The 113894-nt window shown below is 68.1% G+C and carries 110 protein-coding genes and 1 pseudogene (1 of these 111 only partly in view); 68 read left to right on the forward strand and 43 right to left on the reverse strand.

Features of this window, described 5'->3' with window-relative positions; all coding sequences use genetic code 11:
• The first annotated feature begins 58 nt into the window (after positions 1-58).
• The 4 genes from G6N48_RS04420 (at position 59) to pimB (ending at position 3683) form a co-directional block, all read left to right on the forward strand.
• Entirely contained in the window at positions 59-313 is a 255-nt protein-coding gene (locus G6N48_RS04420) for a hypothetical protein (protein ID WP_085267203.1), read from the forward strand.
• Between the two features lie 217 nt (positions 314-530).
• Positions 531-1658: a peptidoglycan hydrolase RipC gene (gene ripC, locus G6N48_RS04425; RefSeq protein ID WP_139825569.1), complete on the forward strand. Its 1128-nt coding sequence runs from the start codon at positions 531-533 to the stop codon at positions 1656-1658.
• A gap of 31 nt (positions 1659-1689) precedes the next feature.
• Complete coding sequence (locus tag G6N48_RS04430; protein ID WP_085267201.1) at positions 1690-2538, forward strand: hypothetical protein; 849 nt, start codon at positions 1690-1692, stop codon at positions 2536-2538.
• Between the two features lie 11 nt (positions 2539-2549).
• Entirely contained in the window at positions 2550-3683 is a 1134-nt protein-coding gene (pimB, locus tag G6N48_RS04435) for a GDP-mannose-dependent alpha-(1-6)-phosphatidylinositol monomannoside mannosyltransferase (protein WP_085267200.1), read from the forward strand.
• Positions 3684-3758: 75 nt separating this feature from the next.
• Here pimB and G6N48_RS04440 read toward each other — a convergent pair whose 3' ends face one another.
• Positions 3759-5561 carry an AMP-dependent synthetase/ligase gene (locus G6N48_RS04440; RefSeq protein ID WP_085267199.1) on the reverse strand — a complete coding sequence of 601 codons (1803 nt, stop codon included), beginning with the start codon at positions 5559-5561 and terminating at the stop codon, positions 3759-3761.
• A 140-nt stretch (positions 5562-5701) separates the two neighbouring features.
• Here G6N48_RS04440 and G6N48_RS04445 point away from each other — a divergent pair, with 140 nt between their 5' ends.
• The 5 genes from G6N48_RS04445 (at position 5702) to G6N48_RS04465 (ending at position 9118) form a co-directional block, all read left to right on the forward strand.
• Positions 5702-6091: a polyketide cyclase / dehydrase and lipid transport gene (locus G6N48_RS04445; protein WP_085267218.1), complete on the forward strand. Its 390-nt coding sequence runs from the start codon at positions 5702-5704 to the stop codon at positions 6089-6091.
• 98 nt (positions 6092-6189) lie between these two features.
• Positions 6190-6627 (forward strand): SRPBCC family protein, encoded by a 438-nt coding sequence (locus G6N48_RS04450; protein ID WP_085267198.1) that lies wholly within the window; start codon positions 6190-6192, stop codon positions 6625-6627.
• On the forward strand, positions 6620-7903 hold the full coding sequence (locus tag G6N48_RS04455) for an ArsA family ATPase (RefSeq protein ID WP_085267197.1): 1284 nt from the start codon (positions 6620-6622) through the stop codon (positions 7901-7903). Before G6N48_RS04450 ends, G6N48_RS04455 begins: the two co-directional genes overlap by 8 nt.
• A complete protein-coding gene (locus tag G6N48_RS04460) occupies positions 7900-8307 on the forward strand; it encodes a hypothetical protein (RefSeq protein WP_085267217.1) in 408 nt (135 codons plus the stop codon). The genes G6N48_RS04455 and G6N48_RS04460 overlap by 4 nt, the downstream gene beginning before the upstream one ends.
• Before the next feature lie 85 nt (positions 8308-8392).
• Positions 8393-9118 carry a lysophospholipid acyltransferase family protein gene (locus G6N48_RS04465; protein ID WP_085267196.1) on the forward strand — a complete coding sequence of 242 codons (726 nt, stop codon included), beginning with the start codon at positions 8393-8395 and terminating at the stop codon, positions 9116-9118.
• Here G6N48_RS04465 and G6N48_RS04470 read toward each other — a convergent pair.
• Complete coding sequence (locus G6N48_RS04470) at positions 9115-10392, reverse strand: glycosyltransferase 87 family protein (protein ID WP_085267195.1); 1278 nt, start codon at positions 10390-10392, stop codon at positions 9115-9117. The genes G6N48_RS04465 and G6N48_RS04470 overlap by 4 nt on opposite strands.
• 103 nt (positions 10393-10495) lie before the next feature.
• On the opposite strand from G6N48_RS04470, the gene G6N48_RS04475 reads away from it, so the two are divergent.
• Genes G6N48_RS04475 through G6N48_RS04485 form a run of 3 tightly spaced genes read left to right on the forward strand, consistent with a single transcriptional unit; the run spans position 10496 to position 13309 of the window.
• Positions 10496-11371, forward strand: coding sequence for a hypothetical protein (locus tag G6N48_RS04475; RefSeq protein ID WP_179969928.1), 876 nt, complete (start codon positions 10496-10498; stop codon positions 11369-11371).
• 9 nt (positions 11372-11380) lie between these two features.
• Positions 11381-11875: a polyadenylate-specific 3'-exoribonuclease AS gene (locus G6N48_RS04480; protein ID WP_085267193.1), complete on the forward strand. Its 495-nt coding sequence runs from the start codon at positions 11381-11383 to the stop codon at positions 11873-11875.
• 45 nt (positions 11876-11920) lie between these two features.
• Complete coding sequence (locus G6N48_RS04485) at positions 11921-13309, forward strand: class II 3-deoxy-7-phosphoheptulonate synthase (protein WP_085267192.1); 1389 nt, start codon at positions 11921-11923, stop codon at positions 13307-13309.
• A 40-nt stretch (positions 13310-13349) separates the two neighbouring features.
• On the opposite strand, the gene G6N48_RS04490 is transcribed toward G6N48_RS04485, so the two are convergent.
• The gene (locus G6N48_RS04490; RefSeq protein ID WP_232066535.1) at positions 13350-14549 is read right to left on the reverse strand and encodes a protein kinase domain-containing protein; all 1200 of its coding nucleotides are present in this window, start codon (positions 14547-14549) and stop codon (positions 13350-13352) included.
• A 78-nt stretch (positions 14550-14627) separates the two neighbouring features.
• Between G6N48_RS04490 and G6N48_RS04495 the strand changes: the two genes are divergently transcribed.
• Positions 14628-15032, forward strand: a complete 405-nt coding sequence (locus G6N48_RS04495; protein ID WP_085267191.1) for an Rv2175c family DNA-binding protein — start codon at positions 14628-14630, stop codon at positions 15030-15032.
• 3 nt (positions 15033-15035) lie between these two features.
• Here G6N48_RS04495 and G6N48_RS04500 read toward each other — a convergent pair whose 3' ends face one another.
• Positions 15036-16565 carry an alpha-(1->6)-mannopyranosyltransferase A gene (locus tag G6N48_RS04500; RefSeq protein ID WP_085267190.1) on the reverse strand — a complete coding sequence of 510 codons (1530 nt, stop codon included), beginning with the start codon at positions 16563-16565 and terminating at the stop codon, positions 15036-15038.
• Positions 16566-16569: 4 nt separating this feature from the next.
• Positions 16570-17658: a bifunctional (2E,6E)-farnesyl/geranyl diphosphate synthase gene (gene idsA2, locus G6N48_RS04505; RefSeq protein WP_308205265.1), complete on the reverse strand. Its 1089-nt coding sequence runs from the start codon at positions 17656-17658 to the stop codon at positions 16570-16572.
• A 244-nt stretch (positions 17659-17902) separates the two neighbouring features.
• On the opposite strand from idsA2, the gene G6N48_RS04510 reads away from it, so the two are divergent.
• Positions 17903-18796, forward strand: a complete 894-nt coding sequence (locus G6N48_RS04510) for a mycobacterial-type methylenetetrahydrofolate reductase (protein WP_085267188.1) — start codon at positions 17903-17905, stop codon at positions 18794-18796.
• A 30-nt stretch (positions 18797-18826) separates the two neighbouring features.
• Here G6N48_RS04510 and lppM read toward each other — a convergent pair whose 3' ends face one another.
• Together lppM and G6N48_RS04520 are read right to left on the reverse strand one after the other, a co-directional pair.
• The gene (lppM, locus tag G6N48_RS04515; protein ID WP_085267215.1) at positions 18827-19474 is read right to left on the reverse strand and encodes a lipoprotein LppM; all 648 of its coding nucleotides are present in this window, start codon (positions 19472-19474) and stop codon (positions 18827-18829) included.
• Positions 19475-19604: 130 nt separating this feature from the next.
• Positions 19605-20213: a GNAT family N-acetyltransferase gene (locus G6N48_RS04520; protein WP_085267187.1), complete on the reverse strand. Its 609-nt coding sequence runs from the start codon at positions 20211-20213 to the stop codon at positions 19605-19607.
• Between the two features lie 235 nt (positions 20214-20448).
• Here G6N48_RS04520 and G6N48_RS04525 point away from each other — a divergent pair, with 235 nt between their 5' ends.
• From G6N48_RS04525 to G6N48_RS04620, 20 genes are all read left to right on the forward strand, one after another.
• Complete coding sequence (locus tag G6N48_RS04525) at positions 20449-20850, forward strand: DUF3040 domain-containing protein (protein ID WP_085267186.1); 402 nt, start codon at positions 20449-20451, stop codon at positions 20848-20850.
• 363 nt (positions 20851-21213) lie between these two features.
• Complete coding sequence (gene mraZ / locus G6N48_RS04530; RefSeq protein ID WP_085267185.1) at positions 21214-21645, forward strand: division/cell wall cluster transcriptional repressor MraZ; 432 nt, start codon at positions 21214-21216, stop codon at positions 21643-21645.
• On the forward strand, positions 21620-22777 hold the full coding sequence (rsmH, locus tag G6N48_RS04535; RefSeq protein ID WP_139825568.1) for a 16S rRNA (cytosine(1402)-N(4))-methyltransferase RsmH: 1158 nt from the start codon (positions 21620-21622) through the stop codon (positions 22775-22777). Before mraZ ends, rsmH begins: the two co-directional genes overlap by 26 nt.
• A complete protein-coding gene (locus G6N48_RS04540) occupies positions 22774-23997 on the forward strand; it encodes an FtsB family cell division protein (protein WP_085267183.1) in 1224 nt (407 codons plus the stop codon). The genes rsmH and G6N48_RS04540 overlap by 4 nt, the downstream gene beginning before the upstream one ends.
• Entirely contained in the window at positions 23994-25985 is a 1992-nt protein-coding gene (locus G6N48_RS04545) for a peptidoglycan D,D-transpeptidase FtsI family protein (protein WP_085267182.1), read from the forward strand. The genes G6N48_RS04540 and G6N48_RS04545 overlap by 4 nt, the downstream gene beginning before the upstream one ends.
• A gap of 320 nt (positions 25986-26305) precedes the next feature.
• A complete protein-coding gene (locus G6N48_RS04550) occupies positions 26306-27862 on the forward strand; it encodes a UDP-N-acetylmuramoyl-L-alanyl-D-glutamate--2,6-diaminopimelate ligase (protein ID WP_085267181.1) in 1557 nt (518 codons plus the stop codon).
• Entirely contained in the window at positions 27859-29388 is a 1530-nt protein-coding gene (locus G6N48_RS04555) for a UDP-N-acetylmuramoyl-tripeptide--D-alanyl-D-alanine ligase (protein ID WP_085267180.1), read from the forward strand. The genes G6N48_RS04550 and G6N48_RS04555 overlap by 4 nt, the downstream gene beginning before the upstream one ends.
• The gene (gene mraY, locus G6N48_RS04560; RefSeq protein WP_085267179.1) at positions 29385-30464 is read left to right on the forward strand and encodes a phospho-N-acetylmuramoyl-pentapeptide-transferase; all 1080 of its coding nucleotides are present in this window, start codon (positions 29385-29387) and stop codon (positions 30462-30464) included. Before G6N48_RS04555 ends, mraY begins: the two co-directional genes overlap by 4 nt.
• A complete protein-coding gene (gene murD / locus G6N48_RS04565) occupies positions 30457-31908 on the forward strand; it encodes a UDP-N-acetylmuramoyl-L-alanine--D-glutamate ligase (protein ID WP_179969844.1) in 1452 nt (483 codons plus the stop codon). The genes mraY and murD overlap by 8 nt, the downstream gene beginning before the upstream one ends.
• A 6-nt stretch (positions 31909-31914) precedes the next feature.
• Positions 31915-33534, forward strand: a complete 1620-nt coding sequence (gene ftsW, locus G6N48_RS04570; RefSeq protein WP_232066536.1) for a putative lipid II flippase FtsW — start codon at positions 31915-31917, stop codon at positions 33532-33534.
• Positions 33531-34763, forward strand: coding sequence for an undecaprenyldiphospho-muramoylpentapeptide beta-N-acetylglucosaminyltransferase (gene murG, locus G6N48_RS04575; protein WP_085267178.1), 1233 nt, complete (start codon positions 33531-33533; stop codon positions 34761-34763). Before ftsW ends, murG begins: the two co-directional genes overlap by 4 nt.
• Complete coding sequence (gene murC / locus G6N48_RS04580) at positions 34760-36253, forward strand: UDP-N-acetylmuramate--L-alanine ligase (RefSeq protein ID WP_085267177.1); 1494 nt, start codon at positions 34760-34762, stop codon at positions 36251-36253. The genes murG and murC overlap by 4 nt, the downstream gene beginning before the upstream one ends.
• Positions 36250-37221, forward strand: a complete 972-nt coding sequence (locus G6N48_RS04585; protein ID WP_163670789.1) for a cell division protein FtsQ/DivIB — start codon at positions 36250-36252, stop codon at positions 37219-37221. The genes murC and G6N48_RS04585 overlap by 4 nt, the downstream gene beginning before the upstream one ends.
• Before the next feature lie 208 nt (positions 37222-37429).
• Complete coding sequence (gene ftsZ, locus G6N48_RS04590) at positions 37430-38581, forward strand: cell division protein FtsZ (RefSeq protein ID WP_085271121.1); 1152 nt, start codon at positions 37430-37432, stop codon at positions 38579-38581.
• A gap of 79 nt (positions 38582-38660) precedes the next feature.
• The gene (pgeF, locus tag G6N48_RS04595) at positions 38661-39365 is read left to right on the forward strand and encodes a peptidoglycan editing factor PgeF (protein ID WP_179969845.1); all 705 of its coding nucleotides are present in this window, start codon (positions 38661-38663) and stop codon (positions 39363-39365) included.
• A complete protein-coding gene (locus tag G6N48_RS04600; RefSeq protein ID WP_372511186.1) occupies positions 39362-40138 on the forward strand; it encodes a YggS family pyridoxal phosphate-dependent enzyme in 777 nt (258 codons plus the stop codon). The genes pgeF and G6N48_RS04600 overlap by 4 nt, the downstream gene beginning before the upstream one ends.
• A 66-nt stretch (positions 40139-40204) precedes the next feature.
• Positions 40205-40849 (forward strand): cell division protein SepF, encoded by a 645-nt coding sequence (locus G6N48_RS04605; protein WP_085271077.1) that lies wholly within the window; start codon positions 40205-40207, stop codon positions 40847-40849.
• A gap of 99 nt (positions 40850-40948) precedes the next feature.
• On the forward strand, positions 40949-41239 hold the full coding sequence (locus tag G6N48_RS04610; RefSeq protein WP_085271078.1) for a YggT family protein: 291 nt from the start codon (positions 40949-40951) through the stop codon (positions 41237-41239).
• A 238-nt stretch (positions 41240-41477) separates the two neighbouring features.
• Positions 41478-42278 carry a DivIVA-like cell division protein Wag31 gene (gene wag31 / locus G6N48_RS04615; protein ID WP_085271079.1) on the forward strand — a complete coding sequence of 267 codons (801 nt, stop codon included), beginning with the start codon at positions 41478-41480 and terminating at the stop codon, positions 42276-42278.
• Positions 42279-42325: 47 nt separating this feature from the next.
• Complete coding sequence (locus G6N48_RS04620; RefSeq protein WP_085271080.1) at positions 42326-42691, forward strand: hypothetical protein; 366 nt, start codon at positions 42326-42328, stop codon at positions 42689-42691.
• Position 42692: 1 nt separating this feature from the next.
• Here G6N48_RS04620 and G6N48_RS04625 read toward each other — a convergent pair whose 3' ends face one another.
• From G6N48_RS04625 to G6N48_RS04640, 4 genes are all read right to left on the reverse strand, one after another.
• The gene (locus G6N48_RS04625; protein WP_085271081.1) at positions 42693-43370 is read right to left on the reverse strand and encodes a phosphoribosyltransferase; all 678 of its coding nucleotides are present in this window, start codon (positions 43368-43370) and stop codon (positions 42693-42695) included.
• Between the two features lie 63 nt (positions 43371-43433).
• Positions 43434-43793 (reverse strand): STAS domain-containing protein, encoded by a 360-nt coding sequence (locus tag G6N48_RS04630; RefSeq protein ID WP_232066537.1) that lies wholly within the window; start codon positions 43791-43793, stop codon positions 43434-43436.
• An 8-nt stretch (positions 43794-43801) separates the two neighbouring features.
• Complete coding sequence (locus tag G6N48_RS04635; RefSeq protein ID WP_085271083.1) at positions 43802-44905, reverse strand: cobalamin B12-binding domain-containing protein; 1104 nt, start codon at positions 44903-44905, stop codon at positions 43802-43804.
• Entirely contained in the window at positions 44902-46560 is a 1659-nt protein-coding gene (locus G6N48_RS04640; RefSeq protein WP_085271084.1) for a PP2C family protein-serine/threonine phosphatase, read from the reverse strand. The genes G6N48_RS04635 and G6N48_RS04640 overlap by 4 nt, the downstream gene beginning before the upstream one ends.
• Positions 46561-46781: 221 nt before the next feature.
• On the opposite strand from G6N48_RS04640, the gene G6N48_RS04645 reads away from it, so the two are divergent.
• The 4 genes from G6N48_RS04645 to G6N48_RS04660 all read left to right on the forward strand — a co-directional run bounded on the left by G6N48_RS04645 (position 46782) and on the right by G6N48_RS04660 (position 50283).
• Positions 46782-46991: a hypothetical protein gene (locus G6N48_RS04645; RefSeq protein WP_139825945.1), complete on the forward strand. Its 210-nt coding sequence runs from the start codon at positions 46782-46784 to the stop codon at positions 46989-46991.
• A 389-nt stretch (positions 46992-47380) separates the two neighbouring features.
• On the forward strand, positions 47381-47854 hold the full coding sequence (locus G6N48_RS04650) for a winged helix-turn-helix domain-containing protein (RefSeq protein ID WP_085271123.1): 474 nt from the start codon (positions 47381-47383) through the stop codon (positions 47852-47854).
• Entirely contained in the window at positions 47838-48704 is an 867-nt protein-coding gene (locus tag G6N48_RS04655) for a zeta toxin family protein (RefSeq protein ID WP_085271085.1), read from the forward strand. Before G6N48_RS04650 ends, G6N48_RS04655 begins: the two co-directional genes overlap by 17 nt.
• Positions 48705-48852: 148 nt before the next feature.
• Positions 48853-50283: a DUF4062 domain-containing protein gene (locus G6N48_RS04660; protein ID WP_085271124.1), complete on the forward strand. Its 1431-nt coding sequence runs from the start codon at positions 48853-48855 to the stop codon at positions 50281-50283.
• Between the two features lie 6 nt (positions 50284-50289).
• Here G6N48_RS04660 and G6N48_RS04665 read toward each other — a convergent pair whose 3' ends face one another.
• From G6N48_RS04665 to G6N48_RS04675, 3 genes are all read right to left on the reverse strand, one after another.
• Positions 50290-50913, reverse strand: a complete 624-nt coding sequence (locus G6N48_RS04665; RefSeq protein WP_232066538.1) for a metallophosphoesterase — start codon at positions 50911-50913, stop codon at positions 50290-50292.
• A complete protein-coding gene (locus G6N48_RS04670; RefSeq protein WP_085271087.1) occupies positions 50910-51737 on the reverse strand; it encodes a nucleotidyltransferase domain-containing protein in 828 nt (275 codons plus the stop codon). Before G6N48_RS04670 ends, G6N48_RS04665 begins: the two co-directional genes overlap by 4 nt.
• Before the next feature lie 253 nt (positions 51738-51990).
• Entirely contained in the window at positions 51991-53379 is a 1389-nt protein-coding gene (locus G6N48_RS04675) for a hypothetical protein (protein WP_085271088.1), read from the reverse strand.
• A 112-nt stretch (positions 53380-53491) separates the two neighbouring features.
• Between G6N48_RS04675 and G6N48_RS04680 the strand changes: the two genes are divergently transcribed.
• Complete coding sequence (locus G6N48_RS04680) at positions 53492-54094, forward strand: hypothetical protein (RefSeq protein WP_139825946.1); 603 nt, start codon at positions 53492-53494, stop codon at positions 54092-54094.
• Between the two features lie 471 nt (positions 54095-54565).
• Here G6N48_RS04680 and G6N48_RS04685 read toward each other — a convergent pair whose 3' ends face one another.
• On the reverse strand, positions 54566-55066 hold the full coding sequence (locus G6N48_RS04685; protein WP_139825947.1) for a hypothetical protein: 501 nt from the start codon (positions 55064-55066) through the stop codon (positions 54566-54568).
• A 339-nt stretch (positions 55067-55405) separates the two neighbouring features.
• Between G6N48_RS04685 and G6N48_RS04690 the strand changes: the two genes are divergently transcribed.
• From G6N48_RS04690 to G6N48_RS04705, 5 genes are all read left to right on the forward strand, one after another.
• Positions 55406-57862, forward strand: coding sequence for an AAA family ATPase (locus tag G6N48_RS04690; protein WP_085271091.1), 2457 nt, complete (start codon positions 55406-55408; stop codon positions 57860-57862).
• Complete coding sequence (locus tag G6N48_RS04695; protein ID WP_085271092.1) at positions 57859-58233, forward strand: hypothetical protein; 375 nt, start codon at positions 57859-57861, stop codon at positions 58231-58233. The genes G6N48_RS04690 and G6N48_RS04695 overlap by 4 nt, the downstream gene beginning before the upstream one ends.
• 105 nt (positions 58234-58338) lie before the next feature.
• Positions 58339-58461: a hypothetical protein gene (locus G6N48_RS28590; protein ID WP_264049250.1), complete on the forward strand. Its 123-nt coding sequence runs from the start codon at positions 58339-58341 to the stop codon at positions 58459-58461.
• Between the two features lie 521 nt (positions 58462-58982).
• A complete protein-coding gene (locus G6N48_RS04700) occupies positions 58983-60002 on the forward strand; it encodes a hypothetical protein (RefSeq protein ID WP_139825948.1) in 1020 nt (339 codons plus the stop codon).
• The gene (locus tag G6N48_RS04705) at positions 59999-62758 is read left to right on the forward strand and encodes a hypothetical protein (RefSeq protein WP_139825949.1); all 2760 of its coding nucleotides are present in this window, start codon (positions 59999-60001) and stop codon (positions 62756-62758) included. The genes G6N48_RS04700 and G6N48_RS04705 overlap by 4 nt, the downstream gene beginning before the upstream one ends.
• 181 nt (positions 62759-62939) lie before the next feature.
• Here the strand turns inward: G6N48_RS04705 and G6N48_RS04710 are convergent, their stop codons facing one another.
• Complete coding sequence (locus tag G6N48_RS04710) at positions 62940-63212, reverse strand: hypothetical protein (RefSeq protein WP_139825950.1); 273 nt, start codon at positions 63210-63212, stop codon at positions 62940-62942.
• A gap of 989 nt (positions 63213-64201) precedes the next feature.
• On the opposite strand from G6N48_RS04710, the gene G6N48_RS04715 reads away from it, so the two are divergent.
• From G6N48_RS04715 to G6N48_RS04730, 4 genes are all read left to right on the forward strand, one after another.
• Positions 64202-64927: a hypothetical protein gene (locus tag G6N48_RS04715; protein WP_232066539.1), complete on the forward strand. Its 726-nt coding sequence runs from the start codon at positions 64202-64204 to the stop codon at positions 64925-64927.
• Positions 64924-65094, forward strand: coding sequence for a hypothetical protein (locus tag G6N48_RS04720; RefSeq protein WP_161494242.1), 171 nt, complete (start codon positions 64924-64926; stop codon positions 65092-65094). The genes G6N48_RS04715 and G6N48_RS04720 overlap by 4 nt, the downstream gene beginning before the upstream one ends.
• Positions 65095-65353: 259 nt before the next feature.
• The gene (locus tag G6N48_RS04725; RefSeq protein WP_232066540.1) at positions 65354-66235 is read left to right on the forward strand and encodes a DMT family transporter; all 882 of its coding nucleotides are present in this window, start codon (positions 65354-65356) and stop codon (positions 66233-66235) included.
• A gap of 46 nt (positions 66236-66281) precedes the next feature.
• A complete protein-coding gene (locus tag G6N48_RS04730; RefSeq protein WP_232066541.1) occupies positions 66282-67238 on the forward strand; it encodes an amidohydrolase family protein in 957 nt (318 codons plus the stop codon).
• A gap of 12 nt (positions 67239-67250) precedes the next feature.
• Here G6N48_RS04730 and G6N48_RS04735 read toward each other — a convergent pair whose 3' ends face one another.
• The 3 genes from G6N48_RS04735 to G6N48_RS04745 form a co-directional block, all read right to left on the reverse strand.
• Positions 67251-68024, reverse strand: a complete 774-nt coding sequence (locus G6N48_RS04735) for an enoyl-CoA hydratase/isomerase family protein (protein WP_085271098.1) — start codon at positions 68022-68024, stop codon at positions 67251-67253.
• Positions 68025-68143: 119 nt separating this feature from the next.
• Positions 68144-68347 carry a cold-shock protein gene (locus tag G6N48_RS04740; RefSeq protein WP_085271099.1) on the reverse strand — a complete coding sequence of 68 codons (204 nt, stop codon included), beginning with the start codon at positions 68345-68347 and terminating at the stop codon, positions 68144-68146.
• Positions 68348-68401: 54 nt separating this feature from the next.
• On the reverse strand, positions 68402-69727 hold the full coding sequence (locus G6N48_RS04745; RefSeq protein WP_085271125.1) for a DEAD/DEAH box helicase: 1326 nt from the start codon (positions 69725-69727) through the stop codon (positions 68402-68404).
• Positions 69728-70064: 337 nt separating this feature from the next.
• Between G6N48_RS04745 and G6N48_RS28595 the strand changes: the two genes are divergently transcribed.
• The 3 genes from G6N48_RS28595 to zwf all read left to right on the forward strand — a co-directional run bounded on the left by G6N48_RS28595 (position 70065) and on the right by zwf (position 75944).
• Positions 70065-70193, forward strand: coding sequence for a hypothetical protein (locus tag G6N48_RS28595; RefSeq protein ID WP_264049243.1), 129 nt, complete (start codon positions 70065-70067; stop codon positions 70191-70193).
• Between the two features lie 299 nt (positions 70194-70492).
• Positions 70493-74383: an ATP-dependent RNA helicase HrpA gene (gene hrpA / locus G6N48_RS04750; RefSeq protein ID WP_179969846.1), complete on the forward strand. Its 3891-nt coding sequence runs from the start codon at positions 70493-70495 to the stop codon at positions 74381-74383.
• A gap of 61 nt (positions 74384-74444) precedes the next feature.
• Entirely contained in the window at positions 74445-75944 is a 1500-nt protein-coding gene (zwf, locus tag G6N48_RS04755; protein ID WP_085271101.1) for a glucose-6-phosphate dehydrogenase, read from the forward strand.
• Positions 75945-75957: 13 nt separating this feature from the next.
• Here zwf and G6N48_RS04760 read toward each other — a convergent pair whose 3' ends face one another.
• Positions 75958-76296 carry a DUF3253 domain-containing protein gene (locus G6N48_RS04760; RefSeq protein WP_085271102.1) on the reverse strand — a complete coding sequence of 113 codons (339 nt, stop codon included), beginning with the start codon at positions 76294-76296 and terminating at the stop codon, positions 75958-75960.
• A gap of 110 nt (positions 76297-76406) precedes the next feature.
• On the opposite strand from G6N48_RS04760, the gene G6N48_RS04765 reads away from it, so the two are divergent.
• From G6N48_RS04765 to G6N48_RS04775, 3 genes are all read left to right on the forward strand, one after another.
• Positions 76407-77921: an FAD-dependent monooxygenase gene (locus G6N48_RS04765; protein ID WP_085271103.1), complete on the forward strand. Its 1515-nt coding sequence runs from the start codon at positions 76407-76409 to the stop codon at positions 77919-77921.
• 148 nt (positions 77922-78069) lie between these two features.
• A complete protein-coding gene (locus G6N48_RS04770) occupies positions 78070-79305 on the forward strand; it encodes an osmoprotectant NAGGN system M42 family peptidase (RefSeq protein ID WP_085271104.1) in 1236 nt (411 codons plus the stop codon).
• Positions 79306-79426: 121 nt separating this feature from the next.
• Entirely contained in the window at positions 79427-80221 is a 795-nt protein-coding gene (locus G6N48_RS04775; RefSeq protein WP_085271127.1) for an oxygenase MpaB family protein, read from the forward strand.
• Between the two features lie 4 nt (positions 80222-80225).
• Here the strand turns inward: G6N48_RS04775 and G6N48_RS04780 are convergent, their stop codons facing one another.
• The 4 genes from G6N48_RS04780 to G6N48_RS04795 form a co-directional block, all read right to left on the reverse strand.
• A complete protein-coding gene (locus tag G6N48_RS04780; RefSeq protein WP_085271105.1) occupies positions 80226-81020 on the reverse strand; it encodes a GAF and ANTAR domain-containing protein in 795 nt (264 codons plus the stop codon).
• Positions 81017-81451: an STAS domain-containing protein gene (locus tag G6N48_RS04785; RefSeq protein WP_161494243.1), complete on the reverse strand. Its 435-nt coding sequence runs from the start codon at positions 81449-81451 to the stop codon at positions 81017-81019. The genes G6N48_RS04780 and G6N48_RS04785 overlap by 4 nt, the downstream gene beginning before the upstream one ends.
• Positions 81452-81557: 106 nt before the next feature.
• Positions 81558-82007, reverse strand: coding sequence for an ATP-binding protein (locus G6N48_RS04790; protein WP_085271107.1), 450 nt, complete (start codon positions 82005-82007; stop codon positions 81558-81560).
• A 95-nt stretch (positions 82008-82102) separates the two neighbouring features.
• Positions 82103-83158 carry a GGDEF domain-containing protein gene (locus tag G6N48_RS04795; RefSeq protein WP_161494244.1) on the reverse strand — a complete coding sequence of 352 codons (1056 nt, stop codon included), beginning with the start codon at positions 83156-83158 and terminating at the stop codon, positions 82103-82105.
• Between the two features lie 257 nt (positions 83159-83415).
• Between G6N48_RS04795 and G6N48_RS04800 the strand changes: the two genes are divergently transcribed.
• Positions 83416-84855 (forward strand): FAD-dependent oxidoreductase, encoded by a 1440-nt coding sequence (locus G6N48_RS04800; RefSeq protein ID WP_085271109.1) that lies wholly within the window; start codon positions 83416-83418, stop codon positions 84853-84855.
• Positions 84856-84861: 6 nt separating this feature from the next.
• On the opposite strand, the gene G6N48_RS04805 is transcribed toward G6N48_RS04800, so the two are convergent.
• Positions 84862-85743: an SDR family oxidoreductase gene (locus G6N48_RS04805; RefSeq protein ID WP_085271110.1), complete on the reverse strand. Its 882-nt coding sequence runs from the start codon at positions 85741-85743 to the stop codon at positions 84862-84864.
• 84 nt (positions 85744-85827) lie between these two features.
• Here G6N48_RS04805 and G6N48_RS04810 point away from each other — a divergent pair, with 84 nt between their 5' ends.
• A complete protein-coding gene (locus tag G6N48_RS04810) occupies positions 85828-86400 on the forward strand; it encodes a TetR/AcrR family transcriptional regulator (protein WP_085271111.1) in 573 nt (190 codons plus the stop codon).
• Positions 86401-86425: 25 nt separating this feature from the next.
• Here G6N48_RS04810 and G6N48_RS04815 read toward each other — a convergent pair whose 3' ends face one another.
• A complete protein-coding gene (locus tag G6N48_RS04815) occupies positions 86426-87160 on the reverse strand; it encodes a HugZ family pyridoxamine 5'-phosphate oxidase (protein ID WP_232066542.1) in 735 nt (244 codons plus the stop codon).
• Positions 87161-87198: 38 nt separating this feature from the next.
• On the reverse strand, positions 87199-87768 hold the full coding sequence (locus G6N48_RS04820) for an FKBP-type peptidyl-prolyl cis-trans isomerase (RefSeq protein ID WP_372511184.1): 570 nt from the start codon (positions 87766-87768) through the stop codon (positions 87199-87201).
• A gap of 108 nt (positions 87769-87876) precedes the next feature.
• On the opposite strand from G6N48_RS04820, the gene G6N48_RS04825 reads away from it, so the two are divergent.
• From G6N48_RS04825 to G6N48_RS04845, 5 genes are all read left to right on the forward strand, one after another.
• Complete coding sequence (locus G6N48_RS04825; protein WP_085271112.1) at positions 87877-88197, forward strand: hypothetical protein; 321 nt, start codon at positions 87877-87879, stop codon at positions 88195-88197.
• A gap of 131 nt (positions 88198-88328) precedes the next feature.
• Positions 88329-88757, forward strand: a complete 429-nt coding sequence (locus G6N48_RS04830; RefSeq protein ID WP_085271113.1) for a cellulose-binding domain-containing protein — start codon at positions 88329-88331, stop codon at positions 88755-88757.
• A 272-nt stretch (positions 88758-89029) separates the two neighbouring features.
• Complete coding sequence (locus tag G6N48_RS04835) at positions 89030-89362, forward strand: hypothetical protein (RefSeq protein ID WP_161494245.1); 333 nt, start codon at positions 89030-89032, stop codon at positions 89360-89362.
• A 401-nt stretch (positions 89363-89763) separates the two neighbouring features.
• Positions 89764-90177, forward strand: coding sequence for a lipoprotein LpqH (locus G6N48_RS04840; RefSeq protein WP_085271114.1), 414 nt, complete (start codon positions 89764-89766; stop codon positions 90175-90177).
• A 187-nt stretch (positions 90178-90364) separates the two neighbouring features.
• Positions 90365-91204 carry a rhomboid family intramembrane serine protease gene (locus G6N48_RS04845; RefSeq protein WP_085271115.1) on the forward strand — a complete coding sequence of 280 codons (840 nt, stop codon included), beginning with the start codon at positions 90365-90367 and terminating at the stop codon, positions 91202-91204.
• Between the two features lie 919 nt (positions 91205-92123).
• Here G6N48_RS04845 and G6N48_RS04850 read toward each other — a convergent pair.
• Positions 92124-92864, reverse strand: a complete 741-nt coding sequence (locus G6N48_RS04850) for a hypothetical protein (protein WP_139825952.1) — start codon at positions 92862-92864, stop codon at positions 92124-92126.
• Positions 92865-92931: 67 nt separating this feature from the next.
• Here G6N48_RS04850 and G6N48_RS04855 point away from each other — a divergent pair, with 67 nt between their 5' ends.
• Positions 92932-93111, forward strand: a complete 180-nt coding sequence (locus G6N48_RS04855) for a hypothetical protein (protein WP_139825953.1) — start codon at positions 92932-92934, stop codon at positions 93109-93111.
• A 649-nt stretch (positions 93112-93760) separates the two neighbouring features.
• Here G6N48_RS04855 and G6N48_RS04865 read toward each other — a convergent pair.
• A pseudogene (locus G6N48_RS04865) lies at positions 93761-94062 on the reverse strand (transposase); the annotation flags it as partial.
• A 166-nt stretch (positions 94063-94228) separates the two neighbouring features.
• Between G6N48_RS04865 and G6N48_RS04870 the strand changes: the two are divergent.
• Complete coding sequence (locus tag G6N48_RS04870; protein WP_139825954.1) at positions 94229-94600, forward strand: hypothetical protein; 372 nt, start codon at positions 94229-94231, stop codon at positions 94598-94600.
• A gap of 427 nt (positions 94601-95027) precedes the next feature.
• Here the strand turns inward: G6N48_RS04870 and G6N48_RS04875 are convergent, their stop codons facing one another.
• From G6N48_RS04875 to G6N48_RS04905, 6 genes are all read right to left on the reverse strand, one after another.
• On the reverse strand, positions 95028-95471 hold the full coding sequence (locus tag G6N48_RS04875) for a hypothetical protein (protein WP_085271118.1): 444 nt from the start codon (positions 95469-95471) through the stop codon (positions 95028-95030).
• The gene (locus G6N48_RS04880) at positions 95471-95704 is read right to left on the reverse strand and encodes a hypothetical protein (protein ID WP_139825955.1); all 234 of its coding nucleotides are present in this window, start codon (positions 95702-95704) and stop codon (positions 95471-95473) included. Before G6N48_RS04880 ends, G6N48_RS04875 begins: the two co-directional genes overlap by 1 nt.
• A 146-nt stretch (positions 95705-95850) precedes the next feature.
• Positions 95851-96474 (reverse strand): hypothetical protein, encoded by a 624-nt coding sequence (locus tag G6N48_RS27800; protein WP_179969847.1) that lies wholly within the window; start codon positions 96472-96474, stop codon positions 95851-95853.
• Between the two features lie 272 nt (positions 96475-96746).
• Complete coding sequence (locus G6N48_RS04895) at positions 96747-97874, reverse strand: site-specific integrase (RefSeq protein WP_085270552.1); 1128 nt, start codon at positions 97872-97874, stop codon at positions 96747-96749.
• 140 nt (positions 97875-98014) lie between these two features.
• On the reverse strand, positions 98015-98338 hold the full coding sequence (locus G6N48_RS04900) for a helix-turn-helix domain-containing protein (RefSeq protein ID WP_007172299.1): 324 nt from the start codon (positions 98336-98338) through the stop codon (positions 98015-98017).
• Positions 98335-99411: a tyrosine-type recombinase/integrase gene (locus G6N48_RS04905; RefSeq protein WP_007172298.1), complete on the reverse strand. Its 1077-nt coding sequence runs from the start codon at positions 99409-99411 to the stop codon at positions 98335-98337. Before G6N48_RS04905 ends, G6N48_RS04900 begins: the two co-directional genes overlap by 4 nt.
• Before the next feature lie 374 nt (positions 99412-99785).
• On the opposite strand from G6N48_RS04905, the gene G6N48_RS04910 reads away from it, so the two are divergent.
• A complete protein-coding gene (locus G6N48_RS04910; protein ID WP_264049341.1) occupies positions 99786-100043 on the forward strand; it encodes a PhzF family phenazine biosynthesis protein in 258 nt (85 codons plus the stop codon).
• 37 nt (positions 100044-100080) lie between these two features.
• Here G6N48_RS04910 and G6N48_RS04915 read toward each other — a convergent pair whose 3' ends face one another.
• Positions 100081-100905, reverse strand: coding sequence for a DUF1906 domain-containing protein (locus tag G6N48_RS04915; RefSeq protein ID WP_085271473.1), 825 nt, complete (start codon positions 100903-100905; stop codon positions 100081-100083).
• A 241-nt stretch (positions 100906-101146) separates the two neighbouring features.
• Here G6N48_RS04915 and G6N48_RS04920 point away from each other — a divergent pair, with 241 nt between their 5' ends.
• Positions 101147-101383, forward strand: a complete 237-nt coding sequence (locus G6N48_RS04920; protein WP_232066543.1) for a hypothetical protein — start codon at positions 101147-101149, stop codon at positions 101381-101383.
• 195 nt (positions 101384-101578) lie between these two features.
• Here the strand turns inward: G6N48_RS04920 and G6N48_RS04930 are convergent, their stop codons facing one another.
• Complete coding sequence (locus G6N48_RS04930; protein ID WP_085271475.1) at positions 101579-102490, reverse strand: helix-turn-helix transcriptional regulator; 912 nt, start codon at positions 102488-102490, stop codon at positions 101579-101581.
• 46 nt (positions 102491-102536) lie between these two features.
• Positions 102537-103343 carry an SDR family oxidoreductase gene (locus G6N48_RS04935; RefSeq protein WP_085271476.1) on the reverse strand — a complete coding sequence of 269 codons (807 nt, stop codon included), beginning with the start codon at positions 103341-103343 and terminating at the stop codon, positions 102537-102539.
• Between the two features lie 590 nt (positions 103344-103933).
• Between G6N48_RS04935 and fxlM the strand changes: the two genes are divergently transcribed.
• Positions 103934-105436, forward strand: coding sequence for a methyltransferase, FxLD system (gene fxlM / locus G6N48_RS04940; protein ID WP_139825991.1), 1503 nt, complete (start codon positions 103934-103936; stop codon positions 105434-105436).
• Between the two features lie 243 nt (positions 105437-105679).
• On the opposite strand, the gene G6N48_RS28065 is transcribed toward fxlM, so the two are convergent.
• Together G6N48_RS28065 and G6N48_RS04945 are read right to left on the reverse strand one after the other, a co-directional pair.
• Entirely contained in the window at positions 105680-106786 is a 1107-nt protein-coding gene (locus G6N48_RS28065; protein ID WP_232066544.1) for a WD40 repeat domain-containing protein, read from the reverse strand.
• The gene (locus G6N48_RS04945) at positions 106684-109479 is read right to left on the reverse strand and encodes a toll/interleukin-1 receptor domain-containing protein (RefSeq protein ID WP_232066545.1); all 2796 of its coding nucleotides are present in this window, start codon (positions 109477-109479) and stop codon (positions 106684-106686) included. Before G6N48_RS04945 ends, G6N48_RS28065 begins: the two co-directional genes overlap by 103 nt.
• Before the next feature lie 986 nt (positions 109480-110465).
• Between G6N48_RS04945 and G6N48_RS04950 the strand changes: the two genes are divergently transcribed.
• Together G6N48_RS04950 and G6N48_RS04955 are read left to right on the forward strand one after the other, a co-directional pair.
• Entirely contained in the window at positions 110466-110915 is a 450-nt protein-coding gene (locus G6N48_RS04950) for a MarR family winged helix-turn-helix transcriptional regulator (RefSeq protein ID WP_161494202.1), read from the forward strand.
• A 167-nt stretch (positions 110916-111082) separates the two neighbouring features.
• Positions 111083-111895, forward strand: a complete 813-nt coding sequence (locus G6N48_RS04955; protein ID WP_085268818.1) for a hypothetical protein — start codon at positions 111083-111085, stop codon at positions 111893-111895.
• Positions 111896-111981: 86 nt separating this feature from the next.
• On the opposite strand, the gene G6N48_RS04960 is transcribed toward G6N48_RS04955, so the two are convergent.
• The 3 genes in view from G6N48_RS04960 to G6N48_RS04970 are tightly spaced (at most 9 nt apart) and all read right to left on the reverse strand, a layout consistent with a single transcriptional unit that may run on beyond the window.
• The gene (locus tag G6N48_RS04960) at positions 111982-112878 is read right to left on the reverse strand and encodes an NmrA family NAD(P)-binding protein (RefSeq protein ID WP_085268817.1); all 897 of its coding nucleotides are present in this window, start codon (positions 112876-112878) and stop codon (positions 111982-111984) included.
• On the reverse strand, positions 112875-113075 hold the full coding sequence (locus G6N48_RS04965; RefSeq protein WP_232066546.1) for an amidase family protein: 201 nt from the start codon (positions 113073-113075) through the stop codon (positions 112875-112877). Before G6N48_RS04965 ends, G6N48_RS04960 begins: the two co-directional genes overlap by 4 nt.
• A gap of 9 nt (positions 113076-113084) precedes the next feature.
• Positions 113085-113894 carry the 3' portion of an alpha/beta hydrolase gene (locus G6N48_RS04970; protein ID WP_197745585.1) on the reverse strand. The gene runs 78 nt beyond the window's last position, so only the last 810 of its 888 coding nucleotides appear in the window; its start codon lies off the right edge, out of view; the stop codon is at positions 113085-113087.

Here is a 113894-nt window from a genome sequence, read left to right on the forward strand (position 1 = left end):
TAGCGTGCGGGGCAGTCCGGCGTGAACGTCGGAGACGTGACCGAGAGGACCGAGCGCGATGGCACACAGCAACGGAGACGACAGCACCGGCACCGCCGGGCCGGGGGGCGGTGCGCCGGTGGTGATCGACTGCGACGAATGCGCGGTGCGGGGGCCCGGCTGCCGCGACTGTGTGGTCAGCGTCCTGCTCGGGGTCCCCGAGACGTTGTTGCAGGACGAACGTGCCGCTTTGGAGGTGCTTGCCGAAGTCGGGCTGGCGCCGCGCCTCCAGTTGGTGCCGATTCGTCACCATCGCGACTCGGGGGTCGCTTGAAATCATTGCGTCGCAACGGTATTAATGCATGGGTCCAGCGAGCGCGAGGTGCTGGGCCACCTCAGCGTGGAGGCGGCCTCTCACATAGAAATGACAGAAATCTTTCTAATTTCTTAAGCGTCCGCTTTGGACAAACGTCGATATGCTTTCGTAACCTGTTTGAGACCTAAACCAGCTCGACGGCTTTTCCGTCGATGGCCGTTTAAGGATGCAAATCTTGAGGCTTGATTCTAGGTACCCGATTGCGCGTGGGATCACACGGAAAGTCGTCGGGGCACTGGCGGGCTTCACTATGTTGTCGGGCGCACTGGCCGCGAACGTCTCGGCCGACCCGGCGCAGGACGCCCTCGCGAAACTCAACCAGCTCTCGCGGCAGGCCGAGCAGACCACCGAGGCCATGCACACCGCGGAGCTCGACCTCAACGACAAGCTGGCCGCCCAGAACGCGGCGGACAAGAAGCACGCCGACGACCAGGCCGCCGTCGACGCGGCGAAGGCCCGGCTGGCCTCCTTCCAGGGTGCGGTCAACAAACTCGCCGCCGCGACCTACATGGGCGGCAGCGTCGACGGCATGGAAGCCATCCTGACGGTGGGCTCGCCGCAGGGCCTGATCGACAAGCTGGCCGTGCAGCGGTTGATGGCGACCCAGATGCGGACCCAGATGGCGAGCTTCCGCTTCGCCGGTCAGCAGGCCGCCAAGGCCGAACAGGAGTCGGCGAAGTCGGCGGCCGAGGCCAAGAGCGCCGCCGAACAGGCCGCCGCCGTCCGCGCGAGCCTGCAGTCCAAGCAGAGCCAGTTGCAGGTGCAGATCGCGGTCGTCAAGTCGCAGTACGTCTCCCTGACCGCCGAACAGCGCGACGCGCTGGCCAACGCGGCGCCCGCCCCGGGACCGGGGGGGCCCGCGCCCGACGCGGCGCCCCCGGGCAACCCGCCCGGCGGCGAGCCCGCACCGGGCCAGGCCCCGCCGCCCGGTGGATTCGGCGCGCCTCCCGGCGGCGGCGACCGGGCCACCGTCGTGCAGGCCGCGCTCACCCAGGTCGGTTCCTCCTACGTGTGGGGCGGGGCGGCGCCCGGCGGGTTCGACTGCTCCGGGCTGGTGATGTGGGCCTTCCAGCAGGCGGGCATCTCGCTGCCGCACTCCAGCCAGGCGCTGGCCCGCGGCGGCCAGCCGGTGGCCCTGTCGGACCTGCAGCCCGGTGACGTGCTCACCTTCTACTCCGACGCATCGCACACCGGCATCTATGTCGGTGACGGCATGATGATCCACTCCTCGACCTACGGCGTGCCGGTGCGGGTGGTGCCGATGAACGCCGGGGGCCCGATCTACGACGCCCGCCGTTACTAGACCTGCGGGGGCGCGGCGCCGGCGGCTTTCGATGCTGCTGGCCTGGGTTTTCGTCGTCGAGTTGGTGGTGGCGGCGGCCGTGCCGTTCGACGCGGCCCTCGACAGTCGGGTGAGGCCCGCGCAGCTCGTCACGCCCGCGCGCAGCCACCTCGGCGTCGCGACGAAGTCCCTGGTCGCCGGCGACCGCAAGGTCCGGCTATCCAGCCTCGGCGGTGTGGCCGGCGACCGGCTGCTGGCCCGGGTGGCGTCGAACATCGGCGCCGCGATCGCCGCGGTGGAGACGTTCTGGGGTTCCGACTGGTCGCACGACATCTCGGTCGTCGCCGCGGAGACCGACGAGGAATTCCGCGCGGCCGCCGGCGGGGGACCTGCGTCGCAATGGGCCGGCATCGCGGCCGTGACGGTCGCCGACCGCCTCGACGTGGAGCGCCGCGTTGCGGTCGGCGAGCGGATCGTATTCGCGCCGGGCGCGGCCAACATGACCGAACGTGCGCTGCGAATAGTGTTGGCACACGAGCTTTTTCACTACGCCGCGCGCGCCTATACCGCCCCGGACGCACCACGGTGGCTCACCGAGGGGGTCGCGGACTACGTGGGCCGGCCGGCGGCCCCGGTGCCCGCCGACGCGCTGCCGGTGCCGTTGACGCTGCCCGCCGACGCCGACCTGGACGCAGCCGGCGCGCAGCGCTCGCTGGCCTACGACCGTGCCTGGTGGTTCGCCCGCTTCGTCGCGGACACCTACGGGCCGCCGAAACTGCGCGACCTGTACCTGGCCGGCTGCGGGGCCGGCCACGCCGACGTGCCCACCGCCGTACACGACGCCCTGGGCACCGACGCCGCCGGCGTGCTGGTGCGCTGGCACCAGTGGGCGACACGCTAGCCTGAGCCACTGTGAGCCGGGTCCTGCTGGTAACCAACGACTTTCCGCCCCGGCCCGGTGGCATCCAGTCGTATCTGGGGGAATTCGTCGCCCGGCTGGTTGACGCCGGGTCGCATTCGGTGCTGGTCTACGCGCCACAGTGGAAGGGTGCCGACGCATTCGACCGCGCGGCCGGCTATCCGGTGGTGCGCCATCCGGGGACGCTGATGCTGCCCGGGCGCGGGGTCGATGCCCGGATGCGCCGCCTGATCGCCGACCACGGCATCGACACCGTGTGGTTCGGCGCGGCCGCGCCGCTGGCGCTGCTGGCCCGGCGGGCCCGCGACGCCGGGGCGACGCGGGTGCTGGCCAGCACGCACGGCCACGAGGTGGGCTGGTCGATGCTTCCGGTCGCGCGCTCGGTGCTGCGCCGCATCGGCGAGGACACCGACGTCGTCACCTTCGTCAGCCGCTACACGCGCTCCCGGGTCGCGCCGGCCTTCGGGCCCAAGGCGTCGCTGGAGTACCTGCCGCCCGGCGTGGACGCCGACCGCTTCCGGCCCGACCCGGCCGCCCGGGCCGAGTTGCGGGCCCGCTACGGCCTGGGCGAGCGGCCGACGGTGGTGTGCCTGTCTCGGCTGGTGCCCCGCAAGGGGCAGGACATGCTGATCAAGGCGTTGCCGTCGATCCGGCGGCGGGCCCACGGCGCCGCGCTGGTGGTCGTCGGCGGCGGCCCCTACCTCGACACGCTGCGCAAGCTGGCCCGGGAGTGCGGGGTGGCCGATCACGTGAAGTTCACCGGCGGCGTGCCGGCCGCCGAACTGCCGGCCCACCACGCACTGGCCGACGTCTTCGCGATGCCGTGCCGAACCCGCGGCGCGGGCATGGACGTCGAGGGGCTGGGCATCGTCTTCCTCGAGGCCTCGGCGACGGGGGTGCCGGTGGTCGCCGGCCGGTCCGGGGGAGCGCCGGAAGCGGTGCGGCACAACAAGACCGGATTGGTGGTCGACGGCCGGTCGGTCGACGGGATCGCCGACGGCGTCGCCGGGCTGCTCATCGATCGCGACAAGGCCGCGGCGATGGGCGCGTGTGGCCGCGAGTGGGTGGTGTCCCAGTGGCGCTGGGAGACACTGGCGCAGCGGCTCGCCGGTCTGCTCGACGGCTAGTTCGTCGGCTCGCGTGACGTTGGCTTCACACGGGAGCCGAGCGACACCACCCGCACGCTCGGGCCCCGCGCGCCCCTAGTCCTTCTCGTAGATCGCGTCGATGTCAGAGGCGAACTTCTCGGCCACCACGTTGCGCTTGACCTTCATCGTCGGGGTCAATTCGCCGGTGTCCTCGGTGAAGTCGACCGGCAGGATGCGGAACTTGCGAATCGACTCCGCATGCGACACAGCCAGATTCGCGTGCTTGACGGCGGCGTCCACCTCGGCGACCAGGTCGGGATCGGTGGCCAGATCACCCACCGACGCCCCGGACGACTTCTGGTTGCGCTGCTTCCAGCCGTCGAACGCCTCGGGGTCGATGGTGATCAGCGCGCCGATGAACGGCTTGTTGTCGCCGACCACCATCGCCTGGCTGATCAGCGGGTGCGCCCGCAACTGGTCTTCGAGCACGGCCGGGGCGACGTTCTTCCCGCCGGCGGTGACGATGATCTCCTTCTTGCGGCCGGTGATCTTCAGGAAGCCGTCCTCGTCGACGGCGCCGAGGTCGCCCGTCTTGAACCAGCCCTCGGCGAAGGCGTCCTCCGTGGCCTGCTCGTTGCGCCAGTAGCCGCTGAACACCACACCGCCGCGCACCAACAGCTCGCCGTCCTCGGCGATCCGAAGACTGTTGCCCGGCACCAGCGTTCCGACGGTGCCGATCTTGACGTTGCCGACCTGGTTCACCGTGATGGCCGCGCTGGTCTCGGTCAGGCCGTAGCCCTCGTGGATGGTGAGGCCCACGCCGCGGTAGAAGTGGCCCAGGCGTGCGCCCAGCGGCGCCCCGCCGGAAACGGACGCATGGCAGTCGCCGCCCAGCGCCGCGCGCAGCTTGTGGTACACCAGCCGGTCGAACAGCGCGTGCTTGGCCCGCAGGATCGGACCCGGCCGGCCGCCGTCGTGGGCGCGGCTCCAGTCGACCGCGGTCTGCGCGGCGATCGCGAAGATCCGGCCCTTGCCGTCGTTGGCAGCGTTCTGCTCGGCGGTGTTGTACACCTTCTCGAACACCCGCGGCACCGAGACCACCACCGTCGGCTTGAACACCGCGAACAACGGCAGCAGGTTCTTGACGTCGCTGGTGAACCCGACGGTTACCTTGTTGGTGAACGCCGCCAGGGTCAGTGACCGGGCCAGCACGTGGGCCAGCGGCAGGAAGATCAGCAGCCGCTGCCCCTCGTCGAGCAGCGTCGGGAGGCACTCCTTGGTTCCCCGGATCTCGTACAACAGGTTCGAGTGGGTGAGCTGGCAGCCCTTCGGTCGCCCGGTGGTGCCCGAGGTGTAGATCAGGGTCGCGGGGTCGTCGGCGCGCAGTGCCTCCAGCCGGGCGGTCAGCTCGGTCGCGTCGACCGAGGCGCCGGCCTCGCTGAGCTGGTCGACCGCCTTGGGGCCCGAACCGTTGATGTGCAGCACACGGCGCAGCGCCGGCAGTTCGGCGGTGAGCTCGGTGACCATGGCGGCGTGGGCGTCGGTCTCGGCGAACGCCAGCACGGCCTCCGAATTCTGCAGCACCCAACGGACCTGCTCGGCCGACGACGTCTCGTAGATCGGCACCGTCACCGCGCCGACGGACAGGATCGCGAGGTCCAGGATGGCCCACTCGTAGCAGGTCGCGGAGAAGATGCACACCCGGTCACCGGCCTGCACCCCCTGGGCGATCAACCCGAGCGCCGCCGCGCGGATCTGGCTCGCCGCCTCGGCGCACGTGACGTCGATCCATTCGCCGTTGACCTGACGGCGGTAGATGACGAAGCCCGGATCCTCGCGCTCGTGCTCGAAGACCACCGCCGCCACGTTGTCGTGCTCGCCGACGGTGAAGCGGGCGGGGACACTGTACTCACGCACTTTCGCTGACCTCATTCGACTCGATGACGTTTCCGGGGAGCCGGCTCGCTCAGGTCAAGCCTAATCCGCGCATTCGCCGGCACGGTCCCGTTGGCCCGCCCCGCGCCCGGCGAGGGAGCCCTATGTGTGAAGCTGTGCTCGTGAACAGCATCCAGATCGCCGATCAGACGTACGTCGCGGCCGACGGCGCACGCGTCGGCGCCGCGGTCGCGGACCGCGCGAGCTGGCGCCGGTGGTGGCCTGATCTGCGCCTCGAGGTCGTCGAGGACCGCGGCGAGAAAGGAATCCGCTGGGCGGTCACCGGCGCGCTGACCGGCACCATGGAGGTGTGGCTGGAGCCTTCGCTGGACGGCGTGGTGCTGCACTACTTCCTGCACGCCGAACCGACCGGAATGGCGGCGTGGCAGCTGGCCAAGCTGAATCTGGCGAAGATGACGCACCGCCGTCGGGTGGCGGGAAAGAATATGGCCTTCGAGGTCAAGACGACGCTGGAACGGCTCCGTCCGGTCGGGGTTTCTCCGGTAGGTTAGCCGGGTCGGGTCCGCGCGCGAGTACCGTTTGCGACCGGAGGTCCGGGGCGATCCTGCGGGCGCGTCGACCCGCTTGCGGGAGAGAGGGCAGCAGCCAGGTGGCGGAGAAGACGACGCAAACCATCTACATCGAGGCCGACCCGGGCGTGATCATGCAGGTGATCGCCGACATCGATTCCTATCCGAAGTGGATCTCGGAATACAAGGAAGCCGAAGTGCAGGAGAAGGACGCCGACGGCTACCCGAAAACCGCGCGACTGGTCCTGGACGCCGCGGTCATCAAGGACACCATGGTCATGGCCTACACGTGGCCCAAAGACCGGCGATCGGTGAGCTGGACACTGGTCTCCAGTTCGCTGCTGCGCGCCCTGGAAGGCTCATACCGCTTGGCGCCCAAGGGTTCTGGCACCGAGGTGACCTACGAGCTCTCGGTCGACCTCGCGGTCCCCATGATCGGCCTGCTCAAGCGCAAGGCCGAGCGCCGGTTGACCGACACGGCGTTGAAGGATCTCAAGAAACGAGTCGAGGCTGAGTGAGTCCGCTGAATTCCGGGCTCCCGTCCCGGCCCGGATCAGTCTTTTCGTCGGCAAGGGCGGGGTAGGAAAATCCACCCTGGCCGCCGCCACCGCGGTCGGTGACGCAAGCGCGGGCCGGCGGGTGCTGCTGGTCTCCACCGACCAGGCGCACTCGCTCGGTGACGTGCTGGCCGTTGCGGTCCCGCCCAACGGACGCGGCGAGCCGGTGCGGGTGCTCGCCGACCTCGACACCGGGCAGGCCGAGGCGGGCGGCGGTTTCCTCGACGCCCTGGCGCTGGACACGCTGGCCCTGCTGGAGGCGCGGTGGCGCGGTGTGGTCGACACCCTGGACCGGCGGTTCCCCGACTCCGAGCTGAGCACCATTGCCCCCGAGGAGCTTTCAGCGCTGCCCGGCATCCAGGAGGTGCTCGGCCTGCACGCCGTCGGCGAACTCGCCGCCTCCGGGCGATGGGACCGTATCGTCGTCGACTGCGCCTCGACCGCGGACGCGTTGCGCATGCTGACGCTGCCCGCCACCTTCGCGCTCTACGTCGAACGCGCGTGGCCGCGCCATCGGCGGTTGACCCTCGCCGCCGACGACCCCCGGTCGGCGGCGGTCGTGGAACTCCTCGAGCGGATCAGCGCCAGCGTCGATCGGCTCTCCGCGCTGCTGACCAACGGCGAGCTGGTCGGCGCCCACCTGGTGTTGACCGCCGAGCGGGTGGTCGCCGCCGAAGCGATGCGGACGCTGGGATCGTTGGCGCTGATGGGGGTGCGCGTCGAGGAGCTGATCGTCAACCAGGTGCTGGTGAAAGACGATTCCTACGAATACCGCAACCTGCCGGACCACCCGGCCTTCTCTTGGTACGCCGAACGCATCGGGGAGCAGCAGGCCGTCCTCGACGAGCTCGACTCCGCCATCGGTGAGGTGGCGCTGGTCCTGACTCCGCACCTGTCCGGCGAGCCGATCGGCCCGAAGGCGCTGGGGGCGCTGCTCGACAGCGCCCGGCGGCGCGGTGGGACGGCGCCGCCGGGACCGCTGCGGCCGGTGGTGGACCTGGAATCCGGGTCGGGACTTGGGTCGACATACCGGATGCGGCTAGCGTTGCCCCAGCTCGATCATTCGGCGCTGACGCTGGGACGCGTGGACGACGACCTGATCATCAGCGCCGGCGGGTTGCGGCGCAGGGTCCGGCTGGCGTCCGTGCTGCGACGGTGCACGGTCCTGGACGCGCATCTGCGGGGCAGCGAGCTGACGGTTCGATTCCGACCAGACCCGGAGGTGTGGCCCAGATGAGCGGGGCTCACCCCGAAATCGGTCCGGAACTGCGCAGGCTCGCCCAGGCCATCCTGGACGGGATCGACCCCGCGGTGCGCACGGCCGCCGCGCTGACCGCCGGCGCGGGAGTGGGCACCGGCAAATGCCAGCAGGTGTGGTGCCCGGTGTGTGCGCTGGCCGCGCTGGCGACCGGCGACCAGCACCCGCTGCTCACCGTCGTGGCCGACCACAGCATCGCGTTGCTGGAGGTGATCCGGGCCATCGTCGACGACCTCGACCGGTCGTCGACCGCGACGCCGGAACCGCCGCCCGACGGGCCGCCGGGCGGCCGCCCCGGGGCGGAGCCGGACGCCGGTGCGGGCGTCCAAGACCGCGGCCCGAGATCCCGGTATCAGTCCATCCCCGTCACGGTCGAGGAGTGATTGGGGCGCGCCGAAGGTGGTCCCTGCCGTTACGGATAGGTACAGTTGGCGCAGGACACCGGCGGTGCGGGCGAGAGGGAGGGCCATGTGGTACTGGCTATTCAAGTACGTTCTGCTGGGTCCGCTGCTCTACGTGATAGGCCGGCCGAAAATCGAAGGGCTGGAACACATCCCGAGCTCCGGACCGGCAATCCTGGCCAGTAATCACCTGGCGGTGATGGACAGCTTCTACCTTCCGTTGATGGTGCGTCGCCGGATCACCTTCCTGGCCAAGGCCGAATACTTCACGGGCACCGGTCTCAAAGGCTGGTTCCAGCGCTGGTTCTTCACCGCAGTCGGCCAGGTGCCGATCGACCGCACCGACGCCGACAGCGCGCAGGCCGCCCTGAGCACCGCCGACAGGCTGCTCAGCCAGGGCAAGCTGCTGGGCATGTACCCCGAAGGCACCCGCTCGCCGGACGGCCGGCTGTACAAGGGCAAGACCGGCCTGGCGCGGCTGGCCCTGCACACCGGGGTGCCGGTGATACCGGTGGCCATGATCGGGACCAACGTCGTCAACCCGCCCGGCACCAACATGCTGCGGTTCGGGCGGATCACCATCCGCATCGGCGAGCCGATGGACTTCTCCCGCTTCGAAGGTCTGGCCGGTAACCGCTTCATCGAGCGGGCCGTCACCGACGAGGTGATCTACGAGCTGATGGGGCTCTCGGGCCAGGAGTACGTCGACATCTACGCGGCCAGCGTGAAAGAACAGCGCGAGCAGGCCGCCGCCGCCGAAGCCGCCCGGATCCCCGAGACCGCGGCCGGTTAGGCCGTCACCGGCGTCAACGGCTGCGCCGACGCGTCCCGCACGGGCCGCCGCGAGGCGACCGCGCACCCGGCCGCCACGATGACGGCGAGCGCCCACCACACGTAGGACATCCCGGCGAGCTGGCGCCACCAGACCGCCGCCGACTCGTGATGCTTGGGCAGCAAATCGATCGGCGTCCATCTCATCAGCGCCACTCCGAGCGCACTGACGGCCGCGAGCGCCGCGCTGCGGCGCCGCCACGCCAGCACCGCGGTCACCAGCACCGCCGGCAGCATCCAGACCCAGTGGTGTGACCACGACACCGGGGACACCACCAGGCCGAACAGCGCAACGCAGACGACCGCCAGCAGGGGCTCGCCGGCCCGCAGCACCCGCCGCATCGTCCACACCGTCAGCGCGAGGACCAGCAGCGACGCGGCCACCCACAGCAGGAAGCGGTGCTGCTCGGACAGGCCGGTCCGTGCGAGTGCGCCGGCGATGTTCTGGTCGGTGTTCAGTGCCGCCGCGCCGATCCGGTCGGTGTGGTGCACGGTGTGCGTCCAGTACTCCCACGAATCGTCGGACGCCAGAACGAAACCGAGCAACGTCGCCCCGACGAACGACGCCATCGCCGTCAGCGCCGCGCGGTTGTCTCGGCGCAGCACGAAATACAGCAGGAACACCGCCGGGGTGAGCTTCAGCGCGATTCCCACACCGAGCAGCAGCCCGCGCGGCCACGGGGTGCGCCGCGGCACGCAGTCGGCGATCACCAGCGTCATGAGGATGACGTTGATCTGGCCGAAGGCGAAGTTCGACACGATCGGTTCGAGCCACATCGCCGCCGGGACCACGATCGCGACGGCCAGCCACGACCGTCGCAACCAGGCCGGGCCCGGCAGCGCCGCCGAGGTGTCCCACACGTCCAAACGGGTCAGCACGATCACGGTCGACACCACCAGCAGCAGCAGGGTCAGCGCGGTGATCGCGACGCTGGCCGCGGGCATGTGCAGCCAGGCGAACGGGCAGAAGACGATGGCCGCGAGCGGGGGATACGTGAACGGCAGGTTCAGGCCGATCGGTGTGTGGAACTGCACGTCGCCGCGGTAGAGCGGATGCCCGTCCAGCCACGCCCGCGCGCCCATCTGATACACGTCGATGTCGATGCGATACGGCGTGTGCCCGAACAGCTGCCAGGCCACGTAGCCCAGTCCCGCCGCCGCCGCCAGCCACAGCAGGCACCACAGCAGCAGCTGCCCCGGTCGAATGCCCACCCCGGGCGCCTGCCGCATACTCATGTCGCTCAACAGCGTAATCGGTGTCGCGCCCGGCGCAGGCGCAGCGCGGCGCACGCTCGGTCGACGGCGACAGGCGTAGGTTGCAAGAGTGCTCCACTGGTTCGTGTCGAGGGCGTCGCGCTGGTTTGACCACGACATCCACGACAGCGGCCGGCTACCCTTGCTCTGCTGCCTGATCGCCTTCATCCTGACGTTCTTCGTCACCCGGTCTTTCGTGCGCATCATCCGTCACCGCGCCGACGCGGGTCGCCCGACCCGGTGGTGGCAGCCCCGCAACGTGCACATCGGCGGAGTGCACATCCACCACGTGACGTTCGGGGTGGTGCTGGTGCTGCTCTCCGGGCTGACGTTGGTCACCCTCTCCATCGACGGGCATGAGCCCCAATTCACCATCGCTGCAACATGTTTCGGGATCGGCGCCGCGCTGGTTCTCGACGAGTACGCGTTGATCCTGCACCTGTCCGACGTCTACTGGTCAGAGGACGGCCGGACGTCGGTGGACGCGGTCTTCGCCGCCGTCGCGGTGGCCGGGCTGCTCATCATGGGCCTGCATCCGCTGATGTTCTTCCTGCCCATCTGGCAGGGCGCCGACTCGGTGGCGCTGCGCGCCGCAGTCGGCAGCGCGATGGCGCTGACCCTGCCGCTGGCCGTGGTGGTGGTGCTCAAGGGCAAGGTGTGGACCGGTCTGCTCGGCATGTTCATCGTCGTGCTGTTGGTCGTCGGCGCCATCCGGTTGTCGCGCCCCCATGCGCCCTGGGCCCGCTGGCGCTACGGCGCCCAGCCCGACAAGATGCGGCGCGCGCTGCAGCGGGAACGGACACTGCGCCGCCCGGTCATCCGCGCCAAGCTGTATCTGCAGTGCGCCATCGCCGGCACGCCGCGACTGCCCGACGAACGGCTGGTCGACGCCCAACTGGACCACGAGGTGCATCCGGCGCCGCCACCCGAGGGGACCGAGCCCATCCTGATCGGCCGCTAGGCTGCCCGGGTGCGGTACTTCTACGACACCGAGTTCATCGAGGACGGCCGCACCATCGAGTTGATCTCCATCGGGATGGTCGCCGAGGACGGCCGCGAGTACTACGCGGTGTCCACGGAGTTCGACCCCGAGCGCGCCGGCAGCTGGGTGCGCGCCAATGTACTGCCCAAACTGCCGCCCCCCGCGTCGCAGGCGTGGCGATCGCGCAGGCAGATCCGCGAGGACCTCGAGGAGTTCCTGGCGGTCGGCGGCGCCGAACCGATCGAGCTGTGGGCCTGGATCGCCGCCTACGACCACGTGGCCCTGTGCCAGTTGTGGGGAACCATGCCGGAGCTGCCCCGGGCGATTCCGCGCTTCACAAGGGAACTGCGGCAGCTGTGGGAAGACCGCGGCTGCCCGCCGCTGCCGCCGCGGCCGCGCGACGTCCACGACGCCCTGGTCGACGCCCGCGAGCAACTGCACCGATTCCGCGCGATCGTCGCCGCTGCAGAGCGTTCGCCCTGATCAGGCCTGGCACGGCCGATGCCGCGACCCGGTTACCATGGACCGATGAACTGGACCGTCGACATCCCGATCGACCAGCTGCCGTCGTTGCCGCCGCTGCCGACCGACCTGCGCGCCCGGCTGGACGCCGCGCTGGCCAAGCCGGCGGCCCAGCAACCCAGCTGGCCCGTCGACCAGGCGGCGGCGATGCGCACGGTGCTGGAAAGCGTCCCGCCGGTGACGGTCCCCTCGGAGATCCTCCGGCTGCAGGACCAGCTGGCCCAGGTCGCCCGGGGCGAGGCCTTCCTGCTGCAGGGCGGCGACTGCGCGGAGACGTTCACCGACAACACCGAGCCCCACATCCGCGGCAACATCCGCACCCTGCTGCAGATGGCCGTGGTGCTGACCTACGGCTCGAGCATGCCGGTGGTCAAGGTGGCCCGCATCGCGGGCCAGTACGCCAAGCCGCGGTCGGCCGACATCGACGCGCTGGGCTTGAAGTCCTACCGCGGCGACATGATCAACGGCTTCGCGCCGGACGCCGGGGTGCGCGAACACGACCCGTCGCGGCTGGTGCGCGCCTACGCCAACGCCAGCGCGGCGATGAACCTGGTGCGGGCGCTGACGTCGTCCGGGCTGGCCTCGCTGCACGGGGTGCACGACTGGAACCGGGAGTTCGTCCGTACGTCGCCGGCCGGCGCACGCTACGAGGCCCTGGCCACCGAGATCGACCGCGCACTGAGGTTCATGAGCGCCTGCGGAGTCGCCGACCGGAACCTGCAGACGGCCGAGATCTACGCCAGCCACGAGGCGTTGGTGCTCGACTACGAGCGGTCGATGCTGCGGTTGTCCGAGGACGAGGATGGCGAGCCCCAACTGTTCGACCTGTCGGCGCACACCGTGTGGATCGGCGAGCGAACCCGCCAGCTCGACGGCGCGCACATCGCGTTCGCGGAGGTGATCGCCAACCCGATCGGCGTCAAGATCGGGCCCACGATGACCCCCGAGCTGGCCGTCGAGTACGTCGAGCGGCTCGACCCGCACAACAAGCCGGGCCGGCTGACGCTGGTGAGCAGGCTGGGCAACAACAAGGTGCGCGACCTGTTGCCGCCCATCGTCGAGAAGGTGCAGGCCGCCGGTCATCAGGTGATCTGGCAGTGCGACCCGATGCACGGCAACACCCACGAGTCGTCCAACGGCTACAAGACCCGGCATTTCGACCGCATCGTCGACGAGGTGCAGGGCTTCTTCGAGGTGCACCGCGCGCTGGGCACCCACCCGGGCGGCATCCACGTCGAGATCACCGGCGAGAACGTCACCGAGTGTCTCGGTGGGGCGCAAGACATTTCGGACACCGACCTGGTGGGCCGCTACGAAACCGCCTGCGACCCGCGGCTGAACACCCAGCAGTCGCTGGAGCTGGCCTTCCTGGTCGCGGAGATGCTCCGCGACTGAGCGCTCGGCATCGGGCGCACGCTCTCGGGCGCAGGGGCCGCTACAGCAGCCCGCTCAGGTTGCTGCCGATCGTCCACGCCGCGGCCGCGACCGACCCCGTGAGCGCCAGCACGATCGCCACCCAGACCAGCACCATCCGCCGACCGTGCTGACGCGCCCAGACGAAGTCGCCGAGCGGGATGCCGGCGAATTCGCCTGACACGGGCTCGTATTCGTAGTCGTCCGGCTCGTCGTCGGGTTCGGGCGGCCGGGCGCCGGCCCAGTCGCCGGGTCCGCGGGCGAACTGGCGGGTGGGTTGACGCGGTGGCCCGGCGCCGGGGTGGGGCGGTGGCAGCGTCGCGGACCGGTGCACCGCGGAGTTGCGCGGAGCGGGAACGCGAAAGTTCGGCAGCCCGAGCTCGGCGGCAAGCGCGTCCAGGTCTTCGCCCATCTCGACCGCGTCTGCGTACCGCGCGGACGGATCTCGGGCGGTCGCGCGTTGCACGAACTGGTCGAACTGCGGAGGCACCCCGTCGATCGCCGCGCTCGGCGGCGGCACGTCGGTGTCCAGCCGCCGGTAGGCGATCGCCAACGCCGAGTCGCCGGTGAACGGCGTGCGCCCGGTCAACAGCTCGTAGGTCAGGATCCCGACGGAATAGACGTCGCTGCGGGGGCCGGCGTCACCGTCGCGCACCTGCTCGGGAGACAGGTAGGCGGCGGTGCCCAGGATGACGCTGGTGGAGGTGATTCCCGCGGCCGCCACGGCGCGGACCAGCCCGAAATCGGCGATCTTGACGTCACCGTCGTCGGATATGAGCACGTTCTCCGGCTTGACGTCGCGATGGACCAGCCCGGCCCGGTGCGCCGCGGCGAGCCCGCCCAGCACCGGGCGAAGCACCGCGGCGGCGGCGTGGGGCGGCATGGGGCCGCGCTCGGCCAGCAACTCCCGCAGGGTGCCGCCCTCGACGAGCTCCATCACCAGGAAAGGGTGCCGGGCGTCGAGCCCCTGGTCGTAGACCGCGACCAGTCCGGGGTCCTTGAGCCGGGCGACCGTGCGAGCTTCGCGCTGGAAGCGGGTGAGGAACTGGCTGTCGCCGGCGTAGCGGGAGTCCATCACCTTGACGGCGACGGGTCGGTCCAGCCGGGTGTCCAGACCGTGGTAGACCGTCGAGGTGCCGCCGCTGGCGATCCGGAATTGGACCAGGTAGCGGCCGTCCAGCAACGTGCCGTCCAGCTCCTCGCCCGCCCCGCCTGCTGCCACGCAGCCATCGTAGGTGCGACCTCGGAACTGGCGTAAAAACCCGGCCGCACGGCGCGCGGTGCGGCCTACACTGACGCGGTGAGCAGCATTCCGGCTGGCGACGATGTTCTGGACCCCGACGAGCCCACGTACGACCTGCCCAGGGTCGCCGAGTTGCTCGGGGTGCCGGTCAGCAAGGTGCAGCAGCACCTGAGGGAAGGGCACCTGGTCGCGGTGCGGCGCAACGGCGGGCTGGTGGTGCCGCAGGTGTTCTTCAACGATTCGGGCCAGGTGGTCAAGAGCCTCCCGGGACTGTTGACGATCCTGCACGACGGCGGCTACCACAACACCGAGATCGTCAGGTGGCTCTTCACCCCGGACCCGTCGCTGACCGTCACCCGCGACGGCACCCGGGACGCCATCAGCAACGCCCGGCCGGTCGACGCCCTGCACGCCCACCAGGCCCGGGAAGTGCTGCGCCGGGCGCAGGCCATGGCCTACTGAGCCCTAGCCGGCGACGCCGGCTTCGGGCCGCGGCGCCCGCGCGAGGCCGTACCACGCGACCAGCCCGCACGCGGTGGCCAGCCCGAAGTGCAGCCACGAGTACATCCCGTGTGAGCCATCGGGTTTGAAGATCACCATCACCCAGGTCGACAGGCCGGCGATCACCGCGAGGGCTCGTCGTGACTGCGCCAGCGGGGCCCCCACCGCCAGCGGCCACGAGTAGTACCAGGGCAGGGCGGCCGGGACGAACAGCACCACGACCACCATCGACCGGGCGATGCCCGTCAGCGCAGCCCGGTCGTCGCGCCGGGACCGCCACCACAGCACGGGCAGCGACAGTGCGATGATCGCGATCCCGACGAACCGGGTGACCTGCAGCACGGCATAGAAGTTGACCGCGAAGAACACGCTGCCCCAGGCGTGGATGAGGTTGGCGGCCGCCGTGGGCACCGACAGCCAGTTGATGATCTTGACCGAGCCGGCCAGTGCGGTCAGCCAACCGAGCCCCACACCGGCCACTGCGGACAGCGCCCCGAACACCGCGACGAAGATCAGCAGCGAGGTCGCGGTCGCGGCGAGGAAGGCGCGGGCGGCGCCGTACCCGCGCCGGTCGCGGAAGTGCCGCATCAGGACCCACACCAGGAACGGCAACGAGATCGCCGCGGTCGCCTTGACCGCGCTGGCGACGGTGATCAGCGCGACCCCCAGCAGGTGGCGGCCGCCGAAGGTCAGTGCGATCCCGGCGGCCATCAGGCCCACCATCAGCATCTCGTTGTGCACCCCGCCCATCAGGTGGATGAGCACCAGAGGGTTCAGGACGCAGATCCACAGCGCCGTCGAACCGCTGGTGCCGAAGTGGCGGGACATCCGGGGAGCGGCCCAGATCAGCAGCGCCAGCCCCGGCAGCATGCAAAGCCGCAGCAGCATCGTCCCGGCGACCACGTTGTTGCCGACCAGCATGGTGACGAATCTCGCCACCAGGATGAAGGCCGGGCCGTAGGGGGCTGTGGTGATGGTCCAAATGGGACTGACGTTGTCCAGCAACGCATTCGGGTTGGCGACGGGCCCCACCGCGTAAGGGTCCAGGCCGTCGCGCAGCAGCGCGCCCTGGGCCAGATACGAATAGGTGTCGCGGCTGAAGACCGGCACCGACAGCAGCAGCGGCGCCAGCCAGAAGGCGGTGGTGGCCTTCATCACGAATTCGTCTGCCGCGCCGGTCAATACGCGCCTGCCCAGGCGCACCCACGCGATCAGCATGAGGCCGACGCCGGCCCACAGCAGGATCGACGACAGCACCAAGCCGTGGCCGAACCGCATCCACGACATGTGGATCGACTCGAGCAACGGGTCGTGCTGGCGCGTGCTGCCCGCACCCAGCGCCCCGACGGTGATCAGCACCGACGCGAGCATGCCCAGCTTCGCGGGCCCGGACTCGGCACCGCCGGCGAACCCGCGCAGCCGCGAGAAACCTTGAGCGGGAGGCGCGTCCGCGTTCGGTGCGCCGGCGGGCGGGGTGTGGGTCGGGGTCGTCATCGGTTCAGGCGGACCGCTCGGTGGCCATCCTGGCCAATTCGAACAGCCCCGCCTTGGCCGCAGGGTTGATGGGGGCGGCCGCCAGCGCGCCCAGCGCGCGCTCGGTCAGCGTGGCGATGCGCCGCTCCGCGGCGGCCAGCGCGCCCACCGACTCGATGACGCCGCGCAGCTCGCTCACCTGGGCGTCGGTCAGCTCGGCGCCGATCGAGCCCCGCAACAGAGCCGCCGCCTCGGGATCCGACTCCTCGGCCAGCTGCACCGCCTCGGCCAGCAGCACGGTGCGCTTGCCGGACCGCAGGTCGTCGCCGGACGGCTTGCCGGTGACCGCGGGGTCCCCGAAGACGCCCAGCACGTCGTCGCGCAGCTGGAACGCCACGCCGAGGTCCGTGCCGAACTCCCCGAAGACGGCCTGCACGTCGGGCCGGTCCGCGGCGGCCGCCGCCCCCAGCTGCAGCGGTCGCGACACCGTGTAGCAGGCCGTCTTGAAGGTGTCGACGTTCATCGCCGACGCGATCGACTCGGCGGAGCTGGCCTCGGAAACGATGTCGAGGTACTGGCCGCCGAGCACTTCGGTGCGGATCTCGGCCCACACGCGCCGCACGCGCCGCTGCGTGTCGGGGGACAGGTCGGCCCCGAACACGATGTCGTCGGCCCAGGACAGCGCGAGGTCGCCGAGCAGGATCGCCGCGGAGATCCCGAACCGCTCCGCGGACCCGCGCCACTTGCGCTCGCGGTGCAGGGCGGCGAAGTGCACGTGGGCGGTGGGCCGGCCGCGCCGGGTCGACGAGTCGTCGATCACGTCGTCGTGGACCAGGGCGCAGGCGTGCAGCAATTCCAGCGCCGAGAACAGCAACAGCGTGTCCGGTCCGGGCTCGTCGGTCGCCACGGCGCGCCAGCCCCAGTAGGCGAACGCGGGCCGCAGCCGCTTGCCGCCACCCAGCACGAAGTCCTCGAGCGCGGCGATCAGGGCGCCGTACTCGTCGCCGATGTAGGCGCAGCCGGCGCGCCGCATCTGCAGGTATCGGCGCAATTCATCGGTGATCGCGCCGGTGAACTCGGCGTTGGCCGCCGCCTCTGCGGCTTGTGGGCTCAGCGCTGCGCCCCCTTCTGTTCGGCGGGCCGTCCTTCGGCTCGGCCTGGCACGGATCGTGTTAAGCCCGACCAGTGTATTCGGCGCCGCGCCGCCGACCCCCTTGAGTGAGCACTGGCAACTCGCTGTGGCACACCCAAGTTGCTTCGACTGGCTTACTTTCTCGCGCCTATGCTTGCGGAGATGTCGTGGCCGCGCCCGGGCGTGCGGCCGGAATCCGCCCAGGGCAGTGATGGAGAGGAGCCGCGTGACCCTCAACACCGTCGCGCTCGAGCTGGTGCCGCCGAACTCCGACGATGGTCGGGAGCGGGCGCTCGAAGATGCGCGGAAAGTCGTGCAGTTCTCGGCCGAGTACGGGCTCGAGGGCCGGCTTCGCCACGTGATGATCCCGGGGATGATCGCCGAGGACGACGACCGTCCGGTCCCGATGAAGCCCAAGCTCGACGTGCTCGACTTCTGGTCGATCATCTCCCCGGAGCTGCCCGGATTCCGCGGGCTGTGCACCCAGGTCACCGCCTTCTCCGACGAGGCGGCGCTGCGCGGCCGGCTCGAGGAGCTGTGTGACGCCGGGATGGAGGGCGTGGTCTTCGTCGGCGTCCCGCGCACGATGAACGACGGGGAGGGCTCCGGCGTCGCCCCGACCGACGCCCTCTCGATCTACCGCGACCTGGTGCGCAACCGCGGCGTCATCCTGATCCCCACCCGCGAGGGCGAACACGGCCGGTTCAAGTTCAAGTGCGATCAGGGCGCGACCTACGGCATGACCCAGCTGCTGTACTCCGATGCGATCGTGGGGTTTCTGGCCGAGTTCGCCGACAACACCGAGCACCGCCCGGAAGTCTTGCTCTCGTTCGGCTTCGTGCCCAAGGTGGAAGGCCGTGTGGGCTTGATCAATTGGTTGATCCAGGATCCGGGCAACGCCGCGGTCGCCGAGGAGCAGGAGTTCGTCAAAAGGCTGGCCGCCAGCGAACCCGCAGACAAGCGCAGGCTGATGGTCGACCTCTACAAGCGGGTGGTCGACGGGGTCGCGGGCCTCGGCTTCCCGCTGAGCATCCACTTCGAGGCGACCTACGGGGTGTCCGGCCCCGCCTTCCAGACCTTCGCGGAGATGCTGGACTACTGGTCGCCACGGCAGGACTAGCCCGCCCGGGCCGGGTACGCCCGGCCCGGCTCAGTTGGGCGGCTGGTCGCGCGGCGCCGTCAGCCGTGGGGAGCGGTCCCGGCTCACCCACGCCAGCAGCGCCACGACGCCCGCGGCCGCGAACGACGCGATGCCCAGCCAGACGCCCGCGCCGGTGAAGGAACGGGTGTTGGGGTCGGTGTAGCGGGCCTGAGCGGTCATCGTGCTCACCACGCCGGGCTTGAGCTTCCACGACACCACATCGGGCTCGACCCGGTCGCCGTTGGTCGAGGTCACCACTCCGGGGAAGGCGACGGTCAGCTCGACGTCGGCATCGGCGTCGGTGAGCGACGTCAGGTCCGCGCGGCCTTCCAGGATGACCAGGTTGCCGTTGCGGCGCAGCGACAGGTTCACCCCCGAGGCGTCGGAGTTCATGTTGGCCAGCTGCGGCAGCTCGGCGAAGGTCAGGTCCGAGAACACCGCCTGAGAGCCGACGTAGCCGTCGCTGTCGTAGTTGGACACCGCGACCTTCTGGCTGAACGGCAGGTTGTTGCTGTCCAGCTGCGGACCGGTGTCCTTGGGCGTCTTAGGTTTCGCGGCGGCCACGACCTCCCCGGACACCAGGTCGTCGGGCGAGATGGTCAGCGACGCCCTGACCCGCAGGCACCCGGAGGCCAGCGGCACGATCAGCAGCAGCATCGCGATGGCCACCAGGCGCCGCCGCCTGGCGGTGAAGCCTCGGGTCCGGGATTGGGCAGGGCTGGCGGCGCGCACCAGGTCATCGTGCCAGACGGGCATTCGGCACGAGCGGATCGTCCCCGGTGGGGCGTTACAGCGGCAGTTCGCGCCCCAGGATCGCGAACGCCCGCGGATCCCCGGCGAAGTGGTAGCGGCGGATGACGTCGGTGAAGCCCAGTCGCCGGTACAACCGCCAGGCGCGGTTGGCTTCACCGTTGGCCTCCGGAGTGGACAGCAGGACGTTCTTCTCGGCGCGGCCCGCGAGCAGCCGCCGGGCCAGCGCCTCGCCGAGGCCGCGGCCCTGGGCCCTGGGGTGGATGTGCAGCTCAGTCAGCTCGAAGTAGCTGTTCATCAGCCGGGCGATCTCCTGTGGCGGGCGGCCGCCGCGTTGCATGCCGAGGACCACCTGCTGCTGCCACCACTGTCCGGGTGCGCCGGGGTAGCCGTAGGCCACGCCGAGCAGCGTGGCGTCGCTCAGTTCGCTGGCCGACGGCTCCTTGCCGTGGGCGCCGCCGGGCACCTCGGCGTCCACCACGCCCACCCCCCGCCATCCCGGCCGGCGGATGTGGTCCAGCCACATCGCGGCCCGCTGGTTCTCCGTGCCCCGCGGGTAGCGCATCGCGTCGACGTACACCGCCAGGGCGTCGCCGAGGCGGCGCTGCATATCGGCGGGGGACAAGTCGATGAGGAAAATCGCCAATTCGCGCTGTCCTGTCCATCCGGTGCTTCGGCGTGTGGCGCCTCCGCCATTATCAAACCCGAGGGGGGCCCGGCGCCGAGCGGTCTGAGGGGTTGGGACCGCGACGGGATAGAATCGCCGACGAACCAGTGGTACAGCGCAGATTGACCTCGTATCATTTGATTTAGTTGCCATCACAACGGGCATCCGCGTGCTATCGATAGTTACGTGTCAAATTGCCGGCAAGGAGGGACGAATGCCACTCTCCGATCATGAGCAGCGGATGCTCGATCAGATCGAGAGCGCTCTCTATGCCGAGGACCCCAAGTTCGCGTCGAGCGTACGCGGCGGAGGCCTGCGCGCACCCACCGCGCGCCGGCGCCTGCAGGGCGCGGCGCTGTTCGTCGCCGGTCTGGCGATGCTGGTGTCCGGAGTGGCGTTCAAGGCCACGATGATCGGAAGTTTCCCGATCCTGAGCGTCGTCGGCTTCATCGCAATGTTCGGCGGCGTCGTGTTTGCCATCACGGGTCCGCGGTTGTCCGGCAGGCCGGATCCCGGGTCCGCGCACGGTCCGCTGCGCCAACGCCGCACCAAGGGCGGCGGGGGCTCGTTCACCAGCAGGATGGAAGACCGGTTCCGCCGCCGCTTCGACGAATAGCGGGACCGCCGACGCAGCGGGGTGGCCGAGGGGCCGCCCCGCTTTTTTGTGCCGATTTTCGGTGAGCGGACGCCGAGTCCGTTCCGATTGCCAATCGAGGCCGAATCGAGCCCCGGGGCGTCGAAACCGCCCCACGGTGCCCCACCCCGCGCCCCACTTGCCCCCACTTGACGAAATCCGCGCCTGACAAGGGCTTTTCGGATGTGTCTCGTCAGCGGTGGCGCGATCGCCTGCCCGCATTGGTCGACCCGGCCCGGCGAGAAGTGGTGATTGGCCCAGGAAACGCCGCAACGCCATTCCAACTATGGGGCAGAGTGGGGGATTGTGGGGTATGGTGGCCGAAGTCGAGCGGGAGGTGATCTGGTGTTTCTCGGCACCTATACGCCCAAGCTCGACGACAAGGGGCGGCTGACGTTGCCCGCCAAGTTCCGCGACGCGCTGGCAGGGGGGTTGATGGTCACCAAGAGCCAAGACCACAGCCTTGCCGTCTACCCGCGCTCGGAATTCGAGCAGCTGGCCCGACGGGCCAGCAAGGCGTCGCGCAGCAATCCCGACGCTCGGGCCTTCCTGCGCAACCTCGCCGCCGGAACCGACGAGCAGCATCCCGACGCGCAGGGCCGCGTCACCCTGTCGGCCGACCACCGGCGTTACGCCGGCCTCTCCAAGGACTGTGTGGTGATCGGCGCGGTCGATTACCTCGAGATCTGGGATGCCCAGGCCTGGCAGGACTACCAGCAGACCCACGAAGAGAACTTCTCCGCAGCCAGCGATGAAGCACTCGGTGACATCATCTGAGGCGCATGCCCGTGCAACGTGGCCTCTGCCCGAACCGACCCTGGCGTACTTCCCCAACGCCAGGTTCGTGCCTTCGGACAGGGACCTCGGTGCAGGGGCGTCCCGCCCAACCCCCGGAGGCGTTGCGGTGGCTGACGATTCAGGCGAGTTCGGGCACATACCCGTCCTGCTGGACCGCTGCGTCGAGCTGCTCACCCCGGCGCTGACCCGCAAGGCCGCCGACGGGACCGGGGCGGTGCTCGTCGACGCGACCACCGGCGCGGCCGGGCACGCGGAGCGCTTTCTCACCGATCTGCCCGGGCTGCGGCTGGTCGGGCTCGACCGCGATCCCAGCGCCCTGGACATCGCGCACGCCCGGCTGGCCCGATTCGCCGACCGCGTCACGCTGGTGCACACGCGGTACGACGGGCTCGTCGATGCGTTGACCCAATCCGGCTACGCGGCAACGGGATCGGTGGACGGCGTGCTGTTCGACCTCGGTGTGTCGTCCATGCAACTCGACCGGGCCGAGCGGGGTTTCGCCTACGCCCAGGACGCCCCCCTGGACATGCGGATGGATCAGGAGTCACCTCTGACCGCTGCAGACATCCTTAACGACTACGACGAGGCGGCCCTGGCCGAGATCCTGCACCGTTACGGTGAGGAGCGGTTCGCGCGCCGCATCGCCGCGCGGATCGTCCGGCAGCGCGCCCGCACCCCCTTCACCACGACGGCGCAACTGGTAGAGCTGCTCTACCAAGCGATTCCGGCTGCGGCCCGGCGCACGGGCGGGCACCCGGCCAAGCGCACGTTCCAGGCGCTGCGGATCGCGGTCAACGACGAGCTCGGCTCGCTTCGTGCCGCGCTTCCCGCCGCGCTCGATGCGCTCGCCGTGGGCGGGCGCATCGTGGTGCTGGCCTACCAGTCGCTGGAAGACCGGATCGTCAAGCGCCTGTTCGCCGACGCGGTCGCGTCGCGCACGCCGGTGGACCTGCCGGTCGAACTTCCCGGCCACGAGCCACGATTCACGTCGTTGACGCACGGCGCCGAGCGCGCCGCGGCCGACGAGACCGAACGCAACCCCCGCAGCGCCGCGGTGCGCCTGCGGGCTCTGGAACGGACCGAGCCGGCTACACCGAAAGGCGACGCATGAAGGCAAAGCGCGAGACGTCGAAAAGGCGCGGGGGTAGCGACCGCCGAAGCGGGCGCGACGGGTCCGTCCGCACCAGCCGGCGCACGGCCGCCGATTCCGCGTCATCGCCGCGCACCCGACCCGGCCGGGTTACGGCTTCGGTCCGCGAAGCCCGGGTACCGAACTCCGGCCCCCAGACCAGCCCCATCGCCCGCCCGGTCGAGCGCCCCAACCGGCCCAAGAACGCGAGCCAGGCAAAAGCCCGGGCGAAGGCGCGGAAAGCCAAGGCGCCCAAGGTCATTCGGCCCAGCCTGACGGAGCGGTTGGCCGCCCGGCTGGCGTCGGTGGACCTGCGGCCGCGCACGCTGGTCAGCAAGGTCCCGTTCGTCGTGCTGGTGATCGGGGCGCTCGCCGTCGGGCTGGGCCTCACGCTGTGGTTGTCCACCGACTCCGCCGAGCGTTCCTACCAGCTCAGCCACGCCCGGGAGAAGAACCGGCTGCTGCAACAGCAGAAGGAATCGCTGGAACGCGACGTGCGCGAGGCCGAGTCGGCACCGGCCCTCGCCGAGGCCGCGCGCAAGCAGGGCATGATCCCGACGCGGGACACCGCCCACCTGGTGCAGGACCCGACCGGCAACTGGGTGGTCGTCGGCGACCCCAAGCCGGCCGACGGCGTACCGCCGCCACCGCTGAACGCCAAGATTCCCGACGAGGCCGCGACGCCGGCGAACCCGCAGGCGGTTCCCCCGGAGGTTCCGGTACGCCTGCAGCCGGCTCCCGTGCCCGGCGCCCCGCCCGTTCCGGCCCGCTCCGGGCCCGAGGCGCTGCTGCGCTCCCCGGACGGTTCGTCGACCGTCGGCGGCCAGCACCTGCCCGATGCGGCGCCCGGTATGCCCGGTATGCCCGGTATGCCCGGTATGCCCGGAGCGCCCGGTATGCCGCAGGGGCCGGCGTCCAACCAGGTCCCCGGCGCCGCGCCGGCCCCCGGCATGCCCGCACCGGGTCTGCCGGTGCCCGGTCTGCCGATGCCGGGTCTGCCGGTCCCGGCGGGACCGGTTGCGCCCGCGGCGCCGCCCGAGGTCTCGATCCCGTTGGGCGGGTTGCCGATTCCACCCCCGGCCCCCGTGCCGGCACCGCCGCCCGCGGAGGTGCCGGTTGCGGTCAACCCGGCGCCGGCGGTTCCGGCAGCCCCCGGCCCGGTTCCGGCTGACGGCCTGACGATGCCGGGCGCCGCCCGATGAGCCGCGGCGACGCGGGACGCAGCCGCCGGCCGGCCCGCGGCCCCCGCAGCCCGCAGGGCGCCCGGGAACCCGAGCAGTCGAAGCGCGCCCGCAAGGCCAAGGAGGCCACGAAGCGGCCGGACGCCGCACCCCTCGGCCACTCCGCGCGCGAGCGTCGCACCCGCCAGATCGCGCAAATGGGCACGCGCGGTGCGTCTTTCGTCGCACGGCACCGCGCCGGCAACGCGGTGATCGGCGCGCTGACGCTGGTGGCGGCTGCGCAGTTGTTCATGCTGCAGGTGACCGACGCCCCGGCGCTGCGCGCCCAGGCGGCGGGACAGCTCAAGGTCACCGACGTCGAAAAGGCCGTGCGCGGCAGCATCGTCGATCGACACAACGATCAACTGGCCTTCACCACCGAGTCGCGCGCGCTGACGTTCCAGCCGAAGAAGATCCGCCAGCAACTCGACGAGGCCAAGAAGAAGAACTCGGCCGCTCCCGACCCACAGGAGCGGATGCGCGACATCGCCCGGGAAGTGTCGACCCGCCTGGACAACAAGCCCGACTACGCGACGGTGCTCAAGAAGTTGCAGAGCGACGAGAACTTCGTCTACCTCGCGCGCGCCGTCGACCCCGCCGTCGCCAGCGCGATCTCCGAGAAGTGCCCGGAGGTCGGTTCGGAGCGACAGGACCTGCGGCAGTATCCGGGCGGATCCTTGGCGGCCAACATCATCGGCGGCATCGACTGGGACGGCCACGGGCTGCTCGGGCTCGAGGAGTCGATGGATTCCGCGCTGTCCGGCACCGACGGCTCGGTCACCTACGACCGCGGATCCGACGGCGTGGTCATCCCCGGCAGCTATCGCAACCGGCACAAGGCGGTCAACGGCTCGACGGTCCAGCTGACCATCGACGACGACATCCAGTTCTACGTGCAGCAGCAGGTTCAGCAGGCCAAGAACGTGTCCGGGGCGCGCAACGTCTCGGCCGTCGTCCTCGACGCGAAGAGCGGCGAGGTGCTGGCCATGGCCAACGACAACACGTTCGACCCGTCGCAGGACATCGGGCGCCAGGGCGACCGCCAGCTGGGCAACCTGGCGGTGTCGTCGCCGTTCGAGCCGGGTTCGGTGAACAAGGTGATCACCGCGTCGTCGGTGATCGAGTACGGCCTGTCCAACCCCGACGAGGTGTTGCAGGTGCCCGGCTCGATCAACATGGGTGGGGTGAATGTGCACGATGCCTGGGAGCACGGCGTCATGCCCTACACCACCACGGGCGTGTTCGGTAAGTCGTCCAACGTGGGCACCCTGATGCTGGCGCAGCGCGTCGGGCCGGAACGCTTCTACGACATGGTCCGCAAGTTCGGGCTCGGCCAGCGCACAAAGGTCGGGCTGCCGGGTGAGAGTGCCGGCCTGGTGCCGCCCATCGACCAATGGTCGGGCAGCACGTTCTCCAACCTGCCCATCGGACAAGGCCTTTCGATGACGCTGCTGCAGATGGCGGGCATGTACCAGGCCATCGCCAACGACGGGCTGCGCATACCGCCCCGAATCATCAAGGCCACCATCGCTTCCGACGGCACCCGGACCGAGGAGCCGCGCCCCGAGGGCGTGCGGGTGGTGTCGCCGCAGACGGCACAGACCGTGCGGGGCATGCTGCGTGCCGTGGTGCAACGCGACCCGATGGGCTACCAGCAGGGGACCGGGCCGGCCGCCTCGGTGCCGGGCTATCAGATGGCCGGCAAGACGGGTACCGCCCAGCAGATCAACCCCGCCTGCGGCTGCTACTTCGACAACGTCTACTGGATCACGTTCGCGGGCATGGCCACCGTGGACAACCCGCGATACGTCGTCGGCATCATGATGGACAACCCGGAACGCAACGCTGACGGCTCGCCCGGGCACTCGGCGGCCCCGCTGTTCCACAACATCGCCGGCTGGCTGATGCAGCGGGAGAACGTGCCACTGTCACCCGACCCCGGGCCGCCGTTGACGTTGCAGGCGACCTAGCCTTCTTCGCCGAGCGGGGTGCCGCCGTCGTGCGAGCGCGCGCGTCCGTACGGCGACACGCCGCTCGTGGCGTACAACTGCGGACGCTCGCGGGTACGCACCGGCCGCATCCCGCGCCTGCCCGCCGGCCTGTTTTGCTATGAGATCCTGATGGCGTTGCGACCGCTGACCGACGAAGCCCTCGAACAGATCGTCGACACCATCCTCCCCGCGCTTGCGGGGCCACTCGGCCGGCGCGCTGTGCCCGATCCGGCAAATCCCGACGCGCCGATGCGCCTGGGTAGGGTGTCATGGCCGATCATGGCTTACGGAGGTGGTGAATGGTGTCGGTGCCGGAGGCGCTGCGGCCACACGCCGTCCCCGGCGCGCCGCTGCCGGTGCTGGCGGCCCAGGTCGGCGCGGTGCCGGCCGACCGGGTCGCGACCGTTCCCGACGTCTCGATCACGGGGGTGACCCTGCGCGCGCAGGACGTGTTGCCCGGCGACCTGTTCGCCGCGCTGCCCGGGGCCACCACGCACGGCGCCCGCTACGCCGCCGACGCCCTCGAGCGCGGCGCGGTCGCGGTGCTCACCGACGCCACCGGGGTGGCCGAGCTGGGTTCCCTCGCCGCGGTCGTGCCTACGCTGGTGCACCCGGCGCCCCGCCGTGTGCTGGGCGGGCTGGCCGCGGCCGTGTACGGCAAGCCGTCCGAGCGGGTCACGGTCGTCGGGATCACCGGGACGTCGGGCAAGACGACCACCACATACCTGGTCGAGGCCGGCCTGCGCGCCGGCGGGCGCGTCGCGGGGCTGATCGGCACCATCGGCGTCCGCATCGACGGCGCCGACATTCCCAGCGCGCTGACCACGCCCGAGGCCCCGGCCCTGCAGGCGATGCTGGCGGCCATGGCCGAACGCGGCGTGGACACCGTCGTCATGGAGGTGTCCAGCCACGCGCTGACGCTGGGCCGCGCGGACGGCACCGGGTTCGCGGCGGCCGGCTTCACCAACCTGTCGCGCGACCACCTGGACTTCCACCCGACAATGGACGACTACTTCGAGGCCAAGGCGTTGCTCTTCGACCCCGCCTCGCCGCTGCGGGCGCGCCGGGTGGTGGTGTGCGTCGACGACGACGCCGGCCGCGCCATGGCCGCCCGCGCCGGTGACGCGATCACCGTCAGCGCCGACGGCCACCCGGCCCACTGGCGGGCCTCGGACGTCGGCCCGCTGGGCGCCGGAGGCCAGCAGTTCGTCGTGCGCGACCCCGCCGGCGTGCACCACCGGATCGGCATCCGGCTGCCCGGCCACTACAACGTCGCCAATTGCCTTGTGGCGCTGGCGCTCCTGGACCTGGTGGGGGTGTCCCCGGAGCAGGCGGCGCCCGGCCTGCTGGACACCGGGGTCCCCGGCCGGATGGAGCGGGTCGACCGCGGCCAGGATTTCCTGGCCCTGGTCGACTACGCACACAAGCCGGGTGCGCTGCAGGCGGTGCTGGGCAGCCTGCGCGGCCCGGGCCGCCGGCTGGCGGTGGTGTTCGGCGCCGGCGGCGACCGCGACCCGGGCAAGCGGCGGCCGATGGGGCGGATCGCGGCGGAGCTGGCCGACCTGGTCGTCGTCACCGACGACAACCCGCGCGGCGAGGATCCCGCGGCGATCCGTCGCGAGATCGTCGCCGGGGCGGGCGAGGGCCCCGGCGCCGCCGAGGTGGTCGAGATCGGCGACCGGCGCGAGGCGATCGCGCATGCCGTGGCCTGGGCGGGGCCCGGCGACGTGGTCCTGGTCGCCGGCAAGGGCCACGAGACGGGGCAGCGCAGCGGCGTGCAGACCCGGCCGTTCGACGATCGGGTCGAGCTGGCGAAGGCGCTGGAGGCGCTCGGGGCTTCGAGGGCACCGCGATGATCGAGCTGACCGTCGCCGCGATCGCCGACGTCGTCGGCGGCCGGCTCACCGACATCTCGCCGCAGGACGCCGCGCGGCTGCGCGTCACCGGGACCGTCGAATTCGACTCGCGCAGGGTCGGCCCGGGCGGGCTTTTCCTGGCGCTGCCGGGGGCCCGCGCCGACGGGCACGACCACGCCCGCGCGGCGGTGGCGGCGGGCGCCGTCGCCGTGGTCGCGGCCCGGCCGGTGGGCGTGCCCGCCATCGTGGTGCCTCCGACGGGGGCGCCCGATGCCCGGGCCGGGGTGCTCGAACACGACGCCGACGGGTCGGGGTCGGCGGTGCTGGCCGCGCTGGCCCGACTGGCGCAGGTGGTGGCCGCCGAGCTGGTGGCGGGCGGGCTGCGCATCGTCGGGATCACCGGCTCGTCGGGCAAGACCTCGACCAAGGACCTGGTGGCCGCCGTGCTCCGGCCGCTGGGTGAGGTGGTGGCGCCGCCGGGCTCGTTCAACAACGAGCTGGGGCACCCCTGGACGGTGCTGCGTGCCACGCGCGACACGGACTTCCTGGTGCTCGAGATGTCGGCGCGCCACCCCGGCAACATCGCCGCGCTGGCCGAGATCGCCCCGCCCTCGATCGGCGTGGTCCTCAACGTCGGCACCGCGCACCTGGGCGAGTTCGGTTCCCGCGAAGCCATTGCCCGCACCAAAGCCGAACTGCCGCAAGCTGTCCCGGCATCCGGCGTGGTCGTGCTCAACGCCGACGACCCGGTGGTCGCCGCGATGGCCGACGTGACCGCCGCGCGGGTGGTCCGGGTCAGTCGTGCTGGCGCCGGCGACGTGCGGGCCGGCGACGTTTCACTCGACGAACTGGCCAGGCCGCGCTTCACGCTGCACGCGCAAGGCGCCCAAGCCCGGGTCCAGCTCGGCGTCTACGGCGACCATCAGGTGACCAACGCGCTGTGCGCCGCCGCCGTCGCGCTGGAATGCGGCGCGAGGGTCGAGCAGGTCGCGGCCGCGCTCGCCGAGGCGGGCCCGGTGTCGCTGCACCGGATGCACGTGACCACCCGCGCCGACGGCGTCACCGTGATCGACGACGCCTACAACGCCAACCCCGACTCGATGCGGGCCGGGCTGCAGGCGCTGGCCTGGATCGCCCATGGCCGCGACGCCGGAGCCGCCGGCAGGCGCAGGAGCTGGGCCGTGCTCGGGGAGATGGCCGAACTCGGCGAGGACGCGGTGACCGAGCACGATGCCATCGGCCGGCTGGCCGTGCGCTTAGATGTGTCTCGACTCGTCGTCGTGGGAAGTGGGAGGTCGATGAGCGCCATGCACCACGGAGCGGTCCTCGAGGGGGGTTGGGGCACCGAGTCGGTCAACGTGGCCGACGGCGACGCCGCCCTGGCCCTGCTGCGCGCCGAAGTCCGACCCGGCGACGTGGTGCTGGTGAAGGCGTCCAACGCCGCCGGGCTCGGGGCGCTGGCCCAAGCCCTGGCCACCGAGACCTCGCCGGCCCCCGAAACCCCGGCCGGCAAGGCCCGCCCGTGAGACAGATCCTGATCGCCGTCGCCGTCGCGCTGGCCGTCTCAATCCTGCTGACCCCGGCCCTGATTCGCCTGTTCACCAAGCAGGGGTTCGGCCACCACACCCGCGAGGACGGGCCGCCGAGCCACCACGCCAAGCGCGGCACACCGTCGATGGGCGGGGTGGCCATCGTGGCCGGCATCTGGGCCGGTTACCTGGGCACCCACCTCGCCGGGATGGCGTTCGACGGCGAGGGCATCTCCGCGTCGGGCCTGCTGGTGCTGGGCCTGGCCACCGCGCTGGGTGGCGTGGGATTCGTCGACGACCTGATCAAGGTCCGCAGGTCGCGCAACCTCGGGTTGAACAAGACGACCAAGGCGCTCGGACAGGTCGTCGCCGCGGTGCTGTTCGGCGTGCTGGTGCTGCAGTTCCACAACGCCGGCGGCCTGACCCCGGCCAGCGCCGACTTGTCCTACGTGCGCGAGGTGGCCACCGTCGCCCTGACGCCGGGGCTGTTCGTCGTGTTCTGCGTCGTCGTCGTCAGCGCGTGGTCGAACGCGGTCAACTTCACCGACGGCCTGGACGGCCTGGCCGCGGGCAGCATGGCGATGGTCACGGCCGCCTACGTGCTGATCACCTTCTGGCAGTACCGCAACGCGTGCGTCACCGCGCCGGGGCTGGGCTGCTACAACGTGCGCGACCCGCTGGACCTGGCGATCGTCGCGGCCGCCACCGCCGGGGCCTGCATCGGCTTCCTGTGGTGGAACGCCGCGCCCGCCAAGATCTTCATGGGCGACACCGGGTCGCTGGCGCTCGGCGGCATCATCGCGGGGCTGTCGGTCACCAGCCGCACCGAGATCCTCGCCGTCGTGCTCGGCGCCCTGTTCGTCGCCGAGGTCACCTCGGTGGTGCTGCAGATCCTGGCCTTCCGCACCACCGGGCGCCGCGTGTTCCGGATGGCGCCGTTCCACCACCACTTCGAGTTGGCCGGCTGGGCCGAGACCACGGTGATCATCCGCTTCTGGCTGCTCACCGCGATCGCCTGCGGCCTGGGCGTGGCCCTGTTTTACGGCGAGTGGCTGGGCGCGATCGGTGCGTGAGGCGCGCGACCCGTTGGTGCCGGGCGCGCCCGTCCTGGTGGCCGGCGGCGGTGTCACCGGCAAGGCCGTCCTCGGGGCGCTGACGCGCTTCGGTGCCGCACCCACGCTGTGCGACGACGACCCGGCCACGCTGCGCCGCTACGCCGACGACGGGGTGGCGACCGTGACCGGACCGGTGGCCGCGCAGCGCGTCGCCGACTACGCGCTGGTGGTGACCAGCCCCGGCTTCTCGCCGACCACCCCGCTGCTGGCGGCCGCGGCGGCCACGGGGGTGCCGATCTGGGGTGACGTGGAGCTGGCCTGGCGGCTCGACGCCGCGGGCCACTACGGCCCGCCGCGCCGGTGGCTGGTGGTGACGGGGACGAACGGCAAGACCACCACGACGTCGATGCTGCACGCCATGCTGACCGCGGCGGGCCGCAGCGCCGTGCTGTGCGGGAACATCGGTGACCCGGTGCTGGACGTGCTCGACGCGCCGGCCGAGCTGCTGGCCGTCGAGCTGTCCAGCTTCCAGCTGCACTGGGCGCCGTCGCTGCGCCCCGAGGCGGGCGCGGTGCTCAACATCGCCGAGGACCACCTCGACTGGCATGCCTCGATGGCCGAGTACACCGCCGCCAAGGCCCGGGCGCTCAACGGCCGGGTCGCGGTGGTGGGGCTCGACGACGCGCGCGCCGCGGCGTTGCTGGAGACCGCGACGGCCCCCGTGCGGGCCGGCTTCCGCCTCGGCGAACCGGCCGCCGGGGAACTGGGCGTGCGCGACGGCCGGCTGGTCGACCGCGCGTTCGCCGACGACCTGGACCTGCTGCCGGTCGCCTCGATCCCGGTGCCCGGGCCGGTCGGGGTGCTCGACGCGCTGGCCGCGGCGGCGCTGGCGCGCAGCGTCGACGTGCCCGCCGAGGCGATCGCGGCCGCGGTCGCGTCGTTCCGGGTGGGCCGGCACCGGGCCGAAGTGGTCGCCGTCGCCGACGGGATCACCTATGTGGACGACTCCAAGGCCACCAACCCGCACGCCGCGGAGGCGTCCGTGCTGGCCTACCCGCGCGTCGTCTGGGTGGCCGGGGGTCTGCTCAAGGGCGCCTCGCTGGACGCGGAGGTCGCCAGGATCGCGTCCCGGCTGGCCGGCGCGGTGTTGATCGGCCGTGATCGGCACGTGGTTGCGCGAGCGTTATCGCGACACGCGCCGGATGTACCGGTGGTCCACGTTGTGACAGGCGAGGATGCTGATATGGATGCGGCTCCTGATGCAGATGTGACAGAAGTGAAACATTCGGACGGGGACCTCGGGACCTGCGTCATGACCGCCGCGGTGGCCGCGGCCCGAGGCCTTGCGCACCCGGGCGACACGGTGCTGCTGGCGCCGGCGGGCGCGTCGTTCGACCAGTTCACCGGTTATGCCAACCGCGGCGATGCGTTCGCGGCCGCCGTGCGCGCGGCGATCCGGTAGGCGGGTGTGGGTAACCCGCTGACCCGGCGGCTGCGCCGGGCCAAGAAGAATTCGGAGACGACGCCGGCGGGCAAGGCGGCCGCGCAGGGGGAGCCCGACGCCGCGGCGGCAGCCGAAGCAGCCGAAGCAGCCGAAGCCACCGTCATCCCGGGCGGCGAGGACACCGTCGAGACCGTCGAGGTCAAGGCCCCGGCGCCCGCCGCCCCCGTCGAACAGGGCGACTCGCACGGCCGGTTCGGCGCCTGGCTCGGCCGTCCGATGACCTCGTTTCACCTGATCATCGCCGTGGCCGGGCTGCTGACGACGCTCGGCCTGATCATGGTGCTCTCGGCGTCGGGCGTGCGGTCCTACGACGCCGACGGGTCGGCGTGGGTGATCTTCGGCAAGCAGGTCCTGTGGACCGTGATCGGCCTGGTGGGCGCCTACATCTCGATACGGATGCCGGTGCGCTTCCTGCGCCGGGTCGCGTTCACCGGCTACGTGGTGACCATCATCCTGCTGGTCCTGGTGCTCGTTCCCGGCATCGGCAACCTGGCCAACGGCTCACGGAAGTGGTTCGTGATCGCCGGCTTCTCGATGCAGCCGTCCGAGCTGGCGAAGATCGCCTTCGCCATCTGGGGCGCGCACATCCTGGCCGCCCGCCGGATGGAGCGGGCCTCGCTGCGCGACATGCTGATCCCGCTGGTGCCGGCCGCCGTGATCGCCCTGGCGCTGATCGTGGCCCAGCCCGACCTGGGGCAGACGGTGTCGCTGGGCATCATCCTGCTGGCCCTGCTGTGGTACGCCGGGCTGCCGCTGCGCGTGTTCGGCACCTCGCTGCTGGCGGTCTTCGTCGCCGGGGCAATCCTGGCCATGTCGGCGGGATACCGGTCCGACCGGGTCCGGTCCTGGATGAACCCCGAGAACGACCCGCAGGACACCGGTTACCAGGCTCGGCAGGCGAAGTTCGCGCTGGCCCACGGGGGGATCTTCGGCGACGGCCTGGGTCAGGGCGTCGCCAAGTGGAATTACCTGCCCAACGCCCACAACGACTTCATCTTCGCGATCATCGGCGAAGAGCTGGGCTTCGTCGGCGCGTTCGCGCTGCTGGCCCTGTTCGGGCTGTTCGCCTACACCGGGATGCGGATCGCGCGCCGCTCGGCCGACCCGTTCCTGCGGCTGCTGACCGCCACCACCACGATGTGGGTGCTGGGTCAGGCGTTCATCAACATCGGCTACGTCATCGGGATCCTGCCCGTCACCGGCATTCAGCTGCCGCTCATCTCCGCCGGTGGGACATCAACGGCCGCAACGCTTTTCATGATCGGCATCATGGCCAACGCGGCGCGTCACGAGCCGGAGGCGGTGGCCGCGCTGCGGGCTGGGCGCGACGACAAGATGAACAGGCTGCTGCGGCTGCCGCTGCCCGAGCCGTATGTGCCCAGCCGCATCGAGGCGTTCCGCGCCCGCAAGGGCGGGCGCCCGCAACCAGCCCCCAAGGCGCCCGCGCGCAAGGCCGCCCGCCCGGCGCCCCGGTCTGGCGGCGCCGCCCGTTCGCGCGGCAGGCATCATGGAGCAGGCCAGCGGTATGCGGGCCGGCGCCCGACACGGGGCGCTCGCGCACTGGAAGGTCAGCGTCACGGGTGAACGACACGGTCAACGAGCCGTCCGGCGGGCAGGGGGGAAGCTCCTCGCCCGCCGGTGCCGCATCATCGGCCGGTTCCGCCCTGTCGGTCAGATCCAGGGTGTCGGTGGTGCTGGCCGGCGGTGGGACCGCCGGCCACGTCGAGCCCGCGATGGCCGTCGCCGATGCGCTGACCGCGCTCGACCCACACGTCAGGATCACCGCGCTGGGCACCCGGCGTGGCCTGGAGACCCGGCTGGTGCCGGAGCGCGGCTACGACCTCGAGCTGATCACGCCGGTGCCCCTCCCGCGCAAGCCCACCGGCGATCTGGCCCGCCTCGGTCCCCGGGTGTGGCGCGCGGTCCGGGAGACCCGCGCAGTGCTCGACAAGGTCGATGCCCAGGTGGTGGTCGGTTTCGGCGGCTACGTGTCGCTGCCGGCCTACCTCGCCGCGCGTGGCATCCCAGGCGGTTTGCGGCGCAGGCGGCGCATCCCGGTGGTGATCCACGAGGCCAACGCGCGCGCGGGACTGGCCAACCGGGTCGGCGTCCGCACCGCCGACCGCATCCTGTGCGCGGTGGCCGAGTGCGGGCTGCCCCGCGCAGAGGTGGTCGGGGTGCCGATCCGGGCGGCGCTGACCACCCTGGACCGCGCGGCGCTGCGGACCCAGGCCCGCAGGCATTTCGGCTTCGCCGACGACGCCCGGGTGTTGCTGGTGTTCGGCGGGTCGCAGGGCGCGGTCTCGCTGAACCGGGCCGTCTCGGCCGCCGCCGCGGACCTGGCCGCCGCCGGCGTGGCCGTGTTGCACGCCCACGGCCCCAAAAACAGCCTCGACCTGCGTGAACCGCGCCCGGGCGACCCGCCGTACGTGGCGGTGCCCTACCTGGACCGGATGGACCTGGCCTACGCGGCCGCCGATCTGGTGATCTGCCGGTCCGGCGCGATGACGGTCGCCGAGGTCTCGGCGGTCGGCCTGCCGGCCATCTACGTGCCGCTGCCGATCGGCAACGGTGAGCAGCGGCTCAACGCATTGCCGGTGGTCAACGCCGGTGGCGGGATCGTGGTGTCGGACGCCGCGCTGACGCCGGGCCTGGTCGCCCAGCAGGCCGGCGATCTGCTGGGCAACCCGGCGCGGCTCGCGGCGATGACCTCCGCTGCGGCGCAGGTGGGGCACCGCGACGCCGCGATGCAGGTGGCTCAGGCTGCGCTGGACATCGCCAGGCGCGCCGTGCCGGGCGGGGGACCGCGATGAACGCCGGCCAGCCACCGCCCGAGTTGCCCCCCGAGCTGCGGAGGGTGCACATGGTGGGCATCGGCGGGGCCGGCATGTCGGGCATCGCCCGCATCCTGCTGGACCGCGGCGGGCAGGTCTCCGGTTCCGACGCCAAGGAGTCGCGCGGCATCCACGCGCTGCGCGCCCGCGGCGCGCACATCCGCGTCGGGCACGACGCCTCGGCGCTCGACCAGCTGCCCGGCGGCGTCACCGCCGTCGTGACCACCTATGCCGCCATCCCCAGGACCAACCCGGAGCTGGTCGAGGCGCGCCGGCGCGGCATCCCGGTGATCCTGCGGCCGGCCGTGCTGGCCAGCCTGATGGAAGGCCGCACCACGCTGATGGTCACCGGCACCCACGGGAAGACCACGACGACGTCGATGCTGATCGTGGCGCTGCAGCACTGCGGGCGCGATCCGTCCTTCGCGGTCGGCGGGGAGCTCGGCGAGGCCGGCACCAACGCCCACCACGGCAGCGGTGACTGCTTCGTCGCCGAGGCCGACGAGAGCGACGGCTCGCTGCTCGAGTACACGCCCAACGTCGTGGTGGTCACCAACATCGAGACCGACCATCTGGACTTCTACGGCAGCGCCGACGCCTACGTCGCGGTCTTCGACTCCTTCATGGAGCGGCTCGCCCCCGGCGGGACGCTGGTCGTGTGCACAGACGACCCCGGGGCAGCGGCGCTGGCCCGGCGCACCGCCGAGCTGGGCATCCGGGTGCTTCGGTACGGGTCGGCGGGCGAGAATCTTGCGGCGGCGCTGCTGTCCTGGGAGCAGCACGGAACCGAGGCGGTCGCCCACATCCGGCTGGCGGACGAGCCGCACCCCCGGGTGATGCGGCTTTCGGTGCCCGGGCGGCACATGGCACTCAACGCGCTCGGCGCGCTGCTGGCGGCGACCGAGATCGGCGCCTCCACCGATCAGGTGCTCGACGGCCTGGCCGGCTTCGAGGGTGTGCGCCGCCGCTTCGAGCTGGTCGGCACCGCTACGGTCGGCAAGGGATCGGTGCAGGTGTTCGACGACTACGCACACCATCCCACCGAGATCGCCGCAACGCTGGCCGCGGTGCGCAACGTCTTGGAGCACACCCCCGGCCAAGCTTCGGACGGCCGCTGCCTCGTGGTCTTTCAGCCCCACTTGTATTCGCGCACAAAAGCGTTTGCCGCCGAATTCGGTCGCGCGCTGGACGCCGCGGACGAGGTGTTCGTGCTGGACGTTTACGGCGCCCGCGAACAACCGCTCGCCGGGATCAGCGGGGCCACCGTCGCCGAGCACGTCAGCGTGCCGGTGCACTACCTCACGAACTTCTCCGCCGTCGCCGACCAGGTGGCCGCGGCCGCCGGTCCGGGCGACGTCATCGTCACGATGGGGGCCGGCGACGTGACCCTGCTGGGCCCGGAGATCGTGACCGCGCTGCGGGTGCGGGCCAACCGCAGTGCGCCGGGGCGGCCGGGGGTCTTGCGATGAGCGATCCCGGCGACGCCCCGCCGACCGATTTGGTCGCCGGCGACGAGACGGCCACCGAACCGATCTTCGCCGGGGGGCCCGCCCACCGCGCCCCGTCCCCGCCGGATGCGGCCCCCGCCGAATCCGGCCAAAAGGCTTCGGATGAAGCCGAATTCGAGGGCCCGCGGCGCCGCGCCCGCCGGGAACGCGCCGAGCGCCGTGCCGCCCAGGCCCGCGCTACCGCCATCGAAGAAGCCCGCCGCGAGGCCAAGCGCCGCGCCGGCGGCCGGACGGCCAACGAGCCCAAACCCGTTGGGCGGGGCGTTGTCCGGGGCCTGAAGATGCTGTTGGTGACGGTGCTGCTGATGGTCCTCGGGGTCGGGCTGGCGCTGGTCCTCTACTTCACGCCCGCGATGTCGGCTCGCAACATCGTCGTCGTCGGCACCGGCGCGGTGACCCGCGAGGAGGTGCTGACCGCCGCGGCGGTGCGGCCCGGCACGCCGCTGCTGCAGATCAACACCGGCAAGGTCGCCGACCGGGTGGCGGCGATCCGGCGCGTGGCCAGCGCGCGGGTGCAGCGACAGTACCCGTCGGCGCTGCGGATCACGATCGCGGAACGGATTCCCGTGGCGGTCAAGGACTTTCCCGACGGCCCGCACCTGTTCGACCGCGACGGCGTGGACTTCGCCACCGGGCCGCCGCCGCCGGCGCTGCCGTATCTCGACGTCGCCGACCCCGGACCGAACGACCCGGCCACCAAGGCCGCGCTGCAGGTGCTGCTGGCGTTGCGGCCCGAGGTCGCGGGCCAGGTCGGCCGGATCGCCGCCCCGTCGGTGGCGTCGATCACCCTGACGCTGTCGGACGGGCGGACGGTGATCTGGGGGACCGCGGACCGCACCGAGGAGAAGGCCGAGAAGCTGGCCGCGCTGCTGACGCAGCCCGGGCGGACCTACGACGTGTCGAGTCCGGACCTGCCGACGGTCAAGTAGCCCGAAATCCGCCCGAAAATTCGCGCGCGGCGCGTCGGCGCGCCTGCGGGGCAAGGACGCGCGGTACCCATACCGTTCTGTTTGCGCGGAACTACTTGACATAACTCTAACTCTATGGTTGAGGTTGAGGGTTTGCCGGGTAGCCGTACATCCGGGAAGCACGCCACCACCGGGAGAGCCAAGCCCATCAAGGGAGGAAGACGAGATGATGACCCCCCCGCATAACTACCTCGCCGTGATCAAGGTCGTGGGTATCGGTGGCGGCGGCGTCAACGCCGTCAACCGGATGATCGAACAGGGCCTCAAGGGCGTGGAGTTCATCGCGATCAACACCGACGCGCAGGCGTTGTTGATGAGCGACGCCGACGTCAAGCTCGACGTCGGCCGGGACTCCACGCGAGGGCTGGGCGCCGGGGCCGACCCGGAGGTCGGCCGCAAGGCCGCCGAGGACGCCAAGGACGAGATCGAGGAGCTGCTGCGCGGCGCGGACATGGTGTTCGTCACCGCGGGCGAGGGTGGCGGGACCGGCACCGGAGGGGCCCCCGTCGTCGCCAGCATCGCCCGCAAGCTCGGCGCGCTGACCGTCGGCGTGGTGACCCGGCCGTTCTCGTTCGAGGGCAAGCGGCGCAGCAACCAGGCCGAGAACGGCATCACGTCGCTGCGCGAGAGCTGCGACACCCTGATCGTGATCCCCAACGACCGGCTGCTGCAGATGGGCGACGCCGCGGTGTCCCTGATGGACGCGTTCCGCAGCGCCGACGAGGTGCTGCTCAACGGCGTGCAGGGCATCACCGACCTGATCACCACGCCGGGCCTGATCAACGTCGACTTCGCCGACGTGAAGGGCATCATGTCCGGCGCCGGCACCGCGTTGATGGGCATCGGCTCGGCGCGCGGCGAAGGGCGTTCGCTCAAGGCCGCCGAGATCGCCATCAACTCGCCGCTGCTGGAGGCGTCGATGGAGGGCGCCCAGGGCGTGCTGATGTCGATCGCCGGCGGCAGCGACCTGGGGCTGTTCGAGATCAACGAGGCGGCCTCGCTGGTGCAGGACGCCGCCCACCAGGACGCCAACATCATCTTCGGGACCGTCATCGACGACTCGCTGGGCGACGAGGTCCGCGTCACCGTCATCGCGGCGGGCTTCGACGCGCAGGGCCCGGGCCGCAAGCCGGTCGTCGGCGCGTCCGGCGAGAAGACCGGCGGCGCGCACCGCATCGAGACGGCGGCGGCCGGAAAGCTCACGTCGACGTTGTTCGAGCCGGTCGACGCCGTCAGCGTGCCGGTGCACACCAACGGCGCGACACTGAATATCGGCGGTGACGACGACGATGTCGACGTGCCGCCGTTCATGCGCCGCTGACGCCGTGCCCGTGACAGCGCGACCCGGACTCGACGAGTCGGGGCCGCTTGCCCGACAGGAAAGTCCGGATACTGGTGGCGTGAGCTACCGCATCCGTCGCGTCACCACCACCCGCGAGGGCGGCGTGTCGGCCCCGCCGTTCGACGGCTTCAACCTCGGCGACCACGTCGGCGACGACCCGGCGGCCGTGGCGGCCAACCGGGCGCGGCTGGCCGGGGCCATCGGCCTGGGCGACCGCATCGTGTGGATGAACCAGGTGCACGGCGATCACGTCGAGGTGGTCGACGAGCCGCGCGAGGCCGCGCTCCCGGACACCGACGCCCTGGTGACCACCACACCGCGGCTGGCGCTGGCGGTGGTGACCGCGGACTGCGTGCCGGTGTTGCTCGCCGACGCGCGCGCGGGTGTGGCCGCCGCGGTCCACGCGGGTCGTGTCGGCGCCCAGCGCGGCGTGGTGGCCCGCACCGTGGAGGCGATGCTGCAATTGGGCGCGCACGCGGGCGATATCTCGGCCCTGTTGGGCCCGGCGGTCAGCGGCCGCAACTACGAGGTGCCCGTCGTGATGGCCGACGAGGTCGAGGCGGCGCTGCCCGGCAGCCGCACGACGACCGCGGCCGGGACGCCCGGCCTCGACCTTCGAGCCGGAATCGCCCGCCAGCTGCGGGATTTGGGAGTGACGTCGGTCGACGTCGACCGGCGGTGCACGGTGGCCGACCCGGCGCTGTTCAGCCATCGGCGTGACGCCCCCACCGGGCGGCTGGCCTCGCTGATCTGGATGGAGTGACCGCCATGGCGCCGGACGGGTCTGGCCGGGACGACCGCGACTCGGAGCTGACGCGCACGCTCGCGGCGGTGCGTTCGCGGCTCGCCGCGGCCGCCGAGGCGGCGGGCCGCAGCGTCAGCGAGATCGAGCTGCTGCCCGTCACCAAGTTCTTTCCCGCCAGCGATGTCGTCATCCTGTCCCGCCTGGGTTGCCGGGCCGTCGGCGAGTCGCGGGACCAGGAAGCCCTGGCCAAGGTGTCCGAGGTCGCGGCCGCGTCGGCGCGCGCGGATCTGCCGGCCATGCGCTGGCACATGGTGGGCCACATCCAGCGCAACAAGGCCCGGTCGGTGGCCCGCTGGGCGCACACGGCCCACTCGGTCGACGGCCCGCAGCTGGTCGCCGGCCTCGACCGGGGGGTTTCCGCGGCCCTGGCCGAGGGCCGCCGCACCGAGCCGCTGCGGGTCTATGTGCAGGTCAGCCTCGACGGCGACGTGTCGCGCGGCGGCGTCGACATCTCGGCGCCGCGGGCGGTCGACGAGGTGTGCGCGCAGGTCGCCGACTCCCCGAACCTGGAACTCGTGGGACTGATGGGCATCCCGCCGCTGGAGTGGGACCCCGACGACGCCTTCGGGCGGCTGCAGTCCGAGCACGCCCGGGTCCTCGACTCGCATCCGGGCGCGGTCGGACTGTCCGCGGGCATGTCCGGCGATTTCGAAGTGGCGGTCAAACACGGGTCGACGTGTGTGCGTGTCGGTACCGCGCTATTGGGCCCGCGACCGTTACGGTCACCGTAATAAGTCACTGTAGTCACACCTTCATCACCGATACCACGAATCCAGGGGCTAGAAGGGTCAAGCGCAATGAGCACACTGCACAAGGTCAAAGCCTATTTCGGTATGGCCCCGATGGACGACTACGAGGACGAGTACTACGACGACCGCGCCCCGTCCAGGGGTTTCCCGCGCCAGCGCTTCGATGACGGGTACGGCCGCTACGAGGGCCGCGAATACGACGACCCGCGCGGCGAGCCCGCCGACTACCCGCCGCCCGCCGGCTACCGCGGTGGGTACCCCGACGAGGCCCGCTACGGCGCGGTGCATCCGCGCGACTTCGACCGGCCCGACATGACCCGGCCCCGCCTGGGCTCGTGGCTGCGCAACTCCACCCGCGGGGCGCTGGCGATGGACCCACGCCGGATGGCGATGATGTTCGAGGAGGGTCATCCGCTGTCGAAGATCACGACGCTGCGTCCCAAGGACTACAGCGAGGCCCGCACCATCGGCGAGCGGTTCCGCGACGGCACCCCTGTCATCATGGACCTGGTGTCGATGGACAACGCCGACGCGAAACGGCTGGTCGACTTCGCTGCCGGCCTGGCCTTCGCGCTGCGCGGCTCCTTCGACAAGGTCGCGACGAAAGTGTTCCTGCTCTCGCCGGCCGACGTGGACGTCACCCCGGAGGAGCGCCGCCGCATCGCCGAAACCGGCTTCTACGCCTACCAGTAGGGGCCTTCGCCTCCCGCGAGTCGGTACGCTGGGGTCGCCGCTCTCGTGAGCGGCGGCCGACATCGTCGGTCTTCGCATCGGTAAGGTCGGGGCTCGCAGTTGGTGCTGTTCTTTCAGATCCTTGGGTTTGCGCTGTTCATTTTCTGGCTGCTACTCATCGCTCGGGTCGTCGTCGAGTTCATCCGCTCGTTCAGCCGTGACTGGCATCCCACCGGTCTCACGGTGGTGATCCTCGAGACCATCATGTCGATCACCGATCCGCCGGTGAAGTTGTTGCGGAGGCTGATTCCGCAACTCACCATCGGGGCGGTTCGCTTCGATCTGTCCATCATGGTGCTGCTGCTGGTCGCTTTCATCGGCATGCAACTGGCTTTCAGCGCCGCGGCGTGAGCCACGTTCCGGGGCGGAGACGGATCGGCCACGTTTTAGCGTCGGATTGGGCCGCGCGATTTAAAACTTCTCAGGATTGGGATTTTATTGGTCTCAATGTTTGGAATTGATTCATAAAAATTGGCCTGATCAGCAACGATCGCGTCTGTTGTGACAGGATGGACGGCAGTTGCACAACGGCTACCAGCGCGTTCTACACTTTCCAGAACGTTCGACAGGAACTTGAGGGGACGAAACAATGCCGCTTACACCAGCCGACGTCCACAATGTGGCGTTCAGTAAGCCACCGATCGGCAAGCGGGGGTACAACGAAGACGAGGTCGACGCCTTCCTCGATCTGGTGGAGGCGGAGCTGACCCGGCTCATCGAAGAGAACTCCGATCTGCGGCAACGCATCGAGGAACTCGACCAGGAACTCGCTTCCGGGGGCGGAGCGGGCGCCGGCGTATCGGCCCAGGCCACGCAGGCGATTCCCGTCTCCGAACCGGAACCGGTCAAGGCCGCCCCGACCGCCGCGCCGGCAGCGGCCGCCGGGGTGAACAACGAGGAGCAGGCCATGAAGGCCGCCCGGGTGCTCACCCTGGCGCAGGACACCGCCGACCGCCTCACCAGCACGGCCAAGGCGGAGTCGGAGAAGATGCTGGCCGACGCCCGCGCCAACGCCGACCAGATTCTCAGCGAGGCCCGGCACACCGCCGAGACCACCGTCTCCGAGGCGCGGCAGCGCGCCGACACGATGCTCGCCGACGCCCAGACCCGCTCCGAGACGCAGCTGCGCCAGGCGCAGGAGAAGGCCGACGCCCTGCAGGCCGACGCCGAGCGCAAGCACTCCGAGATCATGGGCACCATCAATCAGCAGCGCACGGTGCTGGAAGGCCGCCTCGAGCAGCTCCGCACCTTCGAGCGCGAATACCGGACCCGGCTCAAGACCTACCTGGAGTCCCAGCTCGAGGAGCTCGGCCAGCGCGGATCGGCAGCGCCGGTCGACTCGAGCGCCGACGCGGGCGGGTTCGAGCAGTTCAATCGGGGTAATAACTAGCCGGTGACCGTGCCTGGTCATTTCGCCCGTCGGCCGGAGGATCGCTGATGCTCATCATTGCGCTGGTGCTTGCCCTGATCGGCCTGGTCGCACTGGTCTTCGCCGTTGTCACCAGCAACGAGCTGGTGGCGTGGGTGTGCATCGGGGCCAGCGTGCTGGGTGTGGTGCTGTTGATCATCGACGCCCTGCAGGAGCGCCAGCGGCGTGACGCGACCGGCGAGGACAACGCCGAAACCGCTGACGACGACCACGCCGACCGAGATGATCAGGGCGACCGGGGCGACTACGTCGACTACCCCGAGGAAACCCCCGTGACCCCCGACCAGACCGCCGTGTCGGGAACAGAGGGCGTCGACGCCACCGCGGAATCGACGGTGCCCGCCGACGGTCGCGGTGAGGAGCCGGCCGGCTGACTCAGCCGGTCGGGGTGTCCAGCAGGCCGCGGACCTCGTCGTCACCGACCTGGTGGAAATCGGCGTAGACCTGCCCGACGGCCTCGAAGTCCGGTGGCATGCTCGCGCACACCACCCTGTCGGCCTCCCTCGCCAGCTCGGCGCAGCTGGACGGTGGCCCGACCGGCACCGCCACCGTGACCGACCGGGGGCCGGCGGCCCGCACCGCCCGGACCGCTGCCAACATGCTTGCGCCCGTGGCGATTCCGTCGTCGACGAGGATGACTACCTTGCCGCGCGGGTCGGCAACCGGCCGCCCGCCGCGGTATGCGAGCTCTCGCCGGGCGAGCTCGGCCGCTTCGCGCTCGACCACCTCGCGCACCTGTTCGTCGGTGACCTGCACGCCCGACAGCACGTTCTCGTTCATCACCACGCCGCCGCCGCTGGCCAACGCGCCCATCGCCAGCTCGGGCCAGCGAGGCACGCCGAGCTTGCGGACCAGGAACACGTCCAGCGGGGCACGCAGCGCCGCCGCGACCTCCCAGGCCACCGGGACGCCGCCGCGCGCCAGCCCGAAGACCAGCACGGCGGCGTCGTCGCGGAAGTCGGAGAGTTCGGCGGCCAGCGCCCGGCCGGCATCGCGCCGGTCCCGGAACGTGCGCGCCGTCGCACGCCGCAGAAAGCCGCTCTGTCGGCTCATGACTCGGACCGGTTCATGATTCGAACGCCACCCTGATTGCCCACTGACCGGGACGGCCGGCGCTCAGCGGACCCTGGACTCACCCGGGGAGGGGGGACCGACCGTCGCGGCATCGGTGGGCGAGGTGGCGACGAGGTGTTCGAAGGTGCCGGTGATCTGCAGGATGCGGTCCAGGTGTGCCGGCCGGTGGTCGAGGTGCAGGTGCACGCCCGCCTGGCACATCCTGCGGTGAACCAGCAGCAGGCCCGACAGGCCGGCGGAGTCGCAGAAGGCCAGCTCGGAGAAGTCCAGGTGAACGTGCGCAAGGGCCGGTTGGCTCGTCAGCAGCCCGGCCACGGTGTCGATGAACTCGTTCGTGGTCTCGTAGTCGAGCTCACCGGCCACGCGCAGGCAGGCCGAGCGGGCGGTCGTGGCGACGGACATCGTGAGGTTCATTCGTGTGCTCCCGCGCTGGTTTCGGCGCCGAGGACGTTCTTCGCCGCGTGCAGGAGCCGCCGGCTGCGGGGAAAGTCCATCAGCCGGGTTGCCAGCAGGTCCAGCGCGGGCTGCAAAGCGGCCGCCGGGACGCCGCGGGCGGTCAGGATGTCGCCCGTCCAGGCGATGAAGTCGGTGAACAGCTGGTCGTCGTCGGTGTAGAGGCCGACGGCGAGGAACTCGACGATATGGGCGATGTCCTCGCTGGTGTGCTGACGCTGCAAGTCGGTGTAGGCGCGCATCGCCGGGAAGCGCTCCTCCAGCCCGGTCATGGTCGACTTGACCAGCTGCGCGGCCGTCCGGCTCACGATGGTGTATTCCTGGTCGACCAGGTGCGGGAGGTCGTCGACGGGCTGACGCGCGGACGCCAGAAGCACCCTCGGGAAGCCCTCGGTCAGCCGCTCGGCGGCGGACCGGGCGTCGGGGGCCCAGCCGTTGGCGCCCAGCTGGCGGGCGTAGCGGCCGTCGCGGCCGAAGGCGGCGCCCCCGGCCAGCACCGGAACGCCGGCCGCCTGGCAGGCGACGATGGCGGCGTGGGCGGTCGGCAGCCGGGTGGGGATCGAGCAGGACAGCGCCACGACGTGCGGGCCGTAGTGGTGTAGGTGCGCGACCAGGTGGGGAGTGGGGACCTGCGCGCCCAGGAAGTCCACCTGCCAGCCGCGCAGTCGCAGGACCTCGGACAGCAGCCGGGCCGGCAGGGCGTGCCACTCGCCGTCCACGCACGCCACGGTGACGTGGCCGCCGTGGGCGGTGACCGCGCTGGCCGTGTGGTGCGCGAGCGCGGCGATCACGCGGTCGTTGATGGCCGTCGCCGCGTGCTCCTGGGCCACCGTGATGCGGTTGGCGGCCCATTCCGTGCCCACCCTGCGCTGGACCGGAGCGATGACCTGCAGCAGGACGTCCTCGGGGCTCATGCCGTCGTCCACCGCGCCGAACACGGTGGCCGCTGCCGCGTACTCGTCGCGGTCGGTCACCGCGCCCCACAGCCGCTCACGGAACACCGCAGGATCCGCCGCGCCGGTGGTCCGGGCGGTGGCCGTATCGGTGTCCTGAACGCTCATGCGATGTACCTCCCCCGGGTGTGGCCGTCGACCGCGGTCAGGTGCGTGCGGCGCGGAGCGGTGATGGCGACCACGGCGACGTCGTCGTGCGTGCGCCGGCCGACCCACTGCGTCGTGAGCATGAGCACCCGTTCCACCACCGCCTCGGCCGGCATACCGGCACAGCCGGTCAACGCGGCCGCCAGACGGTGCTCACCGAAAAAGTCTTCGCCCAGTGGGCCTCCACGGGCCTCGGTTACCCCATCGGTGTAGAGGACACACGTTTCGCCCGGTGCCAAGCTGGTCTCGAACGATCGCACGGTGATGCGGGGCAGAGCTCCCACGAGCGTGCCCCGGGTGTCGGCTTCTTCCACCTGCCCGCCGTCGCGCACGATCAGCGGTGGGGGGTGGCCGGCGCTGGTCAGCCGCAGCATCACCTCGCCGTCGCGGTGGGTGACCGAGGCGAGCACCAGCGTGGCGAAGCGGGTGTGCTCGTTGGACAGCATCGCCTTGTTGAGGAGGGTGAGCACACCCTCGTGGTCGCCCGCCAGGGGCGCCAGCGCCTGCAGCGTGTTGCGGATCTTCCCGGTCAGCACGGCCGCGTCCAGGCCCTTCCCGCAGACGTCCCCGAGCACCACCAGCGTCTCGTCGTCGGGTGTGGCCGCGGGGTGGACGTCGTAGAAGTCACCGCCGACCACCTCGTAGTCCTCCGACGCCCGGTAACCGCCGGCGAACTCGACCCCGTGCACCGCCTGCAGCGGCGGCGGCAGCAGATCGCGCATCAGGGTCCGGGTGATGGCCGCCTGCTCCGCGTAGAGCCGCGCGGCCGACAGCGCCGCACCGGCCCGGGCGGCGAACAGGCGGGCAAACACCTCCTCGCCCTCGCTGAAGCCCGTGTGGGTCGCGCGCCGCAACAGCACCAGGGCGCCCGCCGAGACGCCGTGCCCCGGCAGCGGCAGGATGATGAGCGAGCCCACCGAGCCGGCGAAGTCGTGCGGAATCAGCCAGTCCGGAACCGAGTCGGGGTCAATCCACTGCGACGAGACCGGCGGGAACCCGCGGAGCGCCTCGCCGAGACCCGCCACCGTCGCGGGGTCGGCGTCGACGCTGCGCTGCTCCACAACCCCGCCCTGGCCGCCGTAGAAGACCGGCAGCCGCCGGCCGAGGCCCGCCGGCGCGACGACCACTGCGGCGTCCGCCAGGTGCCGGGCCGCGAGCTGGACCGTCGCTTCGCGGCACCGGTCGACGTTCAGCGACGCCATCAGCACCGAGGAGGCCTCCAGCAGAAACTCCGTGCGCTCCTGTTCGCGCGCCAGCGAGTACTGCGCCTCGCGCAGCACCTGGCCGGTGTCCTCGACCAGTGACCAGGCCACCTCGCCGCCGGGCAGTACCGCGGGATGCGCGTCGAACTTGCGGCCGCTCACGCGGCCGCAGATGGCCGGCTCGTCGGCGTCCTCGCTGGGCGGGGCGGTCAGCAGGCGGTCGTGCGCCTGCCACAGCCAATCGGCGGTGTCCTCGAGCCGGCTGCCTACGCCGACGCCCGGCAGCGCCGACCCCGCCGATAGACTCAGGGCCCGGATGACGCCCGCGTGATCGACCACCAGCGTGGGGCAGGGGACCGAGGCCCAGAGGGCATCGAGGTCGATCTCGACGTTCGTCGGAGGACCTTCACGCATCGCAATTGACCTGTTAATCGTCGCTGTCTTTTCGCACAATCGCGCTAGCGTGAGTCTACGCACACGTCTTGTGAAGGCGGGACTCATTGACGGCGCAGCGGGCGGTTATTTCGGTTCACCGGACGGCGCATAAGTCCACGGTTGCGTGCCGTCCACAGAAACGCATGCGTTCCAACGGATTCGGCCGTTACAGGTCGGGCACAACCGAGAGGTCAGGCGACATGAGAGAACGCTGGGGCAACAGCTACACGACATACAGCATCGGCTGCGCCATGGTGTGGGCCGTCATCCTGGCGGTGGTCTCCGCGACGGCGGACCCGGCCACCCGCCACACCTTTTTCCTGGTGTGCGCCGGCTGGGCCATCGGATGGCTTTCGGCGACGATCGCCAGGACCGTCTACCCCCCGCCGAGGCGTCACAGCAGCCACTAGCGCGCGTGTCCGAGGGGGGACTTGTCCGCCTGCGACACGAGTTGAAACCTTCCAACTGAGCCGTTGACCAGCGATCTCACGGCTGGTGAAGGGACGTTCTGTGCCTGGTGGTGACCTCGACGGGTTCGGCGAGGCGCTGAGCGGTGATTCCGGGCTCGGTTCAATTGCTCACAGTCCACACGCGTTGATCCGGGTAGCGACGCGCGTGAGTTGTTGCCGACACCGTGACGAAGCCGCCGTCTATCTCAGCCAGCCTTCGCGAGGAGCTTTACGGGCTCTCCGTTGACGAGCCTCCGACAAGCGGACTATCGGACGCTACTGCGGCAATCTGACCCACCGTCGTTGACGGCACACACCTCCTGATTCATAATGAATCAGGAGGTGGGATGATGTCTACCGAATCCGCCAGCCAGGCCATCGCCCAACAGGCCGAGCAGCAACTGGCAGCCATCGCAGCCCGGCGACGCGTAGCCGATCGCGAACTCGAACGCGAAATATACAAAGCCGCCACCATCAAGGGGCTCAGTCAACGCCAGATCAGCGACCTGGTCGGCAACCAGTCCCAGGCCACGATCCAGCGCATCCTGCGTCGCGTGTCCGACGACCCCAGTCAGCTTGACGTCAAGCCGGCCGAGATCATCGACCGGCGCACCGCTGGACTGATCACCACAGAGCAGATGATGGACCAGCTCATGAACTGGCGTTACACCTTCGGGGGTGTGGTCCGCATCGATGGTGTGGCCACCGACGCCTACATGACCGGCGACTGGGACGCCATCGAGATGGCCTTCTACCGGGGTCAACTCAGCGACGACGAATTCCAACAGCTGGCCGACCGCCAACGCGATGCACCTCTTCCCTGATCTGCGTGGGCAAGTCGCCGGCCAGCTCACCGCCTTATCGGCTCCCGGAGCGCCTCTGCATCGTGATTCCGACCAAAGCACCGCACGCCTCTACCTACGCAGCGACATCGGTCGGGCCCGGTTCCAGAAAGACACCATCGACTGGTATCTAAGCCAGGCCAATCCCCGTCTCGGCGGCCGCACCGCCATCGTCACAGCGGGGCCACCCGGCGCGGGCAAGAGCGCCCTACTGAGGGCCCGGATCGCCGACCTCGATGAGTACCGCATCATCGATGCCGACATCATCAAGGACCACCTCATCAGGCAAGCCATCGCTGATGGCATCTACGACCGCCTGCTGGCCACGGCGCCATTCGCCGACGGCCATGGGCTCGCGCCACGCGAATTGTCCGCACTCGTGCATGTGGAGTCAGTGCGCCTCGCCGAAGCCATCCGGCAAACGTGCACCAGCCGCAAGGAGAATGTGGTCATCGAGGGCACCCTCACCTGGCATCGCCAGGGCCCCAACATCTTTCGCGAGCTCGCCGACAACGACTACGTCGACGTCGAGGTGTACGGCATCGATATCGAACAAAAGGAAGCCCACGAAAGCGCCCTCGACCGTTGGTGGAAACTCCGCCTCGAGTGGGCCAAAGGTCAACACGATCTGGGTGGCCGGTTCACCCCGGCCGACGCGATCGACATGTGCTACCAGACTGCCAGCGCCGAATCCGTCTGCACCGCCAACGCCAAAAACTTTATCAACACCGCGATCCAGACCGGGGAGATCCCACGCGTGCACGTGACAATCCTGCGTCGATCCGCAACGGGCCCAATCGAAGTCATCTACGAAAGGTCCTACCTCCAGTGATGGTTCCGTGGTCGGAGCTCGAACTTGACCGTCTCAACCACTGTTGGCCCACGAGTTCCGCATTTACATCGGATTTCGCTTTGCGTGAGTCGTCACGATGTCGAATCACCGAGCCGATGCTTGTGAAGGTCCGAGTATGGTGCACGTCATGACTGACGGCCTTCCTCTACGCGTGTTCGTGGCAACCACGAGTGACCTGAACAGTGAACGCACAGTGGTACGAACCGCGATCGACGAACACAACCGTCGGCAGACCAATGACTCTGCCCGATTTGAAATGGCCGGGTGGGAGAGTGTGCGCGGTACCGCTCGTCGACCGCAGGAGGCGATAAACGAGCTCATCGGTGAGTGCCACTTCATGATTGTGATGTTCCGCAGATCATGGGGCAGTGAACCCGGCAGCCCATGGGGGTACACGTCCGGGACCGAGGAGGAACTCTTCACGGGACTGCTTCAGTTGGGAGAGGACGACCGACCCTTGCGTGACGTGTGGGTTGGGTTTCTCCAAGATGGTGCGCCGGACCCGAAGATTACTCAACTGCAGGAGCAGATGAAGAGCACCCACGCGATGATGTACGAATCAGCTTCCGATACAGCCGAATTGAAGCGAAAGCTCGTGGCGCGGCTGGATTCCTGGGCGTCGAAGTTTGGTCCGAAGGTAACCCGTTACATCAGTCTGATTCCGTCGTCTGGAAAGGACCTCCTACGAGCCTCAAGCTTGCGCCGAGACGGTGAGAAGCTCGTTGCGCTTGGACAACCCGCCGCAGGTCGCCAGAACCTCCGCGAGGCGGCGGTTTTGGGTGGACCACCCGAGCAGCTGGCGTATGCGAAGTTCCTCGAGCACGCTGGCGAGTTGGATGCCGCACAGGGCGAGATCGAGCGCGTGGTGGACTATTTCGCGAAGGAACCGGGAACCTTGCAGACTCCGGCCGCTGCAGAAGCGTTCGCCGCTCTGGCGGGTCTTTTCCGTCGCAAGGGCTCCGACGTCGAAGCCATCGGCCGGTTGCAGCAAGCGCTGACTCTGCTACACGGGGACGACCCGTACACCTCGGCCGTGCGGTGCCGAATCTCGGACGAACTCGGTTTGGCCCACCAGAAGATCGGCGAATTAGCAAAAGCACGTGAGAGATTCGAGTACTCGCAGAACGTGCGCACCAGCGTCGGTGACGAATTCGGGATATGCCAATCGCTTGTGAACTTCGCTCGCCTATATGTGGCCGAGAAGGATCTCGACACCGCAGTTAGGTATGCGGAGGACGCACTACTCGGCCTCGCTGAATTCCCACCCGGGGCTCTCCACGCGAACGCGGAGGTTCTGCGGGCGCAGGTGCTTCTGCGTTTGGGCCGGGCAGCGGACGCTGTCGGCAACGTGGCCAGGGCGATCGCCATCAATCGGCAGATCGGTTATGCACGCGGAGAAGCCATATCGCTGTTGGTCTCGGCACAATGTCATAAATCCCTGGGAGAAGTGGGACCCGCTATGGAGGCTGCAAAGAAGGCGCTGGCGATCAACGAGAAGATGGGCGACGAGCCCGGCATGGCGAGTTGCCGGTGGCAGATCGACCACATGCGTGCATGACTACGGCTACGATTGGTCTCTTCCGACCGGTCGCCCTATCGAATCGACCTGCGTGAATGTTCGCGACGGCCAACGAAATGCCGTCAGGCGTCCGGAGGGCGAACTGCATCCCGTATCGAGGTGCGCGAAATCCGCACCTACGACTGGATAGGCACCCACGGGCAAGTGGGCGGAGATCCGAAACTGTGTCCCGCCGCCCGTCCACGGACGATGCGACGCCACCACCTGTTCCGCGTGATAGACGTCGGGCATGGCCCGCAGGAACCGAACGTGGTCCGCTGGCACACTCGAACGGAAATCGGCGATGACGTCAGCGCCCACGGGCCGACGCACGTACGATCTAATCGTGGTGGCTCCGCCTAACTTGAGGAAGGCTGCGAGCTCACCAGTCTCGAGAGCCTTGAGCATCTCCGTTTCGTGATTGCCGCGAAGCACCGTCACGGCGTGCGTCTCGGAGATTCGCAGCAGCCTGTCGAGAACCCCAGCCGAGTCGGCGCCCTTGTTCACGTAATCACCAAGGAACACTGTGTGTTTCACGGTGGGGTCGTTCAGGATCAAGCGAGCGAGCCCGTCCAACGCAACGGCGTTCCCGTGAATATCACCGATGAAGGCGGTCTCTGCAGTCGTCACAGCAGGATCTTTTCGATTTCGGCGTAGTCGCCGCCGCTGCCGGTGACTCCCAGGGCCATGAACGCGATGGACAATAGGTCCCCCCGGTTCTCCCATTCGTTCACGATCAACGCCTCCAGAGATCCGTGCCGGTTTCTCCGCACCGGCCGGCCGAAAAACGCCCCGAGCCGTTTGACGCATTCGTCGTAGTCGTTCTGCGACGGTTCTCCGGTTCTGCGCGAGGCCAGTAACTCGGCGAGCGTCGGGTCGGCATGCCGCTGTGCGAGTTCCCGCACCGAGAAACACGGCGCCCCTATCGAGATCGCTTGCGCGTACAGGGAGCTCCTCAGCAGATATCGCGCCTCGCGCAAGAGTCCCGGGAGGTACTTCGGCAAATCACGCTCAGGAGAGCCGAATACCTCGGACATTGCCTCCACTCGCGCGAAGACGCGCGCGGTATCGACATCTCCGAGATCCGCTAGCATGTTCGCGAAATCGTTCCGCGGATCCCACAGCACCTTTGCGTCGCGACGCAGGTGAGCGCCGAAGAGAGTACCGATCCCAGTCTTCAATTGCTCACGTGTGTAGAAGCTGACGCTAACCGCGCCCGAGGACTCACTCGGCCTGGCCTCGTCCACGAGCGCGAGGAGGTCGAGGTCTGAGTCGGCCACGGCATCTCCTCGTGCACGACTGCCGTACACGAGAAGCGCCGACACATGTGAGCCGAGTGGAGGTAAGTCCGAGGTGATGGCGTCCGGCACGCCAAGACTGCCGAGGGCATCGACCACCATTCTCCGCTTGAGCGGTGCGCCCGCCATGGTCGTTCCATCGTCCGAATCTCGCATAGTGCCAATTCAACTTAGTTGATCGCACCGGGTAGTGGTCAGCGGCGGTAGCGGTAGGAGGCGACGGGACGAGAGCGCCCGCCGGTCGCGGCCACTTCCGGGCGAAGCCGTCAGATACGGGGAGTCGACTCAGTAGTCAGGTCATCGTCGGGAGGCTGGGAGTGGACGCAAACCAGTCGTTACTCGAACCCCGTCTACCAGGGGAAACGGTTGCGCCGGATGGTCGAGTTGGCCGAGAAATCGATGTCGGCGTCTACCGCCGGTACGGCCCGTACGTGTTCCAGCCATTCATGTGCGGCCCGAGTTCATCATGGCTGGCGGAAATGACACGGAGAAGGCGGAGCGGCCCGTTGAGCGGATCGATATCGTCGGCGTGCGCTCTGATCCACGCGGCCCACTCGGTGGATTCTGTTCGCGCTGGCTCGTCGAGTTCTTCCGTGCACGACTCGATGTCGTCGGCGTACATTCGCATCGCCGCTGCAGCTTGCCAACGGTCAAGCTGCTCGCCGAGTTGAGCAGCGTTGCGGTCGTAGGCGACCTTGACGAGGGCTTCCTGTTTGACTTCTTCCCAGCGGACTTTGCGGATCTCAGCGCGGCGCTCCTCCTCCTTGTGAGACCACTCCGCTTCTGCCTCGGCGATTTCGAGTGCGCGGATTAGCGTCGGCAGCTGGTCCTCGATCCGCGCACCAAGCTCGTCGCGCATCGCCAGAACCGTCTCGTCCTCCCATTTCCTCGATAGTTTGACCTCCAGCTTGCCGGAGGGTTCGAAGTGCTTGTTAGCGATCGTCCGCGTCGTACGCGTGTAGTAGTCCGTCTCGGTGATGAAGGCCGTCACACGTCTTCCGCGCTGGTCCAGCTCCCGAATCGACACCACCAGTTCGCGCGAGGGAAGCCGCAAGATCAGATCTGGATCAGGCAGGGTCCGCCCGTACCCCTCGTTGCGTGGCCGGCCGGTGGCTTTCCACCCGACTGTTGTCGCGGCCATAGCGAGGGCCTGTAAAAACCGGGCAGCCCGTCCGACCTCGGCCCTTGAGACGAGGTCCTTCTTGTCCCGAAACGCCGCAACCGCCGGATGCGGATCGCGGAGCTGTCCTGGGACCGTGAAGGTACGAAGGGCGGTCAGGGCTGCGAAGTCCGGCTCCAAGTAGACCGTGACACCGAAGACCGGATCCATGCGCGTCGGCTCCTGTGCCAGTCGTTGCCCAACGGGCAGTGCACCTGACAATCGGAGACCGGTGCACAGCTTCGTGATCTCGTCGGCAGAAAACCGCGTTCCGACGTCGAGCCGTCCGCCAGCCGCAACGACTTCACTTAGCAGCTCGACCGCCTGCTCGCGGAGTTGCGCCTGCTCACGTTGTTTTTGCGCCTTGACTTCTGCCTCGCGACGAACCCGTTCGCGTTCCGCTTCGACCCGCTTCGCCTCGGCCTCGAGCATGCGGGTGCCCTCCGGGGTGATGCTCGCATTCCACGTCGCGCTCTTACCCGTGACGCGCACCAGGCCGCGGTTATGCAGACTCCGCGCCGACACGCGATGCGAAGTGCCCTCGTACACACCGTCCTTGCATCCCCCGGATACCCAGCGCAGGAGGTCGAACTGGGCCACGGTCAGGCGAGGCGCGGCATTGGCCAGGGCTACTCCCATCTCAGTCCGACAGGTTCTATCTCACCACGTCAAACACCATCAAGCATCAGATCGTCCGGTCCGTTGCGGGGCGAACGAGGACACTCCTGGCCACCGGGGCGGCAAAGCATTGATGGACGCGCATGTCCCGATGTCCGGATGCAGCCACATGCAGACCCGCAGAGACACCGGCGGCGCCGGCTCCGGTCATGTGACCGCAGCCCCCAGCGAATGCGCAGTGCAGCGCGTAGTCGTGGATACGAACGTGCCCATTGTGGCCAATGGCCGATCCGACCCGTCCGAGGGGTCTGCATCACCCGAATGTCGGCTTGCGGCCGTCGAGTTTCTCGAAGCAACGCTGTCGAGCCGAATAGTGCTGTTGGACTCGGATAATGAGATAAAGGATGAATACCACCGTTATTTGAATCCCCGCGGTGAACCGGGTATTGGTGACCGTTTCTATCTGCAGATGCTGAACAGCCTCCCGACCCGTGTCGAGCGCATCGATTTGCCCAGGGATGGTGACGGCCAGTATGAGGATTTCCCAGACGATACTGAGCTCTGGACGTTTGACCGGAGTGATCGGAAGTTTGCCGCGCTGGCTCGTCGTACCTCGTCGCCGGTGGCTAACGCCACAGATTCTGATTGGCTTAACCATCGCGAACAGTTAGCACGTAACGGCATCGTTGTGCATTTTGTCTGCGGTTGCGACCGCAACACCTGGTATGAGCGGTGAGTGTAATTGTGGGGGATGGGGCTCTGGCAAGGCCCGGTCGCGCGGGTTCAGAGCACGCAGATACGAGCGGCGCGGGGATGCGGAGTGGATGAAATCGAACCTCTGATCCGTAGGCACGGGCGGATGGCGTGACCAGGCATGATACGAGTTCCATTGTCGTGTAGGTGGAGGTGTCGGGGAGCGCGACTGTCGTCATTGTTGTCGTCAGAGGTGTCGTCAGCTCGGCGCGAAACAGTGGCACTCCTCCCGCCTCCTCATACCCGGCGATCCTGCGCTGACCATCGGATGCGTCAAGGGTGGCGAAGCCATTACGTAGTGACGTCGAAGACGCCCTTTGCTCAGCCGATCGGGAAGTCGGACACTGCAGAATGAGGCGGCGCTTGATCAGGCGGCGCCAGGGGTGGTGGGATCGTGGCTCTCGGCCTTGGTATGCGAGCGTGGCGCGCATAGCTTTTCACGCGCTGTCGGAGTTCACGGAACGCTGAGGGGTGGGGGTGGTGTCCAGTACCCCTTGATCGTGGCGCTGCCACCTTGGCTGGGTTCGTCGGCTTCGTCGCAGTCGTCGTAGATGACGCGGTCAATGACCGCGCAGTGATGCGGCATGCTGTCCATCTGGACGATGACGGGCCCGAGCGGGAGATGTGACAGCACAAACGGCCCAGGCGCGTCGTGGTAGACCCATCCGTACTCCAGCTTCAGCACTCGTTTGGTGATGGCGTTACACACACCGTCGTCGGGACACTCGTTACCAGGCATCAGCTGGAATCCGCGCAGCGGTGTGCATTTTTCATCGGTGCGGTACCACAACGGTGACGTTTTGCCCGTCCCGAAGATGTCGTCGTATGCCTGCTGGTAGCCGCGTCCGGTAGCGATGGCGATCGTGCGGACGACGCAGTCCCCAAAGCCTTTTGCTTTGTTCGTGAAGCCAGCTTCCGCACGGCCGCCGTCGCAGTATCTGAACCAGTCGGTCATGGCGATCTCCAAGCTACTGGACGTCGCCACCACCTACCGGGTAACCCGGGGCGATGTCGAAGACGCGTCTAATTCCAGCCGGATTTGGGCTTAACTATAGACAGCCTCGGAGAGACGCTCGGGCTGTGAGGCAAACGCTGGTTGTCAAACGTCGCAGATTTGTGCCCGCTCTGCCACAGGATTATGCGGTGGCGGTGGTGCGGGTGTCGGACGCGACCCGGCCACAACGAGAACCACGTCCGCTATTACCTGACTGCTGTCGAAGGGCTCGCGCGCCCGCTCCACCGTGTCGGCACTGTGTGCAAAGCTGCGTTGTATGAAAAGGGGGGCGACGTAGCAGTGGACAGTGGTGGACTCGGCAAGTCGGTCGAGGCGGAGGTCTGGGAGCTTTTCGACACGGACGCGAAGGTGGCGGACGAGACCGTCTACCTCGTCGCCGCGGCCCTGCAGGGTGACGAGGAACTCGCAGAGCAGCTGGGTGGTGACGCATCGACACCGAAGCGCCCCGATGCGCGGTCGACCGATGGACCAGCCCCGCTACGCGCATTCCTCCGCTCGATCACGGTAGAGGGGTTCCGCGGCATCGGCCCCCGCGCGACGGTAGAGCTCAACCCGTATTGCGGGATCACGGTCATTAGCGGCCGCAACGGATCGGGAAAGTCGAGCTTCGCTGAGGCGCTCGAATACGCCCTGACCGGACACAGCTATCGATGGCTGAGGAAGAAGGGCCAGCACTGGGAGGCGTCCTGGCGGAACCTGCATGCGGGAGACCCGGCGTCGGTGGAGGCCGACTTCGCGATGGAACCGGATGACGAACGCAGTGGATCCGCTGCCGCCGTCGGCGTTGATTGGGCGGCGGGAGCCGAACTCGGCGACGCCCGACGCTGGGCGCAGATCAGAGGCCAGAGGCGGCAGGCGGTCGATGCCCTCGGCTGGGACCAGGCCCTGATCACGCATCGGCCGCTCATGTCCTATGACGAACTCGGCGGGCTCCTGGAGGACGGGCCGTCCAGCCTCTACGACGCGCTCAACCGTCTGCTCGGACTCGACGAGATCGCAGATGCCGACGGCCGTCTCAAGGAGGTCGAGAAGCAGCTCGGCATACCGCGAAAGACAGCTAACGACAACCGGATTCAGCTAGTACGGACCTTGGACGAGTCTACGGACCCTCGCGCAGCCGAGGTTAAGAAACTAATCGCCCGCAAGCCCTACAACCTCGATGCGGTCACGGCGACGACTCTCGGGACGGCGACCGACCGGGCCTCAACGATCGCGCGGCTACGGGCCATCGCCTCTCTTGAGGTGCCGGGCACAACCAAGGCCGTCACGGCTGCAGCTGAGCTGCGCGCGGCGATCGACGCCCACGCGGCCAGCAGTGACTCCGCGGTGAAGGCGGTGGCCGCGCGAGCAGCGCTGCTACGCGAAGCACTGCACCTGCACAACGACATCGGCGACGGGCCATGCCCGGTCTGCGAGACCGGAACGCTCGACCCAGCGTGGCGCAGCGCGGCAGAAGAGCGATTGAAGGAGTCGGACGAGAGCACCGCCGAGCACCAAGCCGTAACGCAGCGGCTGGCTCGGGCGCGGGCGGCGGCCGAGGGCTTCTTCGGAACCGTGACGACGGTGTCCGCAGTCGAGGGCGTCGATCTAGCCTCCTTGTCCGCGTTCGACGAAGCGCTTGCACATGCGCGAACGGCGCCCGACAGCCTGTCCGATCTGCCGGCCCACGTGGAAGCGGCCACCGCTGCGCTCGCCGAAGCCGCTGATGCGCTGCGTGCCGAATCAGATTCTCGCGCAGCAGAATTAGAAGATGCCTGGGCGCCTACAGCTCGTACGATCGCTGCGTGGGTGGATCTGGAGACCGCCGCTAGGAAGGACGACGATCGCCTCGATCGGGTGCAGACCGCGCTCAAATGGCTGCGCGTCAACGCCGAGACTCTGCGAGAGCGGCGCCTGACTCCGGTGGTCGATCAGGCCCGCGAGATCTGGGGCCGGATGAGGCACGAGAGCAACGTCGACCTCGGCGGTATCTCTCTCGAAGGCTCGGCTAACCGCCGCAAGGCAGTTGTGGAGGGCAGCGTCGACGGTGTGCCCGCCGGAGCGCTGTCCGTGATGAGTCAGGGCGAGCTGCATGCGCTCGCGTTGGCGCTGTTCATCCCGCGCGCGACGACTCCGGACAGTCCGTTCCGGTTCCTGGTACTCGACGACCCGATCCAAGCAATGGACCCGGCCAAGATCGGCGGGTTCCTCGATGTCTTAGTCGAAGTGGCGAAAACACGTCAGGTCATCGTGTTCTCCCATGACGACAGGCTGCCGGCGGCGATCCGTGCGCGCTCGATCCCCGCACAGCTGCTCGATGTCACGCGCGAGGAGGGGTCTGTGGTCGTAGTGAAGCCGAATGACTCTCCAGCGCACAGGTATATCGCCGACGCCACAGCGGTGATCTTGGACGACGACCTCGACGACATGATCAAGCGGAAGGCCGCACCGGGACTGTTCCGGATGGCGATCGAGGCGGCCGCGCACCAGCGTTTCTTCACCGACCGTGCACGGACGGGCGCCGTCTACCACGAGTCCGACGCGGCGTGGGAGGAGGCAAAGACCACCCAGCAGCGAGTAGCGCTGGCCGTCACCGGAGCCGCGTCGAACGACCTGTCTTCGTGGAAGAGCTGGCGAGCGCACCGGTTCCCGACTATGGCGATCTGCGCTTCCGGCGCCCACAACGGCGCCGCGCTCGACCGCGCGACGATCCGCGATCTCCGCGAGACGGTCCGCGACATCGTGGAAAACCGATGACCGGCGATGCGGAGGCACTGCTCGCGCGGGCCGACGCACTGCTCGCCGCGCCGGACCGCACCGCGGTCGGCCACTCCGCGCGCCTCGCGGCGTTCCTTGCGCGACAGGCGGTGGAGGATCTGATCGACGCCCGCTGCGTGATGCTGTGCGGAGTACCAGCGATTGCGGGGACTACGAGAGCCAAACTGGCTGTGCTGAAGTCGCTGGACACTACGAGGGCGGGCACGACGCTTATCGGCGCCTGGCATCACCTGACCGGTTTCTGCCACCAGCATGCGTACCAGCTGTCGCCGACGGTGGCGGAAGTGCGCGAGCAGTGCCTTGCAGTAGAGCGGGATTGCCTCGGGGAACCATCTGAACCGACGGGTTGATCTGCCGCTCGCTTGACTAAGCCATGAATGCGGGGCGGGCGCGGGAAGCTGGCGTATTGCGTCAATCGCCAACATGCCGACATCGGCCGGCGATACGGTCTGCCTATGGCAGCGGCGTTCAAGCGTCCCAAGCGCACCACCCACCTCGGCTCCCGCCACCTGGACTGCTGCTCAACTACGTTTTTCGAGCAGACCGACGCAGCGACGTTGGTGGTCGAAGCGGCTTGACGAACATGCTGGAGAACGCTGCCGTCGGTGTCGACGGGCCGGCATGGTGTGCGCGGGGCATGACCGATCGAGGTAGCCGTTACCCGTTGGCTGTGGAAGCCCCAGTACTGCGGATGGTCAATGTATTGGTTCCGGGTGTGTCGACGCTGACCGACAGTGCGCGCCATTTCGCGCTGTATTGGGCTGTAGCCCAGAGATGCGGATCGGAAGAGTACGACGCTGCAACCTGCCGCGACCTGATACGCCGAAGCGAATCGGCTCTGGCGTGGGCGTCTTTGGTCGACCCCGAGACCGGAGGTCTCAATGGTCCTGCCACTATGCACGGCGCAGACACTGTTCGGCGCTTGCTGTCCCAAGTTCCGGAGGACGAGCTGGGCGAGCATGTGGTGGCTACGTACTCACCTAGGTCCTTGGGATACTGGTCTCAATACGCTGGGCCCGCGACAACTTTGGGCATTGCGACTGTCGATAAAAACTCGCTGCGACCGGGACGGCGAGCCTGCCCAGCGCAGGTGCAGGAAATGTTCTCGCCACTTCTGGATATCGCGGCTCACCGAGCAGTCGAGCAGGCAGAGATCGGTGACTTCATCTCCCTCGCGAACCCCGGGCTTGGGGGACCCGATATCGAGCCACTACGTGGGCTGATCACCGCTACCCCAGATTCAGTCGACACTAGCCGCTGGAGCGGCGACGACCTTACCCGCCGCTCCACGCTGCGAATTCTGGCGAGGGCAGTGCAGCTCGTTCCCGCCCAAACTGACTGGCGCGCAATCTTTTCTGCCGCCATTGCGTTTGGCCCGCTCCTTGATATCGATCCGATATACCAGCAGGAAGGCGCTCGGGCTCAAGCATGGCGCGGCGTTCTTCTGCGGCACCGTTTGGTCGGTGCGTGGCGGACACTGTGGGCGGCGCTAGTGAGTCACGTGCTCAACTCCGGCGAGCCGTTGAATCGTGCGCAACTGCACGAGTGGATTCGCTCTCACGTTCCAGCGGTGACGATGGCGCAGTTTCGCGACGATCTGCCCGCGACCCTAGACGCCAACGGGCATCTGTTGCCCGCCGAAGACGATGTGGAGGGCCAGGGCCGGGAGTCGATCGAATCAGCACTGGCCGTGCTCCTTTTGAGTTCGCAGCGCGTCGAGGAACTTGGCGGCACGGCGCTAGATGCCTTCCGGGGCGGCTCCACCGCACCGCGGCGAGTTTTTCTGGATCCGTACTGGGTCGGGGCGCGTGCCGGTGAATATGCCGCCCAGTGGATAGGAGATTTCGCTGCGGCGGTCGTCGACGACATGCTCGCCCAGTCCCATCGGGTCGCGCTGCGCAAACTCGAGGTCAAAGCTGATGGCAGCGTGGTGATGCCTTCCAAACTGTATGAGCGAGAGGGCCGTTACTTCGCCGAGAGCGCTGAGGGCGCGTACAACATCGGCTACCGGGCTGAAACCGTGGGCTCGATCACCATACAGCTCGGCCTTATCAACCGCGGCCACGAAGGGCTCGATGTGACGGGCATAGGCAGTCAGCTGCTGGAGTTGCCGGCGTGACGCGAGCACGATTGGAGCTGCACTCTCCGCTGTCGCTGCTGAAGCTGTGGCAGCGCCGACCCGATAATGCAGGCCTCTATGAATTGCTTGTCATCGGATACACGTTCGACTTGGCGTTCATTGAACAGCGGGTCGTGGGCGTGGCCCGCGGACTCGGGGCAAGGGTCACCCTGTTGGGTGATGCCCAGCAAGGCATCCATGATCCCGTCGACATCCGCCAAGCCGGGCGGGCCTACCAGCACGGCCATGTGGTATGTCGAGGCGCATTCCATCCCAAACTGGCTCTGCTGGTAGGCGAAACAGATGTCTGGGCAGCAATTGGTTCCGGCAATCCAACGTGTGCCGGCTGGGCGTTCAACGACGAGCTGTGGATTGTCATTCGCTCTCAACGCGACACGGGACCGCAAGCAATGGTCCAGCTCGGTGCCTGGCTGGCAGGAATTGCGCAGCACGCGTCCATCGCGATGCCGTCGTGGATCTCGGCGACTCTGATTCAGATCGCCGACATGGTGACGCCCCAGACCGTGGACGATTCCGAGTCAGATCTGCAACTTCTCGGGAACATTGCTGAGTCGCTAATGGGTCAATTGCCAACGGGGCCGGTGGCATCGCTGCGGTTGAGTGCCCCGTTCTTTGATCCGGACGGAGCCGCGGTGCGCGCACTCGTGGGCCGTATGCAGCCGGCCGAACTCACCATTGCGATGCAACCCACACTGGGTAGCTACAACGGCGAAACCCTCACCGCCGCAGTCGAGGCTGTCGAAGCAGCGGAATTTCGGCACCTCAGCGAGGAGGGCAACCGCATCAGCCACGGCAAATTAGTCGAATGGACTGACGGCGTCACAACGAAGGCGATGATTGGCAGCCCAAATTTGAGCCGTGCCGCCTTGCTCAAATCCGCCAGTGCCGGCGGCAACTGTGAGCTCGCGGTTATCTACCCCGTTGCGGAGTCACTCTTGCCGGACGGCGCGCGTGTTCCGCACGACGACGTGCGGTCCACCAGCACCCTCCCGGCCGTTGTCGAAGGCCGTTCGGCGGCGGCGGTCACGGTCCTGGGGGCACGCAGAACCGAAAGCACGGTCGTAGTGGAACTTGTCGCTTCAGTGGCGGTGACGGTGGCCATCGAAATGTCCTCGTCGGCAGCGCCGGGCGAATGGCGGAAGCGACACCAGATCGATATCACCGAAGCCCGTACAGTCATCGAAACCAGTTTTCTCGCGCCTGAAGCGGCCGGAACCGCCGTGCGTGCGATCGCGCAGTTCGCCGACAGCCGGTACGTCAGCCAGGTTGTATTTCTGACCGACACAGCCAAATGCCTTTCTAGAGTTGGGAAATCATCGGTCCCACGGCTTACCCGCGACTACGGGGACATCTTCACCGACCCCGAACTGCTGGCCCGATTCGAATACGATCTGCTCAACCTGCTACGCGCCAACGCTGTTCACAGAGTTGCACAACCGACGTCCGGAGCGGCGCCAGTGGCCCCCGGAATTGACGACGATGACCGCTGGGGAGCCTGGTTGAACACCGTCGAAACCGTCCTTGGACCATCCTTGGCGGGTGGGCTTTTCCCGACAGCGACCGTCGTCGGCGCGACGGTAAGCGCCAACATGTGGTCGATTGATAGCGACGACCCAATAGCTGCGAGTCCAGAAGATGATGAAGTCATCGACGCCGACGCCGCCGAGGATTCCGTGCGTCGAGAACCCCCCGACATTCCAGCGGAGCAGCGGCAACGTTATCGACAATGGGCAAAGCGTCTCCGGCGAGGGGTCACCCAGGACCCACCGCCAAGCGTCGACCTCCGGATGCTGGTCACGCAGCTACACCTCGACTTGCTTGCCGCGGGTGTCTGGGAGGACGACAACGACTGGCTGGACTGTCTCGCCGAAGTTCTCGTCAAGACACCGCCTGCCGGAGATGAGATTCCTGAGCGCGGCGAACCGTATCTCGGAGCGCTCATAGCGGTCGGCTTGGCCCTCATGTCGGGCGAAGCAACTCTGTCCGGCGGCCGGCCGAGCGACACCGTATTCCAGCGAACGTGGGACCAGGTAAGCCTGTGGGCAGCGATGGCCAACCCGGATTTGATCGACCACTACCTGTATCAGACCACGCAGGCGTACAGCCGGGTCGCGGACCGCGAGCAGGTCGATGCCATCATCGCCCTGGCCCAAGCGGTTATGGAGGATCCAAACGCACGTATTCGCGCGGCGTTCGAAGAAGCAGGGATCGACCCAGTCTTTGTCGACGGCGCCTGGGTAGCTGAATGCGGCTCGGCGCAACCGCGAGCACTGGCTGTTCGCCTCGCCACGCTCATCGGAGAGCACAGCAATAAATTCGCCGTGTTGGCACGCGGCGAGCGTGGCTGTTGCGTTCTGTTGTACTGCGGATCAACTTTGGCGGTCGCAGAGTCAACAAGTCAAATATGGAGGGTGTGCCACAAGACGCTCCCGTTTTGCTACCCCGGCATCGATGTTCGCGGAAGGGCTGCCCCCAGGCAAGACTTTCCCACGCCGACCGGGAACTGCGCTGCCGGACCAGGTAGCTGCACTCGCCGAAGAGATCGGGCTCAACGCCGCGCACCTGACCGCCGCATTGAGGTCACGCGCTCGCCAGTAGACGGTGCGGGCCACCGCCCTAGGTTGCCCCTCTTCGCTTGGCAAAGCCCATTCTGGAATCGTACGTGTGGAGGTATGGAGAATTCGCGCTCGGGATGGCGGGCGTTTTCGAGAACGCATATGAGCGACGATAATTAGTTGAAGCGCATGGTCGGCGTGGACTTATCTGCTGAGCTCAAGGACGCGCACCGCCCAGGTAGGTCGACTGGGTTCGAGCAAAGCGGATAAGGAGTCACGCACTTGTCTTCCAAGTCTATAGAAGAGTGCACGCACGTGTAGCACGACTGTTCAGCTAATTTCGGGTCGCCGTAGTTCAGAGCTATTTCCGCACTGGATTCGTGGCGAGCTTCCTGAATGGCTCTCCACGCCAGTTTTCTACGATTGGAGTCGCGCTCAGTGCAACCAGCGGACCTGCGTAGTCACTTCCGAAACCAATGACTGTACCGTGCAGTGTCCCTGTTTTGGTCCATTGATTTGGCACGGCGACCTTATCGCCGATGCTTAGGGGTGCGCCGATATAGGCGTACGCGCAGCCGATGTCATTGTTGCGGAACTGGATGCGGATCAGCTGATGGCCGGAGTCGTCGACCATTCGCACGACCGGCACGCACATCGTCTCGCCGCATATTTCGCAGCACTGTGGCGGCCGCGCTGGTTCGTTTCTTAATATTGTGCGGTTTGTTTCCATAGTGATGCCTACGGAGGCGAGGTCGTTGGGGCCATCGCCGAAGCAGCCGTGGGCTCGCACGCGGTCAATGTGTTTACAGTTGGTGTGGCCGCTGAATTTGAAGGCCGGGCATGTGCATCTCAGTTTCTTCCCCATAACGTCTTCGAACATTACGTCGTAGGTGTCGACGTCGCCGTGGACGGTGAATTGCGCCCAAAACTGTGGACACCGGGGCGTTGTGGACGAGGGGTCGCCGAATTGCCACGCGAAGTCGCCTCGCTGCATTGGCTCGGACGGCGGATCAGATGGTTTGTGGAGGCTAGCGTTATTCCGTGGCGTAGGGGATCGGCGGCCGCGCTGCCACTCATCCCATTCCGATTCCGTGCGAGGCTGCCAGGCGTTCATTTGTCGACGCTAAGTCCGGCGCCCTGAGCTCGCGGAGAGCGTCAGGTCGCCAACACCAGAGCCAGAAGCCACCTGGGAGCAATCATCGAGCATGTCGGAGGGTGTGTCTACGTGCATCTGTTTTGCTCCGATGCGGTCGGCACCGATGTGCGAGCACTGCACTCCATCTCCGCCCGCTGGTAGTAGTTTCAATGGGCCGTTATAACGGTGACTTTGACGGCGTTGCCATGCTGATCCCTCAGCGAAGCCTCCTGCAGACATTGACAGACGGCGCAGCATGTCGGCTATTTAACGCCTGCCACGTCGCTATCGCGGCACATTTGCCAAGAAACCCGCGACGCGATCTCTTCGAGGCAGACGCGCCGATCGTGAAGCGGGCTTCCTGAAGTGCAGAGCCGGTCCCATCACACGAACAGGATGCCGAAACCCTGCGGCAAATCACCCGTAAACCATAGAATCGGAGCCCGTCGAGACGAGTCGAGACTTCGTCGCGCTGGGAGGTCAGCACAGTGTCAGAGGAACAGGGCGAGGACCTTACCCCTCCAACGGCGACCGAAACGAACGAGGGACATGATATTCAGGCGGTCGGCCAGGTAGTCGGCACAGAGGACGCGACACCGCTGACCTTCCACGTCGCGATCTACCCGGAGGCATACCTGCAGCTCGACGATGTCATCGCAACGGTGCGCGAGGTGCCGCAACGCGGCCAGGTGATGACGTCAGGCATCGTCACGCAGGTGCGCTCGCGGCACGAAGGCGCCAGTTTCAGCAGCGACGTTTTCCTCATTTCCGACGGTGTGCTGCCGGCCAGGGTGCAGGAGATCGCTGAGGTGACCACCACGCGGGTCGTGCCCGAGCTCTACGTTCCGCCCCGACCGGGTTCCCTCGTGCGTCGCGCCACGGGAAACGAGCGGTTCCAAGCACTCTATTTCGATCAGATGGAGCGGCGTATTCCGGTCGGCACCGGCAGGGACGGCGAGATCGTTTACGTCGACCTAGATTTCATCGACGGCACGCGCGGTGCGCACGTGTCGATCAGCGGAGTCTCCGGCGTCGCCACTAAAACGTCGTTCGCGCTATTCCTGTTGCATTCGATCTTCACCAGCGGCGTGCTGCCCAACGTGCACAACTCGACTCGAATGCCAGCGGGTCATAACGGCACCGATATCGTTGTGAACTACCCTGTTCACCGGGGTTTCGCCGGCGTGCGGTGCGGTTGGTGGACACCACGATGAAAGCCGCGGAAGTGTCGGCGTTCGAGGCGATCAGGTCTGTGGCCGGCAAACTCGGCATTGCCGGGGAATCAGTGCGCCGGTGGCGCCGCAAGGCTCAGGTCGATGCCGGGGAGCGGCCCGGCACGACCTCCTCCGAGCACGCCGATATTTCGTGGGCTCAAGCGTGAGGATGCTGACTTACGCAGAGCGAACGAGATTGACGCCGGACACGTCGCTCACCTGGTGTGGACGACCGCTTCGACATCGCCCTGCGATGCGTTCGTCATCCGGGACGGGAGGAGCACAAACCAGGCCGTGCGCGCAAGGCGTCACCGAGACGCCTCCATCCTGGCGCCCTCGCTTTGCTCGCTACCCGAGTTTTGCGTCGACCCTACGATGGGTATCCGCAGGGGCATGGGGTGGGTAACGCACCACGCGATCGCGATAGTGTCTGCGCTGCTTGCCGCGTTCTGGGCCGCGGTCGGCATCGTCGTGCGGCAGCGAATCGCCCAGGACGTTCCGCCCGACAAGGCGATGGCGACGACTCTGGCGCGCCGGCCCATCTGGTGGGCGGGCCAGGCGGCCGCCATCGCGGGGTTCGCCTTCCAGGCGCTGGCGCTGGCGCACGGATCCCTGCTTCTGGTCCAGCCGCTGCTGGTGTCCTCGCTGTTGTTCGCGTTGCCGATCAGCGCGTGGCTCTGCCACCAACGCGTCCACCCGGCCGACTGGGGGTGGGCGACCCTGCTGACGTTGGCGCTGGCGGTTTTCGTGCTGGTGGGCGAGCCCCGCGAGGGCCACAACCGCCCGGCGGTGCCGGCGTGGACGCTGGCGCTGGGCATCACGGTGCCGCTGGTGGTCGCCTGCGTGCTGGGCGCCCGCCGAGTGGCGGGTCGCCGCCGCGCCATGCTGCTGGCCATCCCCGTCGCCGTCATCCTGGGCTTCATCGCGGTGCTCACCAAGATCTGCACGCACCGCTTCGCCATCGGCGGGTTGCCCGCGCTTCTCACGGTGCCCGCCCCGTATGTGCTGGTTGGCCTCGCGCTGATGCTGACCGTGATGCAGCAGGCGGCTTTTCACGCGGGCGCTTTGCAGGCGTCGGTGCCGATCATGTTGGTGGGGGAGCCCATCGTCGCCGTCGCGCTCGGGATGATCGTGCTGGGCGAGCATATCGCCGTGCGCGGCTCGGCGGGCGCGGTTCTGCTGCTGACGGCCGCGGCCATGGCGGCGTCCACCGTCGCACTGGCCCGCGGTCGCGCGTCCGACACCACTGCGCTTGCGCCGCAAGCAGATCCGAACGACGATGTGATGGCGGACGCGGCGACGTGTTAGCCGGGGGGCCGTGAGCGTGCGGACCGTAGGCCTCGAAGAACATTTCGTGACCCCCGACGTCCTGTGGGCGTGGGAGCACACCGAGACGCAATGGCGAAATCCGGCCGGGTTGACCGCGCGCGGCGACATCGAAGAACGCTTGACCGAACTCGACGGCGAACGCTTCGCCGCGATGGCCGACACCGGTCTCGACGTCCAGGTGTTGTCTTTGACCAGTCCCGGAGTCCAGAACGTGACGCCCGGCGACGCCGTCGCGGTGCAGACCGCCAGCAATGACCTGCTGGCCGACACGGTGCGCGCGCACTCCGACCGGCTGCAGGGGTTCGCGACGCTCGCGACCACCGATCCCGCCCGGGCCGGATACGAATTGGAGCGTGCCGTCACCGCGTTGGGGCTGCACGGCGCCATGATCTTCCCGCGCAGCCGCGGCCGCTCCATCGAACGGCGAGAATTCTGGCCGATATTCGAGGCGGCCGCAACCCTCAACGCGCCGCTCTACCTGCATCCACAGGTGCCGCCGCCGCCGGTGCGCGACGCCTATTACAGCGGATTCGGCGAGGCGGCCGACACGGGCCTGGCCACCTTCGGAATCGGCTGGCACTACGATGCCGGTGTCACACTGCTGCGCATGATCCTCGCCGGCGTCTTCGATGCCTTCCCCAATCTCCAAGTGATCGTTGGGCATTGGGGTGAGGTGGTGCTGTTCTACCTCGACCGGATCGACGGCCTGGCCGCCGCCGCCTCGCTGGCGCGGCCGGTCTCGGAGTACTTCCGCTCCAACGTGTTCGTGACACCCAGCGGCATGTTCAGTCAGCGTTATCTGCGCTGGTCACTGGAGGTCATGGGAGTCGACCGCGTCCTGTTCTCTACGGACTACCCCTACCGTTTCGCCCCGGCCGGCGGCGCGCGTCAATTCCTCGACGATGCCGATCTGGCCGCGAGCGACCGGGAGAAGATCGCATCGCGAAACTGGGAACGCATCTGCGGGGGCATCCGGCGCTGAGTGCAGCCCGCGTCAGCGGCCGCGCCATCGGGGCTCACGCTTCTCGCGCCACGCCGCGATGCCCTCGGCCACGTCTTCGGTCGCCCCGGCGACCCTGCGCATGGTCTCGCCGAAGCGGACGGACTCGATCCAGCCCATGTCAGCGGTCCGCCACGCCACCTCCTTGGTGGCCCGCTGCGCCAGGGGAGCAGCCTCGGTCAGAGTCCGCGCCCACGCCAGCGCCTCGGCCTGCAGTTCGTCGGGCTCGACGAGCTTCCACACCAGGCCGATCTCCTTGGCGCGCGCCGCGCTCATCGGCTTGCCGGTCAGCAGCAGCTCCATCGCGTTGGCCCAGCCGACCCGGTGTGGGAGCCGGATCGCGCCGACGATGGTCGGCACCCCGATGGCGACCTCCGGGAAGCAGAAGGTGGCCTCGGTGCTGGCAATCACGAAGTCGCAGAACAACACTCCGGTGAGCCCGTATCCGATACAGGGGCCGTGCACCGCGGCGATGGTCGGCTTGAACAGCTCCATCCCGCTTTCGAAGGAGTTGATCGTCGGCTTCTCCCAGAACGTCCCGCCGAAGGTGCCGACCGTGCCCTCGCCGTCCTTGAGGTCGCCGCCGGCGCAGAAGACGCTGCCGTTGGCCGTCAGGATCCCCACCCAGGCGTCGAGGTCGTCGCGGAATCGGTCCCACGCCGCGTTGAGGTCCTGGCGCATGGCCCCGTTGATGGCGTTGCGCGCCGCGGGCCGGTTCAGGGTGATCGTGGCAACGTGGTCGTCGCGCTCATAGGTGACCAGACTCATGCCTGCACCCTAGAAGATCGCCGGCCGTGGGCCGCCGAGAGGACACACCACACATTTTCGGCTGCAGAGACGCCAATGGGCTGGTTCGGAATCCGGACCAGCCCACTGTCGAGAATAGTTCAGACGGCCGAAACTCCAACTGCCTGAGGACCTTTGGCGCCCTGCGCAACCTCGAACTCAACCCGCTGGTTTTCGTCGAGCGAGCGGTAGCCGTTGCCCTGGATCTCCGAGTAGTGCACGAAGAGGTCCTTCGCGCCGTCGTCTGGGGTGATGAAGCCGAAGCCCTTCTCACCGTTGAACCATTTCACAGTTCCCTGTGCCATTTATTACTTCTCTCATTCAAGTGCGGATGTAACTTCAACATCCGAACGCTCAGGCTAGCACGAGCCGGCCATATTTTTGGAACCAGTTGCACGGCTTGCGCTTCCGCGTCGGTTCCGGCCGGAGCGACGTGCCCTGCCGCCGCCGGCGTTGGCCTGCCGGCGAGGCTGGTCCGGACGCGACGGCGGCGCCGTCTTGGGCGCCGGGGCGCAGTACGGCGCCGGCTCACCGGCAACGGCGTGCACGGCGGCCGAATCGGCGGTGACTTCCTGCGGCGTCGCCCGGATGCCCGCGCGGCGCAGCAGCGCGTGCGCGTCCCTGCGCTGCTCGGGCAGGACGATGGTGACGACGTCGCCGGCGTTTCCCGCGCGCGCCGTGCGCCCGGACCGGTGCAGATAAGCCTTGTGATCGGCCGGCGGATCGATGTGCACCACCAGCTCGATTCCGTCCACGTGCACGCCGCGCGCGGCGATGTCCGTGGCCACCAGCACCCGCGCCGAACCGGCGCTGAAGGCCGCCAGGTTGCGATCACGCGCCGGCTGCGACAGGTTGCCGTGCAGGTCGACCGCCGGCACGCCGGATTCGGTGAGCTGCCTGGCCAGCTTGCGGGCCTGGTGCTTGGTGCGCATGAACAGGATGCGTCGGCCGGTTCCGGACGCGAGCCGGTGCACCAGCTCCGTCTTGGCCTGCACGCCGGAGACGTGGAAGACCTGGTGGGTCATCTCGGCCACCGGCGAGTCGGAGCCGTCGACGGAGTGCAGCACCGCGTCGCGCAGGAATCGGCGCACCAGCCCGTCGACCCCGTTGTCCAGGGTCGCGGAGAACAGGAGCCGCTGCCCGTCTCTCGGGGTCGCCGCGAGGATTCGGGTGACGGCGGGCAGGAAGCCGAGGTCGGCCATGTGGTCGGCCTCGTCGATCACCGTGATCGCGACCTCGTCCAGGCTGATCAAGCGCTGCTTCATCAAGTCTTCGAGCCGGCCGGGACAGGCGACCACGATGTCGGCGCCGGACTTCAGCGCCGTCACCTGCCTGCCCTGCGGCACGCCGCCGAAGATCGTGGTCACGGTGAGGTTGTTGACGGCGGCCAGCGGCTTGAGCGTTGCGGTGATCTGGCTGGCCAGCTCACGGGTCGGCGCCAGGACAAGCCCCGACGGCCGCGACGGGCGACGCGGCCGTCCGGCCAGCCTGCTGACCATGGGAATCGAGAAGGCGAGCGTTTTGCCGCTGCCGGTCTTGCCGCGGCCGAGCACGTCTCTGCCCGCGAGGGTGTCGGGAAGGGTTTCGCTTTGGATGGGGAAGGGGCTGCCGATTCCTCGGGCGGCCAGCTCCGCCGCCAGTCGTTCACTCACGCCGAGGTCGACGAAGGTCATGCCAGTAGTCAAGGTGATGTCTTTCAGCATCGGGTGTGCCGGGTCACGGCGAATTGCCCGCGGACGGTCAGCACAGGGGGTCGCGAGATTGCCGGTGGGCAAAATCGATCGCCGCGATAACGAACTGCGCCGGGTCCTGTACGTCAGCCACTCTGTTGGGGCTTACGCCGGAAGGATGAAGAAGCGTTTCACGACGTGCCGGCTGCCCGAAGCAGCCAACGTTGCCCCTATCGTAGCAGCACGGCGCACGCGTGCGCTCCGGTGTCTGTACAGTCACAGGTAGGCCGTGCGATTTTCAGCCCTGATATCAGCGGGCGCCGGTCACCTCGATCTTGCAGAAGGAATCACGTTGGACAACTCGAGCCTGTTCTCTCACCCCGTCGTCCCGGAGCACGTCGCGGTCCGCGACGCATCCGGCGAACCCGTTGAGAACCCGACGTTCTCAGACCGCCCCGGCGCCGCCGGCGAGTCGAAGTAGGCCTTCCCGGCCCGCACCGGCTCAGCACCGGAGCCGCTCGGCGAGCCACGGCAACGTCGCCACGAAAGCCGTTGTTGCCGATGGCCAGTCGTGCCTTCCCGGCAGCTCCACCAGCCTGCAGTCGATCCCGTGGGCCGTTCCCAGGCCGCAGAGCTCCTCTGCGGCCGGCTGCGCGACCCCGCCACCGGGGACCGCGAACAGGCTGTCGCTGCGAGGCGGCCCGAAGATCCACCTGATTCCCCAAGCCGGGACCCAAGTGGCGCCCGTGACTCGAGCCCGGAACACGTATCCTCGCCGGAGTGTCCGCAGCGTCCGATCCGTCAGTCGCGCAACTGCGCAACCGCCTCGACGGGCTGACCATCGCCGACGCCGCGCGCCTGGGACGCCGGCTGAAGAGCCTCCGCAACCCGCAGCCCGAGAAGCTCGAGCAGCTCGCGGGACAGATCGCGAAGGCCGAGGCGCTCGTCGCCACCCGGCACGCCGCCGTCCCGGCGATCACCTACCCCGACCTGCCGGTCAGCGAGCGCCGAGAAGAGATCGCCGACGCCGTTCGCGCGAACCAGGTCGTGGTCGTCGCCGGTGAGACCGGATCGGGAAAGACCACCCAGCTGCCCAAGATCTGCCTCGGGATCGGCCGCGGTATCCGAGGAACCATCGGGCACACCCAGCCCCGGCGGCTGGCCGCCCGGACCGTGGCTCAGCGCATCGCCGACGAGCTGAGCAGTCCGCTCGGCGAGGCGGTCGGCTACGCGGTCCGCTTCACCGATCAGGTCAGCGACCGCACCCTGGTCAAACTGATGACCGACGGCATCCTGCTCGCCGAGATCCAGCGCGACCGCCGCCTCTTGCGCTACGACACCCTCATCCTCGACGAGGCCCACGAACGCAGCCTCAACATCGACTTCCTGCTCGGCTACCTGCGCGGGCTGCTGCCGCGTCGCCCCGATCTGAAGATCATCATCACCTCGGCAACCATTGAGCCACAACGCTTTTCAGCCCACTTCGGCAACGCGCCAATCATCGAGGTGTCCGGGCGGACGTACCCGGTGGAGATCCGGTACCGACCGCGCGAGGTCGCGGTCTCAGCGGGCGCGGGCGACGATCCCGACGACCCGGACCACGAAATCGTCCGCACCGAGACCCGCGACGAGGTCGAGGCCATCGTCGACGCCATCCACGAGCTCGACGCCGAACCTGCCGGCGACGTCTTGGTGTTCCTGTCTGGCGAGCGCGAAATCCGCGACACCGCAGAGGCTTTGACCGGCCTCGAGCACACCGAGGTCCTTCCGCTGTATGCCCGCCTGTCCACGGCCGAGCAGCAGCGGGTGTTCGCGCCGCACACCGGGCGCCGCGTCGTGCTGGCGACCAACGTGGCCGAGACGTCGCTGACCGTGCCGGGGATTCGGTACGTCGTCGACCCCGGCAACGCCCGCATCTCGCGCTACAGCCGCCGCTTGAAGGTGCAGCGGCTGCCCATCGAGCCGATCTCGCAGGCGTCCGCCGCCCAGCGCGCCGGGCGGTGCGGACGGGTCGCGCCGGGCGTGTGCATCCGCCTCTACTCCGAAGACGACTTCGCCGCCCGCCCGCGTTACACCGATCCCGAGATCCTGCGCACCAACCTCGCCGCGGTGATCCTGCAGATGGCGGCCCTGCAGCTCGGCGACATCGAGAGCTTCGGATTCCTCGACCCGCCGGACCGGCGCAGCGTGCGTGACGGCGTGCAATTGCTGCAGGAGCTCGGAGCGTTCGACGCCGACGGCGCGATCACCGCGCTCGGCCGCCGTCTGGCGCGGCTGCCGGTCGACCCCAGGCTGGGCCGGATGATCCTGCAGTCCCACACCGAGGGGTGCGTGAGCGAGGTGCTGGTGCTGGCCGCGGCCCTGACGATCCCCGACCCGCGGGAACGGCCGGCCGACCGAGAGGAGGCCGCCCGCGCCAAACACGCCCGCTTCGCCGACGACACGTCCGACTTCATGTCGTATGTGAACCTGTGGAACCACCTGCGTACACAGCGAACGGAACTGTCCGGCAACCAGTTTCGCCGCCAATGCCGCGACGACTTCCTGCACTACCTGCGCATTCGCGAATGGCAGGACCTGGTCGGACAGTTGCGCAGCATCGCCCGCGACCTCGGTGTCGTCGAATCCGGCGAGCCGGCCGACCCGGCGGCCGTACACGCGGCGCTGCTCGCCGGGCTGCTGTCGCACGTGGGCATGCGCCGCGAGGACACCCGCGAATACCTGGGCGCGCGCAACTCGCACTTCGTGCTGGCGCCCGGCTCGGCGCTGGCCAAGCGGCCGCCGCGCTGGGTCGTCGTGGCCGAACTGGTCGAGACGAGTCGGCTCTACGGGCGTACCGCCGCGCGCATCCAGCCGGAACTCGTCGAGCGGGTCGCGGGCGACCTGGTCCAGCGGACCTACAGCGAGCCGCACTGGGACGGCAAACGCGGCGAGGTGATGGCCTACGAGCGGGTGACCCTGTACGGACTGCCGTTGGTCGCGCGCCGCCGGGTGGGATACGCCCGCGTGGAGCCGGGGGTGGCGCGCGAACTGTTCATCCGGCACGCGCTCGTGGAGGGCGACTGGCACACGCGCCATCACTTCTTCCGCGACAACGCCCGGCTGCGCGCGGAACTCGAGGAGATCGAGGAGCGGGCACGCCGCCGCGACCTGCTCGTGGGTGACGACGAGATCCACGCCCTCTACGACGCGCGCGTGCCCGCCGACGTGGTCTCGGCGCGGCACTTCGACGCGTGGTGGAAGAACCAGCGGCACAAGACACCCGACCTGCTGACCTTCGGCCGCGACGATCTGCTGCGGGCCGACGCGGCCGACACCGGTCGCCCGGACACGTGGCACGCGGGCGATGTCGCGCTGCCCCTGACCTACCGGTTCGAACCGGGCGCCGCCGACGACGGGGTCACCGTGCACGTGCCGATCGACGTCCTCGCGCGCCTGGGCGGCGACGAGTTCGCCTGGCAGGTCCCGGCGTTGCGCGAGGAGCTGGTCACCGCGCTCATCCGCTCGCTGCCGAAAGACCTGCGCCGCAACTTCGTTCCGGCCCCCGACACCGCCCGCGCGGTGCTCGGCGGCATCGACCCGGCGGCGGAGCCGCTGCTGCCCGCGTTGCAGCGCGAATTGCGCCGTCGCAGCGGCATTCTGGTACCGATCGAGGCGTTCGACCTGGACAAGCTGCCGCCGCATCTGCGGGTGACGTTCGCCGTCGAGTCCGCCGACGGCGCCGAGGTGGCCCGCGACAAGGACCTCGGGGCGCTACAGGAGCGCCTGGCGGCGCCGGCCCGCCGGGCCGTCGCCGAAGCGGTCGCCGGCGGCCTGCAGCAGACGGGCCTGCGCGACTGGCCCGACGACCTCGACGAGCTGCCGCGGGAGGTGCAGAGCAACGTCGACGGGCGCGCGGTGCGGGGCTTTCCCGCGTTCGTCGACGCCGGCGGCACCGTCGACGTGCGCGTGTTCGCCACCCCGGCCGAGCAGGACCGGGCGATGCGGCCGGGCAGCCGGAGGTTGCTCCGGCTGAGCGTGCCGTCGCCGGTGAAAGCGATTGAACGCCAACTCGATCCGCGTACCCGGCTGGCGCTGGGTGCGAACCCGGACGGGTCGCTGACCGCGCTGCTCGACGACTGCGCCGACGCCGCCGCGGACGCGCTGATGCCCGTCGCGGTGTGGACGCGCGACGACTTCGCCGCGCTACGTCGTCGCGCCGCGGAGGCCCTCGCCCCGATGACCCGCCAGATCGTGGGCCGCGTCGAGAAGGTGCTGGCCGCCGCCCAGGAGGTGCAACTCGTTTTGCCCGCCCAGCCGGCGCCGGCGCAGGCCGACGCCATCGCCGACGTCGGCGCCCAACTGCGGCGCCTGCTGCCGCCCGGGTTCGTCACCGCCACCGGCAGCGCGCACCTCGCCGACCTCACCCGCTACCTCACCGCGATTCGCCGCCGCCTCGACCGGCTGCCCCACGCGATCGAGGCCGACCGTGAACGCATGGCGCGGGTGCGCGCCGTGCAGGACGCCTACGACGAACTCCTGCGCCAGCGGCCGGCCGACCCGGCCGCCCGCGACATCGCCCGCCAGCTCGAGGAACTGCGCGTCAGCCTGTGGGCGCAGCAACTCGGCACACCGCGTCCGGTCAGCGAGCAGCGGATCTACCGGGCCATCGACGCCGCGCTCGACCGCTGAGGACGCACCGCCGGCCCGGTAGGGGCTGCGGACGCGCCAGAGCGATGGAAGTATCGCAGGAGTGGCCACCAACAAAGCGCAGACCATCTCTTATCCCTCACCCGGCTCCCGCCCGCGCCGCCATGAATCCGACCCGCTGGACCCCCACGTCATCGTCCTGTTCGGCGCGACGGGCGACCTGGCCAAACGCAAACTGATACCCGGCCTGGCCTACTTGGATCAGTCCGAACTCGCCCCCGACATCCAGATCGTCGCGACGTCGCTGGAGGAACTCACCGACGACGAGTTCCGCGACATCGCCAAGAGCGCCATCGACTCGTTCGGCGTCCACAAGCTCACGCCCGAACAGTGGGCGAACTTCGCCAAGATCGTTCGGTACGTCCCGCAGGGCGCCGGGCCCGAGGCGCTCGCCGCCGCGGTCGCCGACGCAGAGGCCGATCTCGGGCCCAACGTGCGGCGGCTGCACTACCTGTCCGTCCCACCCAAGGCGGCGCGCGACGTCATCGACATGCTGCGCGAGGCCCACCTGGTCGAGCGTTCCCGGGTGGTCATGGAAAAGCCGTTCGGCACCGACCTGGCCAGCGCGGTGGCGCTCAACGACTTCCTGCACGAGACGTTCGAGGAAACCCAGATTTTCCGCATCGACCACTTCCTCGGCAAGGAGGCGGCACAGAACGTCCTGGCATTCCGGTTCGCCAACGGCCTGTTCGAGCCGATCTGGAACCGCAACTTCATCGACCACATTCAGATCGACATCCCCGAGACGCTGGGCCTGGACCAGCGAGCGAATTTCTACGAGAGCACCGGCGCTTACAAGGACATGGTGGTCACCCACCTGTTCCAGGTGATGGCGTTCGTGGTGATGGAACCGCCGACCGCACTCGAGCCGTACGCGATCAGCGAAGAGAAGAACAAGGTCTTCCGTTCGATGCTGCCGATCGACCCCGCGAACGTCGTGCGCGGCCAGTACAGCGGCTACCGCGAGGAGGACGGGGTGGCAAAGGACTCCGACACCGAGACGTTCATCGCGCTCAAAGTCGGCATCGACAACTGGCGGTGGGCGGGCGTGCCGATCTATCTGCGCACCGGCAAGAAGATGGCCGAGGGCATCCGCATCATTTCGATCGCCTTCAAGGAGGCTCCCCGGACCATGTTCCCGCCCGGGTCCGGGGTGGGCACCCAGGGCCCCGACCACCTCACGTTCGACCTCGCCGACAATTCGAAGGTCTCGCTGTCGTTCTACGGCAAGCGACCCGGCCCCGGCATGAAGCTGGACAAGCTGTCCATGCAATTCTCCTCGCAGGAGATCGACACCGTCGCCGACGTGCTGGAGGCTTACGAGCGGCTCATCCTCGACGCGATGCGCGGCGACCACACCCTGTTCACCACGGCCGAGGGCATCGAATCGCTCTGGGAGCGTTCGGAGGAACTGCTCACCGACCCGCCGCCGTCCAAGATTTACCAACCCGGCACGTGGGGCCCCAACGCCATCCACCAGTTGATCGCCCCCAACGCGTGGCGGTTGCCGTTCGAACGGGAGTGGCGCGAGTCCAAGGCTTAGGCCGCTCGGCCGCTCAACGAGCGGCCCGGATGCGGACGGGTCCGCGCCAGTCGCCGTCGGGATCGAGGACGGCGCCGCGCTGGGTGATCTCCACCTCGCCGGACCTGGCCAGGTCGCGGGCGAGCCGGCGGGCGTCGGCCATCAGGCCGCGCCAACCCTCGCCGCCGACGGCGCGGGCGGCGTCCGACGGGCAGGTGCTGCTGCCCGGGCCGCGGTGCAGGGCGAGCGCGCGCATCGCCGCCTCGAGTCGTCGCTCGGCCGGCCCATCGCCCAGGGCGGCCCCGGCGTCCGGGGACCCGGCGCCGCCACCGTCGCGGATACGCCTCAACTCGGCTCGCAACGGCTGATCCATTCACTCCCTCATCTTCAACCTATAACGCAGACCGGGGCTTGCCGCAAGACCCGGGTGATGCCGCAAAATGCCTGCCCGAAGCAAAGACTCGGTGGATCGGGGGGTGTGTTATGGCGGTAACGGTCCGGTCCGGTGGAGATGTCGACCATGCGGTGGTGATCGTCGGGGGAGGTCCGACAGGATTGATGCTGTCCGGTGAGCTGGCGCTGGCCGGGGTCGACGTCGCCATCGTCGAGCGGCGCGCCGCTCGCGACCTGATCGGCTCCCGCGCCGGCGGTCTGCACGCGCGCACCATCGAGGTGCTCGACCAGCGCGGGATCGCCGACCGGTTCCTGGCGGAGGGACAGCGGGCGCAGGTCGCGGGGTTCTCCCAGATCCGCCTCGACATCAGCGATTTGCCGACCAGGCACCCATACGGACTTGCGTTGTGGCAGAACCACATCGAACGCATCCTGGCCGGCTGGGCCGACGAACTGGGAGTGCGGGTCTATCGCGGGCGCGAAGTGACGGGCCTGGCCCAGGACGACACCGGCGTGGACGTCGGGCTGGCGGCGGACCGGCGGTTGCGGGCGCGCTATCTCGTCGGTTGCGACGGGGGCCGCAGCGTGATCCGCAAGGCGGCGGGGATCGGTTTTCCCGGCTGGGATCCCACGACGAGCTATCTGCTCGCCGAGGTCCGATTACGCTGCGCGACAGGCGAAGAGCCGGAGTGGGGGATTCGCCACGACGCCCTGGGCGTGCACGCGCTGACCGAGACCGACGGCGGACGGGTGCGGGTCATGGTGACCGAGCGCCGGGTCGGCACCGCCGGTGAGGTCGGCTTGCGCGACCTGAGCGAAGCGCTGATCGAGGTGTACGGAACCGATTACGGGATCCACCGTCCGCGCTGGATCTCCCGGTTCACCGACATGGCCCGGCAGGCCGAAACCTACCGGCGCGGGCGGGTCCTGCTGGCCGGCGACGCCGCCCACGTGCATCACCCGATCGGCGGGCAGGGCCTGAACACGGGCCTGCAGGACGCGGTGAACCTGGGATGGAAGCTGGCGCAGGTGGTCGAGCAGACGCCACCCGACGGGCTGCTCGACACCTACCACACCGAACGGCACCCGGTCGCCGCGCGCGTGCTGCGCAACACGATGGCGCAGCTGGTGCTGCTGCAGCGGCCCGATGATCGCGTCAAAGCGTTGCGGGACAACGTTTCTGAACTTCTCGGCATGCAAGAGCCCCGCAGACGGTTCGGCGCCATGATGTCCGGGCTCGACATCCGTTACGACCTCGGCGACGGGCACCCGCTGCTCGGGCGACGGATGCCCGATCTCGACATGGTGACCGCCGACGGTGCGGTCCGGGTGTTCGAGCTGTTGCACCGCGCCCGGCCGGTGCTGCTCAATTTCGGCGACCCCGGCGGCTACGACATCGGCGGGTGGGCGGAGCGGGTCCGGGTCGTCGACGCGGAGTACACCGGCGCATGGGAGCTTCCGGCGTGCGGGGCGGTGAGCGCCCCGAAGGCCGTGTTGATCCGGCCGGACGGTCACGTCGCCTGGGTGAGCGGAGCGTCCCGCGCCGGGCTCGGGGAAGCGCTCACCGCATGGTTCGGGCCGAGCCAGTCGAGCAACTTGCGGTAGATGGCGGCCTGCGATTCGCCGACGTGGCGACGAAGTGGTAGACGGCGCCGCATTTGAGGACAGGGTCGTTCGTGGCAGCGTGACGCGCACCACCAGTCCGTAGCCCGGTAGGTTGGACACCGTCTGAGACAACCCGAAGGGAGACAGCGTGGGCCGACCCGCGGCCATGGCCAAGCCCGACCGCGCGTGGATGATCGACACGCTGCTCGCGCTGCTGCAGACCCCGAGCCCGGCGGGACGCACCGACGCCGTGATGCAGCTGATCGGTGACATCTTCGACGACTTCGGTGTGCCGTTCTCGCTGACCCGCCGCGGGGCGCTGACCGCCGAGCTGGCGGGGGAGTCGGCGACCACCGACCGTGCGCTGGTGGTGCACGCGGACACCATCGGCTGCATGGTGCGGTCGCTCAAGGACAACGGTCGCCTCGAGCTGGTTCCGGTCGGTACCTTCTCGGCCCGGTTTGCCACGGGTGCCCGCGTGCGGATCTTCAGCGACGACCCCGACGAGTTCATCACCGGAACGGTGCTGCCGCTGAAATCCAGCGGGCACGCGTTTGGCGACGCGATCGACACACAACCGACCGACTGGGAGCACGTCGAGGTTCGCGTCGACCGCAAGGTGTCCTCGCGCGAAGACCTCGCCCGCCTCGGCATCAGGGTCGGCGACTTCGTCGCGCTGATCGCCAGTCCGGAGCTCACGGCCGACGGGTTCATCGTCTCGCGGCACCTCGACGGCAAGGCGGGCGTCGCGATTGCGCTCACGCTGGCCAAGAACTTCTGCGAGAACAGGCTGGTGCTGCCGCATCGCACCACGATCATGGTCACCATCACCGAGGAGGTCGGGCACGGCGCCAGCCACGGCCTGCCCGCGGATGTCGCGGAGCTGATCTCGGTGGACAACGCGGTGTGCGCGCCCGGCCAGCACTCCATCGAGGACGGCGTGACCATCCCGATGGCGGACATGCACGGCCCGTTCGACTATCACCTGACCCGCAAGCTGTGCCGACTCGCCGAAGAATACGACCTCCCGTACACCCGGGACGTCTTCCGCTACTACCGGTCCGACGCCGCCGCGGCCATCGAGGCGGGGGCCGGCACCCGGGCCGCCCTCGTCGGGTTCGGGCTCGACGGCAGCCACGGCTGGGAACGCACCCACCTGCAGTCGCTGGAGGCCACGTACTGCCTGCTGCACGCGTGGCTGCAGACCCCGCTGACGTTCGCGAAGTGGGACGCCAAGCCGTCGGGCAATCTTCGCGACTTCCCGTCGTCGCAGCAGCCGGCGCCCAGCGAGCGGTGGGTGCCGCTGGCCCGTGGCGAGCACGAGCCGCCCGGCGACGCCTCACCGGGCGCGCACTGGCCGCCTTCGGAGGGCCCGCAGGCCTGAGGCGCGGGCCCGCGAGGTGGCCACCTGGTGAGCCCGGCGTGGCGGCTGTACCGTCGGAACGGTGACCATCATCAAGCAGCTAGGTGCAGTGCGGGAATCGCTGGGCGCCAGCCTGTTCGGCATGGTGGCCGGCCCGGAAGGCCCGGCGCGGCGTGAGCGCATCCACGGGGCGCCCGGACCTCGGTGGTTCGGGGAGGACCGGCCCATCCGCAGGGTGCACGCCGACGCGTCGATGTTCGTCGGGGGGCTGCGCGCGTTGCTGCTGCAGTCGCTGCACCCGTTGGCGATGGCCGGGGTGGCGGAGCACTCGAACTACCGTGGCGATCCATGGGGCAGGCTGCAGCGCACCAGCACGTTCCTGGCGGTGACCACCTTCGGCGCGGCAACCGACGCGGAGCGCGCCGTCGACAAGGTCCGCGGCATCCACCGCCGGGTGCACGGCGTGGCCGCCGACGGCAGGGCCTACACCGCGACCGATCCGCACCTGCTGGAGTGGGTGCACATCGCCGAGGTGGACAGCTTTCTGCTCGCCCACACGCTCTACGGCGCCGGGCCGTTGGACCGCGCCGGCCGCGACGGCTATGTGGCCGACACGGCGGAGGTGGCGATCAAGCTCGGGGTCATCGATCCGCCGCGCACCGAGCGCGAGCTGGGCGAGCGTATAGAACGCTTCCGCCCGGAGTTGCGCAGCAGCGCGGCGGCGCGCGACGCCGCGCGCTATCTGTTGCTGACGCCACCGCTGCCGTTGGCGGCCCGGGCACCCTACGGGCTGCTTGCCGCGACGTCGGTCGCGATGCTTCCCGCGTGGGCGCGAATGCCGTTGCTGCTGCCCTACTTTCCGCCCGTCGAGCGCACCGTCGTCCGAACGGCCGGCCGCGCGCTGGTGGGCGGGATCCGATGGGCCATGACCGGTTGACCGGTCAACCGGCGGCCCCGTCGCGCTGCGGGGCGCCCGCGGAGTCGGTGAACCACCGTCCGAGGGCGGCGTCGAGTTCGCCGCGTTCCTGAGCGATGGCGATGTCGTTCGCGACCTCGCGCACCTTGATGTTGTGGTGTTGCGAGATGCGGCGAAGAATGTCGAACGCGGTATCGTCGTCGCACGAAAGACGCTGCATCAGAATGCCTTTCGACCGGCCGATGATCTCCCGCGTGATCAGGGCCTCGTGCAGGTGGCCGACCAGTTCGCGGGCGTCGCTGTACAGCGACGCGTTGTCGATCGCGGCTCCGCCCTGCAGCGCGAAAAGCAGGACGAGATCCAGGGCGTGGTCACTGAATTGATGGGGCTCGCCGGAGAACAGCGCGAAACAGACCTGCGGATGGCGATCCGTCGGCACAGGCAGGGCCAGGCAGCTGCGGAATCCCGCTTGCGCCATCCGATAGGGGAAATCCGCCCACCGCCGTTCGGTCTGCGCGTCGTCGACCCGACGGGGCTCGCGGTAGCGCGCGGCGTCGGCGATCGGGCCGGGCCACGGCTCGCGTTCCGACGCCGAATGCGCTACGGACGGCACCTCGTCACCGGCGACCGTTTCGAGGCCACCGAGACCCGTGTCGCCGCTGTCGCCGACGCGGACGGTGACGCTGACGTGGTCACAGCCCGGGATGGTGCGCTTCGCCCTTTGCACCAGCCGCTGCAGCACGGTGGCCGAGTCGTCGTTTTCGCGCAGCCTGCCGATCTCGACCAGCTCGTGAGCCAGTGAAAGCACCTGCTCGTTCACAGCTCGCCGTCCGTCAGCCCGGCTATGGCGTCGTCGAGCACCGAATAAAGAGGCACCACCTCATCGACCCCCATGAGCCGGATCGGGCGGCTGGTCGCCGGGCCGTCGGCCACCACCACAACCTTCGTGTTGCCTGCGGCCGTCCGGTAGGCCTTGACCAGCACTTCCAAGCCCGCCGAGGCCATGAAGTCGACGTCGCTCAGGTCGATCACCATGGCCGCCGGACGGCCGGCCAGCGCCCGGTCGGTCGCATCGGCCAACACCGGAGCAGATCCGAGGTCGATCTCGCCGACGGCCTTGAGCACCTCGATGCCGCGCATCCGCTGCGACGCCACCGTCAAATGCGTTGATTGAGAACGTAAAGGGTCCATGGCACCTCGATGTCGGGAATCGAACGATGGGTTCGAAACATGACGGGCGGCCTTTTGCACCCTGCTCCAGCATGTCACAAACCGCGGCGAGGACGCGCGCCGCCTCCGCCATCGCAGAGCCGCGCGGGCGGCACCGGATGCGCTCGCCGGGATGGCCCGCGCAATGTCAGCGCCCGCCGGACTTCGTCGCGCACCGGTGGAATTGCAGGCAGACCGTGGTGCCGTCGGCGCGCCCTTCGACCGTGCATTCGTCGGACAGGGCATGCATCAACGGCAGGCCGCGACCCCGGAAGCCGGTCGGCGCGTTCGCTGCCGGTTCGACCCATCGGCCGCCGTCGGTCACGCACACCACGATCGTGGCGCCGGGCGTCTCGTACCGAACCGACAGCGTCATGACGCCCGGTCGGCCGCTGTCGCGGTATGCGTGCTCGGCGCAGTTCGACAGCGCCTCGCCGGTGCTCAGGATGACATCGCTCACGCGTTCGGGACTCAACGAGAAGTGCGTCTCGAGCCACTTCTGGAAGCGCGCCCGGAAGACGGCGACGTTTTCAGCGTCGGCGCGTCCGGTGAAGTTCGCGGATGGCACCACAAAGTTGGCGTCATCCGTGCGGCGCATCACAAGCGCTGATCTACCCGATAACGAGCGGCGCTACACCACAAAACCGGCCCGAATTCCGAGAGATAGATTCGCGCGCGACCACCGCTCGGCGGCTAGAGATGCGCGGTGTGGCGGGCCTGGTTTCCGCCGTTGCGTTTCGCGGCGTACATCGCCGTGTCCGCGGCCTTGATCAGCTCCTCGAGGAGGGCACCGGTTCGGGTCCGCAGTTCGGCACACGCCGTGCCGATGCTGGCCGTGACGGCGGGGGAGACGGCGGCTATCGCGGCGCAAAGCCGGGCGGCCAATGGTCGCAGGTCCGGCGACGCGCTCGTCAGCGCGATGAGGAACTCCTCGCCGCCCGCGCGGCAGATGATCGCGTCGGCGGGCGCGTGCTGCCGCAGCAGGCCCGCGACCAGCTGCAGCGCCTCGTCGCCGGCCGAATGACCGAGGGTGTCGTTGAGGCGTTTGAAGTCGTCGAGGTCGACCATGACCACCGCCAGATAGGCATGTCCCGGCGGGGGATGGGCCAGGCGGAGAGCGACCGCGTCCGACAGCGCCCGACGGTTCAGCAGACCGGTGAGGTCGTCTTCCTCGGAGCGCTGCGCGTACATCCGGATGCCGCGGGACATGCCCCAGAACCCGAGCGATACCGACAAGGTGACGAAGTTGATCAGCCAGAACACCGATGTGGCCGGGATGTCGCTTTGGTGGGACAGCCGCAGCGCCGCGGCGGTGGCGATCGTGACAGCCACCACGGCGTGGAGCAACAGCACTGTCGGGCTGTGAAAGACCGCGCTGTAGCCGCCCGTGACGGCCATGGGTGTACAGGCGAGCGTGGCCAGAATGGCGTTGGGCTGAGCCACGACCCACGCGCCGATGCACAGCACGGCGACCGCCAGCGCCGTCAGCGACTGCCGGCGCGTCGGCCAGCCCGCCAGCCAGAAGACCGCCATGCCGACGGTGTAAGCGGCGGTGATCATCCCGATGATCACGGCTCGCGTGCTGTCCTGGGGGTGGCTGAACAACATGGACAGCGGCACGGTGGCCGCCGACATGGCAACGGTCGCCATGATCGCCCGCGCCGACCACAGCATCCCCCGCTGCCGCAGGAACGACGTGACCCAGTCGTACTGCTCGGGTTGGTCGAGCCAGCTCTTCAGCCGAGACATCGGTAATCCTCCCGGCGAAGCGTCACCCTGAGCGGCACACGACAGCTGGCTGAATTGGCATGCGAATGTTGGTCGCGGATCTAGTAGACCAGAATCGACAGCTCCAAACCGGTCGAAATGCCGCGACCTCATCCGCCGGCGGGGTCCCGAAAGCATGCCGACGTGCTAACAGTCCGGCAACACGTCGTGCGGCATCGCGGCTTTTGCCGTCCGGTGATCGAGGATGCGGGGCATGACGCAAGCGCGGGGGACCGACGGTGGCGCGTGAGATTTCGCGCCAGACGTTTCTGCGGGGCGCTGCCGGAGCGTTGGCGGCCGGTGCGGTTCTCGGTCCTGCCCGCGCCGTCGCCGACCCGAGAACCACCGGGTGGGGCGGCCTGACGTCCGCTATCGGCGGGCAGGTGATCCTGCCGGACAGCGGCGCGCAATTCTCCGCGGCCAAACAGGTTTTCAACACCAACTACAACGACTCCTCGCCGGCGGCGGTCGTGACGGTGAAGTCGCTGGCCGACGTGCAACGGGCGATGGCATTCGCCGCGGCGAACAACCTCAAAGTCGCTCCGCGCAGCGGGGGACATTCCTACATCGGCGCGTCCACGGCGAACAGCACCATGGTGCTCGACCTGCGCCAGCTGGCCGGCGACGTCAACTACGACGCCGCCACCGGGAACGTCACGGTGACACCGGCGACCAGTTTGTACGCGATGCACCAGACGTTGGCGGCGGCGGGCCGGGGGATACCCACGGGCACCTGCCCTTCCGTCGGGGCGGCGGGGCACGCCCTCGGCGGGGGGCTGGGCGCCCAGTCGCGGCACGCGGGGCTGCTGTGCGACGCGCTGCGGTCGGCCACGGTCGTGCTGCCGGGTGGTCAGGCGGTCACCACGTCGGCCACCAGTCAACCCGACCTGTTCTGGGGGCTGCGGGGCGGCGGAGGCGGCAACTTCGGCGTCACAACGTCGTTGACGTTCGCCACCTTCCCGACCACCGACGTCGACGTCGTCAACCTCAACTTCCCGCCGCAGTCGTTCGCGCAGGTGCTGGTCGGCTGGCAGAACTGGCTGCGCAGCGCCGACCGGAGCATGTGGGCGCTGGCCGACAGCACCACCGACGCCTTCGGTCAGCAGTGCCGCATCATGGCCACCTGCCCGGCCGGGTCGGGCGCCAGCGTGTCCGCCGCGATCATCAAAGCCGTTGGGCTGCAACCATCCGGCACGGACAGCCACACCTTCGACTATCTGGATCTGGTGAAATATCTGGCCGTCGGCAACCTCAACCCGGCGCCGCTGGGATATGTGGGCGGCTCCGACGTCTTCCCCACCATCAGCCCCGCCGCGGCGCAGGGAATCGCCGCCGCGGTCAACGCCTTTCCTCGCGGCGCGGGCCGGATGCTGGCGATCATGCACGCCCTTGACGGCGCCCTGGCGGACGTGGCGCCGGGGGCGACGGCGTTCCCGTGGCGCCGGCAGTACGCGCTGGTCCAGTGGTACGTCGAGACGTCGGGTTCTGCCGCGGCGGCCACCAACTGGCTCAGCACGGCACATCAAGCGGTGCAACCGTATTCGGTCGGCGGCTATGTCAACTACGTTGAGGCGAACCAGCCCGCTTCGCGGTACTTCAGCTCGAATCTGTCCCGGCTCGCGGCCGTACGGCAGAAGTACGATCCGGGCCGGGTCATGTTCTCGGGCCTGCGTTATTGACGCCGGTCAGGCCGCATAGCCTCCGTCATTGAGGTCGTCGAGCAGGCTCGGATGGGTGGGCCGCCAATCGAATTGCTCGCGCGTCAGCGCGCTCGATGCGGGCTGGTCCACCCCGAACAGGTGGCCGAGTACTCCGAAGTCCTCGGCCGGGACCGACCGGACGGGCAGGTTGAGCTGGCGGCCAATGGCTTCGGCGATGGCCCGCATCGGGTCGCCCTCGTCGGCGACGGCGTGCGCGACCGTGCCAGGTGTTGCGCCTTCCAGAGCCAGCCGGAACAGCCGGGCGGCGTCGAGGACATGCACGGCGGGCCAGCGCTGGCTGCCGTCCCCGACATAACCGGAGACCCCGGTTGCTTGCGCGGCGGCGATCAGCAGCGAGGCGAACCCGAACGGTCCGCCCTGGCGATGCACGGACCGGGGGAGGCGGACCACGGCCGAGCGAACGTCCTTCGCGGCCAGATCGAGGACTGCCCGGGCGGTGCGGGCGCGTCCGCCGATGGTTCCTTCGGCGGGTAGCGGATCCTCCTCCGTCGCAACGTGTCCGGGGATGGCCGGGGTGCCGGAGGCGACGACCAACGGCTTCCCGCTGCCTTCGAGTGCAGCCCCGAGTGTCGCTACGGCACAGCCTTCCTGGGCGCTCATCTGCTCGAAGTTGTTGAAGTCGTGGCCGAAGGCGAGATAGACGACCCCGTCGGATTGCGCCGCACCGGCCCGCAGGCTCCCGGGATCGTCGATGTCTCCGGAGAAGTCGGTCGCCCCCATGGCGCGGGCGGCCTGCGCCGACGCGGGCGAGCGGGTCAGGCAGAGCACTTCGTGACCCGCGCCGATCAGTTCGGGGACTACCGCTGAGCCGATTCCGCCGGTGCCCCCCGTGACGAATACCCGCATGAGCCACTCCTTCGAGTAATAAGACCAAGGTCTTATCACCCTAGCAGCGTGACGGGACAATTGTCCCGTCAGTATGATGGCGCGGTGCCCCGATGGGAACCCGATGCGCGCCAGCGGCTGGTCTCAGCCGCGCTGCATCTCTTCGCCGAACAGGGCTACGACCAAACCACGGTTACCCAGATCACGGACCGGGCCGGCCTGACCAAGAGCACCTTCTTCCGGTATTTCCCCGACAAGCGGGAGGTGCTGGCGGCCGGCCAGGAGACCCTGGCACGGCTTCTGGTCGACGGCATCGCCGCGGCACCGGAGAACGCCGGCGCGCTGACCGCGGTCGGCGCCGGGCTGGAACGCGCGGCAGGGGCGATGACGCCGTTCAATCGCGAGCTCGCGCCCCGCCTGCACGCGGTGATCGCCACGAGCGCGGAACTGCAGGAACGCGACGCCCTCAAGCAGGTGGGCCTGGCCGCGGCGATGAAGGGCGCGTTATGCGCGCGCGGCGTGCCGGACCTGGCGGCAGCCCTGGCGGCCGAGTTGGGAGTGCTGGCGTTCAAGGAAGCCTTCGCCGCCTGGGTCGCATCGGACAACGAGCGCGGCCTGGCCGAATTGGTGCGCACCGCCCTGGAGCGGCTCCGCGCCACCGTGGCCGAGCTCGACTGAGCACGAACGCGTATCGCCAGGAGAGCTAACTTTCCGCGGCGCGCGCCAAATCCGCGGTAGCCGAACGCAATTGGCTGGCAGAATGAAGCGGGGCCGCAAAGCCGACGCGGACGTCCACCGTGCCGCTCGCCGCGTGCACGCGCAGGTCCAGGCCGTAGCGGTCGATGCCGGTACAGGTCGCGGCCTCGGCGTCGGGGCAGCCGCCGAACGCCCGGGCCATGGCCGCCAGGGCGTCGGCGTGGTCGGCGTTGAGGTGCGCGATGGCCCGCGCCGCGGCCGGGGAGACCGGGTCGGGCGAGGCGGCGTCATACTGTTCGCCGCTGACCGAGTCCACGCGGGCGTATCCGCCGACCCAGCGCACCCGGTGAACGCGCAGCACCCACAGGGTGAAGTCACTGAAGTCGAGATAGACACCGGCGCCCGGCACCGCCTCCCGGTACGCCGCGCGGGCCGCGTCGCGTTCGGCGGCCGAGGGCCGAAACACCCGGCCGGCCAGCGTGATACGACCGACAGCGAGCGGGTCGGCGTCACTGCTGGCCGCGACGATCGACATGCTGGCCCGCGGGTCGGCCGCGAGGTTGCGGCCGTGCTCGGCCAGATCCGACACGCACAGCACCGGCGCCCCGCCCAGCAGTCCGTACGCCACGTATGACGCCCAGGGATCGCCGTCGGCGGTCAGGGTCGCCAGCGTCGCGGCGTTGGTTCCGGCAGCGATCGTGCGTGCCTGCTCGGCGGCAGACGGGCGGGCGGTGTTGTGCACAAACGCGACGCTACTTTCTTTCGCGCCGAACGTGGGCCTCAGGCCGAGGCGCTGAGTATCTTGATCGCGAAGACCAGCGTGTCGCCCGGCCGGATTCCGGCGCTGGGCTGACCGTTGGGGTAGCCGTCCGCCGACGTCATGGCGACGCCGACGGTGGAGCCGACCTTTTGCCCCGCGATGGCCTTCTGGAAGCCCGGCACGACTCCGCCGAGCGGGAAGTCGACCGGAGCGCCCCGCTGGTAGCTGCTGTCGAAGACCGAGCCGTCGCGCCCGTTGACACCCATGTAGCAGACGGAGACGGTGGCCGTCGGCGCGACGACCGGGCCGTCCCCGGCCCGCAGGGTGTGCACCTGGGTCTGCGTCACGCTGAACGGTGTGGTCACGTTGATGCTCGGAGCGGTCGTATCCGTGGATCCGGTGACGGCGATGCTGCCCGTCGTGCCGGCGAGCGTCCAGTCGGGTGTGCCACCCGCCTGCGGCGGGGCCGTTGGGCATGAGGCGGCCGCGGTCGCCTTGCCCGAGGCATCGAGCATCAGACCGATTGCGGCAACACAGGCCGCGAACGCGACCGCATAGGGATACACCTTCGAGGAATTCACCGCCGCCACGCTACAGCCACTGACGGGCGCGGCCGCCGGCCGAGTCGTGTTTGCACCGCGCGCTTGACCCGCACGCCCCGATTCGGTTCGAATGTTGCCAGCACGAGGGGAGCCCAGATGAGAGCAATCGTTCGCCGTTTGGTCATCGCCGTCATGATGGCGATCACCTCGATGGCATCCGTGGCGGTGGTGCTGCCCGCAGTGAGTTCCGCCGACTGCGGTGACGGCGAATGGTGGGACCCCACGGGCAAGGTCTGCCGCCCGCTCGGGGTCGGGCCGCAGCCCCTGGCATGCGACCCGGGTCAGTGGTGGGACCCGACGGCGAATGTATGCCGACCCCTCGGAGTCGGGCCGCAACCGCTGGCGTGCGACAACGGTTGGTGGTGGGATCCGGGCGCCAACGTGTGCCGGCCGCCGGTGGTTCCGCCGTCCGGCTAGGACAGACTGGGACGTGACCGGCCGGCCGAGTCTCATGACGGTTTCGGTTGGGCAAAGTTCGTGCAGCGGTCCTGCAGCGCGCCCGCGATCCGCGAACCGATATCGCACGTCTGGCGCTACCGTGGGCTGCTATGGGCCGACTGGACAGATTTGTGAAGCGCTGGCGCACAGCGCTTCACGTAGTCGTGTCGGCGTCGGTCGTTGCCATCCTCGGGCTCGGGGTCAGCCCCGCGGCTCATGCGGCTGCGGCCTCGGCGACGTTGCAGGTACAACACGCGTGGCAGACCGGCTTCATCGCCCGTTTCGTCGTCACCAACTCGAGCATGGTGCAGATGCCCGACTGGCGCCTCGATTTCGACTTGCCGGTGGGAGAAACCGTCTCGCACACGTGGAACAGCAACTTCACCCAGACCGGCACGCACGTGGTGATCACTCCGGCGAACTGGAATCACACCATCGCACCGGGCGGCTCGGCCACGGGTGGGATGCGGGGGGTGCTGATCGGTGCCTTTTCGCCGCCGTCGAATTGTGTGCTCAACGGGCAATACCCTTGCACCTAGCGCATGTCGCGCGGCGAACGCGTCGCGCTCTGCCTGGTCGGTCAAACGCGTTGGACCGCAGCCGTAACCGCCGCTGAGCTCGCCGCGGATCCGGCATGCGGCCCCGCCCCGGTTGACTAGTTCGCTCCTGCGTCGGACGGTACCGCTGCCGTGGGGATGGCGTTGTCGATGAGCATGACTGCGATGGCGGCGGCGGTGGCGAAGCTTTCGCTGTTGAGGACTCGGTGGCGGGCGGCACGGCAGCGATCTGACGAGGGAACAGAGGGATAATGATGACTTCCTTTGCCCCGCACACCGACGCAGTCAAATTCTTCGTCGACTGCATGCCTCTTTCCGGAATCCTCGCCGAGGACGTGGTGCTGTACGGCTCGCTCGGAAATGGGTTGATCACGGGTCGCGTGGTTGAAACGGCGCGAGCATTTTGGCGACCGCAGACGGCACCGCAACCTCTAACACGGTTGCGCGACAACCCGTTACGCGCCGTGCCAACGCGATTGATCACGCGAGGTAGTGGTGGCGGTGGCGGCGGGGAGCTGCCAATAGTAAATGACCTGTCGTGGCTTATTTCCGCGCGTTTCTGGCTGTTTGAGAGTGAGGGCCGCTGAGCCCGGTTCCTACACCGGTCCGGGCCCCGATGAGGGCGGTAGCGCAGGCGTGCGGATCGGGCGAGGCCCCCAACTGCGGTTTAGCCGTGACCGCGATCAGCGGTGTCCGTGGTCGGGTCCGGCCGACATGGCCATAACTGTCCAGCAAAGGCCTGTGACCCGTATTCTCCACGCAGGCGCGAAACAACGCCCAAATTGCGCGAGAAGCCTGCCCCTCGGCCATCCAGGACGGGCTGCTCGCAAGGACGGGATCGTGCCGCAAAGGGGGGTGACATGCAGACGATGGGTGCTCCTCGCAGAGCCCGCCGATCTCGGATGACTCCTGGCCCGCTCGGCTGGGCGCCAACCATCCGATCGCCTCCCATGAAGAGCCCACACAAGTAACAAAGGAGAATAGAGAAATGAAACATCGGTTCGTCTTGGCTGCCGTGGGGGCGCTGACCGCTGCCGCCTCGACCGCTTGTCCACAAACAGGCAACTGGGTATCCTCGGCGGATGCCGGCACCGTTCAACTGACCGTCGACGGCCAACGGCAAGCCGTCCAAGGCGCGGTCTCGTGCACCGATGCCGGCAATTCCTCGACAGTCATCAACGTCGGAAGCCAGATCGAGGCTGAGGTATTCGGCACCGGCAACGTCACCAGTGTCGGTTTGCACACCGACGCCGTTAACTTGCAGTACTTCAAAGGTGGCTACGGTCCCGGTGATGCCTCGGCCACCGTGGCGGGCAAGACCTACACGATCACCGGCCACATAACCGGCAGTGGCCTTAATGGGGCCCTCAAGCCCTTCGAACTCGATGTAACGTGCCCCTAAGCCATCCGCCGTTTTATGTCAGCGGCGTGAGACAACCGGGCTACAAGCTGGACGATCCGCTGAAGTTGGCGAATCGCTGGTCAACTCCAAACGCCGCCTTGGTAATCGAGAACGAGCAACTCAGCATCGACGGGAACAGGTAGGCCACAAAGCACCAGTAAGAGCCACCGCTGCGCAAGGAGTTCGGATGATTCCGTTACACGACAGCATTCCGGGGCGCCGGTTCCCGACCGTCAACACCGCGCTGATTGTCGTGAACTTTGCCGTGTTTCTGTTTTACGAGTTAACGAACAAAGACGCAATTGGTCAGGCGTCCTTCTTTCCCTGCGATATCACCAACGCCTGCCACCTCGGCCTACCATGGGCCATCAGCTGGATCACGTCGATGTTCATGCATGCCGGTTGGATTCACATCCTGGGCAACATGCTGTTTCTGCTGATCTTCGGCAACAACGTTGAGGATGCTTTCGGGCGGCTCGGTTATCTGGCCTTTTACCTCGCAGGCGGACTCGCCGGCACGATTTTGCAGACCGCGGTGACCCTGCTGTTCGGCACGACGGCCGACGCCCGAGAAGCGAATCTGGGTGCCAGCGGCGCCATCGCGGCGGTGCTCGGCGCCTATATCGTGCTCTATCCCAAGTCGCGGATCTTCGGGCTCATAGGCTGGATCCCGCTCAGCGTCCCCGCGTGGTTCTGTCTCGGTCTCTGGTTTGTGTTGCAGTTGTTCGCCGGCGGCTCGGCGCGGATCCACCCGGGCGCGGCCGGCGGCGGCGGTGTGGCATTCTTCGCCCATATCGGGGGGTTCGCCTTCGGCGCGTTCGTGGTATTAATCCTCACCCGCGCCAGACCAAGTTACCTTCGACCCGACGACCAAGCCCAAGCACGACCGCCGCGATGGCACGACAATCCTTTGTCCACGAAGGACAGCGCGCCTGCGGCCCCGAGGACGTCCATGACCGTGGCGCCGCCGAGGGGGGCAGATGGCCCACAGGAGTCGACAAATGACGGACCGCGGCCTTGGCGGTGATCGACCACGGCGCGTCTTTGCTGCGGCTTGGCGGCTTGGCGGCTTGGCGGCGAAGTGTTTTTCGCGTAGAACGGTTGCGCCACCGGGTCACGTATCCGTGGTCGGCGACGATGAGCTCGCCATCCGGGGCACTCAGATGGAATCGAAACTCACCAGCGTGATCCTTCTCGATCTCGAACTTGACTGCCGATAGTATTCGTCGGCTCGTATTTCAATTACCGAATCCATTCGGAGACAGTGGTGGTACTGGCGCATGCTGAGGCGGCGCCGGCGAGTTCACCTCACCAATGATGTACAAGACTGTGCAGACATAGGCTACAAGCAGGGCCATGACAACCCACTTTATGATGCGTTGACGCTGAGTAATCTCGTGCTGAACTGAAGAGATCTCTCCCTGTCGGTCGACCGACACGGTGTATACGGGAGGTTTTTTTCGAAGCGCCCACCACCAAAACGGCAAATACAAGCCGCAGCTAATACATGTCAATACGAGGGCGGCCAGGTTGGCGACGACGAGATTGTAATCCGGACCAGTCGACACGACACCTTTAAATCGCCCTCGCTCTACGACTTTCGGACCTCTCGCGCTCAGCGTGACCAAGCCCCCGGCACCTACAGAGCCGAGAAACGAGGTCGGCCTCGTCAGACGGTCCAGCTCCTCGGAAAGAAGCCGCTCCCGCTCGTGGGCGGGCAGCTGATCAGGTGCGGGACACGCGCTCATTGAAACGCCTTCGCGGTGAATGTGATATCCACGGGCGGGGACCCTCCGTCGCCTACCGGCGCCTGATTGCAGCTGTACTCAGCGCAGTATTGCACCTCGAAGCCCACGCACACATGATTTTCAATTAAACTCCCGACCGCATTGAGGTACTCTCAGTCGTTACTAATGCGCTCATCGCAAGCGGACGGGCGGCTTTGCTCATCTCCATTCCAACAGGGTCATACTTCCCGCTTGCTCCGACGCCTGAGGGACCAGTGTGACTTGTGCCGGCGGGTGGCCGCCGTCGGCGGCAACGAGGTAGAGGCCGAGGCCGCCGTGCCCACCCATGCGAGCGGCTTGGGTGCCCAACGATGTGAACGCGACCTGGGTGTCGTCGGGGCTAGCGACCGCATCCTGAACCGGCAGGGCGTTGGCATCATCACCAACATGCTGGGGCAACAACAGCGTCTCCCTGCCGGTTTGGAGGCAGCCGTTCTGGTCGTGGCCCGTGATGGCGAGCTTCGCGATGTTCATCGCGTAGAGCCGTAGTATCGCGCCGGGGCCCAGCCAGTTCACGGTTGCATTCCGGTTCAGTGTAGGGCTCACGGGTTTGCAGCCGAACTGCATGGATCCGTCGGAGTCGATCCACGGGAAACCCCAAGCTTCGCGTTCAATCTGCGCCTTGACTTTCTGCGGGTTCGTCGTCGATCCGGCCAGGAGTTCGTAGATGTCCGAGTACGAGCTGTCCACCTCTTGGCGGTAATAGAAATTACCTTTGCGGTCGAAGCCGACGGAATATATTCCGCTCTGGTTGCCTACCCCGGGGGAGGGTGCCGCGTTCGGTGCGGCGGCGGTGAAATTTCCGCTGGTGTCTTGCCACCCAGCGACGGAAGCCCCTTTGATCGTGCTCGTGACCGCAAGTTTCGTTAGGTCTGGCGACACCGCGAGAGTCGGGTTCATCACTGTGTCCGTGCTGGGCTTCGACAGGAATGTCGCGACGGCTGAATAGTTCCCGGAGCTGGGGTCGATGAATCCGTACGTCCGTTTACCTGTGGTGTTCACGGTGTCGACGGTCAAGATCCCGGACATCACGCGGGGACCCGACGGTGTCGACGGCGCCGCGCTGCCACCGGTCGGCGACGCCGCAGTGGCGCCGCTGCCCGCCGCCGACGTCGAGGTGGCACTCCCGTTGGGTGCGGAGGCATGACCACCGGACGAGCACGCCGTTGCCACGAGAAGTGCTGCGGCCAAGACGATTAGGGTAGCGAACAACGAGTCGGCACCGGCTTTCGCACGCCGCGCGCGCGTTTCGCGCGCCATGCGGGTGGCAAAACTCGGCTCCCTGCCCATGGTCTTCGATGTGTGCACTTTCGCTGCTCCCGCCCGCGGATGTGTGAGGACTGTCAATGCCTATCACGCTGAAGCGTCAAAGCACTGAGATTCCTGAGAATGGGCGGCCCCGAGCGAAGTTACGCCACCTCGCTGCGTGACCTGGACGATGCACCAGAGGGACACGCCTGGCACGCGGTCAGAAAGGTCCGCGCGAGCGCAGTGCCACGGCGCGAAGCTGCTCAACAACGGTGCTGTGCGCACCGAAGCATCTCTGGTCTACTCATGTCTATGACCAGCAAAGAACCGCGATGGGACGTGCTGATCGGATACCGCGCCCAGCTGGAGCGTCCAGAAACGTCAGCGACGTCTCACCGACGTCGATGAGGTGATGCTCTCGCTGCATGCCCGTGGGTTGACCACCCGGGAGATCAGCGCCCGTTTCGCCGACATGTACGGTGCGTCGGTGTCCAAGGACACCATCAGTCGGATCACCGACCGCGTCGTGGAGGAGATGACGGCCTGTGCGGCTCGAAGGTGCCCGCTCGATCGCGCGGGACGTCAATCTCAATAGACCGCACGCATCGGTCAGCACCTTCTTGGCGCGGATTCCGTTGCGGGAGTTGCCGCTTCCATACCCGGCCGGATCGTGGCGGTCATAGCCCAGCTCGGAGAACTCCTCATCGAGGGCGGTTTCGATGACCGTCTTGGTCATCGCTTTGAGCAACCCACCCGGCCCGGTCAGCGCCACGCCGGCCTCACGGGCCTGGCGCACCAACTCCCGGGCGACCTTGAGCTCGTCGACCTCACTGCTATCAGGGACATCGATCGCCGCCGTGGCAGCGGCCTTGACTTCAGCCCCGACACACCGGGGACGATCAGACCGTTTACACCCTTATTGCGACAGTCCCGTCGGACCCGAAGGTACTCTCATCGTCGGAAACTACCGCACCCATCCGCGGAGCCTATGATGATAGGTCGGTTCCGGTGTTTAGGTGGTTGTGGCGATGTGGCAGCAATTGTCAGGGTCGGAGCAATTCCGGTTCGTCGGGCTTTCTCTAGGGCTGCTGGCGGGTGTCTTGGCATTCATCATCGGCGCGATAATCGGCGACTTGGGGGGCTGGGTTCAGGCCGCGGCGGCGGCGTCAGTGTTTTTCACGTGTGCCTTACGACTGAACAAGTTGATCGCACGGGCTCGCGGCACGGACGCCCCGCTGACCGGCACGACCGAGATGCAGCCAGTCTCGCGCGTCAAGGCCGACGACGGATACTTCAAGAAGTGCGCGGCCTGTGGGAAATTCACCCGCGACGCGACGATGTGCAGGAGCTGTGGCCGAGACCTTACCGATAGAGGGCACGGCAGATAAAAGCGGTGCGGAAGCCGACGACCACGTCGGGCCCCCGCAAAACTGACGCGCACGAGAAGTCCACGAACGTGTGATGCCGCCACTGCCAACATGTCCAGGTGGCGCTGCGACGCCAATCGACATTTTCTGTGACCGTGGACCACGCTCTCCGCAACGAGTCGTGATCCAGTTGCCCGATCGATTTCCGCTATAAGAACGATCTAAAACAAAACGGCCACAACAACTTACACAGTGCACTTGGGATGACCGCTGAGACGTTGCGCAGTTGGATCCGTCAGCATCAAGTCAACAGGCGGCGAGCGTGCCTAGTGACCTCGAGCGCCTAAGGACCGCTCGTGTTGCTGCGAGTATTGCTCTTCCTTGTTATCCACGCGCCGTGTAGGTCATAAGGGAACTGCTGAGGACCCCGAGGAACCCCTCCTGCACGTCAGTGCGCCGGGACGCTCTGGGGCGGGCCGGAGAAGATGAACCCGTAACCGTGGTCCATGTCCTGGTAGTTCTCGGCGAGCGGCTGCTGAGTGAGCATCACGCTCATGCGCTCGGTCGCCTCGCATCCCGGCCCTTCACCGGAAACCGGCCGGGCCCAGTCAAACCAGTGCGTCGCATCGGGACCGGGGTTGTTCTGGACGTTATTGGCGCCTTTGCCGCCCAGTTCCAGTACGCAATTGCCGTGGGTGATGCGCCCGATCACGCCCGTGTCGCCGGGGTGCCCCCAGGCCGACAGGTGGGCCGGGCCACCAGCGCCAGGAGTAGGGGGCGCCCCGTTGCCCGGGATGAATGTGCCGTCCCATTCCAGCGAATCGGCGTGTGCTGGTGAGGCGCAGACGATCCCCGCCGCCAGCACGGCGGGGATCAACGCTGTCGCGCGCATCAGCAGTTGTGCCCCGTGATGACGCAGATGTTGTGCGCCGGATCGCCCGTGCCCTGGTTGACGTTGGGCTGCGGCGGGGCGACCGTCGGCGTGTCTGGGGGAACCGGCGGATCTATCGGGTCAGCCTGTGCCACCGGCGCGAATGCCAGTGCCGATCCGGCGGGAGCGGCCGTGCCTATGGAGACCACTGCTATGGCGATGCCGCCAGCGGCGATCGCGGTTTGTATTCTCATGTTGATTCCTTCGTTTAGTGACCGTCTGGACCGGATTGCCGATGTGCGGGCAAACGGGAGCATATGCTCCGTGCGCCCTAGATTGCGAAGAATTGGCCGACTGCCCGTGCTCCGTCCACCCCTGTGCGTTCGCCGCTCCCCATGCTTTAAGTCGTCGTCATCGTCACCGGGATCGCCGGCTTTTCGCCTTGTTCGGTGGCCAACTTCGGGATGGGCGAATCCGACGATATCGTCGATGTCGCACGGCCTTGCGTGAACTCGGGCCCGATTCGGTACCGGTGAACTTCCTCATCCCGTTCGAGGGCACCCGTTGGGTAGGCATTGGGAAGTGACCCCGCAACGCTACGCATCCTGGGGATGTTGGGATTCGCCTTCCCCGACGTCGAAGTCCGCATCGCCGGCGGACGCGAAATACATTTGCTCACGCTGCAACCGCTGGCACTACTCATATCCTCTCCCCGGTAATTCGGTCCTGAGGTACCCGGGCCGAGCGTCAGAGTGTCGTGCCCGTGGGAGGGCCGTCGAACTTCGCGCCGACCGCCGAAGCGCTGCTGGCGCAATCCGATACAGCCCCAAAACTCGTCGTCGTCGCGGAGCGCGATCAGACCCCGGCAGAAGCTCGAATCCAGCGAGACTTCGCCGACCGCGAGATCAAAGCTAAAGTCGTGATTCTCGAGCCCGGTTTGGCATCCGTCCTTGGCATCCTTGAACCAGGTACCGACGTCGGAGGGAGCTCCTAGCTCGCGACGACCAATAAATTTGTCGCGCATCCAGTACAGCCTCTAAACGGCGGAGTTCCCCAGACAGTCAGATAAGTTGTTCTCCCTCCTCGGCATAAACATCCCCTAGACGTAGCGACTGGCATAGCCCGTCGCGCCAGCACGGAGAGTATGCGGGAATCGAATATGCAGTGTTACCGGTAAGTTTCCCGTGAGTTCAGCCGGATTGAAGCGATTTCAGTTGGAACCCACGGCCTTTCGGCTGTGAAGGTTCATAACTGCGGCGGGTTCGCGGGCCCTGAGTCTGGCGGCGTTGGGTGGCACTACGGTTCTACCGGCTGCTCGAGTTCGTCGCTGAGCAGCCGTTCGGCCACGGTGGTGTAGCGCCGTGCGGTGTTGTGGGAGATGCCGAAGACGAGAGACAGGTGCAGTGGGTCCGGGCCTGCGGTCAGCGCTTCGTGAAGGATTCGGTCGGCACGGATGCGTTCGATCGTGAATCCATTGTCGCTCAACGATTGTTTCACCGATTTTTGACTGACCGGCGTTGTGCGCAATGCAGTTTTCGTCGTGAGTAGAACGTGCCGGTTCGGAGTGTGGGGCCATCTGTCCCGGCGGTGGTCGAGCCATGTGTTCAGCGCTCTGTGGGTGAGCTCGCCGAGCCGTTGGTTGTGTCCGGCAAGGGTGATCCGCCGGTTCGGCAGGTCGATGTCGTCGAGCACCAGTTTGCGTATAACGGCTGTGCGGCAGGCATGTTCGACGCTCAGCGCCACGACGAGGCGTTCAAGCGGTTCGCTGGCGAGCTGTTCGATCGAGCGCACCTCGTCATCGGTGATGGGCAGGAGGTCCTGGTCTACTGGTTGGCTCTTCAAACCCGCTGTTGGGTTGCTGAAGACCAGAGCATTCTTCTTGGCGTGCCGGAACAGCGACCGCAGCGCCTTGATCAGATTGTGGCGCTGGTTTCCCTGAAACGGCCGCAGCGCCGCGTCGACGTCGGCCCTGGTGACCTCCCTGAGATGCTCGTAGGAGGTGGACCAGTGCGCGAGAAGGGGCTTGACCGAGCCGAAGTAGCTGTAGAGCGTCCTCGGTGATCGTGGGCGAGCACGTGCGCCGCCGACCAACAGGGTAAGGAGCCAGTGGTGGGCCGGCTCGGCGAATCCTGGCGGAAGTTCCGCGGTGACGCGGTCGATCCAGGCACGGATCGGAGGTTCGGTGTCGTCTTTCAGCAGGTCGAAGTGGGATAGGATTTCGACGAGCCTGCGACGGGACGCGAGCCGATGCGGCCGGGTTCGAACCTCGGTGAGCGGCACGCGATCACCGGTGGGCCGACCGGCCAGAAGGGTGAGCAGGGCGTCGAGGCATCGGTTTGTGGTCTCACCGCACCAATCGTGGGCGGCACCGAGTTCCCGGGCGTGTATCGCGGCGGCCGCGAGCACGGGGTCGTCGGATTCCAAGGCTGGATGCCGCCGGGGCGGGCGAGGAGGCAGTCCCGCCTTTCTGCGTTGGTAGGACGCTCTTCTTGAACAGCTTCTGCCGCAGTATTTTTGGTCGCGGCGACTGTTGGCAGGCAGCGCAGTCCCGCAGTGCAGGCAGTTCATCGCGGCGGCAGCGACCTGCCGGCGCGAGTGCGCGGCGTGACCGACCGGGCCTCACCGACCGCCGCTGACTCGTCGTCGGTGACGGGCGTGGCCGCTGCCACGGTTTCGGGTTCGGGAATCAGCAACTCGTCGACCCCGCAGCCGAGGACGGCGCAGATGACGTCCAGGTCGTTCAGTTTGATGGCGTTGGGGTTGCCCGACCACAGGCCCGACATCTTGCCGGCGCTGATGACCAGACCGCGGTCGGCGAGCATCCGCTGGAGTTCGCTGGCCTTCCAGATGCCGCGATTGGCCGCGGCCAATCGCAGGTTCCATTTCATCGAGCGAGTCCTTTCCATCGATCGGCGACCCGGCGTTGCCCGGTGACCCAGGCATCTTCGACGTGGGTGGCGTGCACGTGGATATACCGAGCCGTTGTGCCCGTCCAGGCGTGACCTAATAGTTCCTGGATCGCGAATAGGTTCATACCGGCCAGATAAAGCTGGGATGCGCAGAAATGCCGCAGCACATGCGGTGTCAGCTTCCCCGACCACCTCGGCAGATATCGGTCGGTGGCCTCGGCCAGGGCGCGGCGATAGACGTCGGCGGTCGCGCGCATACACGTCCCGTCGATGTTCTTGCGTTCGGACGGAAACAGCGGCGCAGCATGGTTTTTCGGGTCGACATCGAACAGGCCCAGCACGTCTTCGATGAACCACTGCAGGCTGCGGTCGGCGCCGTTGATCAGTGGCACTACCCGCGGCTTGGGACCTTTGCGACGAGATCCCTTGCCATGACGGACGTTCAGCTTGCCGAACCGGCCCAGCTCCCAGCGCACGTCATCCAGGTCGAGCATCCGCGCCTCGTTGATCCGCAATCCGACATCGGCCACCAGGCGAGCCACGGCGTAGTTTCGGGCGGTCGGGGCGAACTTGCGGCAGGTGACCAGCTCCCCGCGCCACCCCGCGAACAGCTGCTCCACCTCGTCGGCGGTCGGCGGGATGCGCAGCTGCGGATCCACCCACGCCCGCGGTCGGTTGATCTCATCGAGCGGGCACTCGATGACCCGGCCGCTGAGATTGTGCAACTCGACCTTGTGACGCAGTTCGAGGAACTGAAAGTACACCGTCAGCGCGGCCGCCCGCCCGGTCCGAGTCGACGCCCGGGCATCACGCAGCACCTTGCCGAAGTAGGTGTCGGCGTCAGCAGGCTGGATCTCCCACAGCGGCCGACCGAACCAGTCCCGGATCAGCTCAAGGTGATTCACGTCGTTGCGGATGGTCGAGTCGACCAACCCGGCCGATGCCCGGGCAAGGACGAATCCGGCCAGCACATCGGTCTCGAAGCCGGCGAGCTCATCCTCGGTCGCCGGTGCCCGCTGCTCCCTCAGGTCCCGCACGACAGCCAGAGCCAACCCACGCCTCCTCAACTTCACCCACAGTGAAGAATCATCAGCTGATCAGTTATCCAGTCGGCAAAGATGATGCCACTTCATTCGCGGGTTTTGCAGCAGGGACACGCCCACAACAGCTGGTCCAGGCACTCGACGGGCTGGCGCACACCACTCGGTGGCTCAGGAACCCGTCGACTGTTGGTTAGAGACAGGCCGCCGGGCAGGCAAGGCAATCAAGCCGATCGAGCTAACGCGTAGCTACGCGCCACGCCGTGCCGACGAGCTGATGGGCACAACGTTTCGTCTGGCTTTTAGCAGCTCAACATCTTTGCCAGAGACCTTTTCGTACGAGGCCCCTGGCCGCGCTCGCCACGCTGGAAACGCGTGGCCTTATCATCACCGCGCCGGGAAGGGCTGGCGTCGACTTCGTTTCCCGCTTCTTCGCGCCGGCCGCAGGTATCGACGAGGACCCGGTGACGGCCTCGGCCCACTGCACACTTGGGGCCTACTGGTCGGCCAAGCTGAAGAAGACCGCCCTGACCGCACACCAAGTATCAGCACGCGGCGGTTGCATCGACGTGGACGTAAGCGGCAGCCGCGTCGACCTGACCGGGGGAGCAGTAACCATCACGCGTGGCGAAATAGCCGTCTGACCGCCCCCATCCCTGAGCACATCAACCGCAGCGCACATCACACATCGCCATTCGGACGGCTTCCCGCATGGAGATTCCACTGGCCGCAATCCGGCGCCAGGACGTCGTTGACGTCGACTTCGAATCCGCCGACCAGCGGGCCGGGATTGGACGCGGTGCTCACGATGCGCTGGTAGAGAACGGCGGCGGGGTGGACCTGATTGCCGGACCACGCGCGAGTCTGCCACGCCCACCGCCGGCCGGCCGTGCTCGAAGACCCGATGACGCCATCGGTCACGGCCCACTGGCATACGTTGATGCCTCCGTAGACCCCGGTGCGCTGGACACCAAGAACCGAGTTGATTCCGCGAAACCACTGCAGCGCGACGCGATTCCAGGTGTCGTGGTTGATGTCCTCGTCGATGGTGAAGAAAATCGGCGCGCCCTGGCCGCCGCCCGCCGCGGTGTGCAGCTGCCAGGCGGTGCGCGCGTCCGCGATGCCGCCGGCGTAACCCCGCGTGAAGTCCGACGGTGCCGACCCACCTGGCTTGCCGTATTGGTAGTTACTGACGATCACCAGGCCCGCGGCCGTCAGCGACTCGGCATAGGACCGAGTGATCGGCTTGGCGCCGAACGACGAGCCGGGACGTGACAACGAAACGTAGTTGACCACCCCGCGATAGCCGGCTGCCCGAATCTGCTGCGCCGGAATCTGATGCGCGGCGAAGTCGATCAGTTGCGGAACGGCGGCGGCCGCCGCGGGCATGCCACAGCCTAGTGATACCGCACCCAGGCCGGCCAATGCGGTGGCGTAGCGCAGCGCGTCGCGCCGGGAAATCGTACGCGGTCGCCCATCGCTGGCCGCCGGGGCCACATTCTGCATCGCGTGATGTTAGCGACGCGACAGCTGTGAACGATAGGGCTGCACTTGGTTGCGTATCCAAATGGATACCGGGCGGTGACCGTTGAGCCGGTTATTGTTTGCGCGCCGCGCAACTTTGTGCTGTGACCGTTAGGAATCGTTACCGCGTTGGTGATTTCGCACTCTTATCCTTGGATTTCGAAGGATGCGACGCTTTCAAGCTCGGCATCCGCAAGCCAAGGGGGCTGACATGACGACCGCTATGACCGCGCACGAGGCATTCGAGGAAGACCCTGCCGACACAGCTGACGACGTCACCTTGGCGGTCGCGAAACTCAACGCTGGCGCCCATCGAGCGGACTCTGCTCTCGCCGGACGGAAGCCGCGCTGGCAAGCCACCGAAGAGGAGATCCTGCGCGGGGCGATCACGGTGATATTGGTAGCCCTCTTGGTGGTGATCGGTGTCGCCACGGGTGCGATCTTGACGCCGACCGGTTGATCGTTGCCACGGTCGACGACCGTTGCGTCACGCCTGGTCGTTGTTCTTGCACGCACCCCCGCCGTGTACACGATCAATTTCGATGAGAGCGCTGACGCGCGCTCGATCTCGCCGGGGGTAGGGCTGCCCCCGATAGTGCTGAGACAACGCATCAATATCGGTCATGCCGTCGTCGTCGTAGATATCGGCCCTCAATCACCTAGTCCTGAATGATTTTCCGTTGGATGCTTCACGCTCGGTCGCCAGCCTCTCTTGGGTTGCCGCCCACGACGCCAGGAGCGCGAGACCGTCAGCGGTCGGCGTGCCCGCGGGCGCGGTGTAGATGATGAGGTGCAGGCCCGGGTCGACGGGCAGCTCCAGAGACTCGACGTCCAACTCGAGCTGACCGACGATCGGATGACGCAAGCGCTTGCGTCCGAATCGTTGCATCCGCACGTCATGAGATGCCCACCGTTGCCGGAATAGCTCACTGCACGTTGATAATTCGCCGACTAGGGCGATCAGCTGCTCGTCGTGCGGATTGCGGCCGGCTTCCATGCGTAGCTTCGCGGCCGCGTCGCCGGCCATTTGGTCGTAGTCGACAAAGAAATCTTTGGCCGCCTCGGGAGCTAAGTAGACGAACCGCGCCGTGTTCGCTGGCCGACGCGGGTCGGCCAGCACCGGTGAATACAGCGCGCGGGCGAGTTGATTCATGGCGAGCACGTCATAACGTCCGTTACGGACCCAGGCCGGCGCATCGGAGATGGCGTCGAGCACCTGCTGCAGCGTCGAGCGCACCGTCACGGCAGGCCTGCGCCTGCGTCGGCCGCTGGGCGCCCCGGCTTGGCGCGCGAGGTGGAACAGGTGGTCGCGCTCGGCCTCGTCGAGTTGCAGGGCAGAGGCCAACGCGTCGAGCACGCCATCGGAGGCACCGGCGAGGCTACCGCGCTCCATGCGCACGTAATAGTCGACCGATACCCCCGCCAGGAGCGCTACCTCCTCGCGACGCAGACCTTTGACCCGACGATTGCCGCCGCGAGCGGGCAAACCCGCCTGCTCGGGTGCGATGCGGGCGCGACGCGAACTGAGAAATTCCCGGATGTCGGCGCGGAGATCCATCGTGGCCATACCCCTACCGTAAGCCCGACCTGCAGCCCCAGGGGGGCGCCGACGCTTAGGGCGTACCCGTGGCGGTCGTCGCGATGCCGCCGTCGACCGGGATGATGGTGCCCGTGAGGTAGGACCCAGCCCGGCTAGCGAGAAACACGGCGATACCCGCCATGTCGTCGTCGCGGCCGAGCCGGCGCAGAGGGGCCGCCGCCGCGACGGTGTCGCCGATGGCATCGAGCGTGGACGCCATCATCTGCGACGGGAATACTCCCGGTGCTACCGCATTTACCGTGACGTGCTGGGGACCCAGCTCTCGGGCAAGCACTCGGGTGAGTTGATGGAGCGCCGCTTTGCTGCTGGCGTACGAATAGTTGGGTGACTGGGCGACGTGGATGGCGGCGATGCTGCCGATGTTGATGATCCGCGCGGGATCGTCGGCCGTCCCCGCCGTGCGAAGTGCGGGGAGCAGCGCCTGCACCAGCCAGAATGGCGACTTGAGGTTGAGGTCGAGCACTGCGTCCCACGCCTCGTCCGGGAACGTCGCCAGCGGCTCGCGCCACATCGCTCCCGCGTTGTTGACGAGGATGTCCAGGCGTTTCGAGTTGCCGTTGATCAGGTCAGCGAGGCGCAGACACTCGTCGTGCCTGGACAGGTCGGCGGGGACAGCTTGAACATCGCCGAATTCGGACAGCGCATGCTGCGCCTCCGCGCACGCGTCTGCCTTGCGTGAGCTGATGACGACGCGGGCGCCCGCCTGCAGAAGGCCGCGCGCGATCATCATCCCAATGCCCCTGGTGCCCCCAGTGACAAGAGCGTACTTCCCACTGAGATCGAAACGTTCTGTGTGAGTCGTTAATTGGCCGTCCGGCATTGGTCTCCGTTTCTTCTGTCGTGGAAGAATGCGCCCGCTTGGTCGTCCGCACCAGATCCACCACTTCTCCTCGGTCCAGCTGGGAGCCGACTCAACCAGGTTGACAGGCCTTTCGGACGTCTGGGAGACCCTGGCGATACAGGTACTGGGAGAGCCACCCATGCCTGTGCGCGACCGTAGCGTGTGCCGTCACGTTGACTCTGCAGTTTCGGAGGGCCTACGGACAGGCGACAGGCAACAACGAGAATGGGTGCGGTTGCCGGCAGGCCGGAGCGCGGGGTAGACAGCCACCGGTGCCCCGCGGGGAATGCCTCTTAGACAACGCCGTTGATGGGTATCAGCGTCCGGCCCGCACCGAACGCTCGGGCTCCGCTTAACCGACGCCCGGCGACTGCGTGGGGACAGGGGCCGGAGCAGGCACGTGATGAAAAAGTGCGCAACCGGAGGCGAGGGTAGCCGAGATAACGACCAGCACCCCAACGATCGCCTGGGTTGCCCTGACGCGCGCGCCCCTTGCTGGTGTCTTTCGTGCGCTCATCATTCGCGCCTTTCGCTGAGTCGTGACTGGACGTTGCCCGACAACACCTTTCGTGCTCAACGTACGCCGCAACACGGCTTGGACGATGGATCGTCTGAATGACCGCGAGATGAACATTATCTGGATGCCTGGCACCGTCAGTTTCAATCACATTCGCAAACAACAGTTCTCGCGTTTGATCACGCCTCGGCGCGCTCTACGCGGCAAAGCGGATTGCGGCAACGGTTCCCGGGATAACCTCGTAGGACGCCAAGGTGTAGCAATGCGATGGGCGACGACTGAGGCGCCAGCAGGCCAGGTGGGTAGAAAGCTGGCTACTGTGATCGGCATGCCCGAGGATCTACAGCAGTTGCGGAACCAGCTGGTCGACGGGCTGCGAGAGTCGGGCCACGTGACCAGCGAGCGGGTGGCTTCGGCGTTTCGCACTGTCCCCAGGCACTCGTTCGTGCCTGGCGTTGAACCGGAGCGCGCGTACCGGGATGAAGCACTAGTCATCAAAAGTGACGCGAACGGCGTTCCGATCAGCTCGTCCTCTCAGCCGGCGATCATGGCCAGAATGCTGGAACAGCTCGATGTGCGGCCGGGTCATCGCGTGTTGGAAGTCGGCACGGGAAGCGGCTACAACGCGGCGTTGCTGGCCCATCTTGTCGGCGAGACCGGAGCAGTGGTGTCGGTCGACATCGACGTTGATCTCGTCGAGGACGCCTGCGCTCGCTTGACCGAGTGCGGCTTGTCGACGGTGACGGTCGGCTGCGGTGACGGCAGTCTGGGCTGGGCCGAGTGCGCCCCCTACGACCGCGTCATTGCCACTGTCGGAGCGTCGGACATATTCCCCGCGTGGGTCGCCCAGCTTGCCTCCGACGGCCGGCTGGTGGTGCCGCTGGACTTGCGCGGCCCGCAGCGCTCGATTGCCTGGCAGCGAGTCGGTGATCATCTGGAAAGCGTGTCGGTGGTCAGGTGCGGGTTCATGCGTTTGCGCGGCGCGTTGGCCGGCCCGGAGCCTATTCGCCAGATCAGTCTCGAACCGCCGGTGTTTATCGGGATGGCCGAACCCCATGACATGGATGGAGATGCGCTTTCCGCGGCGCTGGCCCAGCCGGGTGCCGAGATTCCCAGCGGCGTTCGCGCCTCGATCGATGAGGTTTTGGATGGGCTCAGCTTGTGGCTGGCGCTGCGCGAGCCCGCGATGGCCTGGGTGTCAACGATGGGCGCGGCAGCAGATCGCGCCCTCAACCTGGGTATGTATTACGCAGTCCGGAAACCGGTCAGCCTGGGTGCAGCCGCGCTCATCGGCACCGATTCCCTTGCCGCACTGGTACGCCTCAACGACCAACACCCCGTCGAACTCGGGGCGCTACCGCTGGGCCCGGACGGTCACCGGCTCGCGCAGCGGCTTGTTGACCACATCAACGATTGGAATAGCTGCGCGCGGCCCGGGACAGCCGGACTGCGGGTGTCTGCCTATCCGTACGGCACCGACCCCGCCGCGATCGCCGAATCGCGCAACACCATCGACAAACGCTACAACCGGCTGGTTCTGACGTGGGCAGCATAGTTGTCTCGATCGCACTCAAATGCAAACCGGCACAGTCGGACCGGTACCGGCGTCCCTTCGTCGGACGGGCAACGCCGCCTCGAGTCGCCGGCTGGGCGGACGTTCGAAGATGGCCGGATCGCGATTGGCTCCGGCGACAAGAAGGAACACAGCCGAGCCCTCTTGCACGGTGCGCCCGTCGATGTCAGGGTTTCGGTGGCCACCCCTACCGTCAGCGAGCCTCCTGAATTCCCGGACAATAGGTCAGTCGGGTGCGATCGGCAGACGCGGGCATACCGCGATGTAGGGAATCGCAGGGGAAACCCAGTCACGCCACTGCTTTTGGCTCATGTTTGCGGTGACCTTGTCACACAGCAGGTCGGGCCACGCCGCGGGTCCGGGCCACACCCGCACCGTCGTGTCGCTGCTGCCGGAGGCGATTTGCCGCCCGTCCGGGCTGATCGCCACACTGGTCACCGGGCCGGTGCGCCCGCTCAGGGGGGCGCCGATCTGCGCGCCGGTGCCAGCGTCCCAGATCCGCACCGTCTTGTCGCCGCTGCCGGAGGCCAGGCGCCGCCCATCGGGACTAAACGCCACACTGGTCACCGAGCCGGTGTGCCCGCTCAGGGGGGCGCCGATCTGCGCGCCGGTGCCAGCGTCCCAGATCCGCACCGTCTCGTCGTCGCTGCCGGAGGCCAGGCGCCGCCCATCGGGATCAAACGCCACACTGCTCACCCGGCTGCTGTGGCCCCTCAGTGGCGCCCCGACTTGCGCGCCGGTGCCGGCGTCCCAGATCCGCACCGTCTGGTCGCCGCTGCCAGAAGCGATGCGCCGCCCATCGGGGCTAAACGCCACACTGAACACCGAGCCGGTGTGCCCGCTCAGCGGGGCGCCGACCTGCGCGCCGGTGCCGGCGTCCCAGATCCGCACCGTCTGGTCGCCGCTGCCAGAAGCGATGCGCCGCCCATCGGGGCTAAACGCCACACTGAACACCGAGCCGGTGTGCCCGCTCAGCGGGGCGCCGACCTGCGCACCGGTGCCGGCGTCCCAGATCCGCACCGTCTCGTCATCGCCGCCGGAGGCCAGGCGCCGCCCATCGGGGCTAAACGCCACACTGAACACCGAGCCGGTGTGCCCGCTCAGCAGAGCGCCGACCTGCGCACCGGTCTCGGCGTCCCAGATCCGCACCGTCTCGTCGGAACTGCCCGAGGCCAGGCGCCGCCCATCGGGGCTAAACGCCACACTGCGCACCGTGCCGCCGTGCCCGCTCAGCAAAGCGCCAACCTGCGCACCGGTCTCGGCGTCCCAGATCCGCACCGTCTCGTCGGAACTGCCCGAGGCCAGGCGCCGCCCATCGGGGCTAAACGCCACACTGCGCAGCTGCCGGAGGCCAGGCGCCGCCCATCGGGGCTAAACGCAACACTGCTCACCCAGTTGGTGTGCCCCCTCAGCGGGGCGCCGATCGGCGCGCCGGTCTCGGCGTCCCAGATCCGCACCGTCTTGTCGCTGCTGCCGGAGGCCAGGCGCCCCCCGTCGGGACTAAACGCAACACTGCTCACCCAGTTGGTGTGCCCCCTCAGCGGGGCGCCGATCGGCGCGCCGGTGCCGGCGTCCCAGATCCGCACCGTCCCGTCGCCGCTGCCGGAGGCCAGGCGCCGCCCCTCGGGACTAAAGGCCACACTTTGGACCTCCGAGGGTGTAGGAACGATTTTCAGCGTGGTTTGTCGCATGACTACGGCATTGAGCAGTGCGCTGATATCGGTGTTCGGCGTGATGGCGGGCGCGGCCAGTATCTGCTGAATCGCCCGCACATCCCCGCCACCTTCCGCGCCGGTAAGCATGGCCTGCCCTTCCGAGGTCAGCTTCAACGCGGTGGCGTCGCGGGTGCGCGCGTCGGCCAGGTGCTTGGCGTGGGTGGCCTGGACGAAGCCCACGATCGCCGCAATGGCACCGACGATGGCCACGACAGCGACGATGGCGGCATAGCGGGCCCGCGCCCTGGCGTGGCGAAGTTCGGCCTGGCGTCGTTGGTCTTCGGTGGCCTCGCGGAGGTTTTCGGCGTCGCGGCTGGCGGCCAGGTAGAGGCGGCTGGCGGCGAGGCGATCGCCGAACCCCGACGTGCTCGCCAGGGTTTCGGCGTCGATGAGGCGGGTGCCGGTGAGCAACCATGCGGGGTCGCGGTGGTGGGCGGTCCAGGCGGCGGTGTTGCGGTCGATGTCGTCGACGGTTTTGAGGTTCTGGCGCTCCTCGCGCAGCCAGCCGGCCAAGTCATCCCATTGACGCAGCAGGCTTTCCAACGCCACCTCGACGACGACCTGGCCGTCGCGCTCGTCTCGCACCAGCAGCCGTTTTTCCACCAGCGCGTCAATCAACGGCCGGCTCTGTGCCGGCAGGTCGCTGTAGCGGGCGACGCGGCGCATGGGTTGGTCGCTGTCGGGGTTGATGGTGGCCAGCCACGGAATGAACGCCGCGCGCAACAGCTCGAGCTGGTGGGCGCGCTGGGCCGGGTCGAGGGCCAGAGTCTCCTCGACGGTGGACTGCACCACCCGGCGCATGCCGCCCATCGCCTCATAATTGGCCAGGCTCAGTTCGCCGGTACGGCCGTAGTCGGCATACAGCCGCGACAGGCTCAAAGCCAACAGCGGCAGCGCGTCGGCGCTACCGGCGACGTCGGTGAGCAGCTGATCGACCAAGTCGGCAGCGATCGCCAGCCGGCGACCCGCCTCCCCGGCGCGGGCGGCCGGCCCGGTGATCACCTGCCGGAACTCGGCGGCCGGCATGGGTTTGAGTTCATCGAACAGCTCGGTGTCGAGGTCCTGAAGGGCGGGGTGGCTCTGCATCACCTCGTAGCGGTCGGTGCGGATGGTAGCCGCCACGATCAGCCCGACGTCGGCGGCGTTGAGCCGCCGCGAGGCCTCGGCGAGCAGCGCCAGGAACTGATCGGCCTGCGCTGCGGCGTCGGCGGAAAACAGTTCCTCGGCCTGATCCAGCGGTAACACCAGAGTCGGAGCCGAACTCTCCCGGTCGGCGGCAACGGTCGCTGCGGCCTGGTAGTCCTGGCCGTCACCGCCACTGCCACGGCCGGGCGCGGCGCCCTGGTGGCCGCCGGCCGCGTCGCCCTTGAGGCGGGCGAAGGTGACCCGCCGCGCGGCTGCCCCGCGCAGCTCCACCAGCAGCTCACAGACCCGCTCGGGGTCGTGCAGGCAGGCGGCCTTGATGTCACCCAACGCCACCGCGGGCAGGCCCATCGTGGCACGGGCGCGCTCAATGGCGGCCGCGAAACCGTGTGCCCCGGTCAGCGCGTTGCGTTCCGGGCGCACGATGCCCAGCACCGCGAAGCGGCGGTCGTCGCGCTGAAGTCGCGGGATCAGCCCGGCCCGCAGAAACGACGATTTACCGCTGCCCGAGGGCCCCAACAGCACAAACAGCGACTTGCGGCCAGACAACTGTGTCAGCAACCGGAACCGCATGGCGCGCAGCTCATCGACGCCGCGCGCGATGGCGGCGTCACGGCCGAAGAACACCCCGGCATCGACATCCTCGAACGGCTCCCACCCCCGATACGGCGCCCGGTCGGGCTGATCGCGAGGCGGCCACACGAAAGCCTCGGGACCGATCCCGCTGCCCTCGATGGCTTTCTTCAGCTCATCCAGCGCGGCGGTGTTGAACACCACCGGAGGCCCCCCGGCTACCTCGATGCTGGTCTGCGCGCCGCCGCCAAACAGATCACAACGCTGCCAGTGCGAGGTGATGTCGCCAGCCCCGGTGTCTTCTAGACGCGCAACCAAGATCCGCTTCCCGAACCCCTCGGCGGTGCGAAACTCCACCGCGCATTCCGCCGAGTTCAGCCAGCTCCTCGACAGCAGACAGATGAGGTACTCACACCGGGAATTGCTGGTCACCAACTGACCCGCCCAGCGCTCACCCAGACGCAGGCCGGTCTGCGGATCAATATCGAGAAAAATCTCCCCTGCCAGTTCCGGGCGCTGGTCGGCCAACCACTTCTTCAGCGCCAGCGCCTCGCGATTGTCGCGGCTGGCATGGCTCAAAAAAATCAGCGACATCCCTGCACAACCTTTGCTCGAGGGACCCAGGTAGCAGCGAGTCAAGTTTGACACCACCGAGCCGGTCTCTGCGGCACAAAGATCGGGTTCTTCGATTTGATCGACTACGCCGCCGGTTCGCCGCACGCCATCGTGGTCTCTGCCGAGGCGAAATCGGGCTAGCGGCAACGACATCGATGCGGTTCGCCCCCGGGCCTTGCGGTCGGCAGGCCGAAGTCTCCGTTGTCGAACGTTCCCGGACGGCCGGTGCGAACGGATGGAGGCTCATGGGCTTTGCCCATGAGCCTCCATCCGGTGACGTGCAGCAGCTCAGCTGATGCAGAGGCCGAATGGGCCCAATGGGCACCAACCCTGCCGGCCACCCCAGCCGCCACCGCCGCCGGGTCCGCCCCAGCCGCGACCACCGCCAGGTCCGCCCCAGCCGCGCCCGCCCCCGCCGTGCCAGCCGCCGCCGCGGCCGCCCCCGCCGTGCCAGTCATCCAACTGCGCATGCTGCGCCACGCCCGCGGTTGGCTGTGGCGCCGGATCGGCGTTGGCGACACCGGCCAGTCCGATGGCCGAAAATCCAAGTGCGCCAGCAATTGCACCTGTACTGACAATCGTCTTCAGATTCATGATGGTCCCGCTTTCCAGGTAAGGCTTTTGGCTAGAACGTTGGGTCCTCGACCGCAGACATGACGTTAGATAGGCGAGCTATGAATGAGCTGTCAGACGGCTCAGCGGTATGTGTGCGGCGGCAAGCTCAGGATTCGACTCTCAGCTGGGTATGAACGGTCAACGCGGCCAAAGCCACCGAACTCCTACTCTCGATCATTCCCAAATCACTGGCTAGATAAGCATTTTCATGCACTCCCCATTCCTACGTCGACACGATCGCTGACCGGCCCGCAGCGGGGGAGCGGCTCCAGTTCACCGACGCGGCCGACGTGCACCACCGTTGCCACTGGGATTGAACCTATGTGGGATAGCTATGTATAGTTCCTACCGTGGAGGATGCCGATATCGAGAGGTTGCGCAAGCAGCTCAAGCTGTTGCAGCGCCGACTGCGACGAGAGGGGCAGCCGGCGGAGGGCGTGTCGCGCTCCGCCCTCCTCGTGCTCGCGGCGGCCACGGCCGCGGCCGGGGACGTCCACCCGCGATACCTGGCCAACCGGTTGGAGATGACCAGCTCCAACGTGGCCGCTGCGCTGCGCGAATTGGAGACGGCCGGCCTGGTCATCCGGGCGAAGGACCCGCTCGACGGACGACAGATTCGGATCCAGGTAACCGATCAGGGGCGGGCCGTTAATGCCCGCCGGCGGGGCGAGCGCCACTCATGGCTCGGCCGGGCGATCGTGTCCCAGCTCGACGAAGAAGAACAGCAACTACTCCGCACCGCGGGTGAGCTGATCGAACGCATCGCCGGCTACAGCGTGCCGCCAGCCTCAGGCTCATGACACGCAAAGACCGTGTGCGGTCGACTCGACGCCCACGCGCCGACCATTCTTAAGCCAGGAGAGCATGTATGAAAGTCGTTGCCTTCGAAGACGCGCCCTCGACGACACGCCATCGGAACACCCGCCGGGAGGCTACGCGCGACCATGGTGAGTCGCAAGGACGCCGGATGCTCGCCGAGGTTGCGCCCGACGGGCTGCGCTTGCATCTCGGTCGCGGCATCCATCACGAAAGCGGGGCACCCTTTCGGGCGCCGCGTCACCACCATGTTTTCCAGCAGGTCCGATGGTGTGATTCCGGACGGAAAAACTTTGCCCCCGGTCAGTACATCGAGACTGGCGACGTAGCGTACTTTCCCAAGGGCGCCTATTACGGCCCGGAGGTCAAGGACGGCGCCTACAGCGGATGGGCGACCCAGTTCGGATTTGGCGACCAACACCAGCTCGGCCCTGACTGGGAGCCCTTCCGTCGCCAGGCACGCGCGGACCTGCGCGCCCGGGGCACGTTCACCAACGGCCGCTACATCCCCGTCGACCCGGTGACTGGCGTGCGCGGCGAGGAGATGGACGGCGTGGAGGCGATATATGCACACACCGTGCGACTGAAGTCGCAGGGGCGCGACACATACGTCATCCCGCCCGAGGGCTATCACGCCCCAATCGTGATGCACCCGGCGGCCTTCGCCTACTTTCCCCTCGCGCCGGGCGTAGAGATCAAGCGCCTCGGCTGCTTCTACGACCATCCGGGTGAGAACGGCGACACGCGCATCGCGATGGTCCGGCTACACGAGGGCGGCGTGTTCAGTTTGCGTGCCGACCGCAACCAGATCGGCATGACCACCAGCAATGGCCTGCGCATCAACGACGGCGATCGGGCCTATCCGGTCCATACGGCCTACTACAGCCCGATCGGCGAGACGACCGACCTGCGGGGCTCAGACGGTACGGAACTCTACGTCGTCGAGCTGCCGCGCCAAGATTGACCCCGGACCTCCCTCTCGCAGACCCGTTGGCCTGCCGCTCGAATCGATTGCGGGGGAGTCCAATACCGTCCGCCGGGGTTTGGGGTTTAGCTGCGCGCCGACAACCAATAGCCCCACCGCTGCTTGTCGACGATGTATTCCTTATTCCGCAAGGCGAATTCGCCGACACTGGTGGGTTTTCTGTTGCCTATCGTCTCCACCACGTCGTTGGTGCCGGCGAAGATCCCGTTGCGGTAGTCCCGGGCGACGTTCTCGAGGTGCTGGATGGTGTGCTCGTGGAATCCCTGGCGTCTGAGGTTGTCGGCGAAGGCCTCGATGCTGACCGGCTCGTAAGTGAACGGCACACCGAGCGCGTTGCTGAGTTCCCCGGCGATCTCGAAGTGGTTCATCTCCACCGGCCCATACAGCGGGTATTCCTGGCCGTCGTGGTCGTGCGGCTCCTCCAGGATCCCGGCCACGACGTAGGCCTGGTCTTCTCCGGCGATAGGGGCATGGCGGCCGTCGGCAAACGGCAGCCGCAACGTGTTGTCGGCGTCCAGGAACTGGATGAGCCACTCGGCGAAGAAGGTCGGCTTGATATGGGCCGCCGGCACCGGAAAGTGGTTGAAGATCCGCTCAGACAGCCAATGTTGGCGCGACGCATTGCTGCCCGCATCCGGCCGGGCCGGTTTTTGGCTCATATTGACGACGATCCCGACACCGGACTCGGCGGCGGCCTGGGCGAAGATGGTGGTGGCCTCGACCAGTCCCGGCGCGATCGGGTAGCTGAAGTAGGCGCCGTCGACGCCGTCGGTCGCGGCGCGTACGGCGGCCAGATCCAGCAGGTCACCGACGACGATCTGGGCGCCGGCCGCCTCGAGTCGATCGGAACGTTTATCAGCCCGATGCGCCAAGGCACGTACCTCGTGGCCGCGCTCCAACAGCAGGTGGGTGAGGTACTCGCCGACAACTCCGGTCGGCCCGGTCACCAGAAACGTACTCATGAATGTTGTTCTCCTCGTTGTGTTGTCCGCGTGGCAATACTGTCCTCGGCGGGGATGTGGTGGGCACGGACGCGCGACCCGGATGTGGCCGGCACGCCAGCCATGTCGTAGATCTCCTTGACCCCGAAAGGGATTCCGTGCAGGGGCCCGCGATATCGCCCGGCGGCGATCTCGCATTCCGCCCGCGCCGCGGCCAAGGTGGCCAGCTAGGCCACCGCCGTTTGGAGTCCGAGCGTGGCGCGCAGCCAGTGACCCATTTCGGCGATGGCCCGGTCGACCTCCTCAACACGGCCAGCCCCCATGATGAAGGAGTGCTGCCCCTCATCGACCTGCCGGACGACGACGTCGTTGCCCGCCTCCGTTGCCCTCCGCGAAAAAGCGACTGCATCCGAGGCAAGCAGTTCATACTCGCCGTAATACACCGCGAGCGGCGGCAACCCGGACAGGTCGGCCCCGAGCAGATGCACCCGCGCGTCGGTGAATTCCACGCCGGTTCCGTCGAGCCAGCACGACCGGAACAGCTCCAGCAACCCCCGCGTCAGCAGCTTGTCCCGCCCGGCGTTGGCTTCGATGGATTCCCCAGACAGCGTGACGTCGGTCCACGGCGAAATGGACAGCACGGCGCCCGGCAGCGCATCGCCCCGATCGCGCAGCCGCAGCGCGAGTTCGACCGCGAGATAGCCACCGATCGAGTGACCGACACTGGCAATCTTGTCGGGTCGGTAGCCCTGATCAAGCAGCCAGCGGTAGGCGTTGTGCACGTCTTCGACCTGCGCCGGGTACTTGTGCTCCGGGGAACGCCGGAAGTTCAGTACCAGCGAGCGCGCGCCGGCCGCCTTTGCGAGGTGCCCAGCCGCCTTTCGGTCGGAGTGCATCGACATGAGCACGCTGCCACCCATATGGGTGTGCAACAGGACGGATTCCGGGTCGCTGTCGACCGGGATGCACCACAGTGCCTCGACCCCGCCGGCGTCCACCTCGGCGTAGGTGACCCCCTCGGGTTCCTTCGTCGCCAG

It is taken from the genome of Mycobacterium parmense (assembly GCF_010730575.1).
Classification (GTDB): domain Bacteria; phylum Actinomycetota; class Actinomycetes; order Mycobacteriales; family Mycobacteriaceae; genus Mycobacterium; species Mycobacterium parmense.

Coding starts and splice junctions, on each gene's coding strand:
- G6N48_RS04420 (WP_085267203.1), top strand. CDS start 59: ATGGCACACAGCAACGGAGACGACAGCACCGGCACCGCCGGGCCGGGG.
- G6N48_RS04430 (WP_085267201.1), top strand. CDS start 1,690: ATGCTGCTGGCCTGGGTTTTCGTCGTCGAGTTGGTGGTGGCGGCGGCC.
- G6N48_RS04460 (WP_085267217.1), top strand. CDS start 7,900: ATGAGCGGGGCTCACCCCGAAATCGGTCCGGAACTGCGCAGGCTCGCC.
- G6N48_RS04465 (WP_085267196.1), top strand. CDS start 8,393: ATGTGGTACTGGCTATTCAAGTACGTTCTGCTGGGTCCGCTGCTCTAC.
- G6N48_RS04470 (WP_085267195.1), bottom strand. CDS start 10,392: ATGAGTATGCGGCAGGCGCCCGGGGTGGGCATTCGACCGGGGCAGCTG.
- G6N48_RS04485 (WP_085267192.1), top strand. CDS start 11,921: ATGAACTGGACCGTCGACATCCCGATCGACCAGCTGCCGTCGTTGCCG.
- G6N48_RS04500 (WP_085267190.1), bottom strand. CDS start 16,565: ATGACGACCCCGACCCACACCCCGCCCGCCGGCGCACCGAACGCGGAC.
- lppM (WP_085267215.1), bottom strand. CDS start 19,474: ATGCTGCTGCTGATCGTGCCGCTGGCCTCCGGGTGCCTGCGGGTCAGG.
- G6N48_RS04525 (WP_085267186.1), top strand. CDS start 20,449: ATGCCACTCTCCGATCATGAGCAGCGGATGCTCGATCAGATCGAGAGC.
- rsmH (WP_139825568.1), top strand. CDS start 21,620: ATGAAGCACTCGGTGACATCATCTGAGGCGCATGCCCGTGCAACGTGG.
- G6N48_RS04540 (WP_085267183.1), top strand. CDS start 22,774: ATGAAGGCAAAGCGCGAGACGTCGAAAAGGCGCGGGGGTAGCGACCGC.
- G6N48_RS04545 (WP_085267182.1), top strand. CDS start 23,994: ATGAGCCGCGGCGACGCGGGACGCAGCCGCCGGCCGGCCCGCGGCCCC.
- G6N48_RS04550 (WP_085267181.1), top strand. CDS start 26,306: ATGGTGTCGGTGCCGGAGGCGCTGCGGCCACACGCCGTCCCCGGCGCG.
- G6N48_RS04555 (WP_085267180.1), top strand. CDS start 27,859: ATGATCGAGCTGACCGTCGCCGCGATCGCCGACGTCGTCGGCGGCCGG.
- murC (WP_085267177.1), top strand. CDS start 34,760: ATGAACGCCGGCCAGCCACCGCCCGAGTTGCCCCCCGAGCTGCGGAGG.
- G6N48_RS04585 (WP_163670789.1), top strand. CDS start 36,250: ATGAGCGATCCCGGCGACGCCCCGCCGACCGATTTGGTCGCCGGCGAC.
- ftsZ (WP_085271121.1), top strand. CDS start 37,430: ATGACCCCCCCGCATAACTACCTCGCCGTGATCAAGGTCGTGGGTATC.
- G6N48_RS04605 (WP_085271077.1), top strand. CDS start 40,205: ATGAGCACACTGCACAAGGTCAAAGCCTATTTCGGTATGGCCCCGATG.
- wag31 (WP_085271079.1), top strand. CDS start 41,478: ATGCCGCTTACACCAGCCGACGTCCACAATGTGGCGTTCAGTAAGCCA.
- G6N48_RS04620 (WP_085271080.1), top strand. CDS start 42,326: ATGCTCATCATTGCGCTGGTGCTTGCCCTGATCGGCCTGGTCGCACTG.
- G6N48_RS04625 (WP_085271081.1), bottom strand. CDS start 43,370: ATGAGCCGACAGAGCGGCTTTCTGCGGCGTGCGACGGCGCGCACGTTC.
- G6N48_RS04630 (WP_232066537.1), bottom strand. CDS start 43,793: ATGTCCGTCGCCACGACCGCCCGCTCGGCCTGCCTGCGCGTGGCCGGT.
- G6N48_RS04635 (WP_085271083.1), bottom strand. CDS start 44,905: ATGAGCGTTCAGGACACCGATACGGCCACCGCCCGGACCACCGGCGCG.
- G6N48_RS04640 (WP_085271084.1), bottom strand. CDS start 46,560: ATGCGTGAAGGTCCTCCGACGAACGTCGAGATCGACCTCGATGCCCTC.
- G6N48_RS04645 (WP_139825945.1), top strand. CDS start 46,782: ATGAGAGAACGCTGGGGCAACAGCTACACGACATACAGCATCGGCTGC.
- G6N48_RS04650 (WP_085271123.1), top strand. CDS start 47,381: ATGTCTACCGAATCCGCCAGCCAGGCCATCGCCCAACAGGCCGAGCAG.
- G6N48_RS04655 (WP_085271085.1), top strand. CDS start 47,838: ATGCACCTCTTCCCTGATCTGCGTGGGCAAGTCGCCGGCCAGCTCACC.
- G6N48_RS04660 (WP_085271124.1), top strand. CDS start 48,853: ATGACTGACGGCCTTCCTCTACGCGTGTTCGTGGCAACCACGAGTGAC.
- G6N48_RS04670 (WP_085271087.1), bottom strand. CDS start 51,737: ATGCGAGATTCGGACGATGGAACGACCATGGCGGGCGCACCGCTCAAG.
- G6N48_RS04675 (WP_085271088.1), bottom strand. CDS start 53,379: ATGGGAGTAGCCCTGGCCAATGCCGCGCCTCGCCTGACCGTGGCCCAG.
- G6N48_RS04680 (WP_139825946.1), top strand. CDS start 53,492: ATGGACGCGCATGTCCCGATGTCCGGATGCAGCCACATGCAGACCCGC.
- G6N48_RS04685 (WP_139825947.1), bottom strand. CDS start 55,066: ATGACCGACTGGTTCAGATACTGCGACGGCGGCCGTGCGGAAGCTGGC.
- G6N48_RS04695 (WP_085271092.1), top strand. CDS start 57,859: ATGACCGGCGATGCGGAGGCACTGCTCGCGCGGGCCGACGCACTGCTC.
- G6N48_RS28590 (WP_264049250.1), top strand. CDS start 58,339: ATGGCAGCGGCGTTCAAGCGTCCCAAGCGCACCACCCACCTCGGCTCC.
- G6N48_RS04700 (WP_139825948.1), top strand. CDS start 58,983: ATGTTCTCGCCACTTCTGGATATCGCGGCTCACCGAGCAGTCGAGCAG.
- G6N48_RS04710 (WP_139825950.1), bottom strand. CDS start 63,212: ATGGTCGACGACTCCGGCCATCAGCTGATCCGCATCCAGTTCCGCAAC.
- G6N48_RS04720 (WP_161494242.1), top strand. CDS start 64,924: ATGAAAGCCGCGGAAGTGTCGGCGTTCGAGGCGATCAGGTCTGTGGCC.
- G6N48_RS04735 (WP_085271098.1), bottom strand. CDS start 68,024: ATGAGTCTGGTCACCTATGAGCGCGACGACCACGTTGCCACGATCACC.
- G6N48_RS04740 (WP_085271099.1), bottom strand. CDS start 68,347: ATGGCACAGGGAACTGTGAAATGGTTCAACGGTGAGAAGGGCTTCGGC.
- G6N48_RS04760 (WP_085271102.1), bottom strand. CDS start 76,296: ATGGATCAGCCGTTGCGAGCCGAGTTGAGGCGTATCCGCGACGGTGGC.
- G6N48_RS04765 (WP_085271103.1), top strand. CDS start 76,407: ATGGCGGTAACGGTCCGGTCCGGTGGAGATGTCGACCATGCGGTGGTG.
- G6N48_RS04775 (WP_085271127.1), top strand. CDS start 79,427: ATGGTGGCCGGCCCGGAAGGCCCGGCGCGGCGTGAGCGCATCCACGGG.
- G6N48_RS04790 (WP_085271107.1), bottom strand. CDS start 82,007: ATGCGCCGCACGGATGACGCCAACTTTGTGGTGCCATCCGCGAACTTC.
- G6N48_RS04795 (WP_161494244.1), bottom strand. CDS start 83,158: ATGTCTCGGCTGAAGAGCTGGCTCGACCAACCCGAGCAGTACGACTGG.
- G6N48_RS04805 (WP_085271110.1), bottom strand. CDS start 85,743: ATGCGGGTATTCGTCACGGGGGGCACCGGCGGAATCGGCTCAGCGGTA.
- G6N48_RS04825 (WP_085271112.1), top strand. CDS start 87,877: ATGAGAGCAATCGTTCGCCGTTTGGTCATCGCCGTCATGATGGCGATC.
- G6N48_RS04830 (WP_085271113.1), top strand. CDS start 88,329: ATGGGCCGACTGGACAGATTTGTGAAGCGCTGGCGCACAGCGCTTCAC.
- G6N48_RS04835 (WP_161494245.1), top strand. CDS start 89,030: ATGACTTCCTTTGCCCCGCACACCGACGCAGTCAAATTCTTCGTCGAC.
- G6N48_RS04840 (WP_085271114.1), top strand. CDS start 89,764: ATGAAACATCGGTTCGTCTTGGCTGCCGTGGGGGCGCTGACCGCTGCC.
- G6N48_RS04845 (WP_085271115.1), top strand. CDS start 90,365: ATGATTCCGTTACACGACAGCATTCCGGGGCGCCGGTTCCCGACCGTC.
- G6N48_RS04850 (WP_139825952.1), bottom strand. CDS start 92,864: ATGAACCCGACTCTCGCGGTGTCGCCAGACCTAACGAAACTTGCGGTC.
- G6N48_RS04855 (WP_139825953.1), top strand. CDS start 92,932: ATGAATCCGTACGTCCGTTTACCTGTGGTGTTCACGGTGTCGACGGTC.
- G6N48_RS04875 (WP_085271118.1), bottom strand. CDS start 95,471: ATGCGCGCGACAGCGTTGATCCCCGCCGTGCTGGCGGCGGGGATCGTC.
- G6N48_RS04880 (WP_139825955.1), bottom strand. CDS start 95,704: ATGAGAATACAAACCGCGATCGCCGCTGGCGGCATCGCCATAGCAGTG.
- G6N48_RS27800 (WP_179969847.1), bottom strand. CDS start 96,474: ATGCGCGACAAATTTATTGGTCGTCGCGAGCTAGGAGCTCCCTCCGAC.
- G6N48_RS04900 (WP_007172299.1), bottom strand. CDS start 98,338: ATGAAATGGAACCTGCGATTGGCCGCGGCCAATCGCGGCATCTGGAAG.
- G6N48_RS04915 (WP_085271473.1), bottom strand. CDS start 100,905: ATGCAGAATGTGGCCCCGGCGGCCAGCGATGGGCGACCGCGTACGATT.
- G6N48_RS04920 (WP_232066543.1), top strand. CDS start 101,147: ATGACCGCGCACGAGGCATTCGAGGAAGACCCTGCCGACACAGCTGAC.
- G6N48_RS04930 (WP_085271475.1), bottom strand. CDS start 102,490: ATGGCCACGATGGATCTCCGCGCCGACATCCGGGAATTTCTCAGTTCG.
- G6N48_RS04935 (WP_085271476.1), bottom strand. CDS start 103,343: ATGCCGGACGGCCAATTAACGACTCACACAGAACGTTTCGATCTCAGT.
- G6N48_RS04945 (WP_232066545.1), bottom strand. CDS start 109,479: ATGTCGCTGATTTTTTTGAGCCATGCCAGCCGCGACAATCGCGAGGCG.
- G6N48_RS04955 (WP_085268818.1), top strand. CDS start 111,083: ATGCTCGCCGAGGTTGCGCCCGACGGGCTGCGCTTGCATCTCGGTCGC.
- G6N48_RS04960 (WP_085268817.1), bottom strand. CDS start 112,878: ATGAGTACGTTTCTGGTGACCGGGCCGACCGGAGTTGTCGGCGAGTAC.